Genomic DNA, 115,343 nt, shown 5'->3' with positions numbered 1-115,343 from the left:
ACAGGAAGCGCTCCAAGCGCAGTGAGAGCAGAATTTCCTTAACTTTGCGATCTTCTGTTTTGTCCAGATTAAGGAATACGCGTCTGGCCAGCTGTTGGGTAAGCGTACTGCCCCCGGTCTGAACGGATTCGTTCAGCAGCTTCTGCTTGATGGCACGTAGAGTACCGTTGAGATCTATCCCTTTATGCTGGTAGAAATTATTATCCTCGATCGCGAGGACCGCATCAATCACAATCTGGGGAATATTATTGTACTCAACCAGCCTTCGGTCTTCTTCCGTGCGAAGCTGGCCAATCGGTGAGCCGTCACGGAAATAGGCAAATCCGGTGATGGCGTTCTGGCTGACTTGCTGCTGGATAAACTGTTCGGAGCGAACCGGGTCACTTTTCACGATAGATGTAATATAACCGGCCATTGCACCTCCGGCAAACAGAATACCCAATACGCCGAGAATGAACATCCATTTCACGACAGAACCAAATCTACGAAGCCAGGATCTGCGGGCGGGACGCTTCTTGGCGTTTTTTTTCTTGTTCTCCTCAACCATCGACGATAATCCTCCTTTTAACGGAACTATTATAGCACAAATTGACGATTTTGAATGCGTTCCCGTTGTAACCTGTTTTCGGAAGCTGAACAAAGCGAAGCTACAGGACCCAAAATTTGATGTTATGGTGCAGGAGGGTGATGTAATACAAGAGGGGGAAGATAGAAATTTGCGAAACTGATATTGGTTCAAGGAGAGGAGTGAAGACAGAAGAAAAGACAGAAGATAGGATCACAAAGCAAGGTGTGTGCTCAAAATATGGGGGTCATCGGGTGCCCTAATATAACAAAAAGCCCCCGGATAAATCCGGAGGCTTTCAGCATACTCGCCGTAAGCGAAATATTAACGGTTGTAGAACTCGACGATTTGTTTCTCATCGATATCCTGGGACAGTTCAGCACGCTCTGGCAAACGAATGAATTTACCTTCGAAAGAAGCGTCAGAATATTCCAGGTAACCAGGAAGGTGGGAACGGTTAGCAAGAGCTTCCTTGATGGAAGTCAAGCCTTGGCTTCTTTCACGAAGACCGATTACGTCGCCCAGTTCCAAACGGTAAGAAGCGATGTCAACTTTTTTGCCGTTAACAGTTACGTGACCGTGGGATACCAACTGACGTGCACCAGCACGGGAGTTAGCAAAACCAAGACGGTAAACGAGGTTGTCCAGGCGGCTTTCAAGCAAGAACATGAAGTTTTCGCCCGCGATACCTGGAAGCTTTTGTGCTTTGGTGAAAAGAGTCTTAAACTGCTTTTCGCCCAAGCCGTACATGTGACGCAGTTTTTGTTTTTCCAAAAGCTGCATTCCGTAGTTACTTACTTTTCTGCGTTGGTTAGCGCCGTGTTGTCCTGGTGGGAAAGGGCGTTTCAGGTCTTTGCCTGTACCGCTAAGGGAAATGCCCAGACGGCGGCTGAGTTTGAATTTAGGTCCGGTGTAACGTGCCATGTTATAGTAGACTCCTTTATAATTGAAATTTCAGGTTAGGGCCTATTTGCGCCGCTTAACGTATGTAGTGGAGGTTTAATAGGTCCACACTGCCTAGGGAAGTTCAGCCGCTGCCCTGACAGTAACGATAAGCGTGAGGGTGACACAACGTTACGCCCAAGTAAAAGACCATTACAGTCTTGTTCAACAATAAATATTATATGAAAATAACAGGTAAAGTCAAGCAGAGATTAAAAGTGAATTTGTCAATCTTTGTCGATAGTTCTTTGGTCCTAAAAAAAATCCCGGAATTATGGAAAATATAATGCATTACCGAGAAAAAGAGAGTAAAATATAACCACTTAGATGTTACCGGAAAGTGCGTATTTTAATTGATTTGCAAAGGGGATCCTCTTTATGTCAGAACAAGAAGCATGCGGCCACCGCAGCAATCGTATGCTCTTACAGGACAATGTGCAATCAGGCGGAGATTCGCAAGATCCTGCCGCCTGGCTGAGGGAAACAGATATCGTATCCCACGATCTCCCTTATGCAGCCGATTTGATTGCCGAAAGCTTCCATGAGTGGCAGGGAGGACAAGCTATCCTGCCATTTGCCGCTGCATGGGAATGGTGTGTCCTGAATTTTGAAGCCAAATGGATAGAACATATAAATGAAGAGCAGGAACGTCTAAGAGCGGTATGGGAGGAGACGGGGAGGCACAGTCTTGCCTCCGGACACCCAGAGGTTCTCTCCATCCAGGAGGATGGGGAAGAAAAGATCATCCTGACGATCCCGGTTGTCACGCGCACTCGAGGGGAGATTTTCGCTCTGCTCGGCTGTATGATGCCGACAGCGCAATATGCAGCCGGGGGCAGACATATAGCTGAAGCCATGGCACAGCATTACCGGACTTGTTTTTACCACCAATTTGAGCATGTATTTGTCTCCGATTTGGCAGGGGTTCACTTGCATGCCGAGCGGGAGAGCAACCGGCGTTCCCTGTTGTTCCAGATCGTCCAGCGGATGCATGACAATATTGATGTGGATGCGGTGCTGAGCGAGGTGATCAACAGTATCTCTGCTATGTACCCGGGTGCACGTCTGGACTTGTTCATGTCACAGGATCACCGGAGCAGCCACCCGCAGGTGAAGCCGCTGCCGCTGCTCTGGACGAGCGATGATGTATGTGCAATCGCTTTTAAGGACGGCAGGGTAGCTATTCATACAAGTGGAGAAGGCGGGCGTTTTGTAGAGATTGGACTTCCACTTGGTGGAAAACAGGGGGTATACGGCGTATTTCATATGGTGCTGGATAACCCGGATTTTCCCGATGTTGACGTACGGTTTCTCTCCATGGTGGCAGATACGGCCGGAACGGCCTTTGAGAATGCGAAGCTGTATGAGCGCTCGAACCAACTCATTCGTGAGCTGCGCATGAGCAATGAGCTTACACAGCGGTTGAACCAGAGCCTGCGGCTAGGAGACATTTTTCAATTTGCATTCGAGGAATTGCTGGAGATGTTTGAGGCGGATTACTGCTGCATCATGCACCTGAATGAAGAGAAAGGCGGTCTTGAGGTGATCGCCTGCAACTATACACCGCTACTGAATGAGATTTTGGAGGTAGGGGGAGGACTCGGCGGCCAAGTGTATGCTACCGGGGAGTCTCTGATCCTGTCGGATTATTTGGAGAATTCAAAGGTAAACTCAAAACTGATGGAGGCCACCGGCTCACAGTCACTTATTGCGACACCGCTGTATGTAGGCGGAGAAATCCGTGGTGCCATCATGCTGGCGCACCGGGAGACTCACTATTTTTCCTATGACAATTACAGACTGCTGCAAGCAATGGCAGGGCATATTGGACTCGCAGTGGGCAATGCCCGGCTGCATGCCGAGGTACGACGTTTAGCGAATCGGGATACCCTGACCGGTCTGTATGCCCGGCATTATCTGGACGAAGTGATTCAGGAGAGGCAAACCACCGACTTCTGCGGAACGCTGATCGTGGTAGATATCGACCAGTTCAAAATGGTGAATGATACTTATGGCCATCAGCAAGGGGACAAGATTTTGAAGCAGGTCAGCGAAATCGTGAAATCCTCGATCCGCCAAGGCGATATAGCTGCAAGGTGGGGCGGTGAAGAGTTGGCGGTCTATCTCCCCCAGCTCGGTGTGCAGCAGGCCGCTTATGTGGCTGAGCGTATCCGTAAACGGGTCCAGGAAGAGACTGAACCAGCCGTCACCGTCTCCTGTGGCATCGCTGAATGGAGCTGGACGGATGACCGTGTCAGTGTGGAGTCTCTGTTCTACCGGGCCGACATGGCCCTGTACGATGCGAAGAACAGTGGTCGTAATCGAGTAGTGACGGACAAGAAGAAATCGGAAGAACGATTGAAGAATCCTTGAGGCGCTGCCTCAAGGATTCTTTTTGCATCAGGAACAATTCCGTATAGATAAGGTGAACAAAAGAAATTAACAAAGAGCGAGGAGGAACGAAGGGGAAGGTTTGGAACTGTAGGAGCGATAGCGAACGCCTTTGTTCCCAGATTTCAACCGCTAGAAGCAGTTTGAAAAAAGAAATCTGGGGACAACAGCGGCCGAAAGTCCAAACATTCACCGTAGTGACGACCGAGCCTTACGTTCAGATCTTAAGTCATCTTATATAGATGGCATAAGTCCGTGGGGCAGAGAGAACCCTAACTACTGATAACAATTAACTTTCAAATATGAAAGGATATAGACCATGAGGAAAAGCATAGCTTATAGCGGAATGATCGCAATAATGTTAGTTGGTATTCTGGGCAGTGGCTGCACGGAAGTAAACAATAAACCGGCACCAAAGGATTTATCGCTGGCGATGGCCGGGATGGCAGGAAGTGATGGGGTCAGCTTCGAAGGATCAGCCGCGCTGCTGCGAGAGGGGGAGACGACGCCTGCGCTGAGTCAGTATTATGGAGGCAAGATGGAGAACCATAATCAGCTTAGCCTGTACACACTGCTTCCGGACAAAGGAACTTCCAAAACGGCCGCGACAGAAGGTATTCGGAAGCTGGAGAAGAATGGTGCGACAGCTCGTATTCATTCCGGGGAGAAGTCTTATTCCAGCAAGCTTGAGAAGCGGGAGGGCCAGTGGCAAGAGCTGTCCAAGGCCTCCGGCAACAACGAAGACAATCCGCTCCCCCGATTGAACCCGCTGCTTCAACTGGAGCAGTTGAAGGATGTGGACAAAACGGTTACAGAAGAGACCGGTGCGGCCAGGGGCACCAGGGTTTTGCGCATACAATTGACCCCGGAAGCAGCGCGGGCGCTACTGTCCAGAGAGCTGGAACAGGAAATGAATTCGTTCCGTCCTACTAACAGCGGCGTGAAGGCTAAGAATACGAATCAGGCCAAAGCAGATAAGGCAATTGAGGCTTTATGGCAGAAAAAGAACAACGAGATGAAGCAGCAGCTTACTAAGGCTAACGTAAAGGCTGTGTATCATTTGACCGTGGACAAGAAGCGGAATCTGCCCCGCAAGCTGGACTGGACCAGAACAGTTAGCTATGCGAACGGGAAGAAACCGGGGGACCAAGAGTCTTTGGTAGTACAGGTCAATTTCTACGGGTATCATTAAAGCTGCAAATGACATGAGGCCTTGCGCTCTATAACGGTCGTGCTACAATAGTAAAGCTTGCTTATTTACGCTTCGAAGAGGAAGGAAGAGAGAAAGAATGAAAGATCCTAGAATTCAAAAGCTGGCGGAAAACCTGGTAGGCTATTCCGTGAACGTCCAGCCGGGCGAGAACGTGCTCGTCGAAATGATTGGCAACGAAAGAGATTTGATTAAAGCAGTTGTGGAGGAGGTCGGTAAGGCCGGAGGCAACGCTTTCGTACAATTGACTGACCGTACCGTCCTGCGCAGCATGCTGAAATATGCAACCCGTGAAAGTCTTCAGACTTGGGCCGAGATTGATCTGAATCGCATGAAGCAAATGGACTGCTATATTGGCATTCGTGCCGGCGAGAATGTTAATGACTTGGCGGATGTGCCTGAAGAAAATATGAAGCTGTACAATTCCCTGTATTCGCACCCGGTACATAGCGAGCAGCGCGTCAAGCACACCAAATGGGTGGTTCTGCGTTATCCGAATGCCAGCATGGCTCAGCTTGCCAATACGAGCACAGAAGCATTCGAGGACTTCTATTTCGAAGTGTGCAATCTCGATTATGCCAAGATGGACAGAGCGCAGGATGCATTGGCTGATCTTATGAAAAAAACCGATAAGGTACGCATTGCCGGCCCGGGAACGGATCTTTCCTTCTCCATCAAAGGCATCGGCGGAGAGAAATGCTCCGGACAGAAGAATATTCCGGACGGAGAAGTTTACACAGCCCCGGTTCGCGATTCGGTCAACGGAACAATCAGCTACAATGCAGCTTCCATCTACAATGGAGTTACGTTTGAGAATGTGAAATTCACTTTCGAAAACGGTAAAATTGTAGAAGCCACCAGTAACGATACCGCCCGGTTGAACGAAATTCTGGATTCCGATGAGGGAGCTCGCTATATCGGGGAGTTCGCTATCGGCTTCAATCCGTACATTCTGCACCCGATGAAGGATATTCTGTTCGACGAGAAGATCGCCGGCAGTCTGCACTTCACCCCAGGTCAGGCTTATGATGTAACTGATAACGGCAACCGTTCCTCCATTCATTGGGATCTGGTGCTGATTCAACGTCCGGATTACGGCGGCGGAGAAATTTACTTTGATGATGTTCTGATCCGCAAGGACGGTATCTTTGTAATTCCGGAGCTGGAAGGTCTGAATCCGGAAAACTTGAAATAAAATGTAATAAAAAGAAAATCCCTTGCACAAGTAAGCGGATTCAAGGTATCATGGAATGGATTAGTATCTACTTAGTTTATAATAAGTTTCGGAGGGATTCCTATGTCCAGTAACAATGCTGCAATCGTGGAAATTGCTCAAACGGCGAGCCAATTTAACTCTTCTATCGTTCTTCAAGCGGACAACAAGTACATTGATGTTAAAAGTATCCTTGGTTTGTTCACTACTTTGGTTTCAAGCCAAAGCTATGAGCTTCATGTCCATGGAACGGACGCTGAAGAAGCTAAGAAGGCAATGAGCGAAGTATTCGCGAAGCACGGTCTGAACTTTTCAGTAGTCGCGGAGTAAAATAATGGATGGTTGAGGACGTCCTGCCGTTAGCGGCGGGGCGTTTTTTTATATGTATATAGAATGAACTATAAAATTTAACTAAAGGGAAGCGGAGTGGAGGGGGATTTTGGAATTGTAGGAGCGACAGCGGCCGGAAGCCCAAACATTCTCCGCAATGACGACCTAAACCCATGTGAGAATCCTAAGTTCAATCTATGTATATCCTTATATTTATAAAACTCAGGCTCCACTTTACGGAGCTATTTTGATATAATAGGGCTGATTTTCGAATATACCAAACTGAATTCTTGTATTGGAATCCGATTTCGACTAATATTAAATAAAATAGCAAAAGCAGCAGTAACTTTTGGACATGGGGGGGAAGAAGCATGACTTCATCAGATTTGCAGGAACAGCTTAACCTTAAAGCGATCACTCTTCTACAAGAAGATGCCGATAAAATTCAGAAGCTCATCGAAGTACAGATGGAGAATTTGGCCACACGGTACTGCCCTCTCTATGAGGAAGTGCTGGATACCCAAATGTATGGTTTCTCCAAAGAGGTCGATTTCGCCGTCCGTGCAGGACTGGTGCCTGAGCTTACTGGCAAGCAGCTGGTGAGCAAACTGGAGCGTAATCTGGCCGTATTGTATGAAGCTCTGAACAACAAGGCTAACTAGGGTCACAGGTTGCAGCCGTTCTATCGGACAAGATCATTTATCCGAAAATGATAAAGCGCACACGAGGGAAAGGGGATTCCTCCTGTGCGCTTTTTTGTTGCATATGTGAAGCTAAAGTGCCTGTGACTACACCAAATAGAAGGAAACCCCAAGAATCAGGTACACCGCAAGGAGAAGCAACCCCTCATACCAGTTGGTGGCCCCATCCTGCGTAATGGACTTAGCTATGAATACAGCGACTGCGATGGCCACAATCTCAATGGTTGTGAACACAATATCCATGGTGTTGCCCATGAAATAACTCGCGAAAATCAGCACTGGTGCAACAAAAAGTGATATCTGCAGACTACTGCCGACGGCGATCTCGACAGCCGCACCGATTTTGTTCTTCATGGCGAGCAGAATGGCTGCGCTATGTTCCGCAGCATTTCCTATAATCGCGACCAGGAAGGCACCTACGAACAGCTCACTGAAGCCGAAGCGCTCGGTCAAGGTCTCCAATGTGCCAACGAGCCACTCACTGACAAAAGCGACCATGACGGTAGCTAGAATCAGATACATAATGGATTTGCGTTTGGACCAAGCAGGAGCATGCTCATTGGGCAGTTCTTCCGCTTTATCTTCGGTGACATCCGCTAAATACTTCTTATGAGTGATCATTGAGAAGAGGAGCCAGGCGATGTAGGAGACAATCAGGATTCCGGCAACCACGAGACTGAGAACATCTGTATCTTTTGCCGTAATCGAGTGTGTGTTGAAGAACATGGCGGGTACGAACAGGGCGATGACGGCGACAATCATCAAGGAGCCGTTCATACCGGCAAGGGTGACATTGAAATTCTGCACCTTGTACTTCATGCCGCCAGCAAAAATGCTCAGGCCTAGCACGAGTAGCAGATTACCAATGATCGAACCCGTGAGGCTTGCCTTAACCATGTCGAACAGACCTTCCTTCACGAGGAAAAATGCGATGATCAGCTCCGCGGCGTTTCCGAAGGTCGCGTTGAGGAAGCCGCCCAGCCGTTGTCCCGCATAATGGGCTACACTTTCGGTAGCCCGGCCCAGAAAACCGGCCACGAATACGACTGCGACCGCCGACAGAATGAACTGCAGCGTATGGTCCCAGCCCGCATAATGTCCGATGGCGCTGAGGACAAAAGTGACCACCAGCAGCACCGGGGATATCCATTTTTTCAACTTAGGCACTCTCCAGTCTACGTATGTATGTTGATTTCTTAATCAATATACCCAAAATGTTCCACTCTGTAAACGGAGATGCGAGAAAGTCATTTGCTTTTTAGCCTGTTTTGGAATTACAATAATTGATATTGAGTGTAGGGGGGATATGGCATGGCAGAACAACTTCAACTGGAAAATGGGAATATACGGATTTCAAACGACGTCGTCTCGAAAATTGCCGGGCTGGCAGCCTTGGAGACTCCTGGGATTGCAGCCATGTCCGGCGGTTTGTCGGAAGGCTGGGCGAAGCGCCTGAGCGGCAAGAACGTGCAGAAGGGTGTTACCGTTGAAGTCGGACAGCTCGAAGCGGCAGTCGATTTGCGGATTATCGTCCTCTATGAAACTCCGATTCACGAAGTGTGCCGGATGCTGCAGCAGAACGTACGCGAAGCTGTGGAGAGCATGACAGGCCTTCACATTGTTGAAGTAAACGTCAAGGTTGAAGGCGTAGCGTTCAAGAATGACGAAATTTCGTAAGAACGCTGCAAATCATTAATGAAGTAGTGTATTCAGGGCGTAATTGCCCAAGGAAGGAAGAGGGTCTTCCGAGCCGAATGAGGCTTGGGGGACCCTTTTTTATTTTTATGTCGATGGATGAAAAAAAGTGTCCCGCCAGCTTGTCCTGAGCTGAGGAACACTTTTAGATCCGTTGATGCGTTTGCTTGACGGTTCATACGTAATCAAAGCAATTAGCGACCACGGACTTCTCTGAGTTTTCTTACAGTGGTTACAGACTTGGTGACTTCCTCTTTAGCCGGCCGGTTGGTCTCCCGGGAGATGTTGAGCATGATACCCATAGACATCATGGTCATCAGCAGTGAGGAGCCCCCGTAGCTGATGAAGGGAAGTGTTACACCGGTGAGCGGAATGGCCTTGGTGACCCCTCCGATGTTGATGAAGGCCTGGATCGCAATCATCCCCATGACGCCGATGCCGACAAGCGTCCCGAACGGATCGGTACACCTGAGGGCAATCATAATCCCTCGCCAAATGAAGAAGAGGTAAATAAGCAGGAACACGAGTGTCCCGATAAAACCTAGTTCTTCGCCCATGACGGCAAAGATAAAGTCCGTCTGCGGATTGATAAGGTAATGGAGCTTTTGCACGCCTTTACCTAGTCCAGCTCCGCTAATTCCGCCCTCACCAATAGCTGTAAGGGATTGAATAATGTTATATCCGTCTTTGGTTGGGTCCTGGAACGGATCTAAGAAGGCAGTGATACGGCCCATTTTATAATTCGTCGCCAATTTCGTTTCAGGTGCAGGCGGGGACAACGAATCGATGGCCGCCTTGGCACCGAGTACAATTCCAACACCCAGCACAAGCAGGGCAATCGAGCCCATAATATGCTTCATACTGGCGCCGCCTGCATAAATGACCAGTCCGCTGGTAGCAACGAGGATCATACATGAACCGAAATCAGGCTGCATCATGATCAGACCCGCTACAATTCCAACGATCACCATAACCGGAATGTAACCGGTCCGAAGATCCCGAAGACGTTCTCCTTTTTTGGTAATCAGGGCAGCAAGGTAGAGAATGATCGATATTTTAGCTAGCTCGGTAGGCTGAATTCCTAGTCCCATGATGCTAAGCCAGCTACTTGCGCCATTGATTCGTTCGGTAGAGGCCACGAATAGAAGCAGAACTAGAGTAACCAGGAACATAGGTGCGTACCATTTTTTAAATTTGCTGTAGTGGATATTCATTGTCACGAACATGGCGAATAATCCCAAGACAACCCATATGATCTGACGTTTAACGAAGTAGAGCGGATCATTTTTGAAGAATAGACTGGAGCTTGCGCTGAAGACCATGATCAGTCCGAAGCCGACAAGCAGCAAGGTCAGAATCAATAACAGGAAGTCGGGTGTTCCTCTTTTGGGCAGGTTGACTTTGGCATTCGTCTTTCCCTTACGGTTACTCAAGCCTCAAGCAACTGCTTCAGTTCAAGGATCCGCTCAGCAGCAATGTCCAGCACAGGCTGCGGTACCGGTGATTCGTATTCCAGTCCATGAGGGAAGGTTGCTTTGCCAAGGTATACAGCCTCAATGGCGAGAACCGCATCGGGCTTCTCTAACTTACCCTCCACTGCGCGTGTGTTGACACGTAGGAAGTATTCTCCGCCGTTATTCCGGTCTTCAATCTTGCAATCATATGTAGCCCGGTAATATTCCCATTGCCAGCGAATGAAACCGGCCTTTTCTGCACTCTCGTCCAGATAAAGAAGGTCGCTTCTTAAGCCTACGAGACCCGTGTTCTCAAATATCATAGCGCACTTTTCCCCCTTATGAAGTATAATGATTAATTCGTTTATCCGCTTACAGACGTTCATTCTCATGATAGTATGTTTCCAGAGGTTCTGCAAGACAGGGTTTAGCCATACATACCCAGTTTTTTTGGTTTCTGCTACAATAGAAGAAATATAGCCGCTTAGGCAAGGTGGCAGCAAGGCAATAAGCTGTCATCCCTTGTCAGGCCCGGTTGTCTAGGAAGGGAATGGAGCAGTCATGAAGCAGCCAACAGTTGAAGCATTGATGAACGATATGGTGAAGTGGCGCCGTCATCTGCACAGCCATCCTGAGCTGTCATATCAGGAGAAGGAAACATCGTCTTACGTTGCCGCCAAGCTGGAAGGCTTCGGTATTGAAGTCAGAAGAAGTACCTCAGGTTATGGCTTAACAGGGATTCTAAAAGGGGCTCGGCCCGGTAAGATTGTTGTACTCCGTGCGGATATGGATGCATTGCCGATACAGGAAGAGAACAAAGTGGAGTATGCCTCGACTAAGAACGGGGTTATGCATGCCTGTGGTCATGACGGGCATACAGCAATTTTGCTGGGGGCAGCAGCCTATTACAGCAGCAGGCGCAGCGAACTGGAGGGGGAGATCCGCTTTCTTTTCCAGCCTGCCGAGGAAGTGTGTCCCGGCGGCGCGGTTGGTATGATTGCCGAAGGTGTGCTGGAAGGGGCAGATGCTGTTTACGGGCTACATCTGTGGACGCCACTGCCTGTAGGAACCGTGGGCAGCGCCCCTGGGCCTTTGATGGCGTCAACGGATGAGTTCTTTATCACCATCAACGGTAAAGGCGGTCATGGCGGCATCCCGCACCGTGCGGTAGACAGCATTGTTGCAGCTGCAGCCCTGGTGACACAGCTCCAGAGCATCGTTAGCCGATCTGTTGATCCACTGCGCCCTGCGGTGGTCACTGTGGGCACCATTCAAGGCGGGACCGCCCAAAATATTATTGCGGAGCAGTGCCGTATAACAGGGACGGTTCGAACCTTTGACGATGAGAGCCGTCAGCTGATTCGGCGCAGAATTGAAGAGATAGCGTTGGCCGTCGCAGCTACATATGGAGCCGAAGCGAAAATTGAGTACATGACGGGTTACCCGCCGCTAGTGAATGACGAACAGGAATTCAGCCGGTTTAAGTCAACAGCACCTGGAGCGCTGGGTGAAGAGGTTCAGGTTGTGACGCTGGAGAAATTGATGCCAGCGGAGGATTTTGCCTACTATTTGCACCATGTGCCTGGCTGCTTTATGTTCGTGGGAGCAGGTAATCCCGACAAGGATGCCATATATCCGCATCACCATAGCCGATTTGATTTTGACGAGGATGCTATGCTGCACGGCATCAAGCTACTCATTGCCATGACGGATTCCCGGCTTAAAGAAACAACTGGAGAATAATGCTGTCCTCAGCTGGACAACCTAATCGCGAAACATGCGAGATTTTAGGAGGGATTCCAGTTGAAGACAATCAAGGAAGTCATGACGGCGGGACCAGTGACAGTTACGCTGAAGGATAATATTTATGAGGTTGCTGTCAAAATGAGAGACAATGGTACCGGCTTTATTCCTGTAGTCGACTCAGAGGGCAGTAATCAATTGATCGGTGTAGTTACAGACCGTGATCTTGTCATCCGGGGGTATGCAGCTAAGCATTCAGGCTCCACCGCTGTAGAGACGGTGATGAGCAAGGAGCTGCGCACGGTGACAGAGGATACTTCGGTAGATGAAGCTGCGGAAATTATGGCTGCGGGACAGGTTCGGCGTCTGCCTGTAGTCAGCGGCAAGAAGCTGATCGGCATCGTGTCGATCGGCGACCTAGCCGTACGGAATATCTTTGCCAATGAAGCGGGAGAAGCACTTAGCAGCATCTCGCAGCAGACCTTGCATTAAATACTCATACAGGAAGCTCATGTCCGTGTTCGCGGGGGTGGGCTTTTTCCTGTTAATCAGACAGCAGAGTGTGTACATACTGACCATAGAATAGTGTAATGCGAGGAGGGATGGTTATGAATGAGACAGGGTCCTGTATTGTACGTAGGGACCGAACGGTGCTATTGGATTGCGCTCATCCAAACTCTCAGACGGCGGGACGGAAATTGGGAGTGTTCGCCGAGTTGGTCAAGAGTCCGCCAGCTTATCATACTTACCAAATCACACCTTTGACCCTGTGGAATGCAGCGGCGCTTGGGGCTACCGCCGATAACATTATTGAACAATTGCATAAGCTCTCCAGATGGGATATTCCGGCGGGATTAGAGGAGGAGATCAGGCTTCTTCTGTCCCGGTATGGAAAATTGACGCTACACAGCTCGGCCCGAGATCCGGGGGATATCGTCCTTAGAAGCGAAGATCCTTTGCTGCTTGATGAGCTGATGGGGTGCAAAGGGCTGGAAGGTATGGAGCTGTGTAGAACGGGAGCTCTGGACTTATCCTGCAAGGCGGTGTTTCGGGGAGATTTGAAGCAGGAGCTAACCCGGCTCGGATATCCTGTTCTCGATTATGCCGGATACCATGAAGGACAGGCGCTGCAGGTAAAATGGCGGGGTGAGGGAGAGTATGGCATCCCGTTCCGGCTGCGGAATTATCAGCAAGAAGCGGTGAAACAATTCCAGGGTACCGTTGGCAGCGGGGGGAGTGGTGTAGTGGTACTGCCTTGCGGAGCCGGGAAAACGGTCGTTGGCATGGCCGTGCTGGAGGCTCTCCAATGTGAGACGCTGATTCTTACCTCCAATACAACTTCTGTCAGGCAGTGGATAGAGGAGTTAGAACGCTGTACGAATTTGACGGAAGATGAAATCGGTGAATATTCGGGGGAGAAGCGTCAGGTACGCCCGGTAACGGTTGCCACCTATCAAATTCTTACCCACCGCCGTTCCAAGGGCGGACCGTTTCTTCATATGAACCTGTTCAATGAACGGAACTGGGGACTGATTATTTACGACGAGGTTCACCTTTTGCCAGCCCCGGTGTTCCGGGCGACGGCAGATATCCAGGCTACACGTCGTCTGGGTCTAACTGCAACTCTTGTGCGGGAAGATGGGCGGGAGGGGGATGTATTCTCCCTGATCGGGCCGAAGCGTTATGAGCTTCCCTGGAAGGTGCTGGAGCAGCAGGGCTGGATCGCCTCTGTGGAATGTACGGAAATGCTGGTCCCGATGAATCCGGAATGGAGGAGGGAGTACACCTATGCGGGGAAAAGGGAGAAGTTCCGGCTTGCGGCTGTGAATCCAGCCAAGATAGATGCGGCCTCCCGGCTGCTGGAAGCGCATCAGGGGGCGGGTGTTCTGGTCATCGGACAGTATTTGGAGCAGCTGACCCAGCTCTCGGCTGCCCTGGGAGCGCCGCTCATTACCGGGAAAACCCCGCAGCGGGAGCGGGGGGAACTGTACGCGGCATTCAACGAAGGCACCCTCCCTGTGCTGATCGTGTCCAAAGTCGCGAATTTTGCAGTCAATCTGCCGGATGCTTCCGTTGCTATTGAGGTGTCTGGTGCTTTTGGGTCCCGGCAGGAGGAGGCACAGCGGCTGGGGCGCATTCTGCGGCCAAAGGCAGGGGAGAACAAGGCGTATTTCTATACACTGGTATCCGGGGACAGCCGGGAGCAGGAATTCGCCCGGCAACGCCGGATGTTCCTGACCGAGCAGGGGTATGAGTATCAGGTGCGGGTTGAACAACCGTCCGGGGAGGAGATGACATGAAGGATTTGACGCCCGACGCGCTGGAGCTTCTGGGCAGACTCTGCGCTGTGTATGGTGGTCAGCCTTTCGAAGAGGGGAAAGAAGAGCAGCTGCGTCCCGCATATCTTAGCCGAGCGGAGCAGCGGCTGGCGCTCTCCGAGCTTCGCCGGGCCGGGCTGCTTATGGCCCGGCAGAAGCTTTGGGGGGAGAAGCTGTACCATATCCCGGCAGAGGTACTGGATGCCGTGTCACTCCACTTCTACCCCTATAGCCCGGCTCCGCTTGCGGCCGGTGATGTAAGCCTGTCGATGGAAGCCGGACCGGGACTGTCCGGTGAGCTGTTCCGGGCGCTGCTGTTCACCGCCCGGGAAGGACTGCCCGTGACAGCCAAGGGCAGTATTCACAAGAAGCAAGTCAGCCGGCTTGCTGCACAGCTGTCATTTGGAGACGGGCATCTGCAAGGCCTGACAGCGCTTAGTCCGGATCTGGGTCAAGGCCTTGGGCATGGACGAGGGCATGAGCAACTCCAACGGCCAGGACAACGGTCAGGATTAGCACGAGAGCAAGGACGAGCATTAGGTCTAGGGCGGGTTGAAGAAAAGAGCGGTGGGCGAGACCAAGGGTTAGGTAAAGAACAAGTAATCACTCAAGCTATAGACCAAGTCACAGGTCAAGTTAAAGGTCAGGCTACGGGTAAAGCGATAGGCCAAGGCAAAGGCAAAGGCCAGACCGCAGGCCAGACCGCAGGCCAGACCGCAGGCCAAACCACTGGTACCTATCCTCTTGCTGTGACGGTGATAATGGACCTCATGCTGAGCCTTGGGCTGATCAGCCATCAGGAGCCGGGCTATATACTGGAGCCGGATGTACTGAGGAACTGGCTGCAACTGCCGGAGCCGCAGATGGTCAGCATCCTGTACGAAACGGCAGCCGAACGTTACGGCAGCCGGGAGCCGGTCCAGCAGCATTTCCGGCTGCTGATCTCCCGCCAGGACTTTTTGCCCGGCCAGTGGTATGCTCTGGCCGGGGTGCAGGACTGGCTGGCGGCGATGAATCCCGCCGCCTTGCTTGAGCGGCCAGCTCTGGAAGCGGCCTGTCTCGCCTGGCTGCGTGCTCTGGCTGGCTTTGGCTGGGCCGAGCTGGGCAGCTTGCAAAGCGGGGAGCTATGCTTCCGCTGGACGGCCGCCAAGCCCCAGCTACAAGGCGCCCGGCCAGCTCCTACGGGTGCTCCGGAAGATGAGCCTCTGGAGGCTGTCTCTATTGTCCAGCCCCAGCTACAAGGCACCCGGCCAGCTCCTGCGGGTGCAACGGAAGAACAGCCCCTGGCGGCCGCCTTCATTGTCCAGCCCGACTTCGAGGTGCTGGTGCCCCCCGAAGTTCCATATGCTATGCGCTGGACACTGGCAGCCTGTGCAGAGCTGCTCCAGTGCGATGTGCTCTGGAGCTTCCGCCTGACCCGGGAGATGCTGGAGCATGCCGCGGTTCAGGGGATGCCGCCCGGAGAGGTTATCTCCTGGCTGCAGGACCATACGCCCGGTGGGCTCCCAGAGCAGGTGGAGTATTCACTGGAGCAGTGGGGCCGGGGAGTCGGCCGTACAGTCATAGAGGATGTCCGGCTCCTGTCATGCCTCAGTGAAGTAGAAGCAGAGATGATCTCCGCCCATCCCCGGTTGCAAGACAAGCTCACCCGCCTTGGTCCGCTGCATTTTCTGGTGCAGCGGGAGCAAGAAAAGGATGTGCACCAGGAGCTGGCGGAGGCAGGCCTCGCGCCGCAGGGAACAATCAATGGGCGGGAGCCGGAGCAGGCGGCTGAGATGCCGCTGTATCACCGGGAAAGGGAAAACACCCCTGCGGCCTATGCTGTGCCACCCTGGGAGCAGGGACTGTTGTCTGCGGTGACGGGAAATCCGCTTCGCCATTTACCTCTTGCTGATCCAGAGCCGGAGGCGTCATTCCTCATGGATGAGGGGCAGGTGCCATCGATGTGGAGCCGGGAATGGCGGGCCTATCATGGCACGACGGCAGAAAAGGTGATGGAGCAGGGATTGCGCTGGGGCGTGAAGGTGCGTATTTCATTGCAGGGGCAGGAATGTCACTTCATTCCTCACCGTATCCAGCGTAATCCATGGCGCGTGACCGGTCATCTGCTGCGGAATCTGGGCCGTGAAGTGGAAGAAATGGAGTTGACAGCATCAGCGTGGAAGGAAATACAGCTTATTCTACCAGCCGCCGCTAGAAATTCCTCTTCTGCTGGAGCAACCGGTTATGTTATGATAGAAAAGTCTACTGCTGATGGTAGAACATTAACACAGAAGTGAGTTGAAGTTCATGAGCGTAGCGGAGATTAACACGGTTGACATGGCCGAAGTGCTGACATACGCCTATGAATTGGGCGATATGATTAATCAATCCGCCGAAGTGTCGGATTATCTATACTGGAAGGGCCGGGTAGATGCCAACCCGCAGATCCAGGCTATGGTTAGAAAGCTCCAAGGGAAGAAGGATCTATTCGAAGAGACTCAGCGGTTCGGGCATTTCCATCCCAACTATCATTCTGCTAAGGATGAGGTGCTGGCTGTGGAAACAGAGCTGGAACAGTTCGAGGAGGTTGTCCGCTTCAAGACAGCCGAGAAGACGCTGGATGACATGCTGCATTCCATGTCGGAAGCGATTGCTTTTTCCGTATCGGAGAGCATTAAGGTTCCAAGCAATGATCCGGCGCCGAAGGGCGGCGGCTGTGGCAGCGGCGGGAAGTGCTCCTGCGGATAGCGTCAACAGAAGAGAGAGAAAGGTTGGATGAGACTATGTTTCCGGAACGTACAGGATATATTGTTTGGGTCAGCGACGTTAAGGCGGCGCGTAATCTGGAGAAATACGGCACATTGCATTATGTGTCCCGGAAGATGCATTATGCAGTAATGTATGTTAATTCGGATCGGGCCGAGGAAGTGATGAAGAACGTCCGCAGACTTTCCTATGTACGGAAGATCGAACGTTCTTACCGTAACGAGCTGAAGACCGAATATACCAGCAACGGACCGGACAAGAGCCGTTATTACGGGCTGTAACTGATGTGATATGGACAGGCGCTATGCGCCTGTTTTTTTGTACAATGATAGAGGTTTATTGGGGCGTCAGCCAAAGATTTTATGGGAAACAATAACTTGCCGTCTTTAAATGGCGGCGAGCTGTTTCCTTTTTACACAGTTTATCTAGATTTAATATATCCTGTGTATGCTGGGGGAAGTCACCCTAGGGAGGAGGTTTTGAACATATGTTGCTCCAGATAGGGGATATTGCGGAGCATATCACGCAGATTTCTCCTGCCAGTAAATGCGAGACCGTGGATCATATTTTCAAAAGTGATCCCCAGCTTCAGGGAGTGGTCGTGACTGACAACGATTATCCGGTGGCCCTGATTATGAGAATTCGATTCTATCAGCAGATTGGAACCTTGTACGGATATACATTGTATATGGGAAGACCGGTATCCCTGGTGATGGACAGGGACCCGCTGATTGTGGAATATAAGACACCGATCACCGAAGTGAGCAAGCTGGCCATGAACCGGCAGGTAGAGAATCTGTACGACTATGTCATCGTTACCCGCGAGGGAAGGATGTTTGGCGCTGTGAGCGTCAGGGATCTGCTGCTGAATTTTGCCGAAATTCAGGCGATGGCGGCGAGTTTTCTTAATCCGTTAACAGGTCTGCCTGGCAATATGAGCATCAATGAATGTCTGGTCAAATGCCTGCATCAGGAGCGGTTTAGTGTGCTCTATATTGACCTTGACCACTTTAAGGCCTATAACGATACATATGGTTTCAAAGAAGGCGATCGGATGATTCAGGCAACCGCCGAGATTGCGAAGCACTGCGCGCTGCGTCTGGAGGGTTTTCTGGGTCATATCGGCGGAGACGATTTTATCGTTATCATAGACAACCATCACTATACCGAGGCTTGTAGAATCCTCATAGAAGAGTTCGATTCAGCGATTAAAGATTTCTATCATTCACAGCATCTGGCTCAGAAATATGTTCTGACAGAGGATCGCTCAGGGGTTGTTGGGGAAATTCCGCTGGTGTCCATATCAGTTGCGGTGGTAACTAACCGGTTCCGGCAGTTTGATTCCATTGAGGATATTGCCGGGGAAGCCGCACGTATCAAGAAAAAATGCAAACTGGTGCCTGGCAGCTGCTATGTCGATGATGCGGAGCCTGTACATTTAAAGTAGCTTTAGAGGTGAGAAGTAACACCGGTCACAGTAAAAGATATATCACAGGGCGTGAGCCATTCTCCACAACATAGGTCAAGGATGCTTGTACAAGCTGCAGCAAATGAGGTAAGATGACAACAATAAGTGCATGCCTAGACGGTGGAGTGTGATGATGATGCGCGACAAGGGTACGGAACGGTGGGGCACCTATGAGCCCTTCCACATCATGCTGAATGACTACAGGGTCGCAGATATTGTGATCACGAATCATGCAAGAAGCCGCTACCTGGACCGGATTAGCGAAGAGGCTGCCGACCCTGGTCAGATATCTGCCTGGCTATGGCAGTGTCTGAAGCAGAAGCGGATGAGAGCTTATTCCGGCAGTGAGCAGAGCGCGTACCTCATTGATGATGACGTGGTGATCATTGCCGAATTCACGGCGCTGGAGGGTGAACGAACCGTCTCCGGTCATCCGTTGTATATCATGAACGTCATTTCGTTTCTCGGCGCTCTTTCGAAAGCTCCGGAGCTGCGGGACTTACAGCAGTACTATTCATGGCTGCGTCATTCCCGCCGCATGCAGCTGGCTCGAAAAAGCCGTAAACGAAAATAACGGGTACAGAAGCAGGGGGCATGCGGTGTAAGCCGCATGTCCTTTTTATAACCTGCTAGCAGGACAGAATCAGCATGGACGAAGGAGTTGCAAGCATGAATTTTCATCAGCTGCATATTTTTTATACCGTGTCCGAACGGGGCAGCTTCTCAGCGGCTGCACAGACGCTGCATATGACACAGCCTGCGGTCACCATGCAGGTGCAGGCGCTCGAGGACTATTTTGGCACGAAACTGTTCAATCGCTCCACCAAAAAAATAATGCTGACCGAAGCGGGGCAGACGCTCATGCCCTATGCGCTACGTAGCCTTGAACTTATGCGCGAGACCGATCAGGCGATGTCGGCATTCACTCATATGCTGGAGGGACGGCTCCAGCTTGGCGCCAGCCTGACTATCGGGGAATATGTCCTGCCCCGGTTACTGGGTCCTTTTGCCAAGGAATATCCCCACATCTCCATCATGATGAAAGTGATCAACACCACGCAGATCATAGAGGAGATTACGAAGCATCAGTTGAATTTCGGTCTGATTGAAGCCCCGGTGACTCATCCAGATATGGTGATCGAGCCTGTTTTGGGTGATGAGCTGAAGCTGATTGTACATCGTGGCCATCCGCTGGCTGCAAGGGAAGAGGTCACACTGGCGGAAGCGTTGGCCTATCCATTTATATTACGTGAGCAGGGCTCTGGGACACGCCGTGTCATGGAGGAACAGCTTCTGGCCAAAGGCCTCGAACCCTCATCGATGAAAATTGTAATGGAGCTGGGTAGCACTGGAGCTGTGAAGTCAGCAGTGGAAGCCGGACTCGGTATCACGATGATCTCCACCTCCTCGGTGAAGCATGAAGTCACGCTGGGTTTGTTGAAAATTGTGAATATCACGGATGCGTCTTTCAAAAGGCAGTTTTATGCGATCCATCTTAAATCAACGTTGTTACCGATCTCGGCAGTCACGTTCCTGACTTTTTTGCGGGAGCATGCTGGCGAACAATGACGGGATGATGGATTAGCAGGAACCTATAACCCTGGAACGGAGTGGCAGTATGGAAAATGATATAAAGCATAATGAAGACAAGGCGGCGGAGCGTTCGACCCTTGCGGGTCGATGTGATCTGCATACGCATACACAGGCTTCGGACGGCATGCAGCCGCCGGCAGAGAATGTTAGACTGGCGTGGGAGAAAGGGCTTGGCGCGGTAGCGATTACGGATCACGATACCGTGGCAGGCATTACGGAAGCGCTTCAGGCAGGGAAGGAGTACGGGATCACGGTGGTGCCGGGCGTGGAAATCAGTACTCGTTCCGGTGGCAAGGATATCCACGTATTGGGTTATTATGTTGATCCGGGCGATGAAAGGTTCCTCTCTCGTCTGGCTGGACTTAGAGAGACCCGTGACCGGCGTAATGAACAGATTGTAGGCAAGCTGCGAGAGCTGGGCATTGAGATTACTTTGGAAAAGGTAGTGGCGGGAACCCGGCGAGAGCTGCGTCCAGATGAGAGTGTCGGGCGTCCGCATATTGCCGATGAACTGGTAAGGCTGGGCGTTGTGCAGAATATGCGGGAAGCCTTTGATAAGTATTTGGCTGAAGGAGCTCTGGCCTTTGTCTCCCCGCCGCGTATTTCCCCGGAAGAGGCCTGTGCATGGATCGGTGAAGCCGGCGGCAAAGCCGTGCTGGCTCATCCGGGACTTTATGGTGATGATGAACTAGTACATAGCATTCTGCAGAAAGGGACTTTTACCGGTATCGAAGTCTATCATTCGGATCATGGCCGCCAGGAAGAAGATCGTTATTTGACGATGGCACAGGACTATAGTCTAGCAGTGACCGGGGGCTCGGATTTCCATGGCGAGCGTCAGGGTGTTGTCTTTCACGGTGAACTGGGTAGTGTCAACGTCCCTGTGGATGTACTGGATCAGCTGGGTAGAAGTTAGAACCTGAGCATGCCATGGTAAAAGAATTCCCTGGCTGCTGCTACAGCCGGGGTCATACGCAATAAACAGAAGAGCCTCCCGCCCATCCGTATAATATCGGATGATGGCTGGAGGCTCTATTTTTTATGACATACGCTGTCTCTTACAATCAGCTTCTCAATGTATTCGGCAGACCCTTGATCATGTCTTCCACCGGGGTCACAAAGAGGGTCTTCTGATGATCGTAGATGACATACCCTGGCTTGGAGCCACTCGGCTTGCGTACATGGCGGATCAGGGTGCAATCTACGGGGACACTGCTCGATTGCTTGGCCTGGCTAAAGTACGCAGCCAATTGAGCAGCCTCTTCCAGCGTGGCATCCCCGAAGCTCTCGCTGCGGATAACGACGTGCGAACCTGGTATATCCTTGGTGTGCAGCCAAGTATCGTTTGATGAGGCCAACCGGTTCGTAAGGTACTCGTTCTGCAGATTATTTTTGCCGACATAGATATCAATACCCTCTGAAGAAGTGAACACCTGAAGGGTAGGGCGGGTCGCTTTTTTCTTCTTCTTGCCCTTCTTGCTTCTATCCCGCAGATATCCCTGCCCCACCAACTCATCGCGGATCTCTTCGATATCATTTAGCGAAGCATGGTCGAGCTGCTGCAGCAGGCTCTCCATGTAGGCAATCTCTTCATGTGTTTTGATCAATTGCTCGTCAATGACCAGCAAGCTGTTCTTATACTTGTTGTACTTCTTGAAGAAGCGCTGTGCATTGTCCGAAGGGTTCAGGAGCGGGTCAAGCGGTATTGTAATCTCTGCCTGATCCTCGTCATAGTAGTTGACCAGCACCGCCTGCTTATCACCCTTGGATACTGCATGCAGTGAAGCGAACAGCAGCTCGCCCCAAATCCGGTAGCGATCTGCCTCCTGAGCTTCCTCCAGATCTTCCTGCAGCTTCGCCAGCTTCTTGACATTCTTCGTCCGTTCGTTGCCCAGGAAGCGGATGAGGTCACTGACCCGCTGTTTGACGGTATCCCGTTCAGCTTTGTCCCCATAATAGTCTTCCATGCACTGGCTGATGGATTCATAGTGCTTCGCCTGCTCATCGGGGAGAGTGAGCGGGATCGCTGAGAAGATCAGCTTACCTCTTGCATTGGCCCCGGAGATTGGAGAGAACGTAAAATTCCGTACCGGTTCCATGACCGAATTAAAGGCGTCCCATAAGCGCTCAGCTTCTGATGTACCCGCTGCTACTGAATCAGTGGCTTGATGATAGCGATGCACGATCTCGCCTGCGACAAGTGGGCCGAGGCCGCTAAAGGCATGCACGATCCACCCGATAGGGTCGGCGGAAGGAGCGGGTCCGCCCGAACCTTCTTTTTGCGGAGCTTGCGAGATTTCGTCCGACTCGGTTTCATCACTATCAGTGATCTGAAGGGCGGCGTCTCTCTCAGCTGAAGCGACCAGCTCCGGAAATTCCTGACGTCCAAGTTCCAAAGGGTTTAGCTTGTGCTGTTGAGGCGGCTCAGTATAAGCGAAGCCCGGCATAATGATGCGGTAGCTGCTGATCGAAGGCGTAACATGATGAATGCCGTCTATAATTGTGCCGTTCATGTCTGTGAGAATGATGTTGCTGTGTCTGCCCATCAGCTCGATGATGATTTTTTTGGCGGACACATCACCAAGCTCATCTCTCTGCTTAATGTGGATATGGATAATCCGCTCCATACCCACTTGGGTGATACTTTCTATAGTCCCGCCCTCGCAATGTTTACGCATTAGCATGCAGAACATTGGCGCTTCGGGTGGATTTATGCTGTTTCTCTCTGTGAGATGCAGACGGGGATAGGTGGGGTTCGCAGATAGAAGCAGCTTTCCGCCGCCTCCCTGTCCTCTCAGTATAAAGATGAGGTCATGAGTGGTGGGTTGATATATTTTGCCTATGCGTGCACCTGTAAAGGCTTGCAATTCCTGCACGATAGCCCGGGTAACGATGCCGTCCAATGCCATGATATAGATCTCCTGTCGCCATAAAATTGAAATTGTTATCCCTCTATGATGCCACACTTCGCGGTCTTCGTGCAAAAGGAGAAGTTCGCAGGGTGATATTTTGGGACGACCCCGAATAGACTTGGTCATGAACAGGTGGAAAAGCTGTGCGCCGCCGGAAGTCAAGAAACGACCGGGAGGGGAAAGAAAAGACATGGAACAAAACAGTTGGCACCGGCTCGGTGCAGAGGAACTGCAGAAAATCTTCGGTGTTCAGCCGCAGACCGGACTCCGAGAGGAGGAGGCTACGGAAAGGCGCAAGGAGAACGGCTACAACGAGCTGACCGAAGGCAAGGCCATATCTCCGCTGACATTGCTGCTGAATCAATTTAAGGACTTCATGGTGCTTGTCCTGATGGGGGCAACGTTTATCTCGGGCCTGCTCGGCGAGTATCTGGATGCGATCACTATTATTGCGATTATTCTGCTTAACGGAGTGCTGGGCTTCGTGCAGGAATTCAGGGCTGAACGCTCCTTGCGGGCGCTGAAGCAATTGTCAGCGCCGACAGCGAAGGTCATTCGCGATGGAAAAAGTCAGACCCTTCCCGCCAAAATGCTGTTGCCGGGTGATATCCTCCTGCTGGAGAGTGGAGACCGGATTCCGGCAGATGTCCGCTGGCTGGAATGCAGCGCGCTCTATGTGGAGGAATCTGCACTTACCGGGGAATCCCTGCCGGTGTCCAAGCATTCGCAGGCGATTCATGCTGAAGAAATTCCGTTAGGCGATCAGAAGAATATCGGCTTCATGGGAACTATGGTCACGCGCGGGACGGGCAAGGCCATCGTGGTACGGACCGGGATGGATACAGAGATGGGCAAGATCGCTGATTTGATCCAGAACACGGACGCCCAGGAAACGCCGCTTCAGCATCGGCTGGAGCAGCTCGGCAAGATTCTCATCTACGTTGCGCTCGGTCTAACCATTGTGGTGGTGCTGGCAGGCATCATGCACGGACAACCTGCCACGGCGATGTTCCTGGCCGGCGTTAGCCTTGCAGTTGCCGCCATTCCCGAAGGCTTGCCGGCTATCGTTACGATTGCGCTGGCGCTGGGCGTTCAGCGTATGATTAAGCGCAAGGCTATTGTGCGTAAGCTGCCATCGGTGGAGACACTGGGCTGCGCCTCAGTGATCTGTTCCGATAAGACCGGTACGCTGACTCAGAACAAGATGACCGTGACCCAGGTCTGGAGTGGTGGACGAAGTCTGGAGGTCACTGGTGAGGGCTATTCACCTACCGGTCAGATTCTCCAGAAGGGCCGTGCTGTTGAGCTTAAAAATGATCAGAGTCTGCGCCGTCTCCTTCAAGTAAGCGCGCTCTGCAATAACGCGGAAATCGTAGAAACTTTCCCCGAAGACCAGGGTAAGCGTAAAAAAGGCAAGGACAGTGATGGCGATAAGGAACAGCAAGGCCAGGCAGTATGGGAGCTGAAGGGCGATCCGACGGAAGGGGCCTTAGTTGCACTGTCCGCGAAGATGGGGTTAACTCCGCAGTTTCTGGCAGGCACATATACCCGCGAGAAGGAGTTTCCGTTTGATTCGGAGCGTAAACTGATGTCCGTAGTTGTAGAACATCCAGGTGGACGTATGGTTTGCACCAAAGGTGCGCCTGATGTGCTGCTTAGCCGCTGCTCCTACTTGCTATGGGAGGGTGCTGTAGTTCCTTGCACACCAACCCTGCGTCAGAAAGTGATGGATGCCAATGAAGCGATGGCTTCAGGCGCACTTCGAGTACTGGCCATGGCGTACCGTGATCTGCGTGCGAATGAGGTCGTGGGCGAGGACAAGGAAGCGGAATCCCAGCTAATTTTCGTCGGACTTGCAGGAATGATCGATCCGCCGCGCCGCGAGGTGCGCGATGCGATCAGTGTTACGCGCCGAGCAGGGATTAAGACGGTTATGATTACCGGTGATCACGGGACGACGGCGGAAGCCATCGCCCATCAGCTCGGTATTCTGCAGCGGGGCGGCACGGTGCTGACTGGCAGCCAGCTCAGCCGAATGGATGATGATGAGCTGGATAAGGTGTCAGATAACGTGTTTGTATACGCCCGCGTATCGCCTGAACACAAGCTGCGGATCGTCAAATCGTTGCAGCGCCGTGGTCACGTCGTAGCCATGACTGGTGATGGCGTCAACGATGCACCTGCTATAAAGGCGGCAGATATCGGAATTTCAATGGGGATTACCGGAACGGATGTGACCAAGGAGGCTTCCTCGCTAATTCTTGGCGATGATAACTTCTCCACGATTGTGGCGGCCATTGAAGAAGGGCGGAATATCTATGAGAACATTCGCAAGTTTATCCGCTATTTGCTGGCTTCCAATGTCGGGGAGATTCTGACAATGTTCTTCGCCATGATGCTGGGACTGCCGCTGCCGCTCGTGCCGATTCAGATTCTGTGGGTCAATCTCGTCACGGACGGATTACCGGCTATGGCACTAGGCGTCGATCAGCCGGAGAAGGATCTTATGGAGCACAAGCCACGCGGCGCCAAAGAAAATATCTTTGCCCGCCGCCTCGGCTGGAAGATTATCAGCCGTGGCTTGCTGATCGGTCTGTGCACGCTGGGAGCGTTCTGGCTGACACTGCGTATCGCGCCGGAGAATCCGGATCAACTGATTCTGGCGCAGTCGGTTGCTTTTGCTACATTGGTTATGGCCCAACTGTTCCACGTGTTCGACTGCCGCAGCTCCCGTTCCGTATTTCATCGGAATCCGTTCCAGAACAAGTACCTTGTGTTGGCCGTATTATCTTCCATTATTCTGATGTTGGCGGTCATGTACTTGCCGGTACTACAACCGGTGTTCAAGACAGTGCCACTGAACTTCCGCGAATGGTGCCTGGTGCTGGTAGCTGCCGGTATTCCTACCTTCCTCATGGGAGCAGGCAGCGTATGGGGTGGCAGACGCAACCGTCACAGCATGAACAGAGGCGGTCGCTCGGTGATAAAAAGTACAAAAATTTCGGCATAAAGTCAATAGCATAAGCTCATTCCTTACGGTATGCTTGTTGCAGCTAAGGCCTGTATCTTGGTGTGCTGGACAGCGGCACAAGTCTATACGGCCCAATATGACAAGCATATCTCTCAAGGAGTGACTAGAATATGGAATTTACTAAAATGCACGGACTCGGCAACGACTTTATTATCGTCTATGGAGAACAGGAACTGCCTGCCAATGCCTCTGAATTGGCTGTAACGCTCTGCAACCGGTTCTTCGGGATCGGAGCTGACGGACTGGTGTTCATCCTGCCCTCCCAGCGCGGGGATTATATGATGCGTATTATGAACTCGGATGGATCGGAAGCGGAACAGTGCGGCAACGCGATCCGCTGCGTCTCTAAATATGTATATGATCATGGCCTCGTGAACTCAGAGGAAATCGTCATTGAGACTATTGGTGCAGGTGAGCAGAAAGTTACATTGAAGGTTAAAGACGGCATAGTCGAAACTGTAACCGTAGATATGGGCGAGCCGGTACTGTCCGGTCTCCAAATTCCGGTTGCTATCGATGCGGAGCCTGTACTGAACCAGCCGATTGAAACAGAAGGGGCGGCATTCAAATTCACTGCGGTGTCTATGGGTAATCCACACTGTGTAATCTACGTGGAAGATGCGGTGTCCTTTGACCTGGCGGCCTGGGGACCAAAGCTGGAAGTGCATCCCCTCTTTCCGCGAAAAGTCAATGTGGAGTTCGCAACTGTTCTCGATCGGGGCCGCGTAGATATGCGTGTCTGGGAACGTGGTGCCGGACCGACGCTGGCCTGTGGGACCGGAGCCTGTGCGACACTTGTATCGTCTGTGCTGAATGGTCTGACCGACAGATCAGCCTGGATCAGTCTCAAGGGCGGGGATCTCTTTATCGAATGGAATGAAGAAGACAATCATGTATATATGACAGGTCCTGCTGAAGTGGTGTACACAGGGACAGTTGAAGTATAAGGGAACCGCTAAACGGCCATATGAGTCAAGCCGTAAGCCAAGCCGTCACTTATTGTGACGGCTTTTTTGTCATGTTATAGACGGCAATCAGCCGAATAATGGAAGAGCCTCCCGTGAATAATAAGCTCCAGTGTGAGAAAGGGGGGAGACCCGGTGAACAGAAACGGCAGGTTCTGGCACAGCAATGACGGCGGGAGGAAATCGCCGACAGGTTCTTCGAATGGAGGAAATGGGAATGGCAGTGGCACATCCGGGCTTAGCGCTGTACTTGACGAGACGCTGGAGAATATTAGAAGCGAGCTAGGCGACAGCCCGGATCTGAAAATCCGCCATGTCCTTCTCGCCGGAGCGTCGCCAGTCAAAGCGGCTGCTGTTCATTTTAGTGAACTGGCGAATACAGACAGTGTCAACCAGTTTGTAGTCGGGTCTTTGCTGGAGGTCTCGGTAGATACTTTCAGGCAAGGTGAAGAGGGTTGCGGTAATCTGCCGGATTTTATACTCAAACGGGCCTTGGAGATCGGACAGGCAACCAGACTGGAGGCGTGGAACGAAGTCCTGCTCGCCCTTCTCTCGGGAGAGACACTGATCCTGCTTGATGGCTATTCTGTGGTGATTACCTGCGAGACAACAGGTGGAGAATGGCGCGCAGTCGGTGAGCCCAGCTCCCAGCTTGTGGTTCGAGGCCCCAAAGACAGTTTTGTAGAGTCAGTGGCTACTAATGTATCTCTCATCCGGCGGAGAATCAAATCGCCTAAGCTCAGGCTGGAGTATATGAAGATCGGCAGTGTTACCCAAACTCTTGTGGCTCTGATGTACATTCAGGACACAGTGGACGATGATCTGCTGGATGAGATCAAATTACGTTTGAACCGGATCAGAATCGATGGGGTGCTGGAATCAGGGTATATCGAAGAGCTTATTCAGGACAAGACCTTTACGCCATTTCCGACCGTCTACAATACGGAGCGCCCCGATTCTGCGGTTGCGAATTTGTTGGAGGGCCGTGTGATACTGATCGTGGACGGTACGCCGTTTATTCTTGTACTTCCAGCCGTCTTCACCCAGTTTTTTCAATCCTCCGACGATTATGCCCAGCGGTTTGATATTTCCCTGTTGATGCGGATTATCCGGTATATCAGTTTTATCGTGCTGATGCTTGGACCAGCTGTATACATCGCCCTCACTACCTATCACTATGAGATGATTCCAACCACTCTGCTGATTAGTCTCTTGGCACAGCGTGAGAACGTTCCCTTTCCAGCTTTTGTGGAGGCACTGTTGATGGAAGGAGCCATTGAAATTCTGCGGGAAGCAGGAGTGCGTATGCCTCGAGCAGTAGGGCAGACAGTGTCCGTTGTCGGAGCCTTGATTCTCGGCCAAGCCGTGGTGGAAGCCGGGATTATTACACCGGTAATGGTGATCGTGGTCGCCTTGACTGGGATCGCAAGCTTCGCTATTCCCGCCTATAATATGTCGATTGCGGGTAGGCTAATTCGCTTCTTCTTTCTGTTTCTGGCAGGGATGTTTGGTTTCTTCGGAATCACACTGGGCATGATTGTCCTGGTTGCACATATGAACAGTCTGCGTTCTTTCGGCATTCCCTATCTGGCGCCCATCGTTCCGCCTTCATCGAAATCCCGCAAAGATACCATTGTAAGACTACCGCTGTGGGCGAAGGGAGCTAGCAAACAGCACCCAACGGCGGTCTCCGTACCACTGGGCAAGAAAATCACCAGCGGACATGAGGAGAATCTCTCGCCCAAGTTCCTGGAGCAACATGCCGGAACAGCTGGTCCCAAGGAAGGGCGGGAACAGCATGAATAGGGTATTCCTGCGGGTAGCAGCGGCAATGCTGTGTTGCTCCATTCTACTCGGACTGACCGGCTGCTGGGACAGTGTGGAGCTGAACCGGAGAGCTGTAGTCACCGGTGTAGCAATTGACCGGGGGCCATCATTGGAGGAGAAATACGAGCTTTCCTTCCAGGTTATCGTTGCGGATGAGATTTCGGGCAAAAACGCCCGGGGCACCTCGCCCGTTGCAGTCTATACCGGCAGGGGCCGCTCTATGTTCGAAGCACTTGCTGATGCTTCTCGCCAGACGGCTCGATTTCTGTCATTAGGCCATGTCCGGGTGCTGGTCATCTCCGAGAAATTCGGGAGAGAAGGCATCAAAGACGTTATGGATGCATTGGAAAGGGAGAGTGAGACGCGCCTGACGAGTTATATGTTCATCTCCAAAGGACAGACCGCAAAGGATAGTATGACCACCATGACGGTGTTCGGCAAGATTCCAGCCAATGATCTGGTGGAGAAGTTGGAGACCACCTCAAAGCAATTTGGCTACAACTTCAAGATGGAAGTGGATGATGTGGTCCGGGGGCTTCAGATTCCGGGTGGAGGCCCACTGATCAATGGCGTGCTGCTCTCCGGGGATGAGAAGAAGTCTGATACCAATGACAATCTAAAAAGTATTGCGCCAAAAGCAACACTGAAGGTGACGGACATAGCCGCTTTTAAAGGGGACAAACTAGTGGGCTGGCTGGAAGGCAGTGAAGCTGTCGGTACAGCGTTGATCAAGAACAAAATCACACAGATGCCGCTGCTGCTCAAAAGCGGGAAGGGAAACTACATGGCGTTTAACGTCTATCTCTCACAGGTCAAGATTGTGGCAGAGGCTGACAATCCCGAAGATCCCCTGATCCATATAAAAGTCACCCAGCAGGCAAGCCTTAAGGAATCTCCAAATGATCTGGATCTTACGAATCCCCAAGTGTTAAAGGATCTCTCCAAGCTGGTGGAACAAGAAACCGAGAAGCAACTGACGGCGGCGCTGACAGCGGCCCGCAGCATGAATAGCGATTTTCTGGGCTTTGGAGAAGCCGTGGAGAGAGACAACAAGAAAGGGTGGAAGCGGGTCGAGAATCATTGGGACCAGATATTCAAAACATGCCGTGTCAAGTATGAGATTGATTCAGTAATCAGGCATACAGATATGCGCAGCAGCTCTTTTCAGGCCGATTAGTCCAGATTAAGGGGGGAGATTATGAATAAAGGTAGCATTAAGATCGGGTTATTTGAGATATTCACATTGACCCTGCTGTTCGAGCTTGGGACGGCACTGGTAGTGAATCTAGGTATGGAATCGGGAAAAGATGCCTGGCTCTCCATACTGATTGGGGATTGCATCGGCCTGTTTGTTTTTGCAGGGTATGCTTTTCTCTACAGGCGATACCCCAAGCTGCCCTTGACGGGCTACACCCGAAAGCTGCTCGGAAAATACATCGGCGCGGTGGTATCCGTGCTGTACATCATTCTGTTCATGAATCTGGCGGGGCGTGACTTGCGAGATGGAAGTACAATGCTCGTCATGGCGACAATGCACCGGACACCGTTATTTATTATTTCAGTGCTCATGATCCTGTCCTGTGCCTATGTGCTGCACAAGGGTGTGGAAGTGCTGGCGCGGACATCGTTAATATTCGGGGTGATCGTGCTGTTTATCGGGCTCTTCTGTACGATTTTTCTGTTTCTGTCGGGGTCAATCAATATCAACCACCTGCTGCCGGTGCTGGATAACGGGATTCAGCCTGTCCTGTCTTCGGTTCTGCATCAGAATTTCATGTTTCCTTTCGGGGAAATGATTAGCTTCACCATGCTAATGCCGTACTTGAGCAACAGTAAAAAAGGCCCCAGGGTCATCGGTGCAACGATGTTTTTATCCGGCCTGCTACTCAGTTTTACGATGGCTTTGAATATTTCGGTGCTTGGCGCCGATATCGCGAATCGTTCCCCGCTCCCGCTGATGCCTACCATCAGCAAGATCTCCATTTCGGATTTTATCCAACGGGTCGATATCCTGGTTGTGATGGTGCTTATTATCGGTGTGTTTTTCAAAATGGCGGTGTTCTTCGCGGCAGCATTGGTGGGAATCTCGGAGCTGTTCAAGGTACCTTACCGGAAAATGGTTTATCCTGTCTCCCTGATTATTCTGTTCATCTCCATGTTAGACGCCCGCAGCTTTACTGAGCATCTGCAAGAGGGAGGGAAGCTGCTGTATACGGTATATCCCTTCTTTATGCTGTTGTTTCCCGCGATTCTAATTCTGCTTTCCTTCATAAAGGGTCACCGTTCGCCGCCCCGCTCGGGCTGATGCCCCGTGATCCACTGTTTGATATCGGGAATCAATAGAAACAGCAGCATAATGACAGCTATCAATTTCTCGGAAGCCGTGTACAGTAAATAGTTCAAGATATATGAAATATTATCCAGTCCATAGCCGAACAACCAGTCTCCGAAATAAAGATAGAGCAGGCTCAGCCCACATAAGAGCAGCAGGATTGCGTATTTCCGCAGCAGAAGCTTTCTTGTTTTATTCATCATAGGTACATCTCCCTTGTTCTGGCTTCAGCTAGTATGGGGCAATTGCCGCAGGGACATGCATCTTCAGCGGCAACGGGAAATTGCTTTACTATGAAAGCTTATCATTCATCCCGAATTATGTTACATTAGTATGAAACTAATGTCAGGGGAGGGCTTGCGGTGAAGCCGGATTTACGTTCCGCATGGGGAAACAAAGTGCTTGTCGGTGATGGCGCGATGGGTACATTTTTATATCAGAAAGGCTTCCCTGTAGGGATCTCTTATGAAGAATTGAACTTGACCTCTCCGGAGGTTATTGAGGAAGTACATCGTAGCTATATTCAAGCGGGAGCGGTACTGCTGGAGAGCAATACCTACTCGGCTAACTATGATAAGCTGTCTAAATTTGGCTTGGAATCCAAGGTCGAAGAAATTAACCGGACAGGTGTGAGGATTGCCCGGCGCGCCGCTGGAGAGGCTGGCTATGTTGTTGGGGCCGTTGGCTCTATCCGTGCCGGTAAGCGGGCCAATCTGTCCTCTTCGGAGCTTAAAAAATATTTCACACAGCAGATTACCGCATTGTTGGAAGAGGATGTAGACGGCATTATGCTGGAGACGTTCTACGATGTCGAGGAAATGCATTTGGCACTCAAGACGATCCGCAAACACAGCTCGGTGCCGGTGATCTGCCAGTTCGCCATGGATGATACAGCCCGGACACTGGACGGGCTTACGCTGCCGGAGGCGTTCCGGATTCTGGAGCAGGACGGCGCCGATATTATTGGCTTCAACTGCCGTACCGGCCCGATGGGGATCAAGCGTGCTCTGGGTACACTCCAGGGAAGCCTGACGCTGCCGGTCTCCATATACCCGAATGCGGGTATAGCAGATTATGTGGATGGACAGTACAAATATGGGGCGTCGCCGGAGTATTTTGGCCAGATGGCGATGACCTTTGCAGAGATGGGCAGCCGAATTATCGGGGGCTGCTGTGGAACAACTCCGCAGCATATTGCGGAAATCTCGAAGGCGCTGGCGGGTTACGAGCCAGAGGCGCTGCCGGAGCCGACAGTGAAGCCTGTTGAGCGTATTACAATTGCAGAGCATTTGAGCGACGAGACCGGACTGGGCGGAGGAGAGCCGACGCTGGTTGACCTCGTTAAGGAACGCCATACTGTAATAGTTGAGCTTGATCCGCCGCGTGATCTGGATATTAACAAGTTCATGAAAGGCGCAGAAGCGCTGCGCCGCGCGGGTGCTGATGCACTGACACTGGCGGATAACTCGCTGGCTGTTACCCGCATGAGCAATATGGCGCTTGGCCATCTCGTACAGGCACGTACAGGGCTGCGCCCGCTGGTGCACATTGCCTGCCGGGACCGTAACCTGATCGGCACACAGTCCCATCTGATGGGCTTCGATGCACTGGGCGTCAACCACGTTCTGGCTGTAACCGGCGACCCGGCTCGCTTCGGCGATCTGCCAGGATCAAGCTCGGTGTATGATCTGACCTCATTTGAAATTATAAGAATGATCAAGCAATTGAATGATGGCATTGCATTCTCGGGTAAGCCGTTGAAGCAGAAGGCTAATTTCGTGATCGGGGCTGCCTTTAATCCTAACGTTAAGCATCTGGATAAAGCGGTACAACGTCTGGAGAAAAAAATCGCCTCCGGTGCGGATTATATCATGACCCAGCCGGTCTATGATCCAGAGCTGATTGCCAATATAGGTAAAGCTACAGCACATCTCAGCGTGCCTGTATTCCTCGGTATTATGCCGCTTGCGAGCGGTCGTAACGCTGAATATCTCCACAATGAGGTACCGGGCATTCAGCTGTCTGAAGAAGTCCGAAACCGCATGAGCGGTCTAGAGGGCGAAGCCGGACGGGCCGAGGGTGTGGCGATTGCCAAGGAGTTGCTGGATGCGGCTACGGAGCATTTTAACGGAATTTACCTGATGACGCCTTTCATGTTCTACGATATGAGCGTACAGCTACTGGAGTATGTATGGCAGAAGTCCGGGCGCAAATTGTCCCCCTTGTTTCGTTAAGTATAATCAATTACAATAGTGTAATGGATGTGATTCCGTTGTCATTTAGCATGACCGGATACGGTCAATCGTCCCTGCAATTCGGCGGTTACAAGATTACGTTCGAAGTCAAATCGGTGAATCACCGGTACTGCGAAGTTGTGCTGCGGATGCCCCGGGATTGGATGGTTTATGAGGATGTACTGAAGCGCAAGGTGCAGCAGCACATCAAACGGGGACGGGTGGATGTAGTTATTAACAGGGAGCGCGATGAGGAAGCCGCTGCCGGCCTGGTGTTGAACCAGGCCGCAGTGAAGTCCTATCTTCAAGCGGCGGATACGCTGCAAGAGTCGTTCGGACTTAAGGGCGAACTCAGTCTGCGCGACCTGCTCTCATTGCCTGGTGTTATGGAAAGCAGGGAGGGAACTGCGGGTCTTGACCCGGTATCCCCCGAAGCTCTGTCTGAAAGGCTGGAGCAGGGCCTGGATCAGAGCCTGCAATCCCTTATGGAGATGCGTGTCCGTGAGGGCGACTATCTGGGTGCAGATCTGGAACAACGGCTAAGCCATCTGGAGAAACTTCATGAGGATATGGTGGAGCTGGCCCCAACGGTTGTAAGTGAATATCGGGACAAGCTGCGCCAGCGGCTTGGTGAACTGAATGACGGAACTTTCCCTTTCGATGAGCATAAGTTTGGGATGGAAATCGCCATTTTTGCCGACCGCTGTAATATTGATGAAGAGCTGACCCGGCTCCACAGTCATTTCGAACAATGCAGAAGCCTACTAAGAGGGGACGAACCGGTAGGACGTAAACTGGATTTTCTCATTCAGGAGATGAACCGGGAGACGAATACTATTGGCTCCAAATGTAATCACTTGACACTGGCTGGCTGTGCGCTGGAAATGAAAGCGGAGCTGGAGAAAATTCGGGAACAGGCGGCGAATTTAGAGTAACCAAGCCTTGATCCACAAGCGAAGATGTAACTTATTGGGGGGAACAAACGGAACATGGCCATTAAACTTATCAACATCGGCTTTGGAAATATCGTGTCGGCAAACCGTATCATTTCCATTGTCAGCCCGGAATCGGCGCCGATCAAACGCATCATCCAGGAGGCTAGAGACAGGCATATGCTGATTGATGCCACCTACGGCCGCCGTACCCGTGCCGTCATCATTACGGACAGCGATCATGTCATCCTGTCTGCGGTTCAGCCGGAGACTGTGGCGCACCGCTTGTCCAGCAAAGACGACGATAACGACGAATAACGATTAAATGGAGTGTATTATGTCAAAAGGATTGCTGATCATATTATCCGGTCCATCCGGTGTTGGTAAAGGAACTGTCTGTAGCGCACTGCGGCCAAAGATGCCGGAATTGATATATTCCGTATCGGCTACAACCCGTAGCCCGCGTGCAGGTGAAGAAGACGGTGTCAATTATTTTTTCAAAAGCAGAGAGCAGTTTTTGTCCATGATCGAAGCCGATCAACTGCTCGAATACGCAGAATACGTGGGTAATTATTATGGTACTCCGCGTGATTTTGTGGAACGGACACTGGAGAGTGGAAAGGATATTATCCTGGAGATCGAGGTGCAAGGCGCCTTGAAGGTCAAGGAGAAATTCCCGGAAGGCATCTTTGTGTTCCTGCTTCCGCCGTCTATGGATGAGCTTAAGGACCGCATTCGCGGCCGCGGCACCGAGCATCCGGATGTCATCAATCACCGTATGTCGGTGGCAGAGGATGAGATCAACTTGATGCAGCATTATGACTATGCTGTCGTTAACGACGAGATCGATCTGGCCTGCAAGCGAATAGAAAGTATCATTATCGCCGAACATTGTAAGATCAGGGAACTGTAGGTCGGTTCTATTAACAGTAAATTATAAAGAGGTGCTCACGTGTTATATCCATCCATTGATGAAATGATGAACAAAGTGGACAGCAAGTATTCGCTCGTTGTTGCTGCATCCCGCCGTGCCAGACAATTGCGTGAAGGCGGAAAGACTGAAGTTAAAGCTCCTAAATCCCACAAGTTCGTTGGGGTTGCACTGGAAGAAGTCTATGAGGACCGTATTATCGTAACAAAAGGGGAAGAAAACTAGTCCCCAGCAGCTTCAGCAAAAACGGACGCCGCCTTCCCAAGAGGCGGGCGCTGCCGTTTTTTTTCTGAGTGAAGTAGCTAAAGGTTGAAGTGACAATTTAGCGAAAATAGCCCGGACCGGGCTGTTCCTGACAACCGGAAGGTTGTTATTTTTTTAAATATAAGGATGTATATGTTCTACGCTATAAAACATCCATATATTTCTCGCTGAAACGGATACCGCCCAATAAAGGATGGCAAATCCGTTTCTACTTGCTCACATGATCGTTCAAATGCAGGATGAGTATGAGGAGGAGGATCATTTTGAATAGCTTGAAGGGGAAAAGGATTATACTTGGCGTAACTGGTGGGATTGCAGCTTTCAAGGCGGCGGCTTTAACTAGCAAGCTGGCCCAAAAAGGGGCCGATGTTCATGTGATTATGACAAAATCGGCTAAAGAATTTATCACCGAACTGACGATGCAATCATTATCCAAAAACCTGGTGTACAGTGATACGTTTCAGGAGCGGGACCCGTCTCTCTTTGCCCATATAGACCTTGCTGGTTCCGCAGATCTGGTGCTGGTTGCGCCGGCAACAGCCAATATTATTGCTAAAATGGCCCATGGCCTGGCAGATGATATGCTGTCTACCACACTTCTGGCTACAACAGCCCCTATCATGGTGGCTCCGGCCATGAACGTGCACATGTACCAGCATCCTGCCGTTTTGAATAATCTTGATATTCTTGCGCGCAGAGGAATTCAATTCATTGAACCGGGTGAGGGCATGCTGGCTTGCGGCTATGTCGGTAAAGGAAGACTTGAGGAACCGGAGACGATTGTGCAATGTGTTGAACGTTTTTTTGCCAAGCAGGAGACAGTGACATTAGGACCTCTAACGGGCAAAAAAGTGGTCATCACCGCTGGCGGAACTGTGGAACGAATTGATCCGGTCCGTTATATCTCCAATGACTCATCTGGAAAAATGGGCTTTGCCCTGGCTCGTGCTGCAAGGCTGATGGGTGCTGAAGTGACCTTGATCGCCGCCCGTACGGATGAAGCATTGCCGCAAGAGGCTGGCATTCATGTAGTGCAGGTACAATCGGCCGAGGATATGTATAATGCCGTCACCGCGCATTGGGAGGATTGTCATATTCTGATCAAGGCTGCGGCTGTCTCGGACTATCGTCCAAAGTTCAGTGCGGATACCAAAATCAAGAAGAGCGGAGAGACGATGACGCTTGAGCTGGTAAAAACAACGGATATTTTGGAAACACTGGGTAAGAAGAAGGAGCATCAGTTCCTGATCGGTTTTGCGGCCGAGACAGGCAACGCGGAGATGTATGCGAAGGACAAGCTGGTCCGCAAGAACTGTGATCTGATTGTCGCTAATGATGTAGCCGTACCGGGTGCTGGATTTGGAACGGATACGAATATCGTATCTATTTATGACCGGGACGGGCTGGTGAAAGAGCTGCCGCTGTTGTCCAAGGACGAGGTTGCGAAGCAACTGCTCATTCTGGCGGCAGAACGGACCTCTGGAGTCTCTTTATAATGGATATAGCCAAGGTCATTGTCGATGTACCTGTACGCAGCACTGACCGGCCATTTGACTATAGTATCCCGGAGTCGCTGAAGCTCTGGATTGAAATCGGCAGCCGGGTTGCTGTTCCCTTCGGGCATCGCACGGTGCAGGGGTTCGTTGTATCCCTGGAATCCGGAGAAACCGGCTCAATGTCAGGACTGAAGCCGATTCAGGAGGTGCTGGACCTCATTCCCCCGCTGTCGCCGGAATTGGTTGAACTGGCAGATTGGATGAGCCGAAAGTATGCGTGCAGGAGGATATCTTCTCTGCAGGCGATGCTGCCCACCGCTTTGAAGGGGAAGGCCGAACGGCTGATCTCGCTGGGCGAGTCTGCTGATGACCTGTCCTCTGATGCTGGCTCTGACAGCATCTTTCCTGAAGATGAGCTGTTCTCGCTGTTTGACGATGCAGGGAGCGAAGAGCGGGAGATTACCGAATTTGTGCGGCGGGCCGGGGAAGTGTCCATGAAGCAGTTGACACGTTCCTTCCCGGATGCTGCGGAGACGGTGAAGTTCATGCTGCGCCGCGGTGTCCTGTCGGAGAGTCAAAGCATCAAGGACAAAATGGGCAAGAAGAAGATAAAGGTCGTAGACCTGATTATGGATGTCGATTCGGCTCGTCAGGCGCTGGCTAGCTTCCCGGCAAGGTCTGCACGTCAGAAGGAAGTGTTGACCTTCCTGATTGAAATGGCTGCTATGCTGCCATTGCCACTCAAGGAAGTATTAGCGGTCCTGCAGGTAACAGCAGGTACAGTGAAGGGACTGGAGGAAAAGGGCTACATCGAGATCGGCGAGATTGAAGTGTACCGTGATCCTTATCAGGGGCGCGACTTTAAGCCAAGTGCGCCTTTGCCGCTTACCCTGGAGCAGCAAAATGTGTACTCACGCATAGCAGCCGCAGTGGATGAAGGGCAGCATGAGGTGTTCCTGCTGCATGGTGTAACCGGCAGTGGTAAGACGGAAATCTACCTTCAGTGCATACAGCGCTGCCTCGATCAAGATCGCCAGGCCGTGGTGCTGGTGCCGGAAATTTCCTTGACACCACAGATGGTGGAACGGTTCAAGGGCCGTTTTGGCAGCGGTGTAGCTGTGATGCACAGCCGCTTGTCGGCCGGGGAGCGTTACGACGAATGGCGCAAGATTCGCGAAGGAAAAGCCACGGTTGCTGTTGGAGCGCGTTCGGCAGTGTTTGCACCGTTTAGTAACCTGGGCTTGATTATCATGGACGAGGAACATGAGACCTCCTACAAGCAGGAAGAGAATCCGAAGTACCATGCCCGTGATGTCGCGGTACGCAGGGCGGAGCAATGCGGAGCTGCAGTTATTCTGGGCTCGGCGACACCGTCGCTGGAGAGCTATCATGCCGCACGTTCGCAAAGTGACATTCACTTCTCCCCGGTGCTGCTGGAAATGCCCAGTCGTGCACTTGGCAACCCGTTGCCGAAAGTGCAGGTCGTGGACATGCGCGAGGAGCTGAAGGAAGGTAACCGCTCGATGTTCAGCCGCAGGCTCCATGCTGCGCTGGCCGAGCGCTTGGAACGGGGAGAGCAGACGGTGCTGCTGCTGAACCGCCGGGGCTTTTCCACTTTCGTCATGTGCCGGAGCTGCGGGTATGTAGCCACCTGTCCGGAATGCGATATCTCGCTGACCTTCCACAGTCGCAGCAACAACCTGCGCTGTCATTACTGCGGTCACGCCGAGCCGGCGCCACAGCTCTGTCCGGAATGCGGAAGCGAGCATATTCGTTTCTTCGGAACTGGCACGCAGCGTGTTGAGGAAGAGCTGGGCAAGCTATTTCCGGGCATCCGGGTGATTCGAATGGATGTGGATACCACTACGGAAAAGGGTTCACATGAGAAGCTTCTAGGTCAATTCCGGGATAAAAAAGCCGATGTGCTGTTGGGAACGCAGATGGTGGCTAAAGGTCTTGATTTTCCGGATGTGACGCTTGTTGGTGTCATCACCGCGGACTCGGCGCTGAATCTGCCGGATTTCCGTGCAGCCGAGAAAACGTTCCAGTTGCTCACCCAGGTGGCTGGGCGGGCGGGGCGTCACCAGCTCCCCGGAGAAGTGGTCGTGCAGTCGTACACGCCGGAGCATTACTCTATTATTCATGCCAGCGGTCATGATTATCATGCCTTCGTCCGCGATGAGCTGAAGCATCGCAAAGGCCTGCATTATCCGCCATACTGCCGACTTATTCTTGTGACGTTGTCGCATGAGCAGCTTCCGCTGCTGCTGCGGCTAGCCGAGAATTATGCCCTGAATATACAGGGCAAAGCCAAGCAGTTGCGTTGGTACGGAAGCCTGGACAAGCTGTCTGCGGATGCACTTGATCTGTTAGGTCCGGTGGCTTCGCCGCTGCCGCGTCTGAAGGGGAGATACCGGTTCCAGTGTATGATCAAATGGCGCGGGAGTATTGATGCGGTAGGTCTGGCGCGACAGGTAGCGGCGGAGCTGGAAGATTCCGCGCGGGATACAGGACTGCAAATCAGTATTGATGTAGACCCGCAAATGTTAATGTAAACTCGCAAACGTTAATGTAAAGCGGGATCATGTTACAATAGGTTGAAGAATAGTTTAACCTAGGAGAAATTGGGGATCAACAGCGACTGCAGTCCACACATCGGGAATATTTTCCTGAGCTCACGTTCGATCATAAGAAGAGTTTGGATAACAGGAAAATATGCCGTTAATTCTCTCCTATCACCTTATTTGTCATAAATAACAGGAATTTTTCCCGTTAAAAACCTCTTTTTTCCGTAATTCTCTAGTTATGAGTTGATTAACGGGAGTTTTTCCAGTTATTTTTAGAAAAGAAGAGAATGAAATCAAAATAACAGGAGTTATTCCCGTTATTCTTGATTTCCCCATGCTATATCGAGTAAAGTTGAACTTTTTGGCGCATTAGTCAACTGAATGAGAGAAATCTTTGTGAGCCAAGGATTCATTTTGTCCCTTAGGCTATAAAATGGCCTTCCAGCTACAAATTGACTCATAAGACACAAGTAGGCTCGTAAGACACAAGAAGGTTCGTAGGCTACATAATGGCCCGCAGGATAAAAGAAGGACATTAGTTAGACGTCGGCGTCATTTTCGAAATAAAGTTGTGTTTTTAAAAGCGCTATATATCTTTATTTTATTAAAAATACAAACATGTATCAGAATAGGGATGGTGTTGTTAGATGGCAATACGTTTGATTGTAAAAGAACCAGATGAAGTGCTGCACAAGATAGCAAAAGAAGTAAAGGCTGTAACTCCGAATGTACAGAAACTGCTGGATGATATGGCAGACACGATGTATGACGCAGAGGGTGTAGGTCTTGCTGCGCCACAGGTCGGCATTCTGAAACGGCTGATTGTGGTGGATGCAGATGAAGAGCATGGCCTGATCAAAATGATCAACCCGGAAATTGTTTCGACCGAGGGCGAGCAGCTCGGACCGGAAGGATGCCTCAGCATCCCTGGCCTGAATGGTGATGTCCGCCGTGCAGAGACAGTAACTGTACGCGGTCTTGACCGTGAAGGTAAAGAAATTACGGTTACAGGTAGCGGCTTGCTTGCACGGGCCTTTCAACATGAGATTGACCATCTGAACGGTGTATTGTTCACGGACATTGCCGAGAAGGTATACGAATATACGGCTGACCGCAGCGAATCCGAGGAGTGATCTGATGAAGATAGTATTCATGGGAACCCCGGCGTTTGCCGTGCCCAGTCTACAAATGCTGGTGGAGGAGGGCTACGAGGTTGTAGCCGTTCTCACCCAACCGGACCGTCCGCAGGGCCGGAAAAAAACGCTGACTCCTTCGCCGGTCAAAGAAGCGGCGCTGGCACTGGGTCTCCCGGTGCTTCAGCCGGAACGTTTGCGTCGTCCGGAAGCAGTGGCTGAACTGGCGGCTTATGCGCCGGATTTGATTGTTACCGCGGCTTATGGGCAGATTCTGCCCAAGTCGGTTCTGGATCTGCCGCAGAACGGATGTGTGAACGTTCACGGTTCGCTTTTGCCAAAGTATCGTGGAGGCGCTCCGATCCAGCGTTCGATTATTAATGGTGAAAAGGTTACAGGTGTGACCTTGATGTATATGGCAGAAGGACTGGATACCGGCGATATGATCTCTCGTGTGGAGGTACCGATCGAAGACGGGGATACCTCCGGTGATCTGTTCGAGAAGCTAAGCCTGGCTGGGCGTAATCTGCTAAAAGCTGAAATGCCTCGCCTTGCGGCCGGTCGTGTGGACGCTGTGGCACAAGAGGAGAGCGAAGCTACCTACGCGCCGAATCTGAGCCGCGAGGATGAGCGTATAGACTGGAACGTGTCTTCGCGTGACATCTATAACCGTATCCGCGGGCTCGTGCCGTTCTCCGGCGCGTTTACCCTCTGGAACGGGGAGACGTTCAAGGTATGGGCAGCAGGTAATCCTTCGCTGGCTCCTACCGGGAACGGCGGTCAAGCCGCACCAGGCACGGTGCTGGCGGTGGAAGCACAAGGCGTCGAGGTGAAGACCGGCGACGGCAGCCTGCTTTTGACGACGGTGCAGCCGGCAGGCAAAAAAGCCATGAGCGCCGCTGACTTCAGCCGCGGGGCAGCGATGAAGCCCGGCACGGTGCTAGGATGAGCGGCGGTAATAATGGCGCAGGCCGGAATGGCCAGCGCGGACATTCATCCCGCCAGGACGGAAGCCGTCCGCCGGGCGCAGGGAAAGCCGCCGCAGGGAAAACGGTAGCCGCAGGGAAAGCAGCTATCGCAGGAAGCGCCGCTGCTGGCAAAGCCAGCGGTGCAGGCAGCAGCAAGGGCGGCGGTAAACCAGCCTCGGCCCGCGAAGTGGCCTTGGATGTGCTGGTAAGAGTCGAGCAGCAGGGCGCATACAGCAATTTGCTGCTGAACAGCAGCTTGCAGAAATCTTCACTGAGCCGGGAAGATACGGGACTGGCTACCGAGCTAGTCTACGGAACCATCTCCAGAATGAATACGCTGGATGAAGTGCTTGAAGGGTTTGTCAGTAAGGGAATCGCCAAGCTGCAGCCATGGGTACGTAATCTACTTCGTCTGAGTCTGTACCAGATTATGTATCTTGATCGCGTTCCATCGCATGCAGCCGTGAACGAAGCTGTGAATATCGCCAAGAAGCGTGGACATCAGGGCATCTCCGGGATGGTCAACGGGGTTCTGCGCAGCGTGCTGCGCGCTGGTGACCTCCCTGTGCTGCCGGAGAATCTGGGTCCGGCGAAGCGTATTTCTATTCGGCACTCGCATCCACTGTGGCTAGTACAGCGCTGGATTGCCGAATATGGTGTGGAGACGGCAGAGGCGATGTGTGCCTCCAATAATGAGCCTCCCGCTATCAGCGTTCGTGTCAACACAACGATGATCAGCCGTGAACGTCTGCTGGAGAAGATGGCGGCAGAGGGGCTGGAGGTCTCGCCTTCGAAGGTCAGTCCTTACGGGATTGTCATCAAGGGTGGCGGCAATCCGGCGCTAACCTCATGGTACCGGAACGGCTATCTGTCCGTTCAGGATGAAAGCTCCATGTTGGTGGCTGAGGTCGTGGCTCCGGAACCTGGCATGAAAGTGCTGGACTGCTGTGCCGCTCCAGGGGGTAAAACCTCGCATATGGGCGAACTGATGAAAGACGAAGGCACGATTCACGCCAATGATCTGCATCCGCATAAAGCTGCATTGATTGCGGATCAGGCCCGGCGGCTTGGGCTGGAATGTGTTGTGACAGGAAGTGCCGACGCTCTGGACCTGGAGCAGAAGTTTGAGCCAGGCTCCTTCGACAGAATCCTGCTCGATGCTCCTTGCTCCGGCCTTGGCGTGATTCGCCGCAAGCCGGATCTGAAATGGCGTAAGCAGCCGGAGGATATCGAGAGCGTATCTGCGCTTCAGCGGCAGCTGCTCCAGTCGGTCTCCCGGCTGCTTAAACCGGGGGGCGTGCTGGTGTACAGCACCTGCACGACAGAGAAAGCCGAGAACGGGGAAGTCGTGGCCTCCTTCCTGGAACACAACCCTGATTTTGCGTCGTTAACCTTCGCCTCGGACGTCTGGAACCGCCTGGAGGGGACGGCGCTGGCTGCCGGGGAGGGAATTCAGCTACTGCCCCATCATTATGGCAGTGACGGGTTCTATATTGCCCGACTGCAGCGAATCTTGTAATATAGTAAAGGCGAAGGTAAAACCTTTACTACCCCGCCCACCGGGCCCGGTGCGGCGGGTTTTCTTTTACCACCTTTGAAATTTGTGTTAAACTAGAAAGAATGAGAAACAATAAGCATATCCTTATGAAAGAACAGGTGCCAATACGAATGAAACCTTTAATATATGATTTTTCTTTGGAAGAGTTGCAACAATGGGCGAAAGACAACGGAGAGCCTGCTTTTCGGGGCGGACAGATTTTTGATTGGTTGTATGTGAAGCGTGTGAATGATTTTGAATCCATGAGTAATTTGTCCAAGGCTTTGCGGACCAAGCTCAGTGAGCATTTCTCTATTGACGTCTTAACTGAAATTACGAAGCTGGAATCGAAAGATGGTACTGTGAAGTTCCTGTTCGGTCTCCATGATGATCATGCGATCGAGACCGTTATTATGAAGCACAACTACGGTAACAGCGTCTGTGTTACTACACAGGTGGGCTGCCGGGTTGGTTGTACCTTCTGCGCCTCTACACTTGGCGGATTGAAGCGTGACTTGACGGCGGGTGAGATCGTAGCACAGGTTGTTCGCTCTCAGCAGATTCTTGACGCCCGGGGAGAACGCGTAAGCAGTATTGTAATTATGGGCACAGGCGAACCTTTCGAGAATTATGACGCAACCATGAGATTCCTGCGTCTGATGATTCATGAGAAGGGCCTGAACATCGGCCAGCGTCACATCACGGTCTCTACAAGTGGTATTGTGCCAAACATCTACAAGTTTGCCGACGAGGATACGCAGATCAATTTGGCGATCTCCATCCATGCACCGAACGATGCGCTCCGCTCCAAGCTGATGCCGGTTAACCGCCGCTTCCCCTTTGACGATGTGATCGAATCCCTGCGTTACTACCAGGCCAAGACAGGACGTCGTATTAGTTTTGAATACGCGCTGATCGGCGGAGTGAATGACCAGCCTGAGCATGCTGCAGAATTGGCGGGCGTGCTGAAGAACATGCTGTGCCACGTCAACCTGATCCCAATCAACCATGTGCCAGAGCGCAAGTATGTGCGTACATCCCGTAAAGATATCTTTGAGTTTCAACGTGTGTTGTCCGACCATGGTGTGAATGTTACCATTCGTCGTGAACAGGGCCATGATATTGCGGCTGCATGTGGACAATTGCGCGCTAAACATATGGATCTGAGGTGAGGATATTTGATCAGGACAGTTCATGTCAGCGACATTGGCCGGGTGCGCTCTGTCAATGAAGATTCAGTCTGGATCGGCGTTACGCGTTACGGCTACACACTTGGCATCATTGCAGACGGAATGGGGGGGCATTTGGCGGGCGACACGGCAAGCAGGCTCGCTTTGGAATCGATAAAGGACACCCTGGATAATCTGGGACCTGATGTTTCCGGTGAAGAACTGAGTGCGACGCTCTCTTCAGCCATTCTGAAAGCCAATGATGTTGTTTTCAAGGAGGCATCCAGTGACGAGAAGTACCATAATATGGGGACTACAGTCGTTGCTGTCTTGCTGAACGGGTCAAACGGTTTTATTGGCCATATTGGAGACAGCAGAGCCTACATGATAAGAGACGGTAACGCGGTCCAACTAACAGAGGATCACACGCTGGTCAATGAGCTGTTCAAGAACGGCCAGATCAGCCTGGAGGAGCTAGATAACCATCCGCGGAAGAATGTGCTGACCAGAGCGCTGGGCACAGATGCGGAGACCTCCGTCGATTTGGCCCCTATCAAGCTGGAGGCAGGGGAAGTTCTGTTACTGTGCAGTGACGGTCTGAGTAATTTCGTCAGCACAGAGCATTTGGCGAAGGTAGCGGGAATCCAAGAAATCTCGCTGGAAGAACGGGCGGATCGCCTGCTGCAGTTGGCCCTGCTTGCCGGTGGCGGCGATAATATAAGCGTCGCTATGTTAGAACATCAAGGAGAGGCCGCAGTGCCCGAAACAAAGGAGTGGGATAGATGATCGGTCACGAGTTGGGAGGCCGTTACCAAGTCATCGAACGAATCGGTGGAGGCGGCATGGCGCTTGTGTACAGAGCCCATGATATTTTATTGAACCGTAACGTCGCCATCAAAGTGCTGCGCAGTCAGTTTGTGCATGATGAGGAATTTATCCGCCGGTTTAGGCGGGAGGCGCAATCTGCCGCATCGCTGTCTCATCCGAATGTGGTCAGCATTTATGATGTCGGGCAGGAAGATGAAATTCATTATATCGTTATGGAGTACGTAGAAGGTAAGAACCTGAATGAAATTATTAAGGAGCGGGCTCCGCTGCAGGTGGACGAGGCCGTTCGCATTGCCTCCCAGATCTGCGATGCGCTTGACCACGCTCATCAGAATCAGATCATACACAGGGACATCAAACCACATAATATCCTTATTGGACGCAACGGGCGTGTCAAGGTTACGGATTTTGGCATCGCACGTGCAGTTACATCTACAACTATCACCCAGACAGGCTCTGTGGTGGGATCGGTGCATTATTTCTCACCAGAGCATGCCAAGGGAGTAGCTACAGGGGAAAAGTCGGATCTGTACTCTCTGGGGATTGTACTCTATCAAATGCTGACAGGCAGTCTGCCGTTTTTGGGAGAAAGCCCGATCAGCGTAGCACTAAAGCATCTTCAGGAGGAATTCGAGGAGCCGAAACTTCTCAACCCGCTGATTCCGCAAAGTGTGGAGAACGTGATCTTGCGGTCCATGCGTAAGAACCCCGAGGAGCGCTACCAGTCAGCCAAACAAATGCTGCAGGATCTGGAGAGCTGTCTGCTGCCTGAACGGCGCAGCGAGCCAAAGGCCGAGTTTCAGGATGATGATGATGAGGATAAGACGCGGATTATTCCTGCCATCAAGCCAATTCAGAGATCACAGGGGAACCGGGGGGGCAACGCAGAGAGAATGCGTCATTCCGACGAGCCGGAGGTTCCGGTATCTAGCGGCAAGAAAAAGTGGGGCCGCCCGGCACTCTGGATCGGATTAACACTTCTGATTCTACTCGCGATGGCGAGTGTAGTATGGTATGTGAATGCGAAGCTGGTTATCCCTGAGGTGGCGGTACCAAACGTCATAAATCTGTCACTGAATGATGCCAAGGCGAAGCTGTCCGAATTGGGAATCGAGGTTGAAGAGCCAGTCACCGAGATTTATAACCCTAACTACGGGGAAGGCATTGTCTACAAGCAGAGCAAACAGGAGAATACGAAGGTCAAGAAGAATACTTCGATTCAACTCACGGTCAGTACGGCCAAGCCGTTGACTAAAATGCCGGATCTCTCGAACAAGACATTTGATGAGGCTGTCAAAGCGTTGCTTGATCTGGGTGTGGCACAGAATCGCATTTCCCAGGATACGCGTACGAGCTCTGATGTAGCAGCTGGCAAGGTTATTACCCAAGATCCGTTGCCTGCAAGTGACTTTGACCCGGAGGCGGTGCAGGTTACACTGATTCTCAGTAAAGGTGAGGAAAGCGTCACGATGCCAGATCTCATCAACTTGACGGAGAAGGAAGCCAGAGCGAAGCTTGAAGCAGTGAAGCTTGTTCTGGAGGAAGTCAAGGAAGAGGCGAGCTTCTCTGTTGACAAAGGTAAGGTCGTTAAGCAGTGGCCTTATGATAAGGGGGTTCCAACACCTCCAGGTACGAAGATTACTATTACCTTGAGTTCAGGATATCCGCCGGAAGCCTTGAATTACACGTATAATCTTCCGGTTGCGCCGACCCAGGAGGGTAAGAAGACCAAGATCCGTATTGAGTATGCGGATGCCCGCAACAACGGTGAGAAGCAGGAATGGGGTACACGGACGATTACCAAGAATCAAGTACTCTCCATTAACATGTTACTCGCTCCAAACAAAGATGGGGTGGTCTTGATTTATCGCGATGGTGAACTCTATGATACGTATCCAGTGTCCTATGTGGATGCCAAGAACGGAACGGTTCCTGTTCCGACGCTCCCAGAGCCATCCCGCACGCCGGACCCGACCCAGGCGCCTACGGAACCACCGCCATCGGAGCAGCCGACAAGCGATCCGGCTATGGCTCCTGATCAGGGAGGTAACAGTACCGGTAATGGCACCGGAAACAATGGTGGCGATAACGGTGCGAATGGAACCGGGAATGCCGATCAGACGGGCTTCGTACCCGGTAATGGGCAACAGGGAGACAGTGCAAAGCATGTTGCCAGCAACAACGGCAAGAACAAAGATAAGTCTTTGAAACATAAAGATAATAAAGACCATTAGCAGCTGATCAAAAGTCAGTAGCCAATGGCAGAGCGAGATGACCCGGGGATAACTACTTGGGTCATCTTCGTAAATTAAGGAGAGGAAGGCCCACTATGTATGCCTGAAGGTGTAATTGTTAAGGCTTTAAGCGGTTATTATTATGTAAAGCCGCTTTGTGACGGACTTATCGTCTCTGAAGAGACGTCGGTACAGTGTAGAGCTAGAGGAATCTTCAAGAAAAAAGGGGTATCTCCTCTGGTAGGCGATCGTGTGATTTATGGTTTGACGGAGAACGGAGAGGGCATGGTAGATCAAATTCTCCCCCGGGATTCAGAGCTGATTCGGCCGCCAGTGGCCAATGTTAAGCTTGCTGTGCTATTATTCTCTTTGCGTGAGCCGGATATGAACCTCAACTTGCTCGACAAATTCCTGGTGCATATAGAGCATTCTGGATTGGAAACGCTAATTGTACTGACTAAGCAGGATCTGGCGGCAGGTGACGATGAAGCGACAGCCACGGTGAAGGCCCTGTATGAAGAAATCGGTTATGAAGTACTGGTAACGAGTTCGCTAACAGGTGCGGGCAGCGAAGAGGTTCACAGACGGCTCGCAGGAGGAATCAGCGTGTTCGCGGGACAATCGGGTGTGGGTAAGTCTACCCTGCTCAACCGGATCGTTCCCGGCCTCCTTCTGGAGACAGGAGAGATCAGCCTGCGGCTGGGCCGTGGCCGCCACACCACCCGCCATGTCGAGCTAATGGACATTGGGGACGGAGGCTTTGTAGCCGATACCCCTGGCTTTAGTCAGCTCGATTTCCTGGAGCTTGGTGTAGAGGAGTTGTCCACCTGTTTCCGAGAGTTCGCTCCATATGCGGAAGCTTGCAAGTTCCGCGGCTGCAGTCATCTTCATGAGCCGGGCTGCAAGGTCGTTGAAGCACTGGAACAAGGGGAGATTGCCCCGAGCCGCTATGAGCATTACAAGCTGTTTTTTAATGAAATGAAAGATAAAAAGCGGAGGTACTGATCATGATTATTTTAGCCCCATCGTTGTTATCCGCGGATTTTGCCGCACTTGGAGCAGAAGTGAAGGAAGTACAGGACAGCGGCGCTGACTGGCTTCACGTAGACGTGATGGACGGACGTTTTGTCCCGAATATCACTTTGGGACCGCCAATTGTCGATGCCGTTTCCAAGCATACTTCATTGCCGCTGGATGTACATCTTATGATTGAGAATCCTGAACGTTATATCGGAGATTTTGCCAAAGCCGGAGCCGCTGTTATTACAGTACATGCTGAGGCTTGCGTGCATCTTCATCGTGTAATTCACCAGATCAAGGAGCTAGGTCTCAAAGCAGGCGTAGCCATTAACCCGGGCACACCGGCATCTGCCGTGCGTGAAGTGCTGGAGGATGTGGATCTGGTGCTTGTAATGACTGTGAACCCAGGCTTTGGTGGACAAGCCTTTATACCGAGTACACTCCGCAAAATCCGTCAAATTCGCGAATGGGCCAATGAGGTCCACCCAGATCTGCTGATTGAAGTGGATGGAGGCATTGCCGAAGCTACGGCACCACTGGTTGTGGAAGCTGGCGCTAATGTACTGGTCGCAGGCAATGCGGTCTTCGGTAGAAGTGACCGTGCAGCGGCTATCGAGTCGATTCGAAGCGCGGCAACACAGGTCAAGCTATAGAATACACTGTTCAGACTGCTGGTATAGGCCAAGTCTGCAGCGCATAAATATGGTTACATGAGCAGAAATCTCATGTAGCCTTTTTTTTCGTCGTCTCCGGCCGGAACCTGAGGCAAGCTGAAGGAAGGGTCCAGGTAGCGGAGAAATTCTGGCGAATGGGAGAGGTCTGCAAGATGTAACCGTCAGCGAAAGAGAATATAAAGTCTCCTACCGTACGGCACGAATTGATGGGAGGGTAAACCATGAAATTTTACACGTTCAAGCTGCCAAAGTTTTTAGGAGGTTTCGTTAAAGCGATTTTGAATACTTTTCAGAAGAGTTGAGGCTGTAAAAGAAAAAAAGACATGAAAAAAAGCACCTTACATATGTAAAGGGTGCTTTTTGCTTGATATGAGATATCGCTCGATCTAAAATGCTAAAGACTAGACGCGCTCAACTTTACCGGACTTCAAAGCACGGGTGCTGACATAGACGCGTTTCGGCTTGCCGTTCACGAGGATACGGACCTTTTGAACGTTAACTCCCCAAGTGCGACGGTTGTGGTTGTTCGCGTGAGACACGTGGTTACCACTGCCCGGCTTTTTGCCTGTTACGATACATTTACGGGACACAGATTACACCTCCTTGTTACTTACACCTGCATAAAACAATACTTAAATATAATATCACAGTAAAAAATGCTTCGTCAACCGCTCAAAAACATTTATTTCTTTAGTCTCTTATAGTACAATATAAATTAGTGTATTATGTCCAGTTAATCCTAGTGTTGATTAGGCATGAAGTTAGGAAGGGGAATTCTCATTGAGTAAGCGTTCTATCAACGGAACAGATTTTACCGCAATGGTACTCACCGGTGCGGAGAAGCTGCAGCAGCATGCAGAGCACGTCAATTCGTTGAATGTTTTTCCGGTTCCGGATGGAGATACGGGAACAAACATGAATTTGACGATGACCGCAGGCGCGAATGAATTGAAAAGGAATAATACGGCCTCTCTTGGCCAATGTGCAGGTGTACTCTCGAAGGGCTTGTTAATGGGCGCCAGAGGGAACTCAGGCGTTATTCTCTCCCAGTTGTTCAGGGGGTTCAGTCGCTATGCGGCGCAGCTTGATGAGCTGAACACACAACAGTTTGCGGCAGCGCTGCAGAACGGAGTGGATACAGCATACAAGGCAGTTGTAAAACCTGTAGAGGGAACAATACTTACGGTTGCCAAGGAAGCTGCGCGGCATGCGGTTTATTTTGCACGGCGCACCAATGATGTGACAGAGCTGATGACGGAGGTATTGTCCAAAGCCAAGGAAGCGCTGGCGAATACGCCTGAACTTCTGCCTGTGCTCAAGCAAGTCGGAGTAGTCGACTCCGGTGGACAGGGGCTTGTCTATATCTACGAAGGTTTTCATCAGCACCTGACCAGTGGAATCACAGGTATAGCTGCTCAAGGACAGGCTACCATTCCTGCACCGATTGCAGTGACTCCAGGTCCGATCAAACCAGAGCTTAATTTGGCCTCGGTACAGACATCTGCACAATCGCAGCTTTCCACGGAAGATATTGAATTCTTATATGATATGGAATTTTTTATAAACCGTCAGTTGGGCGGTTCCGCGAGAGCAATTTTTGATGAGGATGTATTTAGGAAAGCGCTATCAGTGAACGGGGACTCCATCATCGTTATTTCGGATGACGAAACAATCAAAGTACATGTTCACTCCAAAGCTCCCGGCGAGGTGTTGAATCTTGCTTTGCTCTATGGGGAGATCACCCAGATTCATATTCTTAACATGCGTGAGCAGCACCGGGATTTGCTGACAGCGGGTATGGACATTGCTCCGATGCCGGATGTGTTCGCCGATATTCCGAAGGAAGAGGTCAGCATACAGGCCCCGGCCGTGCCACCAGCTGATGATCTGGCTCCATATGGATTTATCGCCGTTTCTTCAGGTGCGGGAATTGCTGATATTTTCAAAAGTCTTGGTGTCGATGTTGTGCTGGCAGGCGGACAGACGATGAATCCAAGCACCGAAGATTTCGTAAATGCCATTTCTTCGATTTCTGCGAAGCATGTATATATATTGCCTAACAATTCTAACATTGTACTGGCTGCACAGCAGGCCAAAGAACTGCTCGCTGATGAGCGGGAGATCACTGTTATTCCTAGCAAGAGCATTCCGCAGGGGATTTCTGCAGCATTTGCGTTCCAAGAGGATGATGCGGTGGATAGCAACACAAGCAATATGCTTGAAGCTATCGCACAAGTGAAGTCCGGTCAGGTTACACATGCGGTTCGAGATACACTCTATGATGAACTGGAGATCAAATCAGGTCAGTTTATAGGAATATCTAATTCCAAAATTGTGGCCGCAGCGGATGATTTGCTGGCAACGAGTCAGGCGCTCCTGACCAATATGCTGGAGAACGGTGACGAGATTGTAACGATCCTGAGCGGTGAAGATGCACAGGAGGATGTCACTGAAGCGCTTAGCGAGTGGATTAGCTCGGTGTATCCTAATGTAGAAGTTGAAATTCATGAAGGCGGACAGCCGCTATACTATTACCTGTTTTCCGTGGAGCCGTAGGCTGAAACGATCGTGATAGGTAAAGGGTAAAGTGAAATAAGATGTTCTGATTTGTTGCTTTGAGGGTTGACCAACTATAGTTTGGGGAGGAAATTCATGAACCGTACCATAATCGTCACTGACAGCACATCCGATATTCCACCGGCCCTGGCCGAGAAGTATGACATTGAGGTTGTGCCGCTGACATTAATGTTCGGTGATCAATCCTACCGGGACAATGTGGATATGACACCGGAGCAATTTTATGAACGTCTTCCTAATTCACAGAAGCTGCCGACTACTTCGCAGCCGTCGCCGGTTGAATATATGAATGTTTACCGCAGCATTTTGGACCAATACCCGGGTAGCCCTATTCTGTCTTTTCATATTTCATCCGGTCTCAGCGGTACCTTTCAATCGGCTATGCTGGCCAAATCCATGCTGGAGGAGGACGGGGAAGAAATTACAGTCGTGGATTCCCTGTCTGCCTCCTATGGTTTTGGAGTAATGGTAGTACATGCTGCTAGACTGGCGGCAGAGGGGAAAAAGCCGCAGGAGATCCTTGAGGCAGTAGAAACACTACGTCAGTCCCGTAAGCTGTATTTCCTTGTCGATACGCTGGAGTATTTGCAAAAAGGAGGCAGAATCGGTAAAGCGTCAGCCATTCTGGGTACGCTACTTAACATTAAACCGATCCTGTCCATTGATGCTGAAGGTATTATCTACGCAGTAGAGAAAGTACGGGGCCGCAAGAAGGCCGTTGCTCGCATGATCGAGCTGTTCAAGAACGATCTGCCGGGTGTGGACAAAATCAATGTGGCCGTGGGACATACCGCAGAACCGGCTTCTGGTGAAGAGTTCCTGAGTGAACTCGACAAGCATTTTACGCTTGAGGAGAAAGTGCTGACCAACATTGGCCCTGTGGTAGGCAGCCATGTTGGGAACGGAACGTTGGCTGTATTTATTTGGCCCGCATAATGAGGGATGAACATGACACTTTCTTTGAATGAAATTGAAGTGAAAAAAGTAACTGGCGTGAGTGCTCAAAAGCAAGGCGAGCTTCACGCCTTTGGCATCTTTACAGTGAAGGATCTATTGGAGTATTATCCATTCCGTTACGAAGATTACCGTCCACGCTCACTTAGCGAGGTTAAGCATGGGGACAAGGTCACGGTGGAAGCCAAGGTGATTGGTATTCCGGTACTTCAGCGCTTTGGCGGCAAGTCCAGGCTTAGCTGCAAAATGGTCTCAGAACCGTTTATGTTCACCGCTACCTGGTTCAATCAGCATTATATCCGTGAGCAGCTCACCGCAGGACGTGGTATCGTGCTATCTGGCAAATGGGATCAGAAGCGCAGCCAAATTACTGTAACGGATTATGAATTTCCGGACCGCGGAGAAGGCAAGACGGGAACTTTGCAGCCGGTCTATTCTGTTGGAGGTAAAATTACACAGTCCTGGATACGGAAGTCGATTAGTCAGGGGCTGCAGCAATTTGGAGAGCTGATCCCGGAGATTTTGCCGCGGGTGATTTTACAAAAATATGACTTTATGCCACGTAAACGGGCAATTGCGACCATCCATCAGCCGGAAGACAGCCGGGAAGGGCAGCAGGGACGCCGCCGCATGGTTTATGAGGAGCTTTTTCTGTTCCAGCTGAAGGTCCAAGCCTTCCGTGTGCTAAATCGCGGGAGAATGGACGGAGTAGTGCATACGGTGGACAATGCGACGGTTCGGCAATTCGTCCGCAGCCTGCCTTTTGAGCTAACTGACGCTCAGAAGCAGGTCGAGCTGGAGATTTTGCATGATATGCGGTCTGCTTATTGTATGAACCGTCTTCTTCAAGGAGATGTAGGCTCTGGTAAAACGGTGCTTGCAGCTATTTCGCTGTATGCCACGGTAAAGTCCGGTTTTCAGGGTGCGCTAATGGTGCCTACTGAGATTCTCGCGGAGCAGCATATGCGTTCTCTTACGAGAATGTTCGAGCCGTTCGGCCTTACTGTAGCGCTGCTGACAGGAAGTGTGAACGGACGCAAGCGCAAAGATCTGCTGGCTTCCCTGCAAATGGGAATGATTGATGTGGTGGTAGGAACCCATGCACTGATCCAGGAGGATGTTTTCTTCAAAAATCTCGGGATGGTAGTCACAGATGAGCAGCATCGCTTCGGGGTGAACCAGCGCAGTGTGTTGCGCCGAAAAGGCTATAACCCGGATGTGCTAACAATGACGGCTACTCCCATACCGCGTACACTGGCCATTACTGTATTTGGCGACATGGATGTGTCCACGCTATCTGAGCGGCCGAAGGGGCGTGTACCGATTACGACTTACTGGGTTAAGCATGATCTGATGGAACGGGTCTTGAATTTGATTCGCCGTGAAATCGACCAGGGCCGTCAGGCGTATTTGATCTGTCCGTTGATTGAGGAGTCAGAAAAGCTGGATGTGCAGAATGCGATCGATCTTCATATCCAGATGTCCCAAGCCTTCCCGGACTATAAGGTCGGACTGCTGCATGGACGGATGACACCGGCGGAAAAAGATGAGGTAATGCGTGCGTTCTACAGCAATGAGCTGCAGTTGCTCGTGTCCACCACTGTCGTGGAGGTCGGCGTCGATGTGCCGAATGCAACCCTGATGGTCATTATGGATGCGGATCGCTTCGGCCTCTCCCAGCTGCATCAGCTGCGGGGCCGTGTGGGTCGGGGGCAGCACGCTTCGTACTGCGTGTTGGTGGCTGATCCGAAGTCGGAGATTGGACGCGAGCGGATGACGGCTATGACGGATACCGATGACGGCTTCGAGGTGTCGCGTCGGGATCTTGAACTGCGTGGGCCGGGGGATTTCTTCGGGACTAAGCAAAGTGGACTGCCGGAATTCCGCTTGGCAGATATGACGGCTGATTTTGAAGTGCTGGAGCAAGCCCGTGACGATGCCGCCGGATTGCTGCGGGATGCTTCCTTCTGGACTTCTCCTGACTATGCGCCGTTGCGGAATTATTTGCAGAGTGAGCAAATTTTTCAGGGGGATTTAATTGACTAAATAGGCACATGGGGCAAGGCTCCCTCATATACTTTGAAAGATTGGATATGACGGGAGGTGCTGCACTTGGGTTACCAACAATATGGAATCAGTCCCCAACTCGTTGATCGCATCAAGGTCAAGATGAAGAATAAGGCGGTCAAGGAACGCATCAAAACTATGATTGAAGGAGTTTCAAAGAAAGAGCTGCAGGAAACGGCAACTGTCCGCAAGCTGGTACGGAATTCATCTGCTGTGCTCAATGAGAAACTGACCTCTGCGCAGGAAGAACAGATTGTGAGATTTGTGATTGCGCAGAAAATAGACCCGAACAATACGTTTCACCTGATCCGGCTTTGGGGAATGTTCCGTTAAGGAACCCACAGTCTGGTCAGCCTTCTTCACAGCAAAAAAAGCGTCCCCTGTCGTCTGACGGGGAACGCTTTTTTTTGATTTGCAAAATCTGAAATCCAATCAGACTGCTAAAGCACAAGAGCTATTCTTTCTTATCATTTAAAAATAATCTGCGTCTCCGGGCGCTCTCGGAGGATTTGAAAACAATCCGTGAATCCGGATCGGCCTTACGGATCAATTCAGTTAACACTTTCTCCTCTGTCCTGTCTGTGAGGCAGAACAAAGTGCCTTGCTGGCCGTCATGCCCACCTTCGCCAATAAGTGCCGCCTCACGATCCAGCTGCTCCTTTAGGACCCGCTGGATGTCCTCACAGCGGTTGCTGGTAATCCAGGCGGATCTGGAGGGCGAAAGTCCGCGAAGAGTGAGGCGTACGCCTTCAAAGGCGAGCAGGTAGGCGATGATGGAATACATCGCTTGATCCCAGCCAAAGAGTGCCCCTGCTGCAAACAGGATGGAGCAATTCAGCAGCATGATTACAATCTCATAAGATCGGGGCGGCCCGCCGCTCAGCAGAGAGTAACCCTGATCGCTGGCGCTGGCCTCCTGATTCATTCCGCCAAAGCGGACGGAGATGCCGACCCCAAGACCAAGACAGATACCTCCGGCGATGGCCGCGGGCAGCGGGTCGCCGATGATGGCCGGGAACTGGTGTAATGCCAGAGAGCCTATCGTAAGGCAGGCCAGCCCCAGTACTGTATAGAGAGCAAACCGCAAATTGAGTTGTTTGCGGGACATAAAGATAAAGGGCAAATTAAACAAAAACAAAAACAGTCCAAGCCGCATTTCTGTAGTATGAGCAAATAGGGCAGACAGCCCAGTGATACCTCCAACGACCAGGCCGTGGGGCATCAGAAACAATTCGAGGCCAACTGCAGCCAGAAGCGCGCCTGCGATGACAGCGAGAATGCGAAATCCTTTGCTGCCTGGGCGCCTCCGAATGCCGGCGAAGCCGGTCTTCATAAGCATTCCTCCCTTCAGCAGGGAACATTTTATTTTAAATAGTGCGTCATGTAAGTCTAATAAGCTGCTACGAATTTTGAAGTGAATTTTAAAGGGTCCAGCCATTGTCGCAGCAACCATTTATAGATTAGCGGACAGAAAAGTATACAGAGCACAGGCAGTATAACATATTCAGGGGCCGGGACGGTGTTCCCTGATGGCTTTGTTTTTAACACAGGTGTGACCATGTCGTTATGGGGCTTCAGGCGTGCATGAGGCATGCTTCTACGTTCATAACGTTCGGACTCGTAATTCTCTGCTTCCTGTTCGCTGCTGTTAAAAGTCTCGAAAGACCAGGCTGGCGGAAGGGTCAAAGAAAGCACTACACTGAGCGTAATATTCAACAGCCAAACTAATGCAAAACGGCTTGCAGATCGTACCAAGGGAACACCTCCTTTCCTGCATTTATTACTAAAAGCATAACATACGTTCTGAGATTGCTCCAAACCCGATTGCCAAAAAACAGGCCTTTCCAACGATGAACGAACGAAACCGAGCCCCAATAACCGCGTAAGCTGTAGTAAAGAATGCTTTAATGATAATTTTATGAACAGGAGGGATGGATTTGAACGGATGGGACGATTTTGGCGCTTTTCGCAAGCAAAGTTTCTTTGAAGGGTTTCTGGGAGATGTCCCTACATTCTTCAAGATTTTTTTCGTGATCTTTCTGCTTGTTTTTATTTTTATAATTTATAAAATGGTACAGAACTGGTTAGCATATAAAGCCAGCCCGTTGAGCGCAGGGTATTATCAAGCCGTTGCTAAACGCAGCGAGGTATGGGGAGGTTCAGGGGACCACAGCGCCAGCACTAGTTACTATGTGACCTTCGAGGATGAGGGCGGTAACCGTGTAGAGCTCCAGGTTCCGAATTCGGTATACGGATATATTATTGAAGGCGATACCGGAGAGCTAACCTACCAGGGTACAAGATTCAAGGATTTCCAACGGCAAGGAAGCAGATCGGGTTCACGGCTATAAAGCGGGACCGATACTTTCGGGGGAAATTGAAAACGATGGATGGCGAAGCCGCATTTGGAAATATCGTGATTGTAGAGAATATGAAGCTGTTCATCTTATTAAGTGGAAAAGGGAAGACCAGAGGGGGATCTCCCCAGGTCTTCCCTTTTTGTGATCTGACGAGAATGGCTACAGCACCCGCTGCATGTGCAAAACGACATTGCTCCAGTAGCCGGTGTCCAGCTCGCTGATCTGAACGCCGGGATCGCCCCAGGTGTGAATGAACTTTCCGTCGCCGATGTAAATACCGACATGACCTGGAATGGCATTGTTTTCGAACCGTCCGGGGACGGTGAAAAAGATCAGATCGCCAGTCTTCAGCTCGTTCCGATTTACACGCGACCCCAGATTGTCCTGATCCTTGGCCAGACGGGGCAGATTTAACCCGAACTTCTTGAAGACATACTGAGTAAAGGAAGAGCAATCGAACTTTTTACTTTCTTCGTATGGGGCAGCGCCGAATTCATAAGGGACACCAAGAAAGGATTTTGCGTATGACACAAGCTCATTGCTCTGAGAAGGAGAAAGACTCTGGATCTTTAATGGCCTGGCTAGTTGGTTCTGACCTTCTTCAATTGCGGTATCATTTACCGTTGGGGTTGCGATATTAATCTCCCCGGTATACGGGTTCCAGGCCACTTTCGTCTGAAGCAGCTTCGAAAGCGCCTTGGGCGTCATATAGATCTGGCCATTACGGAGCTGAGGGGCATCACTTAAGGAAACCTTTTCACCCAATGACAAGACCTCGGTTGAACCAGGACGAAGCTTGTACATCACATCAGTGTAACCAATGCTGGTATATCCGTCCGGCTTCTTCTCGTCCTTCATTTGGTAGCCGATGGAGGCAATAGCAGGGGAGAGAGGGATCCAGAACTTTCCGTTAGCGTCGGTGATCTTGGCTTTCTCATAATAGCTGGTAGCAGGCGACCCATCAGGAGTCAGTGATCTTACTTTTGCGGTTTCCTTGGGCTGATAATAGCTGCAGGCTGTACAAGCCAAGACAGTGCACAATAAAAGGGCTGCTGCAGCGCTATTTTTTTTGGAATATTTCATCATATCACACGCTCCATATCGTAAGCTTTAATGTTAAGTTTGCACAGGTAGCACTTTTTTATGTGAGCTTAAGATAGTTAATCCATTCCAACCTGTTGATTGTGTCAGTTATTCTCCATAATGGAGGGAATTTTGTTAGGATATTGTTAAATGTGAGCGTGTTATATGTGATTGACGGATATACGACCTCCATATAATATAAGTTTAATAGATTCGCATGTGCTTCTGTGAGATTCGTGTAAGCTTTCGCTTTAGTGCATTCATCTATAAAAGCGATAATGCTTTACCACTACTTCTGATGCACGCGCTGATACTGTACAAGAAAAGGGGTTATCAAATGAAGAAAAAGAATATTTTGCTAAGTTTGAGCATGTGTATGTTGCTGCTTGTGGCAGCGGGCTGCGGTCCCAACAGCAACAATGCGGCTGTTAATTCGGGAGCTGGGAATTCGAAGGAAAGTGCTGCAGCTACCGAAAATACGGGTAGCGGGGATGCCAAAACCTACAAGATTGCCATCTCGCAGTATGTTGAGCACCCGTCGCTTGATGCTACTCGTGAAGGTATTCTGGCTGCACTCAAGGATGCAGGAATTGTTGAGGGCGAAAACCTGAAGGTAGATTTTGAAAATGCCCAGGCAGATCAGGCCAATAACCTGTCCATCGCCCAAAAGATTGCAGGGGATAAAAATGATCTTGTACTGGCGATTGCGACACCTTCTGCACAGGCGGTAGTGCAGTCCATCAAGAATGACACACCGATTCTGTTCGCGGCAGTAACGGACCCGCTTGATGCGAAAATTGTCAAGGATCTCGATCATCCGGGCGGAAATGTCTCCGGGGCATCCGATACAAATCCGGCAGCAATCACTGAGCTAATGGATTTCATTGCGGCACAATTTCCGAATGTGAAGAAGCTGGGTCTCGTTATTAATGAAGGAGAGCCTAACGCAGTAACGATGGCGGGAATAGCCAAGAATGCGCTCGACAAGCACGGCATTGAACTGGTTAAAGCAGCGATTACAAATACTTCCGAAGTGAAGCAGGCTGCTGAATCGCTCGTTGGCCGTGTCGATGCATTGTACGTCACACTGGACAACACTGTGGTAGCGGGGATCGAGCCGATCATCCAAACGGCAAATGCCAATAAGCTTCCTTTCTTCTCCAGTGACCGGGATACGGTTGAGAAGGGCGCTTTTGCCACAGTAGGTTTCAAATACTTTGACCATGGTTACCAGGTTGGACAGATGGCTGCTGAAGTGCTGAAGGATGGCAAAAAACCTGGAGACATGAAGGTTAGCATGCAGGAGAAGCTTGATGTTATTTTGAACCTGAAAGCGGCAGCAGCACAGGGCATTGAGGTTACCGACGCGATGAAGAGCGCAGTCAAAGACCCGGCTAACAGCATTATTCAATAAGACATGACACAAGGGGCGATTCTGAAGAACGCCCTTGCCGCTTAGGGAGGAAGTCAGCGATGATGAATTCGATGCTTGGTGCTACGGAACTGGGCTTACTTTATGCTTTTATGGCTTTAGGGGTATACATTACTTTTCGTATTCTTGATTTTCCGGATCTTACGGTGGACGGAAGCTATACTACCGGTGGCGCAATAGCCGCTGTTATGATCTCGCATGGGTACTCGCCTTGGTTGGCAACGCTGGCAGCATTGGCCGGAGGGATGGCGGCAGGCATATGTACGGGACTGCTGCACACTAAGGGCAAGATTAACGGTCTCCTATCAGGTATCCTGATGATGATTGCCCTATATTCAATTAACCTGCGCATTATGGGCAAACCCAACGTCTCGTTAATGGGTGCGGATCTGATATTTGGCTCCGTGAATCCGTTGCTGATTATGCCGTTCGTAGTTCTTATTGTAAAGCTGCTAATGGACCTGTTCCTGCGTACTGATCTCGGCTTGGCTTTGCGGGCTACCGGAGATAATGCGCGGATGATCCGCAGCTTTGGGGTGAATACAGACAATACTACGATTCTGGGGATTAGCTTATCAAACGGTCTAGTGGCGCTTTCAGGAGCCCTGATCGCTCAATACTCGACCTTTGCTGACTCCTCTATGGGAATTGGGATGATCGTCATCGGCCTGGCCTCCGTAATTATTGGCGAAGCGATCTTCGGCTCCGGGAGTGTATTCCGGGCAACACTGGCGGTCGTTCTGGGCTCCATCGTCTACCGGATCGTGGTCGCACTGGCCTTGCGGGTGCCGTGGCTGAATGCCTCGGATCTTAAGCTCATTACAGCTGTTATCGTCATCGTTGCGCTGGTATTCCCTTCGATTCAGCGTTACTTAAAGCAGAAAAATGTTGGACGCAAGCGGACAGAAGAATTGGCTGAGCAAGCACTCCGCAGTAAGAAAGGGGGCGCACTCGATGCTTAAACTGGACAATGTATCTAAGCTGTTTAACCCTGGAACATCTGACGAGAAAATTGCTTTGCTTGGTATCGATTTGGAGCTCCATCCTGGTGATTTTGTTACGATCATCGGGAGTAATGGTGCCGGTAAGTCTACGCTGATGAATATTATTTCCGGGGTAATGAAGCCTGATCTTGGCGAAGTGCTGATTGAGGGCAGTTCTATCAGTGGTCTGCCTGAGTTTCAGCGCAGCCGCTGGGTGGGTCGGGTCTTCCAGGACCCGATGGCAGGTACAGCTCCGCATATGACGATTGAAGAGAATCTGGCAATGGCCTATAAACGAGGCAAGAACAGAGGGCTGAGCTTTGGGGTTAATGCGGCGAGACGGACAATGTTCCGCGAGCAGCTAGAGCGTCTGGGCATTGGCCTGGAGAATCGGCTACGGGCCAAGGTAGGGCTGCTGTCGGGCGGGGAGCGGCAGGCGCTCAGCCTGCTGATGGCGACCTTCACGCAGCCGCAGATTCTGCTGCTGGACGAGCATACGGCAGCGCTTGATCCTTCCCGTGCGGAGCTGATCACGAAGCTGACGGAGTCCATTGTCCGCGAAATGAAGCTGACCACCTTGATGGTCACCCATAACATGGAGCAGGCGATTCGCCTGGGGAACCGGCTGATTATGATGGATAAAGGATCGATTATTCTCGATATCGATGCCAGCCGGAAGCAGGATTTGACTGTGGAACGCCTGCTGGGAGAATTCGAGGCTATTAGCGGGCACAAGCTGGCAGATGACCGGATCGTGCTTGGTTAATGGTAAAGCCCGTATATCATAAGTAATTAACAGCAGGCAAAGAGGCAGGGATATAAGGTCCGTTGAGGACTTTATATTCAGGCCTTTTTGTTGTACAGAAGATACGCTGCCGATTCATGCACTCGTATGCGAGGTAAAGGTTAGGGAAAGAACTGATCTTGAAGCATGCAATATGATAAGGAGGATGGACATCCATGGCAGAGAACCAGTTGAAAGGTAAAGTAGCGATAGTGACAGGTGGAGGATCGGGTATAGGCCGAGCGGCAGTGCTTGAATTCGCCAGACAAGGAGCAAAGGTGGCTTTATTGGACCGGACAGTGGATAAGGCGGAAAAGGTGAAACGACAGGTGGAACAGGAGGGTGGCCAGGTTCTGGTCATCGGATGCGACATTGCCGATCCCGGGCAGGTGGAGGCAGCAGTTAGACAAGCGGCTGAGGCTTGGGGACAACTGGATATTGTCTTCGCCAATGCCGGTATCAATGGCGCTCTGGCCCCGATTGAGACGATGGATATCGAGAGCTGGGATCAGACCATTCAAATTAACCTACGCGGAACGTTTGCTACCGTGAAATATGCGATTCCTTATTTGAAAGAAAAGGGTGGCAGCATCGTCATTACCAGTTCGATCAACGGAAACAGGGTCTTCTCCAATATTGGATTTTCCGCATATAGCACGACGAAAGCTGGTCAGGTGGCCTTTATGAAGATGGCAGCGCTGGAGCTGGCTCAATTCAAGATTCGCGTGAACGCAATCTGCCCGGGAGCCATCAAAACCAACATTGATAAGAATACCTTTCCTTCAGATGATTTAGGTGAGGTGCAAATTCCTGTGGAGTTCCCCGAAGGGGATCAGCCGCTGGAAGAGGGTCCAGGAAGTTCGGAGCAAGTCGCCAAGCTCGCACTGTTTCTGGCCTCTGACAACTCAGATCATATCACGGGTACAGAAATCTACTGTGACGGGGCAGAGTCGCTGCTGCATGGCTAGTTCCGACTAATTCGATCTGACCTTGCATATGATGAACTGAACGTTTTTTCTACCTAAAACGGATTTCTGCCCCGCAGCAGATTTACGGTGTATCAGGCCGTGCCTCTCAGGGGTTGAAATTCCGTTTTTGCTTATAGAAAGGGGCAGGGCTTTCAGTTATAATGGATTATCTGTGAGGAGAGGAGAATACAGGATGGAATTACATTTTGAATCGATTATCAAACTCTGTGTGGCCATGCTGTTCGGGCTGTTCATCGGTATCGACAGACAGATTAAGCAGAAACCGCTGGGGATTCGGACCAGTATGGTCATCAGTATTGCGAGCTGTCTCGTTACGCTCGTATCTATTCATGCGTTCGACAAGTTCGCTGGACCGGATCATCCCAATATGGACCCGATGCGGCTAGCTGCGCAAATTGTGAGCGGGATCGGTTTTCTGGGAGCAGGTGTGATTCTGCGTAGAGGAGGCGATGCGATCTCCGGATTGACCTCTGCAGCGTTGATCTGGACGGCTTCTGGCATCGGGATCGCGGTGGGCGCAGGATTCTATGAGGAAGCGGCTTATGCAGTTGCATTGCTGATGTTTGCTGTGAACGCTGTTCCGCACCTGATTAAGGCGATCGGGCCACAGGTGCTTAATAAGCATGAGGTTTCCGTCAAAATCATTATGGAACCCAATTACGTATTGACAGACGTCATTCTTAAAATTGAGAAGCCTGAAGCCATCTCGCAGAAGCGGCCGAAAGGCTATGTCAGAACCATTCGCCGCATAAAAATTAAGGATTTGGATGACGGCAGGCAATTGATTGATATGGTCCTGTCTACGCCAGACCGGGATTATGCCACGGAAATCTATTATGATATCAAGAAGATTGAGCATGTTATGAGTGTGGAAGTAGAGCAGTTATAAAAGGTCATGTTAACGCTTGCGAAGATGTGGTAATCTAACAAGTGGAGAGTATTTCTGAAGGTACTGAAGGGAGACTGTACACAATCATGTCGATTACAGCATTTGAAGGGCAATATGAAGGCGAAGCTGCCATCTGGCTAAAAGCCGGGCGTTATGAAGCGGCTCTACTACCGGGGATCGGCGGCAACTTGATTTGCTTCCGTGATACGGAAAACGGTTACCGTTTCCTGCACGAGCCAGGAGCGGAAGAGATGGAAGACTTTAAAGCCAGTCCTGGCATTCATGGTATTCCGGTACTATTTCCTCCGAACCGTTACGAGGATGGTAAATTTCCGTGGAAAGGACATACCTATCAGTTTCCTGTGAATGAGGCGGCAACCGGCAATCACTTGCACGGGTTCCTTCATACGACAGCCTGGGAGGTTGAGGAGTTCGGCAGTAGCAAGACAGAAAGCTTTGTAACCGTCAAAATAAAAGTGGATGAGAATCACTCCTCTTATCAATATTTACCGTTCAACTATACGATCAAGCTGCGCTACAGCCTCGGAGAAGGCGGTTTGTCCCAACAACTGCTGGTACATAATGACGGCCAAGAGGAAATGCCTTGCCTCTTAGCATTCCATACGGCGATCAATGCACCGTTCGCTCCGGGAAGCACCTCACAGGACTACCGGGTGAAGCTTACGCTTGGACAACGTTGGGAACTGAATGAACGGATGCTTCCTACCGGATCTTTCCAGGAACTGCAGCCCGAAGAAATTCAATTACGTGATGAAGGTGTGAATCCGTTCTATGCTTCAATGGATAACCATTACACAGCCGTGGCTCAAAACGGACGCAATCGGATGGAACTGACAGACAGTCAAGCCGGAGTTACGCTAGTCTATGATGTAGGTGCCTCCTACAAGCAATGGATGATTTGGAACAATGGTGCGACAGAGGGCTTCTTCTGCCCTGAACCGCAGATTAACCTTGTAAATGCTCCGAATGTAGATCTTCCGGCGGAAGAGATTGGTTTGTTTAGTTTAAAGGCGGGCGAATATTGGGAAGAGACCAGCCGTTTATATGTAAAATAAGGTAGGGTGTTTCTTCAAAATTAGTATTTGGTAGATAGGTCTTAAAGTCCTATATCGAACTGGAAACCGCTCTTTTGAAAATGGGAACAGAGACCCTGTACCATGAAGAGAGCGGTTTCTTCTATTTCTATATCCCACGTATACAAGGCTCTTCAACGCCTTTATATTTCACCGCTTTAAACTGTTATTGTAGCATGTGGTATTTGCGTCTTTATGCAATATCCAGTTAGTATGAATTTTACATATTAGTAGAAGGGACAGGCTTGCGATTGAAGATAAACCATTGGATAATAGGTTGAAAATCAATCTGTCCCTTCCCGAGGCTAAAGGAGGAGTGGAATGCAGATTCTTGCAATGGTGACCATGCTGATCGATCATATCGGCGCCATCTTTTTTCCGGGCGAAATGACCTGGAGATATATAGGAAGAATTGCTTTTCCAATCTATTGCTATGCACTTGTACAGGGGCACATCCATACCTCATCCCGTTCCAAATATGTACTTCGGCTGCTCTTCATCGCCTTGCTGGCCCAGATACCATACAATCTGGCCTTGAATCCGGGTGGATGGAATGTCGTATTTACACTATTGCTTTCGGTGCTTGTGCTGATCGTATTAGACAAACTGCCCAGTCCTTGGTTGGGTGTACCGGTCGTTGCCGCTGCTGTGCTATTGATGGAATATTACCCGCTGGACTATAACGCTTACGGTCTGCTGCTGGTTCTCATTTTTCGCTATACGAGATCGCATGGGCTGGTGCTGGCACATCTGGCGCTCAACATATTCTATCTATTCTACTACGGCTGGCTGATACAAATGGCGAGTCTTGTTCCGACCCTGGCAATTGTATACGCACCAGCCATATGGACAACTCTGCAGCGTCGTCGTGTGCCGCGCTGGGTGTGGTGGTCTTTCTATCCGGCTCATCTTGCAGTATTAGCCTTGGTACGAGGGCTAGTGAATGATCAGTGGATGCCTATAGACTGGATGCAACTGCTTAAGCTGTAGTGGAACATCATCGACAAGAATAGCGTTTACAAATCTTGGCTTGGTTGAGATAATGAATTGATTTCACAAAATTCGGAAGAGGAGACATGCTATGAGAAAAATCAAATCGAGAGCCCTATGGTTTATGCCTTTCATTGCGCTTGTGCTGGTTCTGGCAGGTTGTCAATCAGTTGGTGGATTCGATGTTAACAAGGCGCTGCTTGGAGATTTGGATGTAAAGTCGTCCGAATACAGCACGAAGTTATCCTTGGCTGCTGTGCCGTCTAGTGACAAACTTAGTGAAGAGGATCAACAGATTGTAGATCTTATTAATTCTTTATCTTTGAATGTAAGCAACTTGAAGCTGCAGGATAATGGTGATATTTCCGCAAAAGGAACTGTGGGCTACAAGAAGTTGAACTTGCCGTTCGCATTCTTTATGGATAAGGAAGCGATCGTACTTAATGTAGAGGGTGCGAAACAGCCGTTCTATTTCCCAATTGCTTCTTACGAGAAGGAGTTTGGGGTCGCAGGTCTGGATCCAGCCAAAGCGGAAGATCTGTCCAAGCTGATTACGCAATTTGTTGTTAAAAATCTGCCGAACCCGGGTGTAATTAACGTCTCGAGCGTTAGTGAGGCAGTCTATGGCGAGCAGCTTAATCTGACTAAGCTGCATGCAGAGGTGACAGGCCAAGAATTGCCTGCACTTCTGAAAACATTCCTAAAATCGATATCTAAGGATACCGAGGGCTTCACTACTTTGATCAGCGGTCTTTATGACTATCTGTATCCAATTGTTAAGGCCTCGGGTGTTAATGCAGACGACTACCTCAATCTTGGTCTCGGCGATCTTCCGCTGGATGATAAAGAGGGTGTTGTAACCGTTCTGCATGACGCGGCGAAGCTAGCTGTAGATTCTTTGCTGCTTGTTTATGACAAGGAGCTTGATAATCTGTATGAATACGAACCTGAATTGAAAACAGTGCTGAGTAAGGATACAAAACTTCAAGTTGACCTCTATGTCGACAGTAGCTTCCATATCCGCAAGCAGAATATCGATCTGAATATCGCGCTTCCGCAAGTGGATGGCATTCCGCTGAAAAGTATTTCTTTGAAGGCAGAGTCGCAAGCCTGGAACATTGGGGGCAAAGTAACGGCTGATCACCTCAGCACAGAGGGTGCCCTGGATGTTAATAAGGTGAACTTGACTCCAGGAGAGACGCTGAGAAACTTTGAACCAGGGTCCGATGTGTACCGTCTGCTCAAGGACGAAATCGGTATCACCAAAAAGTCGCTTGTGATTGCTCCAGATGATGATTATTACTATCCGGTTGTGATTGATAATACGACTTACGTACCGCTGCGCTACTTGGCAGAGGATTTGGATGCAACCATTAAGTGGGATGGAGCAACCAGAACGATTACTGTCACTGATGATTTACAGGGTGACCAGTTAGTGTTCAAAGTCGGTTCTGCTCAAGCTACGCTGAATGGAACCAAGATTAATCTTGGTAAGGCTGTATTTATTGATGAGTACGGCGATGCCAATGTGCCACTCCGCGTTCTGGCGGAAGCCCTGCATGGCAAGGTAACCAGAGACGAAGAGGGCTGGATTTACATTAATCGTAATTAGTACACGTAAACAATTATAGGCAAGAGTAAGGCCGCTTTCTCTGCGCAAAGAACTTGCGTGGAGGGCGGCTTTTTATGTGTCGGGGTGGCTCTTGTCCATGCGGTTTATAAGCTATCTTCCTAATGGTGAATAATAAAGCACGAGGACAGCGAAAATAAGCAATGAAAAACATTCATATCCGACAATAAAAGTAGAGTATTAGTGTTGCAAATCTCGAAAAAAAGTGCTAAGATGTAAAAAAGTAAGCAACTAAAATTAATGGAGGTAGTTATTTTATGTCCAAGAATTTTTTTGAAGCCGTTAAAGGTAGACGTTCCGTATATGCCATCAGCAAAGAATCCACGATTTCCGACGATAGAATCAAGGAAATTGTTGAAGAGGCTGTATTACATAGCCCATCTTCTTTCAACTCCCAAAGTGCAAGAGCTGTAGTTCTGCTCGGTGAAAATCATGATAAACTTTGGAATATTGCGGAAGACGCCCTTCGTAAAATCGTTCCAGCGGATCAGTTCGAAGCGACTGCACAAAGACTAGGTGCTTTCAAAGCAGGTTATGGTTCCGTCTTGTTCTTTGAAGACCAAAATGTTATTAAACAACTTCAAGAAAAATTTGCAACCTATGCTGACAACTTCCCGCTCTGGTCTAACCAATCTTCCGGTATTCTGCAATTCGTAGTATGGACTGCATTTGCTGAAGAAGGTTTAGGTGCATCCTTGCAGCACTACAACCCGCTGATCGATGATGAAGTGAAGAAAGAATGGGGCATTCCGCAAGAGTGGAAGCTGATCGCTCAATTGCCGTTCGGCAAGACAGTAGCTGCGCCTGGACCGAAAGAATTCCAACCGATTGAAGAACGCGTGAAATTCGTTAAATAATAAGAACGAATACATTAACAAGAAAGCCTCCATTCCCTAACACCAGGGACTGGAGGCTTCTTATAATTGCAGGCATGTTGTAAACAAGTAACGCCCGCACAGCTATTGATACTTATTTTTTCGGAGCTCCTGTTGCTGCCGGTGCTTCAGATGGAGTAGCTGCCTTCTTGGCATCGGTCAAAGTGTTGGTGATTTTAGCTTTCTCAGTTTGTTCTTGCAGCCAAGTTGAGGACAGTTCAGAGATCTTCTGAGAAACGAGAATTTTGCGAATCTCATCCTTCTTCTCGTCCAGGGTATAATGCTTGGCTTCCTTGCGGTCGGTTACCTTGATGATGTGATATCCGTATTGGGATTTCACTGCACCACTTGTTTCCCCAACCTTCAGCTTAAATGCTGCATCGGCGAACTCAGGCACCATATCGCCGCGTTTGAAGAAGTTCAGGTCTCCACCGTTATCCTTGGAACCTGTGTCCGTGGACTTTTCTTTGGCAACCGTTGCGAAATCTTTACCATCTTTCAATTCTTTCAGGACGGCATCCGCTTCTTCTTTAGTTTTCACCAGAATATGGGAGGCGCGTACTTCTTCTTCGGTATCGAAGTGCGCTTTATTGTCATCAAAATATTTCTTAATTTCATCATCAGTAATCTTCACTTGTGGCTCAAGGATTTTACGCAGCTCTACCTGGAGTGGCATTTGCTTCTTGAGGTCATCCAGGGTCATTCCACTTTGGGCCAAAGCGCTGTTAAATGCCTCTTCGCCTCCGAATTGGGCCTTCAGATCTGTAAGCTCTTCAGCAATATCAGCATCGGTTACAGTGATGTTGGCTTTTTTAGCTTCCTGTGATACCAGTGTAGTGGTGATCAAAGATTGCAGAGTAGATGGGCCACCGGCTTCCACCATCTTGTCGTAAAGCTGGGATTTTGTAATATTCTCACCGTTAACCGTTGCTACAGCTGTACTGTCGTCTCCCTTTTGGAAGGGGGGCTTGATCAGAACAATAATGAGCGCGGCAGCCAATACGATAGAGGCGATCATCCAGCCTTTTCCGTTTTTAGGAGCTGCAGGAGCTGGCGGAACGTTTTCGCCGACTTTGTTCATGACGGGAACGCTTTCTTCATTTTCCAGTCCGACCGGTTCAGCAAGCTTGTCCTCTTGTACGGTCTCAGAAGGGGTGCTGCCCTCGATAACTGTCTCGTTTACAGCTTCGGGAGAATCCGGTTCTTCCGTCTTACCGTTGTTGTCCAGGTGTTCATTTTCATTCAAATCTTTTTTGTCCATTAGAATTAATGACTCCCTTCAATATAGGTGTTGCCTGTCTTTCTACAACTTTACCAGAAATCGTGTTCCCAAACCTTAAGAAAGTATAAAAATGCACAATTTCTTTTTAAGTTTTCATTAAGATATGGAAAAAAGCCGGAAGACTCATGTAATCATGAGCTTCCGGCTTTTTGGGAAAAGACAGATCAATGTCTCCCTAGGCGTGACGTTTGTTAAGCAAATGGCGTATGCTTTCCTGTTTGCGTCTAGGTACACGGACATTTTTGGCGTATGCTCCCATTTCTCCGAAGTAGATGCAATCATCTGTGATGGAGCTAATCTTGTTAAGATTGACGTAACAGCCTCCATAGACCTGATAATAATTCGGATTGGATAACAAGCGTTTTAATTGCTCGGCAGTCATTCTTTTTTTAATGTTATAGTTTCTGCCGTGAAAGATGACCAAATCATGGTCTCCGACCTTAAAGAACAGAATGTCCGTCTCCACCTCGAAGTCCTCATATACGTTTCTGGCTTCCAGCAGGATGCTACTCATTCATGTTCCCCCTTTATAAGGATTAAAAATTAGATGTTAGCGCTTTCATTATATCATAACAATTTACCCGTGGAAAGCCTTATTTTTAAAATAATTTACGACATTTTTAACGTTGTATTTGTCATGGACGCTGAAAAACTGTAAATTAATAAGGATAGCTGCTTGGCCATCCACGGACAAAAAGCCCTAAAGAGAACTACTATGGAGGAGGAACATGAAATGAGTGAACATAACAGACTTTTATTGTATACAGGTGCCTATGCCAGCGCAGAGGAGAGCGGCGTTCAGGTGTTTGAGTTTGACGGCGAGGCTGGAGGGACGCTTAAGCTACTGGATAGGGCTCAAGGTATTACCAACCCAACGTTTGTCAATGTAGACCCGGTTAGGTCACGACTATATGCTATCGGTGAGCAGCCAGACGGAAAAGGCAGTAAAGAAGGGGAGATCGTGACTTTTGCGATAGATCCGCAGACTGGTGGGTTGAAGCGTCTGGGTGTTATCCCTACTATGCCTGCAGAAGGTGGGAAGCAAGCGACAACCTGCCATATTAACCGTGAGCCGCAGAACGAATTCTTGGTGGTATGCAGTTATCATGGAGGGACTGTTGGATTGATCTCGCTGGATGAACAAGGAGTGCCAGTTGCCTTAACGGACACAGCTGTACATAGCGGGCATGGAGCTCATCCGGAGCGTCAGGATCGCCCACATCCGCATTCGGCTATTTTCAGCCCTGACGGTCGTTTCCTGTTCGTATGTGATCTCGGACTTGATCTTATCCGCACTTATGTCATCAATCGTGAGAAGAAGACTCTGGAAGCGCAAAGCGATACTGTGCTGCATCCTGGATCGGGTCCACGTCACCTGGCCTTCCATCCAGACGGTAAATCCGCTTATGTGATCAACGAAGTGGATTCTACCATCACCTCGTTTACATATGACAGTGAGACAGGCACACTGACGGCGGTTGTTACAGTTCCTACGCTGCCTGCAGATTTCACGGAAGAGAATACTTGCGCCGAAATCGCCTTGACGCCGGATGGCCGTTATTTGTACGGTTCCAACCGTGGACACGACAGCCTTGTGGTATTTGCGGTTGATGCTGCAACAGCAGGTCTGACACTGGTAGAGCATGTTTCTACACACGGCGGCCATCCTCGCCATTTCACGTTAACTCCTGACGGCGCTTATCTGATTGCCGCTAACCGGGACGGAAACAATCTTGTCGTTTTCTCCGTGGATAGCGGCAGTGGCAAGCTGACCTTCACAGGGAACACAGCGGAGCTGTCCAAGCCGGTTTGTGTGAAGCCCGCTTTTCTTCCATCTGTGACTGCTGCGCTGTAGTGCTGGATTGAACCCTTTACATCCCAGGGAAAAACAAAGGGAACACCGGATAATAACGGTGTTCCCTTTGAATTAAATAGGGTGAAACATTGGATGGAGATTACTTTTAATGGAGACCTTATTTAAGAGAGACAGGCTTGAGCGGAACAATGGTGGAAATCGCCGATTTGAAGAGGATATTCTGCCTGCCATCACCCTGGCCTTGCAAGGAAATGGTGTAAGCGTCATATGCGGTAACAAGACCCTGCATTTTGACCCCGTTAGTTGTAAAAATCGTTACCGGCACTTTTGTTGAGATCACCTGGTTCAACAAACGTTCCTGCAGTTTTAGACTTTCCACTTTGGCAGCACTCCATCTTCTTTAGATTCAATTTCTCTAGCAAGTATACCACGGGAAGACCTCCATGAAAATGTGGTTTGCTGCTTCATGTACAGACAGGGGGATTCACACTGAATTACCGACAATGGCCCAGAGGGTATCGTCTTTTTATATGGTTTGCGTTAGTTTTCGGACTGATCGCCGCATGGGTGACACTTGGAAATGTATCTTCTTTTGACAATCCTATCATTCATACCGTGCAATCTATGGAATCACCAACATTAACAGCCTTAGCGAAAATGCTATCTCTGGTGGGTTCCTCCAGACTAGCAATTGGCATATCTGTGCTGACTATAATTCTGCTCTACTTCCTGCTCAAGCACCGGATGGAGCTGCTTTTGTTCATATGGGTTGGCCTAGGCTCACAACTGCTCAACTCGTTAATGAAGCAATGGTTTCACAGAGAGCGGCCCAACATCCACCGAATTATTCAGGAAGTAGGTTACAGCTTTCCAAGCGGACACTCTATGGCGGCTTTCTCTTTATATGGAGTAATTGCTTATCTGCTCTGGAGGCACTTGCCGAGACGCCGAGAACGGGCTATACTGGTTATTCTTGCCGTATTAATGACGGGAGGCATTGGCTGGAGCCGCATTTATCTCGGGGTACATTATCCTAGTGATGTTATCGGCGGATATGCAGCAAGCGGGGCTTGGCTGATGTTGTCCATCGGGTGGTTTGAATCTTATCGTTCCAGAAGAAAGCATACAACCGCAGCATGACAGACGACAGGCGGGTGACCCTGAGAATGAGAACAGGGTACCCGCCTGTAGATATTCCTAGATGTTGTTACGGTGAGGATTAACCGAACGATCCTGGAATTGTCCGACTTGGCCGATTCGTTGTTTGAGGATAGCGGGCAAGCCGGCTTTCAGCTTCTGAGCTTCGGCATCCGTGATCCGGCCTTCCGTAACAGCTTTATCCAGCCGCTTGCCGGCTGCTTCACTTAGCTTCTGCACATATTGATCTTTGTTCCAGCCCTTTTTTTCCTGGGCGAGAGCATACAGTGTTTTGCCGCCCTTCAGGCTCTGGACAAGATCGGACCGATCCATCTCCAGCAACTTGGCGGTTTCGTTAATAATGAAGTGGCCGCTGCCAGTACGGAATTTACCTTCCCTGCCCTGGTGGTGATGAGGCTCACGTTGAATTTGAGGGGCGTGGGACGGTGTCGCACTCTCAGCTTGGACGCTGTTTGGGAGCGTTAGTGCCGAGGCAGCGGTGAACAGTAGCACAGCGGCGTAAGCCGCTATTTTTGAGACAGAGTTGTTCATGGAATCACCTCTTGTAGATTTTTAAATGGTCAGGCTCTTGAACTAGTATCCCCGAAAAGCTGAAACGATCCTGAATAGAGGCTTAAAAGAGTCTAAATTTCATCACCTTGCCTCAGGGGTAATAATGTTTGTACTATAATGAGAATGAAGACTAATAAAGGAGGGATGGATTTGGCTTTTGGAGCCCGCATTCTTAAAACAGGGATGGCAGTTACCCTGGCCTTGTACCTGTCTGTGTTGCTGCAATTTTCATCTCCAGTCGGCGCGGCGATTGCTGCTATTTTCGCCATGCAGCCTTCCATTTACCGATCTTGGCGCTATTTCCTGGACCAGATTCAGACGAGTACGATGGGGGCGGTACTGGCCTTACTGGGCGGCATGCTGCTGTCCAATGAACCGATTGCCGTAGGACTGGTATGTATTCTGGTGATTATGATAAGCATGAAAATGAAACGGGCCGACACCATTGGCCTGACGCTGGTTACTGTAATTTCCGTCATGGAAGCATCGGGGCAATGGGAATTTGCCCTGACCCGTTTTCTGCTTACGCTGACGGGGATTGTCTCGGCCTTCTTAATTAATATAACTGTATTTCCGCCTAAGCCTCGTAAGCAGTATATCCAGCAAATTGAGAGTGTCTTCGCGAGTCTGTCCCTGTTACTAAGGACTTGCGTGTCGCATGAGATGAAGGAAAGCGTGTTCCGTGATGAGAAACAGGCGCTGGAAGGCTCGATCAAATCGCTGTCGGACAAATACAGCCTGTTCGAAGAGGAGCAGAAGCAGCTCAGACGGGCCAAGTATAGCCAGACCAGGCAAATGGTCGTGTACAAGAACCTGCTGGCTTCCCTGCTGAAGGGGTATGCGGTACTGGAGGCAGTGGATCGCCATTATTTTCAGGCAGAGCGTACAGAGGAGACGGATCAGTTGTTTGACCGTCACCTGGAACTGCTGATCAAATATCATGAGCATATTTTGCTTAAATTTGAAGACAAGCTGAAGCCCGGAGCAGCCGAGTGCAAGACGCTTTCCGAAGAGAACGACAAGTTCCTGGAGGCTGCGATTGAGGGGTACAATGGTGAGAAATTTGGGCAACTGCGTCTTTCTGTCGTGGCCGGAGCCATTTACGATTACGGATATCAGCTGGAGCGTCTCGATAAAGTGGCGGATCAGATCCACCGAATGTCGGAGGAGAAGGAATAGCTTTTAAGGGAAACATGGATATGATTTAATAAGGACCAGTCTGACTCTGAGAAGGAGCGGACTGGTTTTTTATTACATTAAGAGACGGGAAAAGTATTAATTTCATTAATGGTAAATATTGTTTTGAAAGTTTAATAAAGCATTGTTATCATGAAAAATATGACATTTCAATTGATTAAAGGTAATACTTTTAAATAATTTATCTTTAGTGAATGGCAGGAATATTTATAAAAGCTGTCTCAGGATTTGTCTGAATTGATATGGGGGGAAACATTCAATGCAAATCAAAAAATCAGTATTTGTAAGTTCTTTAGTAGTGAGTGGATTGGTCTTTGGTGCAATCGGAGTAGGGGCTTCGAATGGTATCCAGAAAATTCAGGCTGCGCTAAACTCAAACATCAAGTTTGTTCTAAACGGTTCTTCCTGGACTCCCAAAGATAATAATGGCCAGAAGCTCTCTGCACTCGTCTATAACGGTACGACTTATCTGCCACTAAGATCAACGGCAGAAGCACTTGGCGTAGAACTGGGCTGGAACAATGCAACCCAAACCATTACGCTGACAAGCGGTGACGGGGGCAATGATGGAATCCCTTATAATGATGCGTTGGGCTCGTCATCAGCGCCTTCAGGGTCGACATCAACACCAGCACCAGCGGCTTCAAGTTCCTCTTCATCAGGGGCTGCAACATCGGCCGGCGTCATCAAGTATAGTGGAACCACAGAGCAAATGACGGCTGCCATGAAAGAACAGGCTGTTCTTTTAGTAAAGGCTTATGGAGATGCGCTAAAAACCGGGAAAATGGACAAGTATAATGAATATTTAGACAAATATACCTCCGAGAAAGATAATACTTCAACCGGCCGCACTTATTATAAAGATAAATTTAAGAAATTGGTTAACTCCACAGTATCCGCCAATAAGCCAGATGTCATTAATGAATATGCTAACGTATTGCTGAATGTTAAGGCATCTGACATCGAGAAAAGTTGGGTTAGCGACAAGGACGAATATGGGCAGGCCTTCGACTATTCGTATTACCCTGATGGCTGGAATGCCTTGGGATCAGGTGTCCATATCTACTTTAACTTTGCTCCATTGCAAAAAGGTAGCTCCAATTTAGTTTTGGTTGAGGCTTACATAAGCTAAAACTGAATTTCAATTCTGCATGTATTCTTGAAGCAACACGAAAGAGACTGTCCCAAACGTAGTTTTTCTAACGATCGGATACAGCTTCTTTCATTCTAACGACAAAAAAGTAAGCAGAGCAGCGATTCTTCCGCTATTGAAGAATCGCTGCTCTGCTTTTTTGGTCCTCTGTGGCTTGCTTCAACACGTTATGGGCAAGTGAAAGCCATCCGACCGGGGTGTCACTTTCTCTATGCCGTGAAGCAGAAACGCTGGAAACCACGTCGCACTTCCATTTTACCAAAAGAGAGATTTTTTTGTGTATTTTAAAGATTGAAGATATTCTCCCACTTAAACTGTTCGTTCGCGGAGCGTCCACCCAAGCTAAAACATACATCTTACTCAAAACCAAGGGGTGTCCCAAGCAGCTATTTCATAGCTATTGGGACACCCCTTCATCATCAGTTCTTGCCAAAACGATTGCGTCAGAAGGTTGAAACTCATGTATGGGGGCTAACGGACCCTATCGTCGTTATTTGCATATGAAGCAGCATGTGGGACATGTAACGGACTCAGGGGACGCTATTTCCTCCCAAACCATGGATTTTAAACGGGATTTCTATTCATAACGTCATTGGAGTCCGTTATTTTCTAGAATGGACGGTGGTTAGGAAATAACGTCTCTGGGGTCCGTTACCAGACGGAACAAGAAGCAAGTACTGAGCTTGTGCTAGATCCATAAATCTAATGATGGATTTTCGCAAAAAAACTACGTTCTCAACAGTCCGACATTTCCCAGCAAAAACAGAGCCCAGCTTCCCAAGTTAGGGCGTGAAGACCTGAACCGGGCCCTGGCTTGTTCACTATACAGGGTGACCTAAGCGCAGTGTTTATGGTATATCTTTCTTGTATGAAGGGGACCGTTTACTTTCGAGGAAAACCCCTTTTTACTATCTTCCTACTTGAGCGCATTCAACAAAAAAATCCAGTCCCAAGGGGACCGGATTAATTATAATGTATTTGTTATTGCTGCATGTAAGAGAATAAAGTTACTATTCAACTTGAAAAAAAGAAATGAAATTGATACAATATAAAAACGCCAGATAAGAAGAATTTGTGAGAAAACACAATTATTCAATATGAATTTTATCATGAACAGTTTGAAATGTCAACCTTCAAAAGGGGATGAAATGTAGTGGAAAATCAGCAAGAGGAATGGAAAGAAGAGCAGGAGCGGGTAACTCAGGTAACCCAGATCTTGTCGGGGCATATCCGGCAGTTATCTGAGGAGCTGGGGCTGCACCGGACCGATGTGGTGGATATGCGTAAAGAATTTTGGGAAGAGGTAACTGTCAACTTCAGTAGCCCTGATGATTTGGGCGAGACCTCAACCAGTTTGCGCCAGCAAGCACAGATTCTTAACGAACGGGAACGCCATCATCTGCAGTCCAGCAAAGCTCTTAAAAAATATAAAAAGTTGGTCGTCTCCCCCTATTTTGGCCGTATAGATTTCTCAGAGGGTCCAAATGGTGAAACGGAGCAGATTTATCTAGGGATTGGATCACTTATGGAGGATGACGGCCATTTCCTGATTTATGACTGGCGTGCGCCGATCTCAAGTCTCTACTATGACGGAGCGCCCGGACCGGCTAGCTATGATACCCCTGGAGGGATCATTTCCGGTAATATGGAGCTGAAACGCCAGTTTGTGATTGATAACGGGACAATCGAAGTCATGTTCGACACCGGGGTGACCATCGGGGATGAACTGCTGCAACAAGTACTCAGCCACAGTGCGGATGACAAAATGAAGAGCATTGTCGCCACAATCCAGAAGGAGCAGAATGCCATCATCCGCAATGATAAAAGCCGTATGCTGGTCGTTCAGGGAGCGGCCGGTAGCGGTAAGACTTCGGCAGCGCTTCAACGGGTGGCGTACTTGCTCTACAAATACAGAGCGGTGCTGCAGGCAGACCAAATGCTGCTGTTCTCGCCCAACCCGCTGTTTAACAGCTATGTGTCCACCGTTCTACCTGAATTGGGCGAGGAGAATATGCAGCAAACCACGTTCCAGATGTATTTGGAGCATCGGTTATCCCAAGAGTTTCAACTTGAAGATGTCTTTAGCCAGACGGAAAGCCTGCTGAACGCGCCGGACGGTCCTGAAGCCCGTGTCCGCAGAGACGGTATTCAGTATAAGTCCTCGGTAGCCTTCCTGGATGCTATTCGCCGTTATGCCACCATGCTGGAGAAGGAAGGTATTCAGTTCAAGCCGGTCGTATTCATGGGCCGTATCGTGGTTACCAAGGAAGAGATGGCTGCTCAATTCTATAGTTACGATTCGGCGATCCGGCTGGCAAACCGGGTGGAGCTGATGACTGGATGGCTGCTCAAGAAGCTGGCGGCCTACAGCCACGAGGAGCGGGGCTCAGAATGGGTAGAGAGCCAGATTGAGCTGCTGGATTCCAGCGATTATCACCGGGCTTACCAGATGATGCGGCGTAAGAAGCGGGGGACTGAGAGCAGCTTTGACGATTTTGACACGGAAAAAGAGGTGCTGGCCCGCTATGTGGTGAGTCAGCGTCTCAAGCCGCTTCGCGGCTGGATCAAGCGCGGGCGCTTTGTGGATGTTAAAGCGCTATACAGCAAGCTGTTCAGCGATCGCAAGCTGATGGCAAGCTTGAACGACAGTCCTCTTCCAGCTGAATGGGATGAGATTAGTCAACAAACCGTGTCTGCTCTCGCAGAGAATCATCTTTATTACGAGGATGCCACGCCATTCCTTTATCTGAAGGAACTTAGCCAGGGATTCCGGACCAATACCCTGATTCGGCATGTCATTGTCGATGAAGTTCAGGATTATTCACCGTTCCAGCTGGAATTCCTGCGGCGGCTGTTCCCGCGGGCGAAAATGACGGTGCTAGGCGACCTAAACCAGGCAATTTATGCCCAAGGTGAGGTACTTGGTGAGCTGGGTAATCTTGTGAGCATTTATGGGGAAGAGAATACGGAAGTTATCTCGCTAACGCGCAGCTATCGCTCAACGTATGAGATTGTCGAGTTCACGAGATCGATGATTCCCGGCGGAGAGCGGATCACACCGTTCAACCGGCGCGGCGAGGAACCGCAGATACAAGTCGTATCCACTGGTGGGGAGCTGCTGGACGCAGTGGAGAGGGATATTTTGCAGCTGCATGCCCAGGGCTATCATTATGTGGCGGTGATCTGCAAAACAGCCGAAGAGAGCGCACGTGTTCATGCCGCACTTGAGAACAAATTACCAGCCAGGCTGGTGACGAAGGATACGCCAAACTTCCAAAAGGGCACGCTGGTACTGCCGGCTTACTTGGCGAAGGGTGTGGAATTCGATGCCGTTATTATTTATGATGGCTCGGATCAGCAGTATAACCGGGAGAGCGAACGCAAGCTGTTCTATACGGCTTGTACCCGGGCGATGCATTTACTGCATATTTATTGTCTGGGACGTCCCAGCCGGTTTATGCCGACATCTAAGACTGAGTCACTCACAGTTGGCAGTGTATAATATACAGAAATTCAATTTTAAAAAATTCCTAAAAACCGTCTTCGCCCCGCGAAGTACGGTTTTACTTTTTTTCACAGTCTACAAACGGCTATTTATTTACATCATGGCGTATAAAGAGAGGGGAACAAACCACAATAAGGGGTAATGTCAACTAAGATAAAGGTGGTCAGTCCATGAAGGATAAAAAATGGGATCTGGTTGCACTGGCTTCCATTCCGCTGATAATGACGCTAGGCAACTCCATGCTACTACCAACTTTACCGCAGATTGAGCATGCCCTGGGAATCAATTCTTTTCAGGTCAGCATGATCATCACGGTTTACGGTCTGATTGCCATTTTAATGATTCCAGTTGCCGGTTTTTTCTCCGACCGTTATGGACGGAAGATTGTGATACTTCCCAGCCTTATGTTAGCCGCTATAGGCGGGGTTGTTTGTGTAATCGCCGCCTGGTTCATGAAAGGATACAGCGCATATTGGGTAATTCTTGCCGGGCGACTGCTTCAGGGAATCGGTGCTGCCGGCGCTTTTCCAATCGTGCTACCGTTCGTGGGGGATCTGTTCAAAGATGAGAAGGAGGTCAGCAAAAGTCTAGGGCTGATTGAGACCTCCAATACCTTCGGCAAGGTGCTTAGCCCGATTTTAGGCGCATACCTGGGGACGCTGCTCTGGTACGCTCCATTTATCGCGATTCCGTTTCTCTGCATTCTTTCATTTGTGCTGGTACTGTTTCTGGTCAAGCCTCCGAAAAAGGAAGATCAGGCTGCAGAGGAGAAACCGACACTGCGCAAGTTTTTATCCGATATTAAGGACATTCTGCACAAAAGAGGGCGCTGGCTCTATGCGATATTTGCGATCGGTGGCATTTGCATGTTTGTGACCTTTGGAGTACTTTTTTATCTATCCGAGATCCTGGAAACTAAACATAAGCTGCATGGGGCAATGAAAGGGCTGGTGCTGGCGATCCCGTTGGCACTGCTATGTCTCGCATCCTACGGGTGCGGGAAGATCATCGGTCAGAACAAGGCCCTAATGAAATGGCTGGGCTTTGGCGGAATGGTATTGCTGACGGGGGCGATGGTGGTTACTGGCTTCAACAAAGGGATTTATATGATGGTAGCGTTCCTGACGGTGAGCGGCATCGGTATTGGGGTGGTCCTGCCCTGTATGGATGCGCTAATCACCGAGGCTTTTGAAAAGGAGAACCGTGGAACGATTACTTCGCTATATAGTAGTATGCGTTTCATCGGGGTGGCGCTGGGGCCCCCTGTCGTCTCGCTCCTAATGACCCGGGGCCATTGGGTGCTATTCGGTACTATGACCGTATTGGGTGCTGTGGGTGGTTTGTTGAGTTTGTTTGCTGTAACGCCAAGCAAAGAAGAAGGTGGAGAGGATGGAGTCAAAAAGACAGCGAAATCGTTCTCGATCCGGACTCAGCGGGCCCGGGCCCGCTGAACTACCGAAAAGAGCCGGGCTAGCACACTCTTTTGCATTTATTTTAGGCTCTGCCTTTATGGATGAATGCCAAGTAATTAACTAACGATACTAAAAAGCCCTTGTCCGGATATTCGGACAAGGGCTTGGTGTTCACCATCAAGTAAAACTATATTTAAGCTTTTGGAACGGTCTCCCAGTCCTTAAGAAAACGCTCGATACCGTTATCGGTCAGAGGGTGCTTCCAGAGTGAAGGCAGGAGGGAACCAGGAATTGTAGCGATATGTGCACCTGCTAAGGCGGCTTGCTCCACATGAGCAATGTTACGGATGCTGGCTGCGATAATTTCGGAAGTCAGGCCGTAGTTGGTCAGGATAGTCTTAAGATCTCTGATCAGCTTCAACCCGTCCACGCCGATATCATCCAGACGTCCTACGAATGGGCTGATATAGGTGGCGCCGGCCTTGGCGGCCATCAGGCCTTGGGCGGCGGAGAAGATAAGCGTCACATTGGTTTTGATGCCTTTTTTCGTGAGTTCGTAACAGGCTTCCAGACCATCCTCGGTCATAGGCAGCTTGATTACCACATTTGGAGCCCACTCAGCGATTTCATACGCTTCCTTCAGCATTTCGTCAGCCTTCAGGCCGATGACCTCAGCGCTGACAGGCCCTGGCACGATCTCGACGATTTCTTTGATAACGTCTTTAAAGAGTCGGCCTTCTTTGGCGATCAGTGAAGGATTTGTCGTTACGCCATCCACCAAACCGAGGCGGGTGATACGTTTGATCTCTTCAATATTCCCTGTGTCCAAGAAAAATTTCATTGCTGATATCCTCCCTTGATTTCCTAATGGATTGGCTAGCCGCTTTCATTTTTTATTATGGGACATGTCCAAAAAAGTTTCAACTGTTATTTTGAATATTTTAAAATGACTTTATAGGATGTATCCCGTAGTCCCTGTTATTATGGTTCACTGGAAGGCGAGACATACAGAAGGTGGATTACAAAATCATGTGTCTGCAAAATCCCCACTCCCGTCTGTCTCGCTACCGTGATAAGATAAAGGAAGTGTTGTTAATTAGGAATGGACGGTGAGGATGAATGATCCTGGCGGTATTGGCTGCTGCACTCCTGTTGCTGCTGGCTTCGGGATGGCTTGCTTATCAGAACAGCCGGCTGATTGCCGGGCGCAAGACGAACGGAGCAGCAGTGCATCTGCCGTCCCGGCGTTATTCTGTGTTTAGCCAAGCTACACCGAGACAGATGGGGGATTCTGGAGGGGAACCTTTATTCAGCTTGAGGTTGCCTCTGGAATCAGCTGCATCAGTGACTGAAGGGCAGGAATACGCCTGGGTTACATTATGCAGGGATGACACAGGGCAAGGAGAAATGTTATTGCCGGATGCACAGCGTTATATGCTGAGCAGGATCAGGCAATTGGCCGGTCAGGAACAGCCGATCGAATTTGTTGTCTATGTGGAGGAGGGCGTCAGTGATCTTGAGCAGGAACTGATCCTGAATCTGGAGAAGGCGGTAAAAGAAGCAGTCCAGCTAGCCGAGCAGCCTTGATGGAATGCAGTTGATTATGAGAAATTGCAGAAAATGCATGGAGGGAGTAACATATGCTGCCTGTTACAGATGTGGAATTTGTAGTTGTAGCTCCGGATAACAAAGATTTGCGGGAGCTTATTGTCACTCTGGATGAGGAACTGCTGGAGCGATATCCGCATGAGACGATTTATGTAGTGGATTTTAGCGATCCCAAGGTTCAGGAGATGACATTCGTAGTAGCTTATGTGAATGGACAGGCCGTGGGTTGCGGTGGATTGCGTCCCCTGGATTATCTGGATCCTGGGAGAAGGACAATGGAGTTGAAACGCTTCTATGTAGATTCCAGCTGCCGCAAAATGGGGATCGCGACTAAAATGCTACTCTTCCTTGAAGGTAAGGCCTTGGCCGCCGGGTACCGGGAAATCCTGCTGGAGACCGGGATCAAGCAGCCGGAAGCCATTGGCCTGTATGTCAAGCACGGCTACCGGCCGATAGATCTGTTTGGTCCTTATGTTGGAGATCCTGACAGTCTATGCTACGGCAAAACGTTAATAGAAGAATAAGCGTCAGGCGTGATATTTACCGACGGGTGCGTTAAGTACCCATTCCAGCATTAGAATCATATCTTCGAGTCGTACAAGCTGGGCCTGCAATGAACTGCGCTGGGTATCTTCCTCTGCCAAGGGGGCGAGGCGTGATTCCAGCGATCTGCGCTGCAGGGTTAGTTCATTAATTTTGGATTGGATTTGGTTTTCAGTTCTCATCTTGCTCCTCCTGGAGTTTGGTTAGTCTTCATTTGCACCATAATATTATATCGGAAATGTGGAGGGAATAAAATGAGTGTTAATGTAAAGCAGTTAGCCGCTGAGAAAGCAGTAGAATATGTGCAGGATGGTATGAAGGTAGGTCTTGGTACCGGTTCGACGGCTTATTGGGCGATCCGCAAGCTTGGCGAACGGGTGGCTGAAGGGTTGAAGATTACGGCTGTTGCCACGTCACAGGCTTCTGAGGATCAGGCACGTGAGCTGGGAATTCCGCTCGTGGGCTTCGGTGACATTGACCGCCTGGACCTCACGATTGACGGCGCGGACGAGCTGGATGGCAAGCTGCAATTAGTGAAGGGTGGCGGGGGCGCCCTGCTGCGCGAGAAGATTGTCGCTATGGGGAGCGAGCGCATGATCGTAGTTGCTGATGAGAGTAAAGCAGTGGAGACACTGGGCAAGTTTCCGTTGCCTGTAGAGATTGTTCCATTCGCTTGTGAATGGACGCTTAGTGATCTCGCCAAGCTCGGTTGTGAGCCGGTACTGCGCCGTACTGGTGATGACCTGTACAAGAGCGATAATGGCAATTACATTGCTGACTGCCATTTTGGAGCAATCCATTCGGCGCCGGAGCTGGCTAAGGCACTGCAAGGCATACCAGGCGTAGTTGAACACGGTCTCTTCATTGGCATTGCAGACTTTGCGATTATCGGCAAAAGCGATGGCAGCATTGAAGTGATCGAAGGGGATAAGCATCGTTGATCTTCCTTCCAGGGTCCGGACCCAGGCGTAGACGCAGGCGCGGGGTGCAGGCCGTTCTTATTTTATACAGTGCGCTGCTGCTCTACTGGATGTTTCTCGGTTTCGGTCGTGAAGCCCATATGGGTGGACCGTGGCAGTATAATCTGGTACCATGGAAGACCGTCTCTCTTTATCTGGACATGGGGAACCGCCTTTCCATTTGGAATCGGGCGGTAAATCTGCTGGGGAATGTGGCTGTATTTGTTCCGTTCGGGTTGTTGTTGCCCCTGATTTGGAACAAGCTGTCTTCTGCGGCAAGACTGGCGCTAGTCATGATCCCTGTTATTCTGCTGCTAGAATGTCTGCAGATGCTTCTGCACGTTGGAAGCTTCGATATGGACGACCTGCTGCTGAACATGCTGGGGGTATGGGCTGGCTATGCTGTAATTCGGCTGGGGAGAACTGGAAGGAATTCATAAGATGGAGGGATTACATACATGCTGATTGATTTGACACCACGCATCGGAACACCTGAGGTGAACGAACTGCTGGAGTATGCGGTGGTTGAGGAAACCGAGACCCTTCAGCAGACTTCGGAGGAATACCGCAATTCATCCGGACTGCAGTTGTTTGGCTGGGAAGAAGAGGAATTGCTCCTTGGTCTGGTAGGATTCGAGGAAACAGAAGATGGCTCACTGGATATCCGCCACATTGCCGTGCTGCCGGAGAATCGGGGTAAAGGATATGCCCGTGGGATGATTTTGGAGCTGCTTACTGCTAGAGAGCCGCGTTACTTACTGTCAGAGACCGAAGATGAGGTAGCAGCCGATTTCTACCGGGCCCTGGGCTTTATGGTCTATAGTCTCGGCGTGAACGCAGCCGGAATCGAGATGTTTCGCTGTGTATATGAGGTTGAAGAGTTTGAGGATGAGGAATAACCTCACCCTGAACGACATAGAATGGCAGGCCAAGGAGTTTTGTTGGCCTGTCATTTTTTTTCATGCAAATACAAGCACTACGTCATTACATTTGACTTTTGAGTGCTGAAGACATATAGTTCTAAAGTGAAACTATTCTACACATGAACTATTGTGGGGTTGTAAGGAGGATTAAGCTTTGGATGAAGTGGCAGAACAGTGGATAAACCGTTATCTGGATGCCTACCTGGCGGTATCAAGAAATATCAGTGCTCAAATCAGGGATAGTATCGCTGGCGGACTTACGACAGACCAATACCTGATCTTGCGGCTGATCAACGGGAAGGAGCGCTGCACCTCCACATATCTGGCCGAATCGTTCGCTGTAGGTAAAAGCTCGATTACAGCAATCAGCAACCGGCTGGTCGATGCGGGACTTTTGGTGCGTACGCGCGACGAGAATGACCGGAGGCAGGTCTATCTCTCAATGACGGAGCAGGGGCGTGAGGTATTTGAAGTGGCGGGTAAGCATGTCATGGATACGGTGTCGCCGTACTTCTCCCATTTTGGAGACAAAGAGATCGAGAATTTCATTATGATGTTCGAAAGGCTGGCAAGAATGATGCAGGACTCAGGAGGGAAAGAGGATTGAAGACCATACTTAAGGCCAGATGGGCCATCATTGTGATCTGGATTGCAGCGGCTGTTGTATTGATGTTGACAGCACCTGGAATGTCCGATCTAGTCCGCGAGAAGGGACAGATTGCGGTTCCGGCCGGATATTCTTCATCCAGAGCAGCCGAGATTATGAAAGAAGCTGCTGAGGCCAAAGGCGGGGAGACGCTCCATCAAGTTGCACTTGTGTTCAACAAGCCGCAAGGCATTGGGGCCAAGGAAATGGAGAGTATTAAGCAAGGCGTTGAGAAGCTGAACCAGAATAAAGCCGATCTCAAGCTGGACTCCATTACCGACCCGTTCTCGCAAAGTGAGCTGAAAGACACGTTGATTGCCAAAGATGGCAAAACGATTATGGTGGCGTTGTTTGTCGCTGGTAGTGATGAAGACGTCAAGGTGCTTCCAGGTAAAGTAGACGCGCTACTGAAAGATGTGGACGCTGATCATTATCTGACGAGTGAAGGTTTGATTACCGAAGACACGATTGCCAGCTCCGAAGCGGGGCTGAAGAAATCGGAATATATAACCGTAGTATTCATTCTTCTAATTCTATTCTTAGTGTTCCGGTCGTTCGTAGCTCCATTTGTTCCGCTGCTGACTGTGGGACTGAGTTATGTGGTGGCCCAGTCAGTGGTAGCGTTTCTGGTCGATCGTTATGATTTCCCGCTATCCACGTTCACCCAGATCTTTATGGTGGCCGTATTGTTCGGGATCGGGACGGATTACTGTATCCTGCTGATTAGCCGATTCAAGGAAGAGCTGGCTGCTTCGGCGGATACCAAAACTGCAATTATTGAGACTTATCGTAAAGCAGGCGGTACGGTGTTCTACTCCGGCCTTGCTGTATTTGTAGGCTTTGTAGCCATCGGCTTCTCCAAGTTCATGTTGTATCGCTCGGCGGTGGCCGTGGCTGTCGGCATTGCGGTGATGCTACTTGCACTAGTGACAGTTGTACCTTTCTTTATGGCTGTCCTGGGCAAAAAGATGTTCTGGCCGTCGCGCGGCAAGCTGGAACACAGCGAAAGCCGAATCTGGGGGGCGGCAGGCTCCTTCTCCCTGAAAAGACCATGGGCGGCGCTGCTAATCGTAGCAGCCATCGTTGTGCCTTTCCTGGTCACCTACGATGGAAAGCTGTCCTATAACAGCATGGATGAGATTGGTTCGAACTATGCCTCGGTTAAAGGCTTTAATATTATATCCGAAAGCTTTGGCCCTGGTGAATCTATGCCAGGCAAGATCGTGATCAAGAATGACGATCGAATGGACAATTCGGAGTATATCGGGCTTGCGGAGAAGATCAGCCGTGAGCTGGAGAAGGTGGAAGGGATCAAGACCGTTCGCAGTATGTCGCGTCCGGCAGGCGAGGCGATCAATGACTTCCTGATTCCTACACAAGTCAAGACACTATCAGAGGGTCTGGACAAGACGAATGACGGATTGTCCAAGATTCAGAGCGGCTTGTCCGAAGCCAGCAAGCAGCTTAGTGACAATGCGCCCAAGCTGGCTGAAGCCGTGTCCGGCAGCGAGAAGCTGACGGAGGGAACGGCCGACTTGAAAGCCGGGATTGTCGCTCTTGGCGACGGTCTATCCCGGATTGAGAGCGGCATTAAGAGCGGCTCTGCCGGGGCAGGCCAGATCAAAGCCGGACTTCAGCAGGCAGCGACAAGTGCACAGCAGTTGGCGGATGCCAATCAGGCGCTGCTTGCCGGCTACAAAAAAATCGGCGCAGGTCTGACGGCGCTAGATGGCGGGCTAGGCCAGATTCAAGGCCAGCTGCAAGGCGTAGCAACAGCCTTGAACGGCCTGGGCACTTCCTTCGCTGGGCTTGAGACCAGCTATCCGGATCTGCTGCAGGATGTCAATTACCAGACCATTAAAGGCACAGTGACTCAGTCCGGTACCGGTGCTGCTGGACTGGCGGCAGGCCTCGGCCAGATTTCCCAGAACTTGAAGGGTGCGGCTGGCGGCCTGACGGAAGCCAATGCCGGTTATGCCAAAGCTGCGGCCGGACAGACTGCACTGGCACAGGGCTTGCAGAAGCTTGTGGCGGGGATTGGTCAGCTTCAATCGGGACTTAACCAGGCTGCTGACGGTCAAGGTCAGATCGTTGGAAAAATCCCATCGATTACGGGCGGTCTGGATCAGCTGCAAGGTGGACAGAAGCAACTGGCGGACGGCTTCGGTCAGCTAACCGGCCAGATCGGTCAGTTAACTGCCGGTCTAAGCGATAGTGCGGATGGGCTGAAGCAGATCTCCGGTGGCCTCGGCTCAGCACAGGATTTCCTGAACCAGATTCATAACGCTAAGGATGATGAACTGAGCGGATTCTTTGTGCCGGATGAGGCTCTCAAAGCCGACGGCATCCAACAGGTGTTCGACAACTACCTGACACATGACCGCAAGATTATGACCCTTGATATTGTGTTCGCACAGAACCCTTACAGCAAGGAAGCCATCGACAGTGTTAGCAATATTCAATCTGCTGTTGAACGTGCGGTGAAAGGAACGAAGCTGGAGAATGCGGAAATTGCCATCAGTGGCGTTACCAGCACCTACAATGACTTGCAGAACATCTCCAATGCGGACTATAGCCGGACAGTAATCTTGATGCTGGGCGGTATATTCATCATCCTGGTCTTACTGCTCCGTTCCTTCATCATGCCGCTTTACCTGATTCTGTCGCTCGTGATTACTTACTTTACGGCGCTGGCGATGACGGAAGCGATCTTCGTGAACATGCTCGGCTATTCCGGAATCACCTGGTCCACGCCATTCTTCAGCTTCGTTATGCTGGTAGCGCTTGGCGTTGACTATAGTATCTTCCTTATGGCCCGGTTCAACGAGAACAAGTCATGGGATGTGAAAGAAGCTATCCTGCATGCCATGCGCAACATGGGGACTGTTATTTTGTCAGCTGTAGTTATTCTGGGCGGTACCTTTGCCTCGATGTATCCATCGGGCGTGCTCTCGATGATGCAGATCGCTACAGTAGTGCTTGCCGGCTTGGCGTTGTATGCCTTCATCTTCCTGCCGTTCTTCGTGCCGGTGATGGTGAAGATGTTCGGGCGGGCCAACTGGTGGCCATTCCCTGACAGCTCTAGTGCTGCTGAGGAGAAATCAAATACACTAGATGTGTAGAGTATTGTCACTGAAGGTCCAGATCGTAGCCTTGTGAGAATCCTACACTTACTTGCAAAGAGAGTGTCCCGCAGCAATTGCTGTTTACTGGGACACTCTCTTTTTTTACTTTTTTACAAATAAAGAGAAACCTTTTTCCCTTCCCGGGCATCTAATCAGCATAAAGAGCAGGAAATGAGTGGAAAAGGAATGGGGGCTTTACAGTTGGAAACAGATGTGACAGAAGAGGTCAGGCGTGCCCAAGCCGGGGATAAAGATGCTTTCATCCATCTTGTGAAAGAGCTGGAGCTGCAAATGTATACAGTGGCGAAAGCTATTGTGAAAAAGGATGAGGACTGTGCGGACGCCATGCAGGAGACGGTGCTCAAGGCCTATAAGTCGATTGGCGGTCTGAAGGAACCGTTATTTTTCAAAACATGGCTGCTACGCATACTGATTAATGAATGCAATCTACTTTTGCGCAAGAGTGCAAAAAGTGTCGTGATGGCTGAGCTGCCCAGCCTGCATAGAGAGAGTCCTGATTATGAACATATCGATCTGCGCGAAGCCGTGTATCAATTAGAGGAGATCTCGCGGAATATTATTATCCTGCATTATTTTCAGGATCTGCCACTTAGCCAAATTGCGGACATCCTGGAGCTGTCTGAAGGTGCGATCAAGACAAGGCTGCATAGGGCTAGAAAGACATTATACCAGTGGCTGGCAGATCCAACTGAAAGGAAGGTCAACGTATGAACAATCCTGATTTCGAGGCAGAACTGGTTGGTTTGAAGATGGCTTCCATCGAAGAAGTGCCGGAGCCTGTGCGTAGCAGCATGGACATCACCTATCAAATGCTAGGCAGTAGTACCCAAAACCACAGTCTAGCAAGGAAGAAGCAACGGTGGTTGCGCCGAATGATCCTTATAGCAGGTAGTGTGGCTGTAGCGGGCTTGCTCTTTATTGTTCTGGGTTTCTTCTCGCCTGCTATGGCAGAGACCCTTAAGCAAATTCCTTTTGTGAAGAGTGTGTTCCAGTTGGCGGGAGATCTTGGTCTTCGTAATGCATCAGAGCGTGGATTGATTCACAGCGTGGATCAGAGTGTTACTCACCAAGGCGTGACGCTGGGGGTATCAGAACTGATGTATGATGGCAGTCGCTTGTCCCTGGTTCTTAGCCGTGAGTCACCGGATACCTCTGGTGCAACATTTATGGAGACGTGGCGGGGGATTATTGGAAGCGTAGTGAATAATATCGACTTTTATGTGAATGGGGAGCTCGTGAATACAGCATGGGGATTGTCCCCCGGCGGCGACGAGTCTCCGAATTCGGTGATCGTGACCACCTTTGAAGGTGTGCAAGTTCCGGATCAATTTGAGTTCAAGATGGTGGTTCGATTGGCTGAGCTTAAGCAGGACTTTACGTTCACGATTCCTGTTACAAAGAATACTGCGGATAGTATTGTACTCACTCCGGCCGAAGTTAAAAGTGATGATCCTATTCATATGAGCATCAAGCGGTTAGAGCTAAGCCAGACGACTACCCTATTGGTGGTAGAGTTCAAGAATGAGCCGGAAGAAGTTAAGGGTGACTCAATAAGAAGAATGCGGGAGAAATATAAAATTCACGGGCTCTTTAATATTAATTTTGAGCTTATCGATGAGCAGGGGCGAAGTCCCTTCTATATCGGGGCGAGTCTATACGGACATGAAGGCCTGACAACGTATACCACTACATTCGAACCTTTTGACTCGATGCCCAGAACGCTCATAGTGAAGCCCTTCATATGGCGGGAAGAACAGAAAGAGTATATCTCCGAGCTTGAATTTATAGTACCTGTGAAATAACGATAACAGCAAAGAACCTCCGGGGGCCACGTGAAATGTGGATTCCGGAGGTTTTCTTTTTTTACGCTTAAGGATGTAAGAGGATCGTCATCTATCTCATTTTGGCAAAAAAGCTGCGCAGCGCCCAGCCGCGTTCCTGGCGTTTCTTATATTTCGGAAGCGAGCGGTAAATGGCTGTTGACTCTGCAAAAGCACTTTTCGCTTCTTCTTCCCTTCCCAGCGCCCGGTACATCGAGCCAGCCAGATAATAAGCTTCACTGGAGGAAGATTGAATCTCTTGGAACTCGCTGACATAGTGAAGCGCCTTGTCGCGGTCTGTATGACGGAAAATCTCAGCCAGTCGCAGATAGGGTTGACCGTATTGGGCTCTGCGGTTAATATCTAGTCCCTTCAGTACCTGAGCCTCGCCTTCTTCCATCTGTCCCAGCTTCAAATTCACGTGTCCAAGCTCGACCCAATATTCGGCGGATTGTTCATAGCGGTCTTCAATTTCCTGTAGTAATTTCTTTGCTTCATTAAATTTTTTGCGTTCAGACAAATACCGGGCCAGTTCAAATTTGGATGATACATCATTGGGATTAAGCGAAATAGTAGTTCTCAGTTTGGAGATTTGCCGCGATCTGCGGAAGGGTTTTGCTATGCTGGGCAAGATGCCGACAAAGCGGCGATCTAATACATACAGAATAATTAACAGAATTAGCAGAGCAAGAAAAGGATTGCCGATAAATCGAAATAACAGGATGAATCCGAGAATTTTGAACATATTGTCCTCCTAGATGAGTGAAATTAAGATTATGAAAAGTAGCTCTACCTCCCTAACTAACCGCATTTTGTATCTTATATTTTTAAAATAGAGACAAACAAGGGGAATAAGAGAGCTAAGAAGGATCGAAGTGTAATTAACGGCATTTTCGTACCTTAATTCCTCTGCCGCTACCGGCTATTAGAGATTAAGTGCAATATTGTACCTTAAATCTTCCAGAATATCCATCGAGTATGGTTTTTTCGGAAAATAAGATACAATAATGCCCTTATTTGCCTCATTTACCTATATTAAAGTAAAATAAGGTACAAAAATGCTCTTATATAAAGTGAACTTAAGAATAGCACCTTGCCTAATTCTTAAGTTCAGCTTATATAGTTGGGGAGGATGCCCCTCTTTCGCACTGTTAAGACGACTGTTGAAGGGGAAGGGGACTATACGGGAATGTACCGCTTCTAGTGCTGAAATCTGTCGACAGACTATGTTACGGTGCTAGCTTCTCTATGGAAAGCAGTCAGGCGAGCGCTTTGCGTCCACAGTTCCAAACTTCCCCGTTCACTCATCTTTGTTTTTGTGAATTTCCTTTGTTCGGCTTATATAGGATAAGCTATATTTGTTATTTTAATGTGTTCTAGATCATTTGTCTTGTTATGTATTACGTTGCTGCGGTCTTTCGTTATAATAGGAGGTGTTCAGCCAGGATAATTATACCATAATCTGAATAAGAAGGAGATCAGGTGATGAAGTTATCTCGATCCAAGTTCCTTATGCTTAGTGTTGTATTATGCGTTGCTTTACTGTGGGTGCCCATACCTCAAGCTGTTGGGGCAGCGGAAGTGCCCTCTACGGCCAAACTTTCAAATATCAAGAAGATAGTCGCCTCTCCAGGCTTCTGGGGTGGAAACGCCTTCGCGCTTGGCCAAGATGGTACCGTGTGGGCTTGGGGCAGCAATGTCTACGGACAATTTGGTAATGGAGTCGCCAGTCCTGAAGGTTGGACGATCACGCCTCATCGTCTAGCATTCTTGGATCATACCAAAGATCTTGTCCTTGGAAGAGGATATTATCTGGCGCTTAAGCAAGATGGAACCGTTACGGCTTGGGGCCGATTTAAAAAGAAGGACAGCGCTACTCTGACAGGGAAATCTGTAGAGGTACTGTTACCCCAGAACGTGTCCGGCTTGACGGATGTAGTCGCTCTGAGCAGTGGAGTAGATCGTGCGCTAGCGGTGAAAAAAGACGGTACCGTCTGGGAATGGAAATCCCCGGCTGATTCAGAAACTGGCTATACCACTCTGCCTGCAGCTGTAAAGGTGCCGGGCTTAAGTGGAATCAAATGGGTTGGCAGCGACTACGCCGCGCTCAAGGATAATGGTACCTTATGGGTATGGGGAACCGGGGCACTGGACGATAACATGGGACTGCCAAGGACGCCGACTCCGGTCAGTGGTCTTTACAATGTGAAGTCTGTGGTGATTAACGGTGACAGTCTAGTTGCCCTGACGAATAGTGGAGCAGTATGGTCATCGGTCGGCGGCTGGAACAGCAGTAACTTCGGGATTCCCAGCTATCCAATCAAGTTTCAGAAGATGTCTTCGCTTTCTGGCATAACTTCTATAGACACGAATGGCTTCATCAACCTCGTGCAGAACCAGAAGGGGGAATATTGGATATGGGGAGCAGGGAGTAATCAGAAGCCGCTTCAGAAAATCACATCACCCAGCAATATCGCCAGATTGGAGCTGAATCTGAACGGTTTTGCCGCTGTCCGGAAGGATGGTACAGTCTGGACGTGGGGTCATATGTATGCTGCCGACGGACAGCTTAGTTTTACACAGCCGAGGCAGATTAAAGGGCTGCAAGCGCCGGTGTCTTTTGCCACAGGAGAAAACAGTAAGTATGCGGTTATGAAAGATGGAACGGTTGCTGCCTGGGGCACGAATATGTTCGGTCAATTGGGCATCAGTGCCCTGGATTCCCGTCCTTTTACGGTTTCCCCCCTATTGAAGCCCGTAACGCTGATTATCGACGGTCAGATGCTGGAACCTCTCCAGCCGCCAATTTTTCGGGAGGGCAGAGTACTGGTACCGCTGCGAGATGTGGCCCAAAGTTTGGGTTATACCATCGGGTCTGTGGGCGGCATCATGACATTGACCAAGGATGGCAAAGAAGTTGTGCTTCAGGATGGGAATTACAAGCTGGGAAATGGCAGAACTATCCCCATGGGCGAGAGCATATTGGTGAGCTACACCTCGATGGTTCCCGCAGCTCAGCTTGCACAGGCGCTGGGTTTTACAGCAAAGTGGGAGGGCAGTTCATACACGCTCACCTTGCAGGAGAATTTCCTCAAACTGATCCAGCAATAAAGTTGTCTTCTAATTACAGGAAATAAATGATATGTTAGGCGTAATCATACTAATGGTTTTTATTTCATAGCGGGGAAAGAAGGATGAGTGATGGAGCAGAACTTGACAGCGGTGAAGCTGCGCCCCCTGGGTCAGTCTTCGCTTTCCGTCTCGCCACTGGGCCTGGGCTGCTGGCAGTTTAGCCGGGGAAAGGGACTGGTGGGCAGCTATTGGAGCAACCTGAATGAAGGCGATATTCTCGAGATTGTGCGGGTCAGTCTTGAAGGCGGCATGAATTGGGTGGATACGGCAGAGGTCTACGGTGGAGGCAAATCAGAGGAAGCGCTGGCACAGGTCCTTGACCAGTTGCGGCAGGAGGGAAGTCCTCAATCGGCTCCGCTGATCGCGACCAAGTGGTGGCCACTTTTCCGTACCGCGGGTTCGATTACCTCCACGATTGAGGAGCGGATAGGGTGCCTGGGTGGACGAACCATTGACCTGTACCAGATTCACCAGCCATTCTCCTTGTCCACGATTGCTCAGGAGATGAAGGCGATGGCTGGCTTGGTTAAAGCGGGAAAAATCCGTTATGTCGGTGTCAGCAATTATTCGGCGAAGCAGATGGTCGCGGCTCACCGCTTGTTGCAGCAGCATGGACTGTCGTTGGTCTCCAATCAGGTTAAATACAATCTGCTCGACCGGGCGATTGACCGCAACGGAATTCTGGAGGCTGCGAAGGAGCATGGTATTTCAATCATTGCTTATTCTCCACTGCAGCAGGGACTGCTCACGGGTCGTTTCCATCATGATCCGGCGCAGATTCAAGCCCTGACCCGCAGCCGCCGGTTAATGTCCGGTTTAAATGAAAAGAGCCTGACCCGCAGTCGGCCATTAATAGAGGCTTTGGATGCCCTGGGTCGAAAATACAATGCGACCTCAGGGCAGATCGCGCTGAATTGGCTGATTCATTATCACGGCGATACGGTCGTGGCGATTCCGGGTGCATCGAAGGTGCGGCATGCCCAGGAAAACATCGGTGCGATGACCTTCCAGCTTACGGTCGATGAATTGGAACAGCTCAATGAAGCTTCCTGGTTCGCGGTCAAATAACATATCAAGCTATATACAAAGAGCCTCCGAAGGACCCTTGGTCACTTGGAGGCTCTTGTCTGTCTACCCACGCTGAAGCCGTTACACCTCAATAATGATCGGCAGGATCATCGGTCGCCGTTTGGTTTTCTCATACAGGAATTTACCCAGGACATCCTTGATCGTCTGCTTCATGATATTCCATTGGCCAAGATCGGCTTTGTGCATTTTATGCAGCGTATCCGTGACCAATTGATTAATTTCGTCCATTAGCGTTTCCGAGTTGCGGATATAGATGAACCCTCTGGAAATGGTATCGGGGCTGTTCAGCAGCCGTCCATCGGTTTGGCTAAGTGTAATGACTGTGATCAGGATACCGTCAGCTGAGAGCTGTCGCCGGTCGCGCAGCACCACATTGCCAATATCCCCGATGCCCAGACCGTCGACGAGGATCTGCCCCGCGGTTAGTTTTTTGCCGGACTGTCTGACAGTCCCCCCCGCAGCTTCAACAATGTCGCCGTTTTTGAGAATGAAAATATTCTCAGGATTTACACCTACCGCCTCGGCCAACAGGCTGTGATGATGAAGCATACGGTACTCTCCGTGCACCGGAATAAAGTATTCCGGTTTCATAAGGGTCAGCATCAGTTTCAGTTCTTCCTGGCTGCCATGCCCGGATACATGAAGCTCGCTGCGGGAGCCGTAGATGACTCGTGCACCCAGAATATACAAGTTGTCTACAATTCGGGCGACATTTCGTTCATTACCGGGGATTGGATTGGCCGCGATCAGTACAGTGTCCCCAGCGTGAATCTCCATTAGCCGATTGCTGGAGTTCGCCAGACGGGATAAGGCGGCCATAGGTTCACCCTGACTACCTGTACATAACACGGCACATTGTTCAGGCGGTAGGTCGGCAGCCTCCGCAGGCTCTATCAACATGTCATCCGGAATATCCAGATACCCTAATTCCTGGGCTACGCCGACCACAGCCACCATGCTCCTGCCCAGCAGAGCGAGCTTACGCCCAGTATGATGAGCAGCATCCACAACCTGTTGCAGACGGTGCACATTGGAAGCAAAGGTGGAGACAAAGATTCTTTGTTCAGCATTCTTAAACGCTTCTTCCATATGTGATCCTACCAGTCGTTCGGACGGAGTGAAGCCAAGGCGCTCAGCATTGGTGCTTTCTGAAAGTAGGATTTTAACACCTTTTTTGCCGATTTCAGCCATTCTGTGCAGATCAGGGTATTGTTTGTTGACCGGTGTCATATCAAATTTGAAGTCCCCTGTATGTACGACGGTTCCTTCGGGAGTATCGAATACAACCCCGAGGCAATCCGGGATGCTGTGATTGGTGTTGAAAAAGGTGGTGGTGATGGTGCCAAAGTCTAGTGTCGAATCCGCATCAATGCAGTGCAGGCTCGTTTGCCGAAGAAGGCCATGCTCCTTCAGCTTGTTTTCAATCAGGCCTAGTGTCAAGCGGGAAGCATATATCGGAATGTTCAGTTGTTTCAGCAGATAAGGGATGCCGCCAATATGATCTTCATGTCCGTGAGTCACGACCAGTCCGCGTACCTTATCGATATTGTTCAGTAAGTAGCTGACATCGGGAATGATCAGGTCGATGCCTAGCAGACTTTCATCGGGAAATTTGGCACCGCAATCGATAACAATAATATCATCGGCATACTGCACGAGGTACATGTTCTTGCCGATCTCATTGACGCCGCCTAATGCAGCGATCCAGAGCTGTGCTCCTGACATTTTCACAGGCAGTTCCTCCCAACTGAATTTACCTATATTATGGATGAAAATCATGGGGATTATCCTGCTATGAAAAAAAACATCTTTTTAGCATGAAAATGAACTTCAGCTGTTTAAGAGTAAGGCATACGGGTTAATAAAGAAGAAAGCAGTCAATGCATGGACATGTTGACAGGGAAAAGATTACGGAAGGGAGGATGAATCCAGCATGAATATGACAGTACATAGTATTATGGCTTTCAATCATCAGTATTTCAGGCCTCAACCCGTGGCCAATTCCAAGCAGAAGAGAGCGGACGAGAAGATGGTCGTCTTCCGTGATGTACTGAAGGAGAAGATGAGATCGGGCAGCGGTCTCAAAAAGTGACATTCAGGTAACTCAACATAGCGCTACATAGAAAAGCCGGACGAAGACCCTCTGAGGTCCTGTCGCCCGGCTTTTTAAACTTTTTATAAAGTTGAATCCATTTCATAATACGGATTTCAATCCGAATAGGTACAATATCAAGTTATACCTAAACCATGTACAACTTGATATCGATGATTAGACGCTCACTTATGGATTTGTGAAATTGATTCAGTGGTGAGCGTCTTATCGAATATTAGCGGCCTGCTGCAACCTGGCGGCAATCGCTTTGAAATCTTCTTCTGAGATGCCAGGCGCAAATTCTTCCGGCACTTCAGGTGCCTCAGCAATCGGATATCCTTTAGGTGAACCTTCTATAACTTCAAGCGGCTGTCCATCTTCGGGATGAGTTCCCTTCCAGATCTGCTTGATCGCTGTGAAATCCCCGTCGCTGTTCGTATATAGCTTGGTATGAAGGCTTTTCTCCTCATACTTTCGTGTTTCGTTGAATGCCTTGTTGCTGAGGGAGGGGATCGGCACCAGCTTGCTGACATCCACACCGGTTGCTACCTCCAGTGCTTTGGCATAGGCCACGACATGCACCCCGCCGCGGACGAGCAAGTATCCGACAACTTCCCGTGCAGCAGGGTGATCGGTCATTTCATAGACCTTCATTTTGTGAGTACGTGCTCCGCACTCCAGGAAGAAGTTATGCAGCAGATCGAGAATCAGATTCCCGCTATTGAAGACATTTTCTCCACTCCAGGGCCGGCCCATGGAATCAATGGGAAGCGCGGACTGTGCGCCGGCTAATCCGAAGTAAGTATTGCGAATATCTTTCAACGGATTAAGCGGTGTTTGATCCGGTTCTTTATATTGCGTGGAGCCACGCAGACATTTATTAACCGCATGGGCAACCAGTTCGACATGGCCCAGTTCTTCTGCAGTGATGCTCGTAACCAAATCGTAGAAGGGTTTAAGCTTTTTTTTGCTGCGGAAGTTGAAGGATTGGAACAGGTAGTTGTTCAGGGTCGACATTTCGCCGAATTTCCCGCCCATCAGTTCCTGAACCGCAGCAGCGGCATTGGGATCGGGGCGTTCTACTTCCGGAATCTCAATGGCAATCTCGTCAAAACGTTTGAACATAGGCTAGCACCTCATTATCGGTTGAATTTGCCAAAAGCGGCATTCATCGCTCTTAGTGTCTCCAACCGCGGGGAACTATACCCAGCTTCTCTCCGAATAAGCGCCTTGCACCACTGTTGCCCAATTCTTATTCCAGACGTAATTGCAGTCAGTCTCTAAGGTCTGACCTCAAAGAACTGGCAGTTCGAACGGGAATAATAGGTCAAGTCGCTGACCCGGGATTGAATGACTACATCGGAATCCGTGAAGCGGACAATGAAGCCGCCGGAATTCACCAGATGATCATCTTGGAAGACGCGCACAGGGTACTGCCGATCTACGGCTTCCTGCAGGTCAATATCCGTAAATAGTGGACGATTAATAGGCATGTTGAAACTCTCCTTTATTGATAAACATAAATATAATTTTATACCCTTATAGAAGTAAAAATAGTATACCTGTCCTCTGGCCATAAATCCAATAGAACACCACCATCGGTTAATGATTTGAGCTTAGCGTGTTGGGTTGGCCGCGTAACGTCCCGGGCTAGAGTATGACATATGTCATACTGCCTACTTGATGTTTGTGTCTTAAAGGATGACATTGTCTTCTCTATACTTAGTAGCAGAAGAGTGTTTCCCCAGCGGGATACATCAAGGAGGAACGACGACCATGCGCAAAGATCAGTCAGCCCAGCTCGCCAGCCTAAAAAAAAGTGTAGCTCCTTATGAGAAAACGGATCGTACACGAAGTATAAAGCAGCTTATAAATACGCTGTTGCCGCTTGTAGTATTATGGTGCAGCGCCTACTTTAGCCTGTCCGTATCCTATTGGCTTACACTGTTGTTTGCAATTCCAGCCGCAGGCTTCGTGATTCGAACATTTATCATTTTTCATGACTGCTGCCATGGCTCGTTCTTCAAAAGCCGCCGGGCCAACGATATCGTGGGCACCATTACCGGCATTCTGACACTGGTTCCTTACCGGCAGTGGAAGCATAGCCATTCTATCCACCATGCAACCAGCAGCAATCTCGACAAAAGAGGGATTGGCGACATCTGGATCATGACCGTGAATGAATATACGGAGGCCTCTTCATGGAAGCGGCTGTATTACCGGATTTACCGTAACCCGATTGTTATGTTCGGCATTGGGCCGATCGCTGTGTTCTTGCTCCAATACCGGTTTAACGCCAAGGGAGCCAAGCGCAAAGAGCGGATGAACACGTACCTCACTAATGTCTCGCTTGTTGTGCTGTACGGTGTGCTTATTTGGGCCATTGGCTGGCCGGCATTCCTGCTGGTGCAACTGCCTATCGTCTTTGTATCCGGCTTCCTCGGAATCTGGCTGTTCTATGTACAGCACCAGTTCGAAGATTCCTACTTCGAGAACGAAGACGAGTGGAGCTATGTGAAAGCTGCGGTAGAAGGAAGTTCTTACTACAAGCTGCCGAAGCTGCTGCAATGGATTACCGGCAATATCGGCTTCCATCATGTACATCATTTAAGCCCGAAGGTGCCTAACTATAATCTGGAACAAGTGCATAACTCAACTCCACCATTGCAAAAGGCGACTACGATTACGATCGGCACCAGTCTCAAAGCCATTCATTTCCGTCTGTGGGATGAGGAGAATAAAGGCTTCGTGAGCTTCAAGGAGATGAAGGCCAGACTGCGTAATCCCAAGCGTGTCGCAGAAGTGTTAACTGTGCATAAACCGACTCTTCAGGGAGATTGAACACTATACCCAAGGAAGTACAGAGCCGAAGATCATTGTTCGGTGCTGTTCTTCCTTTTGTTTTCCCTTTGAAGCGATACTTGTCAAGTTTGTGCTAATATAAGGATGAACAACTTTGATCAAAAGGATGGCAGATATGCAGAAATGGTATTCTATTTTTCATAAAAGCACCGGACTCAGCCCTTATGTGTGGGTCGTCTTTTACATTCTTCCGTTCTATTTCATTTTCCGGTCTTCTTCCACCTATCAAGTGGTATCCGGCATCGTCATGATCATGCTGTTCTTTGTGTGCTATGTACTATCCTTTATTTCAAAAGGCTGGCTGGTGTACTTCTGGACAAGCGTGCAAATAGTGGTTTCAATTACGATGACGCTATTGTTTGGCTATGTGTATTTTGCGCTGTTTCTGGCGTTCTTTATCGGAAATATCCAGAACAGGGTCGGATTCTTCACGCTATATTCCATTCATCTGTTAACCACCATCGTGTCCATCAATTACGTGCTGCTCTCGCGCAATCCCGTATTTATCAGCCAATTGCCATTTGTGCTGGTTAGTATGATTGCGGTTGTGCTGCTGCCCGTTACCACCTATAACCGCAATAATCAGGACAAGCTGCAGGGCCAATTGGAGGACGCCAACAAACGTATCTCCGAACTGGTGAAGCTTGAGGAGCGGCAGCGGATTGCCCGTGATCTGCATGACACCTTGGGACAAAAGCTTTCCCTGATCGGGCTCAAGAGCGATCTCGCCAGCAAGCTGATTCACAAGAATCCTGCGCAGGCGGTTGTTGAAATAGGTGATGTGCGCCGAACGGCACGGAGTGCCCTGAAGGAAGTGCGGGAGATGGTGACAGAGATGCGGGGGATTCGGCTGGAGGAAGAGTTAATACGTATCCGGCAGTTTCTTCAGGCGGCAGAGATCGATTTTCTGCTGGAGGGTAATCCGAAGCTAACCAATACTTCCCTCATTACGGAAAATGTACTCAGCATGTGCATTAAAGAAGCGGTCACCAATGTGGTGAAGCACAGTAATGCCATGGCATGCTGGATTATGATCCAGCCCTCCCGGACAGATCTGACAATCACAGTGAAGGACAATGGAACGGGGATTTCGGGGGATAACATTTATTCTAAAGGACACGGCCTGCAGGGCATGAGAGAGCGGCTTGAATTTGTTAACGGTACGATGGATATTGTGAAGGGCGGAGGAACCACCCTTGTGATAAGAGTTCCCAATGCATTCAAACAACCGGTGAAGGAGGAGACGACATGATAAAAATAGTTATTGCCGAGGATCAACGTATGCTGCTCGGAGCGCTGGCTTCGCTGCTGGATCTGGAAGAGGATATGAAGGTGGTGGGGCGAGCGAGCAACGGTGAGGAAGCGGTGTCGCTGGTGCAGCTACATAAACCGGATATTTGTATCATGGACATTGAGATGCCAGCGATGAGCGGCCTGGAAGCAGCAGAAGCGCTGAAGAATTCCGGCTGCAAGACAATGATTCTGACCACCTTTGCCCGGGCAGGTTACTTTGAGCGCGCTGTGAAGGCTGGAGTCCATGCCTATCTGCTTAAGGATAGTCCAAGTGAAGAACTAGCCTCCTCCATTCGAAGTGTGATGGCCGGACGGCGGATGTATGCTCCTGAACTGATGGATCAGGCGTACGGTGGAGAGGTTAATCCCTTGACGGAACGGGAAAAGGAAGTGCTGGGTCTCATCGCTGATGGAAAGAACACCAAAGAAATCGCAAGTCAGCTGTTTATTACAACCGGTACGGTTCGAAATTATATTTCTGTCATTCTGGATAAGCTTGACGTGGGCAACCGGATCGAGGCGATTACCCGTTTTAAGGAAAAAGGCTGGTTCAAATGAAAGAACCGGCATTGCAACTGAGGATCGCTACTGACGCTAGCGAAGCCGTCCGGCCCAGAGAAACATTATATGTAGTCGGAGCACAGCTGCATTTGTCAACGCTGAAAACTCTCAATGAGTAGGAACTTCAAGCTTAACTTAATAATATAAGTAAGTTAAATATGAGGATACCTTCGTAGTATGGTGCTACGAGGGTGTCCTTTTTGCGTTCTGTGTTAGACCAACGCGCCCAATTCCTTCTTGTTGACATAGAGTATATCTTCATTCATCTTTGCACGGCTATCCTTCTCAAATAAGTCTATATACTCAGATTTCCTGAGACAGATTAACCACCTTAGCTATAGGTCTTCCTGCTCGGATTGGAACATATAATTCTTTTTGATATGATAATATGCAAACATGTGATCTTATCTACTATCATATCTCATATCTGTTCGTAACAGGGAGGAATCATATTTTGCTTGAACTTACTTCGTCCTATGTGGATTCACTGGCCCCTAATGCGGCCGCTATCAAGAATGGGCAAGGGCTTGTGAAGAAGAAAAGCTTTGTGGAGCTGAACCGTTCGGAGAATGGTGAGCTACTGTTCGGCCAATGCTCGGGTAGCGGCAAGTCTAATTATGTCTGTTCGGTCGATTTTGTGGTTCCTGAGAAGCCGGTTGCCCGCTGCACCTGTCCCAGCCGCCAGTTTCCTTGCAAGCATGCCTTGGGACTGATGTATGCCTATTGTGAAGGTCTGGAATTTCAGATTGCTCCCGTACCGGAGGATATTCTCTCCAAACGCGAAAAAGCGGAAAAGCGGGAAGAGACAAAAGCGAAGCAGGCTGAGGAAGGTAGCGAACCGAAGCCTAAGAAAGTCAACAAATCTGCTCTGAAGAAAAAAATCACTGCTCAGCTGGAAGGGCTTGATGTGCTGGAGAAGCTGATCCTTTCGCTGATCCGCGGCGGACTTGCGACGATTGACAGCAAAACGGTCAAGACGATCAATGAGCATGTGAAGCAGATGGGCAATTATTATTTGCCTGGTGCACAGAATGAGCTGCGCCGCTTTGCGTTGCTGCTGTCCAGGGGTCAGGATCATGAGGAGAGCTATACATATGCGGTGGAGCAATTAACCAGGCTGCATGCATTCATCAAGAAGGGCCGGACCTATCTGACAGCCAAGCAGGAGGACCCTGAATTGGCCCGTGACCATGAATCCACCATCGAGGAATGGCTGGGGCATGCCTGGCAGCTCGCGGAGCTGAAGGAAGTTGGACTCGTGACAGAGGGAGCAGAGCTGCTTCAGCTTGCTTTTTATAGTTATGATGACGCTGCCCGTCAGGAATATGTGGATCTTGGATACTGGCTGGAGCAGGCCACAGGAGATATTCACAGAACTGTGCAATACCGGCCCTATAAGGCTGCCAAGCATTTGCGGGAGGACGACAGCTTCTTTGAAGTGGCGCAGCTTCCTCTATTGTACCGTTATCCGGGTCAAATGAACGTCCGGGTCCGCTATGACGAGATGCTGCCGAGGGCTGTAACTGGTGCTGACCTGGCCGCTGTCTCGGCCAATGCGCAGCGTTCCTATACGGAAGCATTGAAGAAAGCGAAGAACGAGCTGAAGAATCCGCTTGGAGAAAAGAACCCTGTCCTGCTGCTGCATGCCGCAAGGCTGGGCCAGACGGAGGGCGGGCAATACACGCTGACGGATGAATCCGGACAGCATCTGGTGTTGGAGAACATTCCGTCCTTACCGCAGGGCACGACAGAACTGCTGCCGTACCTTGCGTCTGAATGGCATGAGGATATTGCCGTTCTTGTCATGCTCGAACATTTGTCTGATCAAGGGCGCCTCGTTGCCCAGCCGCTCACCGTTATCAACGATGCCGGGATAACCCGTCTTTTATACTAATTATCCAAAATTACAATAGGGGGTTATCCCATGAGTACCGCTTTATTGCAAGAGCTTAACCAGGAGCTTAGAAGATTGTATATTGCCGGGAGTGATCTGGCTGAGGGCGATTTCCGGCTTAAGCGTCTTTTGCCGCAGTTTCAGCAGCTTGGTGAACGGTCACCTGTATTTAAAAGATTAGGGGAGGGTATCTCCTCTCTGGTAGAACAGGCGGAAGAACAGGGAACAGCTTCAGCCGTGAAGCTCCAGGATCTGGCCCTGCTGCTGGGTTCGATACTGTACACCCAGGGCTCTACAGCCCCCCTTGCCGAACCGGATAAGCTTGCGAGCCGCCCCATACTACTAAAGACCAATCTCTCCTACCGCAAGCTGGCAGAGGTGCAGCAGGCATTGTCCACAACCGGCAGCGGGCGCTATGAGATTGTGAAGGATGCTTATGAACAAGGTGTTTTTCAGGATTTGCGGCTGCTTCCCGCCGCGATAGCTGCGCTCAGAGATCCTTATTCTGAGCTGGCCGAATTCGCGCGGGATGCCATCCTCCCGGCCTACGGCAAGCCTATAACGGCTTTTTTGCTGGAAGGTTTTGATCCGTCCGGGGGTAAAAGCGAGTCCCGCAAGCTGCATGTGATTGAACGGGTGAGCGGGGCAGAACAGATGGACTTCATCTGTCAAGCGGCAGAGAATGGTTCGGATGAAGTGCGGACGACGGCCATCAGGCTGCTGGCTGGATATACCGGTTATGAAGCTGCATTGCTGAATTTCTCGATGGAGAAGAAAAAGCCGATCCGGGAAGCAGCCTTCAGGGCTCTTGCGGCGAGCGAAACGGTTCAGGCTGCCGACCGTCTGTACGAGGCATTCAGCGGCAAGGATATCGAACTGGCGGCGAGCGCTCTAAGTGAGTCTGGACGGCTGGACGCACGAATTGTGCGTGATTTTGCAGCTGATCTGGAGAAGACGCCAGAAGTAAAGGGAGACAAGAAGCGGGAAGAAAGTCTGCGGACCCGGTTGAATCATTACCAGCTGGCCGTAGTGGGCAAATACAGTGAAGGTCTGACGGAAATCTACAGCAGCATTTTGCAACAGCATTCCCTGTATACTTCATTAGGCTGGATTGAGCTTGTCGATTGGGCAGCTAATTACATCAGTAGCTTGAATACTCCTGAGGGGCTTGCTTTGATTCAGGAAGTGGAGAAGAAGAACCACCGCTATCTTCCACATGCCTTCCAGCTTGCCTTCCGCCTCTGGTCTCCGGCAGTGTTGTATGAGCAGTATGCCGAGCCGCTGGCGAATCAGCCTGATGCAACACCTGACAAGGGGACCAAACAGCGCGAACAAAAGCTGCTGCAAGTTATCGAAGATATGGTGGTGCAACGAGCGTATCAAATGTATGACGCGGTGTGGAGACCATCCTCCAGCAGGTATTACTCCATCTCTTCCCTGGAGCCGGTCTCTCCAGAGGAAATCGCTGATTGCTGGGACCCGCGCTGGCTGCGCTGGTCGCTGGAGAAGAACAAACCGGAACTTGTCAGTGCATTTGCCAGACCAGGGGAACCCTTGATACAGAAGTATTTGCTGCGCAAGCTGAACAATAATCCGGAGTTCCGCAATAAATACGCAAGTCTCCTGCTCATGGGACTGGAACGGGTCGGAGCTGAACTTGATGTGCGGCAAGAAGCGCTGATGGCTGCGTTGGAGGATAAGCGCAACAACAATTGCTATGTATTCGATATCTATGTGTTTAACCTGCTCTGCGGGCTACCTTCGTCGTTCTTGTCACGTCTGGAGGCAGTGCTTCCAATGTACAGATATGAAGCAGGCGAGCAGCTGTCGTACGTGATAAGAACTTTAAGCCAAAGGGGAGAACAATAAATGACAGAGCAAGCTCAGCTTCAAGATTACATGCGCCTTCCAGCGGAGGTTCTATACCGCGAGGAGCTGGGGGCGTTGATCAAAGCGGATAAGGGGAAAATTCCTGCCGGCTGGCAGATGTCTCCACGTTCGGTATTGACATTCATCGTAGGCGGCAAGGCCGGTAAGACAGTTATTACACCCAAGTACATCGGCAATACCCGATTAATTGAAATGGCAATCGCTACACTGGTGACGGACCGGGCCCTGCTTCTGATCGGGGAGCCGGGTACGGCCAAATCGTGGCTTTCCGAGAATTTATCAGCGGCGATCTATGGCAATTCGGGTCTTGTCGTTCAAGGGACGGCGGGAACCAGCGAAGAGCAAGTCCGCTATTCCTGGAACTATGCCATGCTGCTGGCGAACGGGCCGACGCCTGAGGCTTTGGTTAAAAGCCCGATTATGCGTGCGATGGAAGAGGGCGGGATTGCCCGCTTTGAAGAAATCTCCCGCTGCGCTTCAGAAGTGCAGGACGCGCTGATCTCGATTTTGTCCGAGAAGACGATCTCGGTTCCTGAACTGGGCAAAGAAACCGGGGCCCGTAAAGGCTTCTCCATCATCGCCACCGCCAATACACGGGACCGTGGGGTCAACGAAATGTCGGCGGCTCTTAAGCGGCGGTTCAACATTATTGTATTGCCCGCACCGTCGGACCTGGAAACCGAGCTGTCCATTGTCAAAAAACGGGTGGGCGAGATTGCGTCATCCTACGAATTGCAGGCTGCGGTGCCTGCCGATGAAGCTTTGTTGAAGGTGGTCACCATCTTCCGTGAGCTGCGCAGCGGCATGACACTCGACAAGAAAGAGAAGGTGAAGTCCCCGGCAGGTGTAATCTCGACAGCCGAGGCGATCTCCCTGCTCACGAACAGTATGGCGCTGGCCGCAAGCTTTGGCGGCGGCGAGCTGACAGACGAAGATATCGCTGCCGGACTTCAAGGGGCGATTGTCAAGGATGATGACAAGGATAAGCTGGTCTGGAAAGAATATCTGAATAATGTAATGAAGAAAAGAGGAGCCGAGTGGCGCGGCCTGTATCAAGCCTGTAAGGAGATGAACGAGTGAGACCAACTGCTGAAGCGGCTGTGCATATTTTTGGGGTGCGGCATCTGTCTCCGGGCGGTGCAAAGCATCTGCTGGATTACCTGGATGAGCTTCAGCCGACGGCGGTACTGATTGAAGGCCCGGCAGACGCCACGGCAGAAATTCGCCATTTGACGAATAAAGAAACCAAACCTCCGGTTGCTGTATTGGCATTCACCGCTGATTTGCCGGTACGGACTGCGCTATGGCCATTCGCCGTGTATTCACCCGAGCTGCAAGGCCTGCAATGGGCAGAGGCGAATGGAGCGATGGTATCTTTCATTGATCTGCCATCGTCAGTCATTCTGGCGTTGCAGGACACTTCAAGACCTTCAGCAGGGCTGGAGCATGATACAGCGCCGGATTCCGGGAAGGCGGGAGAACCGGCTGCGCTGGAATCTGATCCGGAAAAGGGGACAGAAGAGCAGAGAGAGTATGGAGATGCATCGCCTTCCCTCTATAGCCGGATTGCCAGTGTCGCGGGTGAGCATGATTACGACATGTACTGGGAACGGAATTATGAGCACAATGCCAGCCCAGGTGCTTACCGGGAAGCCATCCTCTCCTTTTCTGCTGAGATGCGGGATCTCTCAGAAGGACAGGAGCAGCGGGAACAGCCGGTAGAGCATGCCTACAACTATGTACGTGAGTCCTATATGAGACGGCAGATTAGAGACACCATTGCCGCTGGCCATGACCCGGAGCGGATCGTGGTTATCTGCGGGGCCTATCACGCAGCGGCATTGGCTGATGTGACGGATTACATGACTGATGAAGAACTGGCAATGTTGCCTTCACGCAGCACGAAGTTGACATTGATGCCTTATTCTTATTATAAATTGTCCACGATGTCCGGATATGGGGCGGGGAATCGGGCTCCCCATTATTATCAGATGATGTGGGAAGCGATGGTAGCCGGAGCGCCAGAGGATTTGCCTTATCTATATCTGTCTTCCGTTGCCCGGCTTGTACGCAGCGGGGGAACCCACCGTTCCACGGCTGAAGTTATAGAGGCGGTCCGGCTGGCGGAAGCGCTGGCCGCATTGCATAGCGGAAGCGCTCCGACGCTGCGTGATTTGCATGATGCTGCACAGACACTGCTTGGTCACGGAGATTTGTCTGTCATCGCCGAAGCACTCGCCAGGGTGGATGTCGGGACGGCTATCGGCAGCCTTGCCGAAGGGGTTAGCCAGACTCCGATTCAGGATGATCTGAACCGGTTGTTCAAGAAGCTGAAGCTGGAGAAGTACAAAACTACGGTAGCCTCCGATCTGTCGCTGGATCTGCGGGAGAACCGCCGGGTAACTTCTACAGAAGCGGCTTTTCTGGATCTGAACCGTTCGATCTTGTTCCACCGGCTGAGCCTGCTGGGCATTTCCTTCGCGAAAAGCCAGCCGAGCGGCCAGGAAGGGGCGACATGGGCCGAGAACTGGATCATCCAGTGGACTCCGGAGGTCGAAATTCAGGTCGTCGAATCCACGCTGCTGGGCGAGACAGTAGAAATCGCCTGCGCCTATGTGCTCCGCGAGAAGCTGAACGAATGCCGTTCCATTGCAGAAGCTTCAGCGCTGATTAAGATTGCCTGTCAATGCGGCATGGCTTCACAGATTGAGGAGGGCCGGCAGGTGCTGCAGACTCTCGCTGTAGACAGCCGCGATGTGGTTGAGATCGCAGCGGCTGCGCGGGAGCTGTCGATCATTATCGGCTACGGAGATATCCGCAGAATCGACACTGTACCATTAGTGCCGCTGCTGGAGCAGCTGTTCCTGCGCGGCTGCCTCTTTCTGACCGATGCTGCGGGCTGTAACGATGAAGCAGCCACGGCAATGACCGCAGCGATGAATGAGCTGAACGCCATTGCTTTTGATCATGACGACACCGTCGATGGGGAGCTATGGCTTCAGGAGCTGCTGCATCTGTCGGAGCGGGACGACCGCAACCCGCGGTTGTCCGGCTTTGCCTGCGCCATTCTGATGGAACGCGGCGCGATTACTGCCGCAGAATGTGCCGCCGAAGTCTCGCGGAGGCTATCTCCAGGTATTCCGGCCGATCTGGGCGCCGGCTGGTTTGAGGGCCTTTCCATGCGTAACCGCTACGGCTTGTTATCGCGCATGAGCTTATGGGAGCAGCTCAATGATTACATCAACTCGCTGCAGGATGATGAGTTTGTGCGGGCGCTTGTGTTTTTGCGCAGGGCGTTCAGTACCTTCTCACCAAGAGAGAAGACCATGATCGCCGAGCTGTTAGGTGAGCTATGGGGTGTTAACTCGGAGCAGGCGGCAGAGATTCTGACGGGTGAATTGAAGGAGGAAGAGACGAAAATGCTGGACGATCTGAATGAGTTTGACTTCGAGGACTTTTGACCATGGAAGAGAACAGACAGGAACATACATTGAAAAGATGGCGGCTCATTCTCGGAGAGGGTGCAAATGACCAGCTATCCGGCTACTCGGAGTCGGGTAACGTTGTGCTGACTGCGGAAGAGCAAATCATGGATGCGGCATTAGCCGCGATATACGATGATACTGGAGCGGCCAGCAACGCTGGAGGTTCGGCAGCAGGCGGCAAAGGCAAAGGGGCTGGTACGGGGCATGGGGCTGTGCATCTATCCAAATGGCTAGGAGATGTGCGGACCTTTTTCCCGGAGGATACCGTGTCGATTATTCAGCATGATGCCATGGAACGCAAGGGCTGGAAGCAGCTGCTGTTCGAGCCGGAAATGCTTGCTACCGTGAAGCCGGATATTCAACTGGTGGGCACATTACTGGCGCTGAAGGGCAAAATCCCCGAGAAGACGAAGGACACAGCCCGTCTGCTGGTAAAAGCGGTGGTGGATGATCTGGTGAAGCTGCTGGAGACGGACATCCGCCGCGCAGTCACCGGAGCGCTCAACAAGCGGCAGCATTCGCCGCTGCCTTCCCTCAGTGGCTTGGACTGGAAGCGGACGATTCAGCGCAACCTGAAGCACTATGATACAGAGAGACGGCAGCTTATTCCCGAGCGTTTCTATTATTTTGACCGTGCCCGCCGTAGCAAGGAGTGGACTGTAATTGTGGATATCGATCAAAGTGGTTCCATGGCGGATTCGATTATTTGGGCTTCGGTCATCGGTTCTATCTTTGCCAGTATTCCTGCGCTGCGTACACGGGTCGTGGTTTTCGATACTGAAGTTGTCGATTTGACCGAGCAATGCGAGAATGATCCAGTGGATATGCTCTTCGGCATTCAGCTTGGCGGCGGTACGGATATTCATAAATCGGTGAAGTATTGTCAGCAATTTATTGAAGAGCCCCAGAAGACACTCTTTATTATTGTCTCGGACCTTTATGAAGGCGGCAATCAATCCGGACTGGTCCGTCGTATGCGCGAAATGCGGGAGTCCGGGGTGCGAACGATGTGCCTGCTGGCCTTGTCGGATCGAGGAAAGCCTTTCTATGACGAGCGTCTGGCGGGGCAATTGTCCCGTGACGGAACCCCGTGCTTCGCCTGCACGCCTGCACTTCTGCCGGGTCTGGTTGAGGGAGCGCTCAAAGGGCAGGATCTGGCGGAGCTGGCTAAGCGGCTGGGTGCTTTTCAAGGCTAATTATCGGGGAACATAGACAAGTCAGAATGTGTATATAGATAGTAGTGAACGACCGTCTTTCATTTCACATATTGTTAAACTTTCATATATCATTTATAATCGGCCTAATGAATGATAGGGAAGTAACTTAAAAGGAAGTGTATGATTTCATGACAACGAAGCTTAGAGCCGGCATTGTCGGCGGTACAGGAATGGTAGGCCAACGCTTTATCGCTTTACTAGAGAACCACCCTTGGTTTGAAGTGACTGCAATTGCTGCAAGCAGCAGATCTGCAGGCAAGAACTTTGAGGAATCCATTGCCGGCAGATGGAAGCTGGATACTCCACTTCCTGATAGCGTGAAGAATATTATGGTTCAGGATGCATCCCAGGTAGAAGAATTCGCCAAAGATGTGGACCTGATCTTCTGTGCAGTAGATATGAAGAAGGAAGAAATCAAGAAGCTGGAAGAAGACTATGCACGTACTGGAACGCCGGTCATCTCCAACAACTCCGCTCATCGCTGGACGGCGGACGTACCGATGGTGATCCCGGAGATCAACCCGGATCATATTAAGGTGATCGAGCAGCAGCGTAAGCGTCTTGGCACCACAACAGGCTTCATTGCCGTGAAGCCAAACTGTTCTATCCAGAGCTATGTGCCAGCACTGCATGCCTTGGCGGCCTTTGAGCCGGAGAAGGTTGTCGTAAGCACATACCAAGCGATCTCCGGAGCAGGCAAGACATTTGCTGATTGGCCAGAGATGATCGACAACGTGATTCCTTACATTGGCGGCGAAGAAGAGAAGAGTGAGCAAGAGCCGCTGCGGATCTGGGGCGAGCTGACCGAAGAGGGTATCGTGAAAGCTTCCACGCCTGTAGTCACTTCCCAGTGTATTCGTGTGCCGGTGGCTGACGGCCATATGGCATCGGTATTCGTGTCCTTCAAGAAGACGCCTTCCAAGGAAGAGATCCTGGAGCTGTGGAAGAACTTTAAGGGCCGTCCGCAGGAGCTTGAGCTGCCAAGCGCGCCGAAGCAATTCATCACCTATTTCGAAGAAGAGAACCGTCCACAGACGAAGCTGGACCGGGATATCGAGAACGGCATGGGTGTTTCCACTGGACGTCTGCGCGAAGATTCGCTGCATGACTTCAAGTTCGTTGGTCTGTCCCACAACACGCTGCGCGGTGCAGCTGGCGGTGCGGTGCTGATCGCCGAACTGCTCAAAGCGGAAGGTTATATTCAGCCTAAAGCGTAATAAATAACACTATAATCACCCGTCTTCCTTCTGGATGGCGGGTGATTTGTGTTTTTTTTCGGATTTTTGGCGAAGGTAATGGTATGATAGTCAGGTGCACAACTGTGAAAAGTGCTAAAGAGATACTAATGGAGTGATCATATGGGTGCAAAGAGTAAGGGCGGCGGCACAGGTCGTGGAACAGGCAGCAAGGGGTGGACACGCTGGAATAAGACAGCAAAGCCAGTAAAGCCCAAGTTCTTGAAGGGCGGTGCCTCCGGTGCTCCTGACGCCAAAGGAGCCGCTGGTGCCAAGAGTGGTGCGGTAAAACCAGGCGCGAATAAGAGCGGAGGAAGCCGGTAAGACGGCTTCTGGCATTGCACATAGCAGGGAGAGCAGGTTTAGTATGAGAATCAATAAGTACATAAGCCTGTCTGGCGTCTATTCCAGAAGGGAGACCAACCGTTTGATTGCCGCTGGGCGGATCAGCATTAACGGTAGGGTCTGCGAAGAAGGTGCGGAAGTAGAGCCTGGCGATACAGTGCTTGTGGACGGTCAAGCCCTTCCGGAAGAGCGTTCTGAACCGGTGTATTTAGCCTTGAACAAGCCCGTCGGCATTACTTGCACGGCAGCTAGAGAGGTTCAGGGCAACATTATAGATTTCGTCAACTATCCCGCGCGGATTTTCGCAGTCGGCAGACTGGACAAGGCGTCGGAGGGACTTATTTTATTGACGAACAACGGGGATATCGTGAATAAAATGATGTCTTCGGAGTATGGGCATGAGAAGGAATATGTAGTGGATGTAGACCATCCAGTTACAGATGAATTTCTGCAAGCCATGGCGAGCGGCGTGGGTATTCTAGGGGTTATCACCAAGCCCTGCCGGATCTACCGGGAGAGTGAATGTAGATTTCGGATTATCCTTACCCAAGGGCTCAATCTCCAGATTCGCAGAATGTGCAAAGCGTTAGGGTACAGGGTATTGAAGCTGGAGCGCATTCGAATCATGAACATTACGCTGGACGGTCTGGAACGTGGGCAATGGCGCCACCTGGCAGATGAAGAGCTCCAGAACCTACTGACAAGGCTGGATGAAGCGGCAAAATAGTATGAAAAAAAGGTGGTGTCTCGCAGATTAGCGGACACCACCTTTTTTATTAGGTTTAGTGTGTGTTGACTCTACCCTTAGTCAATACACAGTTACGGCCTTGTATGCGCACGTTCTATAGCCTGTACAAACTCTATCGCCGCAGCAGTAGCGTCTGCGGCTCCGGCAATAGCGGAGATCACCGAAATGCCGTCCGCGCCGGCAGCAATGACCGGTGCGGTATTGGCTGCCGTAATCCCGCCAATACCTACAAGCGGGATGTCTATGCCCTTCTCCCTGATCTCCGTGATGAGTCTGGTGCCTTGAACAGCCCGTGCGTCATCTTTGGAAGGGGTAGGGTAGACCGGGCCAATGCCAAGATAGTCTGCACCATCGGAGATAGCTTGCTGCACTTCCGCTAGATTGTGAGCGGAGACGCCGATGATTTTGCCAGACCCGAGACGCTGCCGGATCGATGCCGCCGGCTCATCCTCCTGGCCGATATGTACCCCGTCAGCATCGAGCTGAATAGCCAGTTCAATATCGTCATTGATGATAAAAGGAACGCCCTCGACCCGGCACAAAGTCTGGAGCGATCCTGCCAACTCGAAAAGGGCTTGCCCGTGGAGGGCGGATGGACCCTTTTCCCGGAACTGAAACATCGTAGCGCCACCCTTGATCGCTGCCTTCAGCGTCTCTTCTGGTGACTTACGGCAATTAGCGGTACCCATAATAAAGTATAAGCTCAACTGCTCTCGCAGCTTGTGACTGTCCACAACACTCATCTCCGATCACCCCGCATTCTGTTCTGATAGGCAAAATGGTTCGTCGGCCCATGTCCCGCGCCAATGGCCAACTCATCTTCAATAGCCGCCTGAATAAAGGCTCTGGCCGTATGAATCGCTTCCTGCACAGACTGTCCTTTGGCGAGCTCCGCAGCTAATGCTGCAGAGTACGTGCAGCCCGTTCCATGCGTATGAGGGGTGTTCACGCGTTTATTTTCCATATAAAAGAACGAATGTCCATCGTAGAGCAGATCAATTACTTGCTCTGTCGACTCGTCATGCCCGCCCTTTAGAATCACATAGCGTGAGCCCATGCCAGCAATAATACTTGCGGCTTGCTCGCGATCCTGCAAGCTGGTGATACTGTGGCCCGTGATCAGCTCTGCTTCCGGGATGTTGGGCGTCGTTACGAACGCCAAGGGCAGCAACCTTGTGATCAGGGCGGCAACTGCTTCCTGCTGAAGCAAAGGCGAGCCGCCTTTGGCGACCATCACCGGATCAACGACAAGTCGGTTCCATCCATACTTTTCCACCTTGTCGGCGACAATACCGATGATTTCGCTGCTGAACAGCATACCGGTCTTAACGGCTCCTGGCTGCAAATCCTCTCCAATGGAATCCAGTTGTCTTGTTACTGCCTCCAGTTCAAGGGGATACACGCCTTGCACACCGAGTGTGTTCTGAGCGGTTATTGCCGTCAGTGCGGACATTCCGTATACGCCCAGCTCCTGAAAGGTTTTCAGATCGGCTTGAATCCCTGCACCGCCACCGCTGTCTGAACCGGCTATCGTCAGAGCTTGATAGACGCTCATATAAATTCTCCTTCCGCAAAAACGTTGCTTGATGTATTTGAAGCTTTAGTTACAGAATTATACTTTTTTAATCAGCGATCTCTTTTGATAAATGTCTGGTGTAACCAGTGAAAGCTGGTTCAGGAACTCGATTTGAAAGCTGCCCGGACCCTGTCCACGCGTCCGCTCCTCGGCGATTTCCGCGGCTACGCCATAGAAAGAAATCGCTTCGGCTACAGCCTCCAGCGGTGAATCTGCGCCGACAGCCAGGAAAGCTCCGGTTACGGCACTAAGCAGGCATCCGGTCCCGGTGACTTTGGTTAGGATGGGGTGACCGTTGGCAGCAATGTAAGTCGTTACGCCATCGGTAATAATGTCCTCTTTGCCGGTGACGATCACGATGCAACCCAGCTTGCGCGCAGCTTTTTGTGCCAGCCCTACTGCATCACCGTCACCTGCGCCAGCATCCACGCCCTTAATGGCCCACTGCTCCCCGGCGACATTAGCCACCTCGGCGACATTGCCGCGCAGCGCCGTCAGGGAGATTGCACCGACTAGCTTCTGGACGATCTCCGTCCGGTAAGACGTAGCCCCGGCGCCGACCGGGTCAAGCACTACAGGCGTACCATGGACATTAGCGGACTGTCCTGCCAGAATCATCGACCTGATAACCTGTTCGTTCAGCGTGCCGATATTCAGTACAACAGAGGCGGCCATTTGGGCCACATCGGCAACTTCTTCTTGGGAGTCCGCCATGAACGGGGATGCGCCGAGAGCCAACAGTCCATTGGCCGTGAAATTGGTTACGACAATATTAGTGATATTGTGAATCAGCGGATTCTGCTCCCTTACCTTGGACAAATAAGTCATTGGATTGCCTCCCGGGAATATTGGATTTGTAACGCGGTACTAAATAATCTACCTATTGTTCATCTGGCCTTACAGATTGATAAATGCTTCTTCCGGCGCTGTTTCAGCTGTCAGCAGACCGTTTTCCTTTAGCCATTGTTGAACCTTGTTCCACGAAGCCGGGTCCTGATAACCAAACGCCTCTTTCCCCGAATCCATTAATGGAAGCAGAACTTCCAGACTTTTTTTCTCGATATCTTTGTCGAGCGGGGAGGTCTGATCTTCATGTTTGAATAGAAGGGAGAGGGCTTCCTCCGGATGTTCCTTGACGAACTTTTGACCTTTGGCGGCAGCGGTCAGGAATTTTTTGAAATAAGCCTGAGAATTCTGCATTCCTTGTTGGCTGGCTACCAGTACAAGCTCATAATAATCCGGAACTCCATAATCCGTTGGGTTAAGGGAGGTCACTGGATGCCCCTCTTTTTCCAGAATCAGCTGCTCATGATTGATAAAACCTCCAATGATAGCATCGGTCTGCCCTGTGGAGAGGGCCGGAACGAGGTTGAAGCCAATATCCACGAGCTTTAAGGATTCTGGATCACCACCGCTGCTACGGACCATCGTCTTCACCATAGCTTCATAGAGCGGGATAGAGGAATAGCCTACGGTTTTGCCGTTCAGATCAGCAGGTGTCTTCACAGCGGAATCGGCTGGAACCATCAGATGATTCAAGGGATGTCTTACAATTGCCGCGATGGAGAGGACGGGAATCCGTTCCCCGCGCGCCATCAGCACCTGTGGCTGGTAACTCAGCGCGAGATCAATCTTGCCCGCAGCTACGAGTTTTAGCGCATCATTGCTGTCAGCAGGCATTTGAATCTCCACATCAAGCCCCTCTTCGGCAAAATACCCGTTCTCCTGAGCGGCGTAAAGGAAGGAATGAACTGCATTCGGATACCAGTCCAGCATCAGCGTAAGCTTATGCGGCTTGCCGGACGCTTCTCCGGTTTGGCTTCCTGAGCTTCCAGACTTTGCTGCTTCGCCGCAACCACTCGCAAGCAACACTGTCATTGCAAGCAATAGCAGCGGAACAATTTTTTTGAGTCTGTGATGTCTTGTAATCATTTGTGAAATCCTCTTTTCTTGAAAATAATCTTTTCGATCATAGCGATAATCAGAAATAAGCCAACGCCCATCGCGGACAGCAGGACCACTGCGGCAAACATTTCTTTGCTTTGCAAATTCCCTGCCATCCTGCGGCTAAA

At 50.4% G+C, this 115,343-nt stretch carries 106 protein-coding genes (2 of these 106 running past the window's edge); 80 read left to right on the top strand and 26 right to left on the bottom strand.

Annotated features, from left to right (window positions below; all coding sequences use genetic code 11):
* Together ACFVU8_RS08435 and rpsD are read right to left on the bottom strand one after the other, a co-directional pair.
* Positions 1-547 carry the 5' portion of a transglycosylase domain-containing protein gene (locus tag ACFVU8_RS08435; RefSeq protein WP_387426765.1) on the bottom strand. It extends 2,435 nt beyond the left edge of the window, so only the first 547 of its 2,982 coding nucleotides appear in the window; it begins with the start codon at positions 545-547; its stop codon lies off the left edge, out of view.
* A 342-nt stretch (positions 548-889) separates the two neighbouring features.
* A complete protein-coding gene (gene rpsD, locus ACFVU8_RS08430; protein ID WP_066370830.1) occupies positions 890-1,489 on the bottom strand; it encodes a 30S ribosomal protein S4 in 600 nt (199 codons plus the stop codon).
* Positions 1,490-1,885: 396 nt separating this feature from the next.
* Between rpsD and ACFVU8_RS08425 the strand changes: the two genes are divergently transcribed.
* From ACFVU8_RS08425 to ACFVU8_RS08405, 5 genes are all read left to right on the top strand, one after another.
* The gene (locus ACFVU8_RS08425; protein ID WP_387426764.1) at positions 1,886-3,880 is read left to right on the top strand and encodes a sensor domain-containing diguanylate cyclase; all 1,995 of its coding nucleotides are present in this window, start codon (positions 1,886-1,888) and stop codon (positions 3,878-3,880) included.
* A 337-nt stretch (positions 3,881-4,217) separates the two neighbouring features.
* On the top strand, positions 4,218-5,090 hold the full coding sequence (locus tag ACFVU8_RS08420) for a hypothetical protein (RefSeq protein ID WP_387426763.1): 873 nt from the start codon (positions 4,218-4,220) through the stop codon (positions 5,088-5,090).
* Positions 5,091-5,187: 97 nt separating this feature from the next.
* The gene (locus ACFVU8_RS08415) at positions 5,188-6,303 is read left to right on the top strand and encodes an aminopeptidase (RefSeq protein WP_387426761.1); all 1,116 of its coding nucleotides are present in this window, start codon (positions 5,188-5,190) and stop codon (positions 6,301-6,303) included.
* A gap of 102 nt (positions 6,304-6,405) precedes the next feature.
* Entirely contained in the window at positions 6,406-6,651 is a 246-nt protein-coding gene (locus ACFVU8_RS08410; protein WP_175374537.1) for an HPr family phosphocarrier protein, read from the top strand.
* A gap of 371 nt (positions 6,652-7,022) precedes the next feature.
* Positions 7,023-7,313, top strand: a complete 291-nt coding sequence (locus tag ACFVU8_RS08405; protein ID WP_066370804.1) for an Fpa/YlaN family protein — start codon at positions 7,023-7,025, stop codon at positions 7,311-7,313.
* A gap of 126 nt (positions 7,314-7,439) precedes the next feature.
* Here ACFVU8_RS08405 and cax read toward each other — a convergent pair whose 3' ends face one another.
* The gene (cax, locus tag ACFVU8_RS08400; protein WP_175374538.1) at positions 7,440-8,510 is read right to left on the bottom strand and encodes a calcium/proton exchanger; all 1,071 of its coding nucleotides are present in this window, start codon (positions 8,508-8,510) and stop codon (positions 7,440-7,442) included.
* Between the two features lie 153 nt (positions 8,511-8,663).
* On the opposite strand from cax, the gene ACFVU8_RS08395 reads away from it, so the two are divergent.
* Positions 8,664-9,029, top strand: a complete 366-nt coding sequence (locus tag ACFVU8_RS08395; RefSeq protein WP_175374539.1) for an Asp23/Gls24 family envelope stress response protein — start codon at positions 8,664-8,666, stop codon at positions 9,027-9,029.
* Between the two features lie 212 nt (positions 9,030-9,241).
* On the opposite strand, the gene ftsW is transcribed toward ACFVU8_RS08395, so the two are convergent.
* Entirely contained in the window at positions 9,242-10,480 is a 1,239-nt protein-coding gene (gene ftsW, locus ACFVU8_RS08390) for a putative lipid II flippase FtsW (RefSeq protein ID WP_379466236.1), read from the bottom strand.
* On the bottom strand, positions 10,477-10,824 hold the full coding sequence (locus tag ACFVU8_RS08385; RefSeq protein WP_175374540.1) for a YugN family protein: 348 nt from the start codon (positions 10,822-10,824) through the stop codon (positions 10,477-10,479). Before ACFVU8_RS08385 ends, ftsW begins: the two co-directional genes overlap by 4 nt.
* A 238-nt stretch (positions 10,825-11,062) precedes the next feature.
* Between ACFVU8_RS08385 and ACFVU8_RS08380 the strand changes: the two genes are divergently transcribed.
* The 10 genes from ACFVU8_RS08380 to ACFVU8_RS08335 all read left to right on the top strand — a co-directional run bounded on the left by ACFVU8_RS08380 (position 11,063) and on the right by ACFVU8_RS08335 (position 21,287).
* The gene (locus tag ACFVU8_RS08380) at positions 11,063-12,244 is read left to right on the top strand and encodes a M20 family metallopeptidase (protein WP_387426760.1); all 1,182 of its coding nucleotides are present in this window, start codon (positions 11,063-11,065) and stop codon (positions 12,242-12,244) included.
* 60 nt (positions 12,245-12,304) lie between these two features.
* Positions 12,305-12,736: a CBS domain-containing protein gene (locus ACFVU8_RS08375; protein WP_387426758.1), complete on the top strand. Its 432-nt coding sequence runs from the start codon at positions 12,305-12,307 to the stop codon at positions 12,734-12,736.
* A 116-nt stretch (positions 12,737-12,852) separates the two neighbouring features.
* Entirely contained in the window at positions 12,853-14,544 is a 1,692-nt protein-coding gene (locus ACFVU8_RS08370; protein WP_387426757.1) for a DNA repair helicase XPB, read from the top strand.
* Positions 14,541-16,841: a helicase-associated domain-containing protein gene (locus tag ACFVU8_RS08365; RefSeq protein ID WP_387426755.1), complete on the top strand. Its 2,301-nt coding sequence runs from the start codon at positions 14,541-14,543 to the stop codon at positions 16,839-16,841. The genes ACFVU8_RS08370 and ACFVU8_RS08365 overlap by 4 nt, the downstream gene beginning before the upstream one ends.
* 10 nt (positions 16,842-16,851) lie before the next feature.
* The gene (locus ACFVU8_RS08360; protein ID WP_379466231.1) at positions 16,852-17,292 is read left to right on the top strand and encodes a YlbF/YmcA family competence regulator; all 441 of its coding nucleotides are present in this window, start codon (positions 16,852-16,854) and stop codon (positions 17,290-17,292) included.
* Positions 17,293-17,327: 35 nt separating this feature from the next.
* Positions 17,328-17,591 carry a YlbG family protein gene (locus tag ACFVU8_RS08355; RefSeq protein ID WP_066372879.1) on the top strand — a complete coding sequence of 88 codons (264 nt, stop codon included), beginning with the start codon at positions 17,328-17,330 and terminating at the stop codon, positions 17,589-17,591.
* Positions 17,592-17,797: 206 nt separating this feature from the next.
* A complete protein-coding gene (locus ACFVU8_RS08350; protein ID WP_379466230.1) occupies positions 17,798-18,757 on the top strand; it encodes a GGDEF domain-containing protein in 960 nt (319 codons plus the stop codon).
* A 157-nt stretch (positions 18,758-18,914) separates the two neighbouring features.
* A complete protein-coding gene (locus ACFVU8_RS08345) occupies positions 18,915-19,352 on the top strand; it encodes a hypothetical protein (protein ID WP_175374825.1) in 438 nt (145 codons plus the stop codon).
* 95 nt (positions 19,353-19,447) lie between these two features.
* The gene (locus ACFVU8_RS08340; RefSeq protein ID WP_387426754.1) at positions 19,448-20,347 is read left to right on the top strand and encodes a selenium metabolism-associated LysR family transcriptional regulator; all 900 of its coding nucleotides are present in this window, start codon (positions 19,448-19,450) and stop codon (positions 20,345-20,347) included.
* Between the two features lie 49 nt (positions 20,348-20,396).
* On the top strand, positions 20,397-21,287 hold the full coding sequence (locus tag ACFVU8_RS08335) for a PHP domain-containing protein (protein WP_387426752.1): 891 nt from the start codon (positions 20,397-20,399) through the stop codon (positions 21,285-21,287).
* A 148-nt stretch (positions 21,288-21,435) separates the two neighbouring features.
* On the opposite strand, the gene ACFVU8_RS08330 is transcribed toward ACFVU8_RS08335, so the two are convergent.
* Complete coding sequence (locus ACFVU8_RS08330) at positions 21,436-23,280, bottom strand: Rqc2 family fibronectin-binding protein (protein WP_387426750.1); 1,845 nt, start codon at positions 23,278-23,280, stop codon at positions 21,436-21,438.
* A 193-nt stretch (positions 23,281-23,473) separates the two neighbouring features.
* Between ACFVU8_RS08330 and ACFVU8_RS08325 the strand changes: the two genes are divergently transcribed.
* The 5 genes from ACFVU8_RS08325 (at position 23,474) to ACFVU8_RS08305 (ending at position 31,411) form a co-directional block, all read left to right on the top strand.
* Positions 23,474-26,293, top strand: coding sequence for a calcium-translocating P-type ATPase, SERCA-type (locus ACFVU8_RS08325; RefSeq protein WP_387426748.1), 2,820 nt, complete (start codon positions 23,474-23,476; stop codon positions 26,291-26,293).
* A 131-nt stretch (positions 26,294-26,424) separates the two neighbouring features.
* Positions 26,425-27,261 carry a diaminopimelate epimerase gene (gene dapF / locus ACFVU8_RS08320; protein ID WP_387426747.1) on the top strand — a complete coding sequence of 279 codons (837 nt, stop codon included), beginning with the start codon at positions 26,425-26,427 and terminating at the stop codon, positions 27,259-27,261.
* Between the two features lie 153 nt (positions 27,262-27,414).
* On the top strand, positions 27,415-29,085 hold the full coding sequence (locus ACFVU8_RS08315) for a spore germination protein (protein WP_387426745.1): 1,671 nt from the start codon (positions 27,415-27,417) through the stop codon (positions 29,083-29,085).
* Positions 29,078-30,283, top strand: a complete 1,206-nt coding sequence (locus ACFVU8_RS08310) for a Ger(x)C family spore germination protein (RefSeq protein WP_387426744.1) — start codon at positions 29,078-29,080, stop codon at positions 30,281-30,283. Before ACFVU8_RS08315 ends, ACFVU8_RS08310 begins: the two co-directional genes overlap by 8 nt.
* Positions 30,284-30,304: 21 nt before the next feature.
* Positions 30,305-31,411, top strand: coding sequence for a GerAB/ArcD/ProY family transporter (locus ACFVU8_RS08305; protein WP_387426742.1), 1,107 nt, complete (start codon positions 30,305-30,307; stop codon positions 31,409-31,411).
* Here ACFVU8_RS08305 and ACFVU8_RS08300 read toward each other — a convergent pair.
* On the bottom strand, positions 31,384-31,641 hold the full coding sequence (locus ACFVU8_RS08300; RefSeq protein ID WP_387426740.1) for a hypothetical protein: 258 nt from the start codon (positions 31,639-31,641) through the stop codon (positions 31,384-31,386). The two genes, ACFVU8_RS08305 and ACFVU8_RS08300, sit on opposite strands and share 28 nt — an antisense overlap.
* Positions 31,642-31,800: 159 nt before the next feature.
* Between ACFVU8_RS08300 and ACFVU8_RS08295 the strand changes: the two genes are divergently transcribed.
* The 16 genes from ACFVU8_RS08295 (at position 31,801) to spoVM (ending at position 49,727) form a co-directional block, all read left to right on the top strand.
* Positions 31,801-33,672, top strand: coding sequence for a bifunctional homocysteine S-methyltransferase/methylenetetrahydrofolate reductase (locus ACFVU8_RS08295; protein WP_175374556.1), 1,872 nt, complete (start codon positions 31,801-31,803; stop codon positions 33,670-33,672).
* A 38-nt stretch (positions 33,673-33,710) separates the two neighbouring features.
* Entirely contained in the window at positions 33,711-34,607 is an 897-nt protein-coding gene (locus ACFVU8_RS08290; RefSeq protein ID WP_387426739.1) for a YicC/YloC family endoribonuclease, read from the top strand.
* Positions 34,608-34,661: 54 nt separating this feature from the next.
* Positions 34,662-34,922, top strand: coding sequence for an extracellular matrix/biofilm regulator RemA (gene remA, locus ACFVU8_RS08285; RefSeq protein ID WP_006209218.1), 261 nt, complete (start codon positions 34,662-34,664; stop codon positions 34,920-34,922).
* 19 nt (positions 34,923-34,941) lie between these two features.
* Positions 34,942-35,517: a guanylate kinase gene (gmk, locus tag ACFVU8_RS08280; protein ID WP_387426737.1), complete on the top strand. Its 576-nt coding sequence runs from the start codon at positions 34,942-34,944 to the stop codon at positions 35,515-35,517.
* Positions 35,518-35,556: 39 nt separating this feature from the next.
* The gene (gene rpoZ, locus ACFVU8_RS08275; RefSeq protein ID WP_379201760.1) at positions 35,557-35,760 is read left to right on the top strand and encodes a DNA-directed RNA polymerase subunit omega; all 204 of its coding nucleotides are present in this window, start codon (positions 35,557-35,559) and stop codon (positions 35,758-35,760) included.
* 284 nt (positions 35,761-36,044) lie between these two features.
* Positions 36,045-37,295, top strand: a complete 1,251-nt coding sequence (coaBC, locus tag ACFVU8_RS08270; RefSeq protein ID WP_387426735.1) for a bifunctional phosphopantothenoylcysteine decarboxylase/phosphopantothenate--cysteine ligase CoaBC — start codon at positions 36,045-36,047, stop codon at positions 37,293-37,295.
* Positions 37,295-39,850, top strand: a complete 2,556-nt coding sequence (gene priA, locus ACFVU8_RS08265) for a primosomal protein N' (protein ID WP_387426734.1) — start codon at positions 37,295-37,297, stop codon at positions 39,848-39,850. Before coaBC ends, priA begins: the two co-directional genes overlap by 1 nt.
* Before the next feature lie 659 nt (positions 39,851-40,509).
* A complete protein-coding gene (gene def / locus ACFVU8_RS08260; protein ID WP_387426733.1) occupies positions 40,510-40,995 on the top strand; it encodes a peptide deformylase in 486 nt (161 codons plus the stop codon).
* A gap of 4 nt (positions 40,996-40,999) precedes the next feature.
* A complete protein-coding gene (gene fmt, locus ACFVU8_RS08255; RefSeq protein ID WP_387426731.1) occupies positions 41,000-41,944 on the top strand; it encodes a methionyl-tRNA formyltransferase in 945 nt (314 codons plus the stop codon).
* The gene (gene rsmB, locus ACFVU8_RS08250) at positions 41,941-43,482 is read left to right on the top strand and encodes a 16S rRNA (cytosine(967)-C(5))-methyltransferase RsmB (protein WP_387426730.1); all 1,542 of its coding nucleotides are present in this window, start codon (positions 41,941-41,943) and stop codon (positions 43,480-43,482) included. The genes fmt and rsmB overlap by 4 nt, the downstream gene beginning before the upstream one ends.
* 149 nt (positions 43,483-43,631) lie before the next feature.
* Positions 43,632-44,672: a dual-specificity RNA methyltransferase RlmN gene (gene rlmN / locus ACFVU8_RS08245; protein ID WP_379466216.1), complete on the top strand. Its 1,041-nt coding sequence runs from the start codon at positions 43,632-43,634 to the stop codon at positions 44,670-44,672.
* 6 nt (positions 44,673-44,678) lie between these two features.
* Positions 44,679-45,455, top strand: a complete 777-nt coding sequence (locus ACFVU8_RS08240; RefSeq protein ID WP_175374564.1) for a Stp1/IreP family PP2C-type Ser/Thr phosphatase — start codon at positions 44,679-44,681, stop codon at positions 45,453-45,455.
* Positions 45,452-47,731 carry a Stk1 family PASTA domain-containing Ser/Thr kinase gene (gene pknB / locus ACFVU8_RS08235; RefSeq protein WP_387426729.1) on the top strand — a complete coding sequence of 760 codons (2,280 nt, stop codon included), beginning with the start codon at positions 45,452-45,454 and terminating at the stop codon, positions 47,729-47,731. Before ACFVU8_RS08240 ends, pknB begins: the two co-directional genes overlap by 4 nt.
* Positions 47,732-47,830: 99 nt before the next feature.
* Positions 47,831-48,736 carry a ribosome small subunit-dependent GTPase A gene (gene rsgA / locus ACFVU8_RS08230; RefSeq protein ID WP_175374566.1) on the top strand — a complete coding sequence of 302 codons (906 nt, stop codon included), beginning with the start codon at positions 47,831-47,833 and terminating at the stop codon, positions 48,734-48,736.
* Between the two features lie 2 nt (positions 48,737-48,738).
* Positions 48,739-49,404, top strand: a complete 666-nt coding sequence (rpe, locus tag ACFVU8_RS08225; RefSeq protein ID WP_379466213.1) for a ribulose-phosphate 3-epimerase — start codon at positions 48,739-48,741, stop codon at positions 49,402-49,404.
* 242 nt (positions 49,405-49,646) lie between these two features.
* Complete coding sequence (gene spoVM, locus ACFVU8_RS08220; RefSeq protein WP_006675261.1) at positions 49,647-49,727, top strand: stage V sporulation protein SpoVM; 81 nt, start codon at positions 49,647-49,649, stop codon at positions 49,725-49,727.
* 99 nt (positions 49,728-49,826) lie between these two features.
* Here the strand turns inward: spoVM and rpmB are convergent, their stop codons facing one another.
* Positions 49,827-50,015, bottom strand: a complete 189-nt coding sequence (rpmB, locus tag ACFVU8_RS08215) for a 50S ribosomal protein L28 (protein ID WP_066370676.1) — start codon at positions 50,013-50,015, stop codon at positions 49,827-49,829.
* 190 nt (positions 50,016-50,205) lie between these two features.
* Here rpmB and ACFVU8_RS08210 point away from each other — a divergent pair, with 190 nt between their 5' ends.
* The 4 genes from ACFVU8_RS08210 (at position 50,206) to ACFVU8_RS08195 (ending at position 55,356) form a co-directional block, all read left to right on the top strand.
* Positions 50,206-51,981: a DAK2 domain-containing protein gene (locus ACFVU8_RS08210; protein ID WP_379466212.1), complete on the top strand. Its 1,776-nt coding sequence runs from the start codon at positions 50,206-50,208 to the stop codon at positions 51,979-51,981.
* Positions 51,982-52,077: 96 nt separating this feature from the next.
* Positions 52,078-52,938 (top strand): DegV family protein, encoded by an 861-nt coding sequence (locus ACFVU8_RS08205; RefSeq protein WP_379466211.1) that lies wholly within the window; start codon positions 52,078-52,080, stop codon positions 52,936-52,938.
* Between the two features lie 12 nt (positions 52,939-52,950).
* A complete protein-coding gene (gene recG, locus ACFVU8_RS08200; RefSeq protein WP_387426728.1) occupies positions 52,951-55,002 on the top strand; it encodes an ATP-dependent DNA helicase RecG in 2,052 nt (683 codons plus the stop codon).
* Positions 55,003-55,068: 66 nt separating this feature from the next.
* On the top strand, positions 55,069-55,356 hold the full coding sequence (locus ACFVU8_RS08195; protein ID WP_175374571.1) for a stage VI sporulation protein F: 288 nt from the start codon (positions 55,069-55,071) through the stop codon (positions 55,354-55,356).
* 121 nt (positions 55,357-55,477) lie between these two features.
* On the opposite strand, the gene ACFVU8_RS08190 is transcribed toward ACFVU8_RS08195, so the two are convergent.
* Both ACFVU8_RS08190 and ACFVU8_RS08185 read right to left on the bottom strand, forming a co-directional pair.
* Positions 55,478-56,356 carry a YitT family protein gene (locus ACFVU8_RS08190; protein WP_387426727.1) on the bottom strand — a complete coding sequence of 293 codons (879 nt, stop codon included), beginning with the start codon at positions 56,354-56,356 and terminating at the stop codon, positions 55,478-55,480.
* 56 nt (positions 56,357-56,412) lie between these two features.
* Positions 56,413-56,778, bottom strand: coding sequence for a hypothetical protein (locus ACFVU8_RS08185; RefSeq protein ID WP_379466208.1), 366 nt, complete (start codon positions 56,776-56,778; stop codon positions 56,413-56,415).
* Positions 56,779-56,960: 182 nt separating this feature from the next.
* On the opposite strand from ACFVU8_RS08185, the gene ACFVU8_RS08180 reads away from it, so the two are divergent.
* Positions 56,961-57,374, top strand: a complete 414-nt coding sequence (locus tag ACFVU8_RS08180; RefSeq protein WP_387426725.1) for a DUF2500 domain-containing protein — start codon at positions 56,961-56,963, stop codon at positions 57,372-57,374.
* Positions 57,375-57,542: 168 nt separating this feature from the next.
* Here ACFVU8_RS08180 and ACFVU8_RS08175 read toward each other — a convergent pair whose 3' ends face one another.
* Positions 57,543-58,469: a C40 family peptidase gene (locus tag ACFVU8_RS08175; protein WP_379466206.1), complete on the bottom strand. Its 927-nt coding sequence runs from the start codon at positions 58,467-58,469 to the stop codon at positions 57,543-57,545.
* A 334-nt stretch (positions 58,470-58,803) separates the two neighbouring features.
* On the opposite strand from ACFVU8_RS08175, the gene ACFVU8_RS08170 reads away from it, so the two are divergent.
* From ACFVU8_RS08170 to ACFVU8_RS08130, 9 genes are all read left to right on the top strand, one after another.
* Positions 58,804-59,880 carry an ABC transporter substrate-binding protein gene (locus ACFVU8_RS08170; RefSeq protein WP_387426724.1) on the top strand — a complete coding sequence of 359 codons (1,077 nt, stop codon included), beginning with the start codon at positions 58,804-58,806 and terminating at the stop codon, positions 59,878-59,880.
* A gap of 59 nt (positions 59,881-59,939) precedes the next feature.
* Complete coding sequence (locus ACFVU8_RS08165) at positions 59,940-60,860, top strand: ABC transporter permease (protein ID WP_387426723.1); 921 nt, start codon at positions 59,940-59,942, stop codon at positions 60,858-60,860.
* The gene (locus tag ACFVU8_RS08160; protein WP_175374577.1) at positions 60,853-61,647 is read left to right on the top strand and encodes an ABC transporter ATP-binding protein; all 795 of its coding nucleotides are present in this window, start codon (positions 60,853-60,855) and stop codon (positions 61,645-61,647) included. The genes ACFVU8_RS08165 and ACFVU8_RS08160 overlap by 8 nt, the downstream gene beginning before the upstream one ends.
* Positions 61,648-61,841: 194 nt before the next feature.
* Positions 61,842-62,633, top strand: a complete 792-nt coding sequence (locus ACFVU8_RS08155; RefSeq protein ID WP_379466203.1) for an SDR family oxidoreductase — start codon at positions 61,842-61,844, stop codon at positions 62,631-62,633.
* A gap of 193 nt (positions 62,634-62,826) precedes the next feature.
* Positions 62,827-63,543 carry an MgtC/SapB family protein gene (locus tag ACFVU8_RS08150; RefSeq protein WP_175374579.1) on the top strand — a complete coding sequence of 239 codons (717 nt, stop codon included), beginning with the start codon at positions 62,827-62,829 and terminating at the stop codon, positions 63,541-63,543.
* A gap of 86 nt (positions 63,544-63,629) precedes the next feature.
* Positions 63,630-64,619 carry an aldose 1-epimerase gene (locus ACFVU8_RS08145; RefSeq protein WP_387426722.1) on the top strand — a complete coding sequence of 330 codons (990 nt, stop codon included), beginning with the start codon at positions 63,630-63,632 and terminating at the stop codon, positions 64,617-64,619.
* Positions 64,620-64,958: 339 nt separating this feature from the next.
* Entirely contained in the window at positions 64,959-65,627 is a 669-nt protein-coding gene (locus ACFVU8_RS08140) for a TraX family protein (protein WP_387426720.1), read from the top strand.
* Between the two features lie 91 nt (positions 65,628-65,718).
* Positions 65,719-67,239 (top strand): copper amine oxidase N-terminal domain-containing protein, encoded by a 1,521-nt coding sequence (locus ACFVU8_RS08135; protein ID WP_387426719.1) that lies wholly within the window; start codon positions 65,719-65,721, stop codon positions 67,237-67,239.
* A gap of 275 nt (positions 67,240-67,514) precedes the next feature.
* Positions 67,515-68,114, top strand: coding sequence for a nitroreductase family protein (locus tag ACFVU8_RS08130; protein WP_379466199.1), 600 nt, complete (start codon positions 67,515-67,517; stop codon positions 68,112-68,114).
* Between the two features lie 112 nt (positions 68,115-68,226).
* On the opposite strand, the gene ACFVU8_RS08125 is transcribed toward ACFVU8_RS08130, so the two are convergent.
* Positions 68,227-69,393: a peptidyl-prolyl cis-trans isomerase gene (locus ACFVU8_RS08125; RefSeq protein ID WP_387426717.1), complete on the bottom strand. Its 1,167-nt coding sequence runs from the start codon at positions 69,391-69,393 to the stop codon at positions 68,227-68,229.
* Between the two features lie 196 nt (positions 69,394-69,589).
* The gene (locus tag ACFVU8_RS08120; RefSeq protein ID WP_066370585.1) at positions 69,590-69,928 is read right to left on the bottom strand and encodes a LytTR family transcriptional regulator DNA-binding domain-containing protein; all 339 of its coding nucleotides are present in this window, start codon (positions 69,926-69,928) and stop codon (positions 69,590-69,592) included.
* A gap of 219 nt (positions 69,929-70,147) precedes the next feature.
* Here ACFVU8_RS08120 and ACFVU8_RS08115 point away from each other — a divergent pair, with 219 nt between their 5' ends.
* On the top strand, positions 70,148-71,269 hold the full coding sequence (locus tag ACFVU8_RS08115) for a lactonase family protein (protein ID WP_379466197.1): 1,122 nt from the start codon (positions 70,148-70,150) through the stop codon (positions 71,267-71,269).
* A 118-nt stretch (positions 71,270-71,387) separates the two neighbouring features.
* Here the strand turns inward: ACFVU8_RS08115 and hfq are convergent, their stop codons facing one another.
* Positions 71,388-71,609, bottom strand: a complete 222-nt coding sequence (gene hfq, locus ACFVU8_RS08110) for an RNA chaperone Hfq (protein WP_217492827.1) — start codon at positions 71,607-71,609, stop codon at positions 71,388-71,390.
* 77 nt (positions 71,610-71,686) lie between these two features.
* Here hfq and ACFVU8_RS08105 point away from each other — a divergent pair, with 77 nt between their 5' ends.
* Entirely contained in the window at positions 71,687-72,370 is a 684-nt protein-coding gene (locus ACFVU8_RS08105; protein ID WP_379466196.1) for a phosphatase PAP2 family protein, read from the top strand.
* Between the two features lie 57 nt (positions 72,371-72,427).
* Here the strand turns inward: ACFVU8_RS08105 and ACFVU8_RS08100 are convergent, their stop codons facing one another.
* Positions 72,428-72,919 carry a hypothetical protein gene (locus ACFVU8_RS08100; RefSeq protein ID WP_387426716.1) on the bottom strand — a complete coding sequence of 164 codons (492 nt, stop codon included), beginning with the start codon at positions 72,917-72,919 and terminating at the stop codon, positions 72,428-72,430.
* 171 nt (positions 72,920-73,090) lie between these two features.
* On the opposite strand from ACFVU8_RS08100, the gene ACFVU8_RS08095 reads away from it, so the two are divergent.
* The 4 genes from ACFVU8_RS08095 to bcbE all read left to right on the top strand — a co-directional run bounded on the left by ACFVU8_RS08095 (position 73,091) and on the right by bcbE (position 80,246).
* On the top strand, positions 73,091-74,119 hold the full coding sequence (locus ACFVU8_RS08095) for an FUSC family protein (RefSeq protein WP_387426715.1): 1,029 nt from the start codon (positions 73,091-73,093) through the stop codon (positions 74,117-74,119).
* Between the two features lie 277 nt (positions 74,120-74,396).
* On the top strand, positions 74,397-75,269 hold the full coding sequence (locus ACFVU8_RS08090) for a stalk domain-containing protein (RefSeq protein ID WP_379466194.1): 873 nt from the start codon (positions 74,397-74,399) through the stop codon (positions 75,267-75,269).
* A 1,174-nt stretch (positions 75,270-76,443) separates the two neighbouring features.
* On the top strand, positions 76,444-78,792 hold the full coding sequence (gene helD, locus ACFVU8_RS08085) for an RNA polymerase recycling motor HelD (RefSeq protein WP_387426713.1): 2,349 nt from the start codon (positions 76,444-76,446) through the stop codon (positions 78,790-78,792).
* 173 nt (positions 78,793-78,965) lie between these two features.
* Entirely contained in the window at positions 78,966-80,246 is a 1,281-nt protein-coding gene (gene bcbE, locus ACFVU8_RS08080; RefSeq protein WP_387426712.1) for a bacillibactin exporter BcbE, read from the top strand.
* Positions 80,247-80,400: 154 nt separating this feature from the next.
* Here bcbE and fsa read toward each other — a convergent pair whose 3' ends face one another.
* Positions 80,401-81,048, bottom strand: a complete 648-nt coding sequence (gene fsa, locus ACFVU8_RS08075) for a fructose-6-phosphate aldolase (protein ID WP_379201834.1) — start codon at positions 81,046-81,048, stop codon at positions 80,401-80,403.
* Positions 81,049-81,326: 278 nt separating this feature from the next.
* Between fsa and ACFVU8_RS08070 the strand changes: the two genes are divergently transcribed.
* A complete protein-coding gene (locus tag ACFVU8_RS08070; protein WP_387426711.1) occupies positions 81,327-81,794 on the top strand; it encodes a hypothetical protein in 468 nt (155 codons plus the stop codon).
* Positions 81,795-81,847: 53 nt separating this feature from the next.
* Positions 81,848-82,339 carry a GNAT family N-acetyltransferase gene (locus ACFVU8_RS08065; RefSeq protein ID WP_387426709.1) on the top strand — a complete coding sequence of 164 codons (492 nt, stop codon included), beginning with the start codon at positions 81,848-81,850 and terminating at the stop codon, positions 82,337-82,339.
* Positions 82,340-82,342: 3 nt separating this feature from the next.
* Here ACFVU8_RS08065 and ACFVU8_RS08060 read toward each other — a convergent pair whose 3' ends face one another.
* Positions 82,343-82,540, bottom strand: coding sequence for a hypothetical protein (locus tag ACFVU8_RS08060; protein WP_066370520.1), 198 nt, complete (start codon positions 82,538-82,540; stop codon positions 82,343-82,345).
* Positions 82,541-82,612: 72 nt separating this feature from the next.
* Here ACFVU8_RS08060 and rpiA point away from each other — a divergent pair, with 72 nt between their 5' ends.
* The 7 genes from rpiA to ACFVU8_RS08025 all read left to right on the top strand — a co-directional run bounded on the left by rpiA (position 82,613) and on the right by ACFVU8_RS08025 (position 89,834).
* A complete protein-coding gene (gene rpiA / locus ACFVU8_RS08055) occupies positions 82,613-83,299 on the top strand; it encodes a ribose-5-phosphate isomerase RpiA (RefSeq protein ID WP_379466189.1) in 687 nt (228 codons plus the stop codon).
* A complete protein-coding gene (locus ACFVU8_RS08050; RefSeq protein ID WP_387426708.1) occupies positions 83,296-83,757 on the top strand; it encodes a VanZ family protein in 462 nt (153 codons plus the stop codon). Before rpiA ends, ACFVU8_RS08050 begins: the two co-directional genes overlap by 4 nt.
* 18 nt (positions 83,758-83,775) lie before the next feature.
* Positions 83,776-84,216 (top strand): GNAT family N-acetyltransferase, encoded by a 441-nt coding sequence (locus tag ACFVU8_RS08045; protein ID WP_379466188.1) that lies wholly within the window; start codon positions 83,776-83,778, stop codon positions 84,214-84,216.
* A gap of 187 nt (positions 84,217-84,403) precedes the next feature.
* Positions 84,404-84,847, top strand: coding sequence for a MarR family winged helix-turn-helix transcriptional regulator (locus ACFVU8_RS08040; protein ID WP_312876391.1), 444 nt, complete (start codon positions 84,404-84,406; stop codon positions 84,845-84,847).
* Positions 84,844-88,008 (top strand): MMPL family transporter, encoded by a 3,165-nt coding sequence (locus ACFVU8_RS08035; RefSeq protein ID WP_387426707.1) that lies wholly within the window; start codon positions 84,844-84,846, stop codon positions 88,006-88,008. Before ACFVU8_RS08040 ends, ACFVU8_RS08035 begins: the two co-directional genes overlap by 4 nt.
* A 204-nt stretch (positions 88,009-88,212) precedes the next feature.
* Positions 88,213-88,743, top strand: coding sequence for a sigma-70 family RNA polymerase sigma factor (locus ACFVU8_RS08030; RefSeq protein ID WP_387426706.1), 531 nt, complete (start codon positions 88,213-88,215; stop codon positions 88,741-88,743).
* The gene (locus ACFVU8_RS08025; protein ID WP_387426704.1) at positions 88,740-89,834 is read left to right on the top strand and encodes a DUF4179 domain-containing protein; all 1,095 of its coding nucleotides are present in this window, start codon (positions 88,740-88,742) and stop codon (positions 89,832-89,834) included. The genes ACFVU8_RS08030 and ACFVU8_RS08025 overlap by 4 nt, the downstream gene beginning before the upstream one ends.
* Positions 89,835-89,925: 91 nt before the next feature.
* Here the strand turns inward: ACFVU8_RS08025 and ACFVU8_RS08020 are convergent, their stop codons facing one another.
* Complete coding sequence (locus ACFVU8_RS08020) at positions 89,926-90,597, bottom strand: tetratricopeptide repeat protein (RefSeq protein WP_175374601.1); 672 nt, start codon at positions 90,595-90,597, stop codon at positions 89,926-89,928.
* Between the two features lie 740 nt (positions 90,598-91,337).
* Between ACFVU8_RS08020 and ACFVU8_RS08015 the strand changes: the two genes are divergently transcribed.
* Together ACFVU8_RS08015 and ACFVU8_RS08010 are read left to right on the top strand one after the other, a co-directional pair.
* Positions 91,338-92,963, top strand: a complete 1,626-nt coding sequence (locus tag ACFVU8_RS08015; protein WP_387426703.1) for a stalk domain-containing protein — start codon at positions 91,338-91,340, stop codon at positions 92,961-92,963.
* Between the two features lie 90 nt (positions 92,964-93,053).
* The gene (locus ACFVU8_RS08010) at positions 93,054-94,052 is read left to right on the top strand and encodes an aldo/keto reductase (RefSeq protein WP_387426701.1); all 999 of its coding nucleotides are present in this window, start codon (positions 93,054-93,056) and stop codon (positions 94,050-94,052) included.
* A gap of 81 nt (positions 94,053-94,133) precedes the next feature.
* On the opposite strand, the gene ACFVU8_RS08005 is transcribed toward ACFVU8_RS08010, so the two are convergent.
* Positions 94,134-95,798 (bottom strand): ribonuclease J, encoded by a 1,665-nt coding sequence (locus ACFVU8_RS08005; protein ID WP_387427227.1) that lies wholly within the window; start codon positions 95,796-95,798, stop codon positions 94,134-94,136.
* A 208-nt stretch (positions 95,799-96,006) separates the two neighbouring features.
* Between ACFVU8_RS08005 and ACFVU8_RS08000 the strand changes: the two genes are divergently transcribed.
* Positions 96,007-96,165, top strand: coding sequence for a hypothetical protein (locus tag ACFVU8_RS08000; RefSeq protein WP_175406419.1), 159 nt, complete (start codon positions 96,007-96,009; stop codon positions 96,163-96,165).
* A 225-nt stretch (positions 96,166-96,390) separates the two neighbouring features.
* On the opposite strand, the gene ACFVU8_RS07995 is transcribed toward ACFVU8_RS08000, so the two are convergent.
* Both ACFVU8_RS07995 and ACFVU8_RS07990 read right to left on the bottom strand, forming a co-directional pair.
* Entirely contained in the window at positions 96,391-97,290 is a 900-nt protein-coding gene (locus ACFVU8_RS07995; RefSeq protein WP_379466182.1) for a manganese catalase family protein, read from the bottom strand.
* A 155-nt stretch (positions 97,291-97,445) separates the two neighbouring features.
* Positions 97,446-97,658 carry a hypothetical protein gene (locus tag ACFVU8_RS07990; RefSeq protein WP_066370491.1) on the bottom strand — a complete coding sequence of 71 codons (213 nt, stop codon included), beginning with the start codon at positions 97,656-97,658 and terminating at the stop codon, positions 97,446-97,448.
* Positions 97,659-97,941: 283 nt separating this feature from the next.
* On the opposite strand from ACFVU8_RS07990, the gene desA reads away from it, so the two are divergent.
* The 11 genes from desA to ACFVU8_RS07935 all read left to right on the top strand — a co-directional run bounded on the left by desA (position 97,942) and on the right by ACFVU8_RS07935 (position 111,674).
* The gene (gene desA, locus ACFVU8_RS07985) at positions 97,942-99,006 is read left to right on the top strand and encodes a Delta(5) desaturase DesA (RefSeq protein WP_066370487.1); all 1,065 of its coding nucleotides are present in this window, start codon (positions 97,942-97,944) and stop codon (positions 99,004-99,006) included.
* Positions 99,007-99,142: 136 nt separating this feature from the next.
* Complete coding sequence (locus ACFVU8_RS07980; RefSeq protein WP_175374832.1) at positions 99,143-100,279, top strand: sensor histidine kinase; 1,137 nt, start codon at positions 99,143-99,145, stop codon at positions 100,277-100,279.
* The gene (locus ACFVU8_RS07975; protein WP_175374606.1) at positions 100,276-100,878 is read left to right on the top strand and encodes a response regulator transcription factor; all 603 of its coding nucleotides are present in this window, start codon (positions 100,276-100,278) and stop codon (positions 100,876-100,878) included. The genes ACFVU8_RS07980 and ACFVU8_RS07975 overlap by 4 nt, the downstream gene beginning before the upstream one ends.
* 457 nt (positions 100,879-101,335) lie before the next feature.
* On the top strand, positions 101,336-102,775 hold the full coding sequence (locus ACFVU8_RS07970) for an SWIM zinc finger family protein (RefSeq protein WP_387426699.1): 1,440 nt from the start codon (positions 101,336-101,338) through the stop codon (positions 102,773-102,775).
* Positions 102,776-102,805: 30 nt separating this feature from the next.
* Complete coding sequence (locus tag ACFVU8_RS07965) at positions 102,806-104,644, top strand: HEAT repeat domain-containing protein (RefSeq protein ID WP_387426697.1); 1,839 nt, start codon at positions 102,806-102,808, stop codon at positions 104,642-104,644.
* Positions 104,645-105,745 carry an ATP-binding protein gene (locus ACFVU8_RS07960; RefSeq protein WP_387426696.1) on the top strand — a complete coding sequence of 367 codons (1,101 nt, stop codon included), beginning with the start codon at positions 104,645-104,647 and terminating at the stop codon, positions 105,743-105,745. It abuts the gene before it with no gap.
* Complete coding sequence (locus ACFVU8_RS07955) at positions 105,742-108,126, top strand: DUF5682 family protein (RefSeq protein ID WP_387426695.1); 2,385 nt, start codon at positions 105,742-105,744, stop codon at positions 108,124-108,126. Before ACFVU8_RS07960 ends, ACFVU8_RS07955 begins: the two co-directional genes overlap by 4 nt.
* A gap of 2 nt (positions 108,127-108,128) precedes the next feature.
* On the top strand, positions 108,129-109,346 hold the full coding sequence (locus ACFVU8_RS07950) for a VWA domain-containing protein (RefSeq protein ID WP_387426694.1): 1,218 nt from the start codon (positions 108,129-108,131) through the stop codon (positions 109,344-109,346).
* A 149-nt stretch (positions 109,347-109,495) separates the two neighbouring features.
* A complete protein-coding gene (gene asd, locus ACFVU8_RS07945; RefSeq protein ID WP_379466176.1) occupies positions 109,496-110,584 on the top strand; it encodes an aspartate-semialdehyde dehydrogenase in 1,089 nt (362 codons plus the stop codon).
* 141 nt (positions 110,585-110,725) lie between these two features.
* A complete protein-coding gene (locus tag ACFVU8_RS07940; RefSeq protein WP_379466175.1) occupies positions 110,726-110,926 on the top strand; it encodes a DUF3934 domain-containing protein in 201 nt (66 codons plus the stop codon).
* Positions 110,927-110,969: 43 nt separating this feature from the next.
* On the top strand, positions 110,970-111,674 hold the full coding sequence (locus ACFVU8_RS07935; RefSeq protein WP_379466174.1) for a pseudouridine synthase: 705 nt from the start codon (positions 110,970-110,972) through the stop codon (positions 111,672-111,674).
* 92 nt (positions 111,675-111,766) lie between these two features.
* Here ACFVU8_RS07935 and thiE read toward each other — a convergent pair whose 3' ends face one another.
* The 5 genes from thiE to ACFVU8_RS07910 all read right to left on the bottom strand — a co-directional run.
* The gene (gene thiE, locus ACFVU8_RS07930) at positions 111,767-112,438 is read right to left on the bottom strand and encodes a thiamine phosphate synthase (RefSeq protein WP_379466173.1); all 672 of its coding nucleotides are present in this window, start codon (positions 112,436-112,438) and stop codon (positions 111,767-111,769) included.
* A complete protein-coding gene (thiD, locus tag ACFVU8_RS07925; RefSeq protein WP_387426692.1) occupies positions 112,435-113,250 on the bottom strand; it encodes a bifunctional hydroxymethylpyrimidine kinase/phosphomethylpyrimidine kinase in 816 nt (271 codons plus the stop codon). Before thiD ends, thiE begins: the two co-directional genes overlap by 4 nt.
* Positions 113,251-113,307: 57 nt before the next feature.
* Complete coding sequence (gene thiM / locus ACFVU8_RS07920) at positions 113,308-114,099, bottom strand: hydroxyethylthiazole kinase (protein WP_387426690.1); 792 nt, start codon at positions 114,097-114,099, stop codon at positions 113,308-113,310.
* 69 nt (positions 114,100-114,168) lie between these two features.
* On the bottom strand, positions 114,169-115,203 hold the full coding sequence (locus tag ACFVU8_RS07915) for an ABC transporter substrate-binding protein (protein WP_387426688.1): 1,035 nt from the start codon (positions 115,201-115,203) through the stop codon (positions 114,169-114,171).
* Positions 115,200-115,343: the end of an ABC transporter permease gene (locus tag ACFVU8_RS07910; RefSeq protein WP_387426686.1), read on the bottom strand. It continues 633 nt past the right edge of the window; the window shows 144 of its 777 coding nt (coding positions 634-777); its start codon lies beyond the right edge, outside the window; its stop codon occupies positions 115,200-115,202. Before ACFVU8_RS07910 ends, ACFVU8_RS07915 begins: the two co-directional genes overlap by 4 nt.

This window comes from Paenibacillus sp. NPDC058177, assembly GCF_042883835.1.
GTDB lineage: Bacteria > Bacillota > Bacilli > Paenibacillales > Paenibacillaceae > Paenibacillus_AQ > Paenibacillus_AQ agri.
Note: the sequence above shows the minus strand (reverse complement) of the source record. Positions and strands in the feature narration are given on the sequence as shown.

What these genes read in the sequence shown, in the direction of transcription:
- fsa (WP_379201834.1), bottom strand. Translation starts at nt 81,048, where the DNA reads ATGAAATTTTTCTTGGACACAGGGAATATTGAAGAGATCAAACGTATC.
- remA (WP_006209218.1), top strand. Translation starts at nt 34,662, where the DNA reads ATGGCCATTAAACTTATCAACATCGGCTTTGGAAATATCGTGTCGGCA.
- ACFVU8_RS07960 (WP_387426696.1), top strand. Translation starts at nt 104,645, where the DNA reads ATGACAGAGCAAGCTCAGCTTCAAGATTACATGCGCCTTCCAGCGGAG.
- ACFVU8_RS08155 (WP_379466203.1), top strand. Translation starts at nt 61,842, where the DNA reads ATGGCAGAGAACCAGTTGAAAGGTAAAGTAGCGATAGTGACAGGTGGA.
- ACFVU8_RS08190 (WP_387426727.1), bottom strand. Translation starts at nt 56,356, where the DNA reads ATGAAGACCGGCTTCGCCGGCATTCGGAGGCGCCCAGGCAGCAAAGGA.
- ACFVU8_RS07940 (WP_379466175.1), top strand. Translation starts at nt 110,726, where the DNA reads ATGGGTGCAAAGAGTAAGGGCGGCGGCACAGGTCGTGGAACAGGCAGC.
- priA (WP_387426734.1), top strand. Translation starts at nt 37,295, where the DNA reads ATGGATATAGCCAAGGTCATTGTCGATGTACCTGTACGCAGCACTGAC.
- ACFVU8_RS07980 (WP_175374832.1), top strand. Translation starts at nt 99,143, where the DNA reads ATGCAGAAATGGTATTCTATTTTTCATAAAAGCACCGGACTCAGCCCT.
- recG (WP_387426728.1), top strand. Translation starts at nt 52,951, where the DNA reads ATGACACTTTCTTTGAATGAAATTGAAGTGAAAAAAGTAACTGGCGTG.
- ACFVU8_RS08420 (WP_387426763.1), top strand. Translation starts at nt 4,218, where the DNA reads ATGAGGAAAAGCATAGCTTATAGCGGAATGATCGCAATAATGTTAGTT.
- ACFVU8_RS08310 (WP_387426744.1), top strand. Translation starts at nt 29,078, where the DNA reads ATGAATAGGGTATTCCTGCGGGTAGCAGCGGCAATGCTGTGTTGCTCC.
- ACFVU8_RS08305 (WP_387426742.1), top strand. Translation starts at nt 30,305, where the DNA reads ATGAATAAAGGTAGCATTAAGATCGGGTTATTTGAGATATTCACATTG.
- asd (WP_379466176.1), top strand. Translation starts at nt 109,496, where the DNA reads ATGACAACGAAGCTTAGAGCCGGCATTGTCGGCGGTACAGGAATGGTA.
- ACFVU8_RS08350 (WP_379466230.1), top strand. Translation starts at nt 17,798, where the DNA reads ATGTTGCTCCAGATAGGGGATATTGCGGAGCATATCACGCAGATTTCT.
- rsmB (WP_387426730.1), top strand. Translation starts at nt 41,941, where the DNA reads ATGAGCGGCGGTAATAATGGCGCAGGCCGGAATGGCCAGCGCGGACAT.
- ACFVU8_RS08330 (WP_387426750.1), bottom strand. Translation starts at nt 23,280, where the DNA reads ATGGCATTGGACGGCATCGTTACCCGGGCTATCGTGCAGGAATTGCAA.
- rlmN (WP_379466216.1), top strand. Translation starts at nt 43,632, where the DNA reads ATGAAACCTTTAATATATGATTTTTCTTTGGAAGAGTTGCAACAATGG.
- ACFVU8_RS08425 (WP_387426764.1), top strand. Translation starts at nt 1,886, where the DNA reads ATGTCAGAACAAGAAGCATGCGGCCACCGCAGCAATCGTATGCTCTTA.
- ACFVU8_RS07965 (WP_387426697.1), top strand. Translation starts at nt 102,806, where the DNA reads ATGAGTACCGCTTTATTGCAAGAGCTTAACCAGGAGCTTAGAAGATTG.
- ACFVU8_RS07935 (WP_379466174.1), top strand. Translation starts at nt 110,970, where the DNA reads ATGAGAATCAATAAGTACATAAGCCTGTCTGGCGTCTATTCCAGAAGG.
- rpsD (WP_066370830.1), bottom strand. Translation starts at nt 1,489, where the DNA reads ATGGCACGTTACACCGGACCTAAATTCAAACTCAGCCGCCGTCTGGGC.
- dapF (WP_387426747.1), top strand. Translation starts at nt 26,425, where the DNA reads ATGGAATTTACTAAAATGCACGGACTCGGCAACGACTTTATTATCGTC.
- ACFVU8_RS08130 (WP_379466199.1), top strand. Translation starts at nt 67,515, where the DNA reads ATGTCCAAGAATTTTTTTGAAGCCGTTAAAGGTAGACGTTCCGTATAT.
- ACFVU8_RS07915 (WP_387426688.1), bottom strand. Translation starts at nt 115,203, where the DNA reads ATGATTACAAGACATCACAGACTCAAAAAAATTGTTCCGCTGCTATTG.
- spoVM (WP_006675261.1), top strand. Translation starts at nt 49,647, where the DNA reads ATGAAATTTTACACGTTCAAGCTGCCAAAGTTTTTAGGAGGTTTCGTT.
- ACFVU8_RS08005 (WP_387427227.1), bottom strand. Translation starts at nt 95,798, where the DNA reads ATGTCAGGAGCACAGCTCTGGATCGCTGCATTAGGCGGCGTCAATGAG.
- ACFVU8_RS08415 (WP_387426761.1), top strand. Translation starts at nt 5,188, where the DNA reads ATGAAAGATCCTAGAATTCAAAAGCTGGCGGAAAACCTGGTAGGCTAT.
- ACFVU8_RS08165 (WP_387426723.1), top strand. Translation starts at nt 59,940, where the DNA reads ATGATGAATTCGATGCTTGGTGCTACGGAACTGGGCTTACTTTATGCT.
- bcbE (WP_387426712.1), top strand. Translation starts at nt 78,966, where the DNA reads ATGAAGGATAAAAAATGGGATCTGGTTGCACTGGCTTCCATTCCGCTG.
- ACFVU8_RS08045 (WP_379466188.1), top strand. Translation starts at nt 83,776, where the DNA reads ATGCTGATTGATTTGACACCACGCATCGGAACACCTGAGGTGAACGAA.
- thiE (WP_379466173.1), bottom strand. Translation starts at nt 112,438, where the DNA reads ATGAGTGTTGTGGACAGTCACAAGCTGCGAGAGCAGTTGAGCTTATAC.
- ACFVU8_RS08125 (WP_387426717.1), bottom strand. Translation starts at nt 69,393, where the DNA reads ATGGACAAAAAAGATTTGAATGAAAATGAACACCTGGACAACAACGGT.
- coaBC (WP_387426735.1), top strand. Translation starts at nt 36,045, where the DNA reads ATGAGGAGGAGGATCATTTTGAATAGCTTGAAGGGGAAAAGGATTATA.
- pknB (WP_387426729.1), top strand. Translation starts at nt 45,452, where the DNA reads ATGATCGGTCACGAGTTGGGAGGCCGTTACCAAGTCATCGAACGAATC.
- ACFVU8_RS08395 (WP_175374539.1), top strand. Translation starts at nt 8,664, where the DNA reads ATGGCAGAACAACTTCAACTGGAAAATGGGAATATACGGATTTCAAAC.
- ACFVU8_RS08115 (WP_379466197.1), top strand. Translation starts at nt 70,148, where the DNA reads ATGAGTGAACATAACAGACTTTTATTGTATACAGGTGCCTATGCCAGC.
- ACFVU8_RS08325 (WP_387426748.1), top strand. Translation starts at nt 23,474, where the DNA reads ATGGAACAAAACAGTTGGCACCGGCTCGGTGCAGAGGAACTGCAGAAA.
- ACFVU8_RS08000 (WP_175406419.1), top strand. Translation starts at nt 96,007, where the DNA reads ATGAATATGACAGTACATAGTATTATGGCTTTCAATCATCAGTATTTC.
- ACFVU8_RS07950 (WP_387426694.1), top strand. Translation starts at nt 108,129, where the DNA reads ATGGAAGAGAACAGACAGGAACATACATTGAAAAGATGGCGGCTCATT.
- ACFVU8_RS08135 (WP_387426719.1), top strand. Translation starts at nt 65,719, where the DNA reads ATGAGAAAAATCAAATCGAGAGCCCTATGGTTTATGCCTTTCATTGCG.
- ACFVU8_RS08385 (WP_175374540.1), bottom strand. Translation starts at nt 10,824, where the DNA reads ATGATATTTGAGAACACGGGTCTCGTAGGCTTAAGAAGCGACCTTCTT.
- ACFVU8_RS08170 (WP_387426724.1), top strand. Translation starts at nt 58,804, where the DNA reads ATGAAGAAAAAGAATATTTTGCTAAGTTTGAGCATGTGTATGTTGCTG.
- ACFVU8_RS08120 (WP_066370585.1), bottom strand. Translation starts at nt 69,928, where the DNA reads ATGAGTAGCATCCTGCTGGAAGCCAGAAACGTATATGAGGACTTCGAG.
- ACFVU8_RS07995 (WP_379466182.1), bottom strand. Translation starts at nt 97,290, where the DNA reads ATGTTCAAACGTTTTGACGAGATTGCCATTGAGATTCCGGAAGTAGAA.
- ACFVU8_RS08335 (WP_387426752.1), top strand. Translation starts at nt 20,397, where the DNA reads ATGGAAAATGATATAAAGCATAATGAAGACAAGGCGGCGGAGCGTTCG.
- ACFVU8_RS08370 (WP_387426757.1), top strand. Translation starts at nt 12,853, where the DNA reads ATGAATGAGACAGGGTCCTGTATTGTACGTAGGGACCGAACGGTGCTA.
- def (WP_387426733.1), top strand. Translation starts at nt 40,510, where the DNA reads ATGGCAATACGTTTGATTGTAAAAGAACCAGATGAAGTGCTGCACAAG.
- ACFVU8_RS08205 (WP_379466211.1), top strand. Translation starts at nt 52,078, where the DNA reads ATGAACCGTACCATAATCGTCACTGACAGCACATCCGATATTCCACCG.
- ACFVU8_RS08015 (WP_387426703.1), top strand. Translation starts at nt 91,338, where the DNA reads ATGAAGTTATCTCGATCCAAGTTCCTTATGCTTAGTGTTGTATTATGC.
- ACFVU8_RS08090 (WP_379466194.1), top strand. Translation starts at nt 74,397, where the DNA reads ATGCAAATCAAAAAATCAGTATTTGTAAGTTCTTTAGTAGTGAGTGGA.
- rpiA (WP_379466189.1), top strand. Translation starts at nt 82,613, where the DNA reads ATGAGTGTTAATGTAAAGCAGTTAGCCGCTGAGAAAGCAGTAGAATAT.
- ACFVU8_RS08145 (WP_387426722.1), top strand. Translation starts at nt 63,630, where the DNA reads ATGTCGATTACAGCATTTGAAGGGCAATATGAAGGCGAAGCTGCCATC.
- ACFVU8_RS08160 (WP_175374577.1), top strand. Translation starts at nt 60,853, where the DNA reads ATGCTTAAACTGGACAATGTATCTAAGCTGTTTAACCCTGGAACATCT.
- ACFVU8_RS07975 (WP_175374606.1), top strand. Translation starts at nt 100,276, where the DNA reads ATGATAAAAATAGTTATTGCCGAGGATCAACGTATGCTGCTCGGAGCG.
- desA (WP_066370487.1), top strand. Translation starts at nt 97,942, where the DNA reads ATGCGCAAAGATCAGTCAGCCCAGCTCGCCAGCCTAAAAAAAAGTGTA.
- ACFVU8_RS08405 (WP_066370804.1), top strand. Translation starts at nt 7,023, where the DNA reads ATGACTTCATCAGATTTGCAGGAACAGCTTAACCTTAAAGCGATCACT.
- ACFVU8_RS08020 (WP_175374601.1), bottom strand. Translation starts at nt 90,597, where the DNA reads ATGTTCAAAATTCTCGGATTCATCCTGTTATTTCGATTTATCGGCAAT.
- ACFVU8_RS08365 (WP_387426755.1), top strand. Translation starts at nt 14,541, where the DNA reads ATGAAGGATTTGACGCCCGACGCGCTGGAGCTTCTGGGCAGACTCTGC.
- ACFVU8_RS08100 (WP_387426716.1), bottom strand. Translation starts at nt 72,919, where the DNA reads ATGAACAACTCTGTCTCAAAAATAGCGGCTTACGCCGCTGTGCTACTG.
- ACFVU8_RS08340 (WP_387426754.1), top strand. Translation starts at nt 19,448, where the DNA reads ATGAATTTTCATCAGCTGCATATTTTTTATACCGTGTCCGAACGGGGC.
- ACFVU8_RS08410 (WP_175374537.1), top strand. Translation starts at nt 6,406, where the DNA reads ATGTCCAGTAACAATGCTGCAATCGTGGAAATTGCTCAAACGGCGAGC.
- ACFVU8_RS08345 (WP_175374825.1), top strand. Translation starts at nt 18,915, where the DNA reads ATGCGCGACAAGGGTACGGAACGGTGGGGCACCTATGAGCCCTTCCAC.
- ACFVU8_RS07990 (WP_066370491.1), bottom strand. Translation starts at nt 97,658, where the DNA reads ATGCCTATTAATCGTCCACTATTTACGGATATTGACCTGCAGGAAGCC.
- rpe (WP_379466213.1), top strand. Translation starts at nt 48,739, where the DNA reads ATGATTATTTTAGCCCCATCGTTGTTATCCGCGGATTTTGCCGCACTT.
- ACFVU8_RS08070 (WP_387426711.1), top strand. Translation starts at nt 81,327, where the DNA reads ATGATCCTGGCGGTATTGGCTGCTGCACTCCTGTTGCTGCTGGCTTCG.
- ACFVU8_RS08300 (WP_387426740.1), bottom strand. Translation starts at nt 31,641, where the DNA reads ATGATGAATAAAACAAGAAAGCTTCTGCTGCGGAAATACGCAATCCTG.
- ACFVU8_RS08355 (WP_066372879.1), top strand. Translation starts at nt 17,328, where the DNA reads ATGTTTCCGGAACGTACAGGATATATTGTTTGGGTCAGCGACGTTAAG.
- fmt (WP_387426731.1), top strand. Translation starts at nt 41,000, where the DNA reads ATGAAGATAGTATTCATGGGAACCCCGGCGTTTGCCGTGCCCAGTCTA.
- rsgA (WP_175374566.1), top strand. Translation starts at nt 47,831, where the DNA reads ATGCCTGAAGGTGTAATTGTTAAGGCTTTAAGCGGTTATTATTATGTA.
- ACFVU8_RS08360 (WP_379466231.1), top strand. Translation starts at nt 16,852, where the DNA reads ATGAGCGTAGCGGAGATTAACACGGTTGACATGGCCGAAGTGCTGACA.
- thiD (WP_387426692.1), bottom strand. Translation starts at nt 113,250, where the DNA reads ATGAGCGTCTATCAAGCTCTGACGATAGCCGGTTCAGACAGCGGTGGC.
- thiM (WP_387426690.1), bottom strand. Translation starts at nt 114,099, where the DNA reads ATGACTTATTTGTCCAAGGTAAGGGAGCAGAATCCGCTGATTCACAAT.
- ACFVU8_RS08060 (WP_066370520.1), bottom strand. Translation starts at nt 82,540, where the DNA reads ATGAGAACTGAAAACCAAATCCAATCCAAAATTAATGAACTAACCCTG.
- ACFVU8_RS08140 (WP_387426720.1), top strand. Translation starts at nt 64,959, where the DNA reads ATGCAGATTCTTGCAATGGTGACCATGCTGATCGATCATATCGGCGCC.
- ACFVU8_RS08175 (WP_379466206.1), bottom strand. Translation starts at nt 58,469, where the DNA reads ATGATGAAATATTCCAAAAAAAATAGCGCTGCAGCAGCCCTTTTATTG.
- ACFVU8_RS08380 (WP_387426760.1), top strand. Translation starts at nt 11,063, where the DNA reads ATGAAGCAGCCAACAGTTGAAGCATTGATGAACGATATGGTGAAGTGG.
- ACFVU8_RS08025 (WP_387426704.1), top strand. Translation starts at nt 88,740, where the DNA reads ATGAACAATCCTGATTTCGAGGCAGAACTGGTTGGTTTGAAGATGGCT.
- ACFVU8_RS08065 (WP_387426709.1), top strand. Translation starts at nt 81,848, where the DNA reads ATGCTGCCTGTTACAGATGTGGAATTTGTAGTTGTAGCTCCGGATAAC.
- gmk (WP_387426737.1), top strand. Translation starts at nt 34,942, where the DNA reads ATGTCAAAAGGATTGCTGATCATATTATCCGGTCCATCCGGTGTTGGT.
- ACFVU8_RS08010 (WP_387426701.1), top strand. Translation starts at nt 93,054, where the DNA reads ATGGAGCAGAACTTGACAGCGGTGAAGCTGCGCCCCCTGGGTCAGTCT.
- ACFVU8_RS08150 (WP_175374579.1), top strand. Translation starts at nt 62,827, where the DNA reads ATGGAATTACATTTTGAATCGATTATCAAACTCTGTGTGGCCATGCTG.